The organism is Labedella endophytica, assembly GCF_003990045.1.
Classification (GTDB): Bacteria; Actinomycetota; Actinomycetes; order Actinomycetales; family Microbacteriaceae; genus Labedella; species Labedella endophytica.
The window spans coordinates 1-115343 of the sequence record NZ_RZGZ01000006.1 but is presented as its reverse complement, the minus strand read 5'-3'; the positions used below and the strand labels follow the sequence as shown (position 1 = coordinate 115343).

The 115343-nt window shown below is 68.9% G+C and carries 111 protein-coding genes and 4 tRNA genes (1 of these 115 running past the window's edge); 78 read left to right on the top strand and 37 right to left on the bottom strand.

Features of this window, described 5'->3' with window-relative positions; translation table 11 throughout:
* Positions 1-113 carry the 3' end of an Rne/Rng family ribonuclease gene (locus ELQ94_RS16705; protein WP_127051502.1) on the top strand. 2485 nt of this gene lie to the left of the window's left edge, so 113 of the gene's 2598 nt are visible here — the last part of the coding sequence; the start codon falls outside the window, past its left edge; the stop codon is at positions 111-113.
* A gap of 58 nt (positions 114-171) precedes the next feature.
* On the opposite strand, the gene ELQ94_RS16700 is transcribed toward ELQ94_RS16705, so the two are convergent.
* On the bottom strand, positions 172-435 hold the full coding sequence (locus ELQ94_RS16700) for a DUF4031 domain-containing protein (RefSeq protein ID WP_127051501.1): 264 nt from the start codon (positions 433-435) through the stop codon (positions 172-174).
* A 215-nt stretch (positions 436-650) separates the two neighbouring features.
* Between ELQ94_RS16700 and rplU the strand changes: the two genes are divergently transcribed.
* The 13 genes from rplU (at position 651) to ELQ94_RS16635 (ending at position 9828) form a co-directional block, all read left to right on the top strand.
* Positions 651-959, top strand: a complete 309-nt coding sequence (rplU, locus tag ELQ94_RS16695; RefSeq protein WP_127051500.1) for a 50S ribosomal protein L21 — start codon at positions 651-653, stop codon at positions 957-959.
* A 17-nt stretch (positions 960-976) separates the two neighbouring features.
* Positions 977-1234, top strand: coding sequence for a 50S ribosomal protein L27 (gene rpmA, locus ELQ94_RS16690; protein ID WP_127051499.1), 258 nt, complete (start codon positions 977-979; stop codon positions 1232-1234).
* Positions 1235-1384: 150 nt separating this feature from the next.
* A complete protein-coding gene (gene obgE, locus ELQ94_RS16685; RefSeq protein WP_127051518.1) occupies positions 1385-2926 on the top strand; it encodes a GTPase ObgE in 1542 nt (513 codons plus the stop codon).
* Positions 2913-3695 (top strand): glutamate 5-kinase, encoded by a 783-nt coding sequence (gene proB, locus ELQ94_RS16680; protein ID WP_127051498.1) that lies wholly within the window; start codon positions 2913-2915, stop codon positions 3693-3695. The genes obgE and proB overlap by 14 nt, the downstream gene beginning before the upstream one ends.
* A gap of 10 nt (positions 3696-3705) precedes the next feature.
* A complete protein-coding gene (locus tag ELQ94_RS16675; protein ID WP_127051497.1) occupies positions 3706-4971 on the top strand; it encodes a glutamate-5-semialdehyde dehydrogenase in 1266 nt (421 codons plus the stop codon).
* A 78-nt stretch (positions 4972-5049) separates the two neighbouring features.
* On the top strand, positions 5050-5307 hold the full coding sequence (locus ELQ94_RS16670; RefSeq protein WP_243697084.1) for a hypothetical protein: 258 nt from the start codon (positions 5050-5052) through the stop codon (positions 5305-5307).
* A 13-nt stretch (positions 5308-5320) separates the two neighbouring features.
* Positions 5321-5917 carry a nicotinate-nucleotide adenylyltransferase gene (nadD, locus tag ELQ94_RS16665; protein ID WP_127051516.1) on the top strand — a complete coding sequence of 199 codons (597 nt, stop codon included), beginning with the start codon at positions 5321-5323 and terminating at the stop codon, positions 5915-5917.
* Entirely contained in the window at positions 5914-7062 is a 1149-nt protein-coding gene (locus ELQ94_RS16660; protein WP_127051496.1) for a hypothetical protein, read from the top strand. Before nadD ends, ELQ94_RS16660 begins: the two co-directional genes overlap by 4 nt.
* A gap of 74 nt (positions 7063-7136) precedes the next feature.
* On the top strand, positions 7137-7538 hold the full coding sequence (rsfS, locus tag ELQ94_RS16655; protein WP_127051495.1) for a ribosome silencing factor: 402 nt from the start codon (positions 7137-7139) through the stop codon (positions 7536-7538).
* A 47-nt stretch (positions 7539-7585) separates the two neighbouring features.
* Positions 7586-7658, top strand: a tRNA-Ala gene (locus ELQ94_RS16650).
* A gap of 144 nt (positions 7659-7802) precedes the next feature.
* The gene (locus tag ELQ94_RS16645) at positions 7803-8363 is read left to right on the top strand and encodes a dihydrofolate reductase family protein (protein WP_127051494.1); all 561 of its coding nucleotides are present in this window, start codon (positions 7803-7805) and stop codon (positions 8361-8363) included.
* Positions 8364-8405: 42 nt separating this feature from the next.
* Positions 8406-9197: an EI24 domain-containing protein gene (locus tag ELQ94_RS16640; RefSeq protein WP_127051493.1), complete on the top strand. Its 792-nt coding sequence runs from the start codon at positions 8406-8408 to the stop codon at positions 9195-9197.
* Between the two features lie 70 nt (positions 9198-9267).
* Positions 9268-9828, top strand: a complete 561-nt coding sequence (locus tag ELQ94_RS16635; protein WP_127051492.1) for a YceI family protein — start codon at positions 9268-9270, stop codon at positions 9826-9828.
* Between the two features lie 68 nt (positions 9829-9896).
* On the opposite strand, the gene ELQ94_RS16630 is transcribed toward ELQ94_RS16635, so the two are convergent.
* The 6 genes from ELQ94_RS16630 to ELQ94_RS16605 form a co-directional block, all read right to left on the bottom strand.
* A complete protein-coding gene (locus ELQ94_RS16630; RefSeq protein ID WP_127051491.1) occupies positions 9897-10952 on the bottom strand; it encodes an FUSC family protein in 1056 nt (351 codons plus the stop codon).
* Complete coding sequence (locus tag ELQ94_RS16625; protein ID WP_127051490.1) at positions 10949-11677, bottom strand: SOS response-associated peptidase; 729 nt, start codon at positions 11675-11677, stop codon at positions 10949-10951. Before ELQ94_RS16625 ends, ELQ94_RS16630 begins: the two co-directional genes overlap by 4 nt.
* 43 nt (positions 11678-11720) lie before the next feature.
* Positions 11721-12758, bottom strand: a complete 1038-nt coding sequence (locus ELQ94_RS16620; protein ID WP_127051489.1) for an App1 family protein — start codon at positions 12756-12758, stop codon at positions 11721-11723.
* 63 nt (positions 12759-12821) lie between these two features.
* Entirely contained in the window at positions 12822-13517 is a 696-nt protein-coding gene (locus ELQ94_RS16615) for a DedA family protein (protein ID WP_127051488.1), read from the bottom strand.
* 9 nt (positions 13518-13526) lie between these two features.
* The gene (locus ELQ94_RS16610; RefSeq protein WP_127051487.1) at positions 13527-14477 is read right to left on the bottom strand and encodes a M56 family metallopeptidase; all 951 of its coding nucleotides are present in this window, start codon (positions 14475-14477) and stop codon (positions 13527-13529) included.
* A 58-nt stretch (positions 14478-14535) separates the two neighbouring features.
* Positions 14536-14925: a BlaI/MecI/CopY family transcriptional regulator gene (locus ELQ94_RS16605; RefSeq protein ID WP_127051486.1), complete on the bottom strand. Its 390-nt coding sequence runs from the start codon at positions 14923-14925 to the stop codon at positions 14536-14538.
* 90 nt (positions 14926-15015) lie between these two features.
* Here ELQ94_RS16605 and ELQ94_RS16600 point away from each other — a divergent pair, with 90 nt between their 5' ends.
* From ELQ94_RS16600 to holA, 10 genes are all read left to right on the top strand, one after another.
* Complete coding sequence (locus ELQ94_RS16600) at positions 15016-16440, top strand: cytochrome ubiquinol oxidase subunit I (protein WP_127051515.1); 1425 nt, start codon at positions 15016-15018, stop codon at positions 16438-16440.
* 10 nt (positions 16441-16450) lie between these two features.
* Complete coding sequence (cydB, locus tag ELQ94_RS16595) at positions 16451-17455, top strand: cytochrome d ubiquinol oxidase subunit II (RefSeq protein ID WP_127051485.1); 1005 nt, start codon at positions 16451-16453, stop codon at positions 17453-17455.
* A gap of 9 nt (positions 17456-17464) precedes the next feature.
* Entirely contained in the window at positions 17465-19192 is a 1728-nt protein-coding gene (cydD, locus tag ELQ94_RS16590) for a thiol reductant ABC exporter subunit CydD (RefSeq protein ID WP_127051484.1), read from the top strand.
* Positions 19189-20877: a thiol reductant ABC exporter subunit CydC gene (gene cydC / locus ELQ94_RS16585; protein ID WP_127051483.1), complete on the top strand. Its 1689-nt coding sequence runs from the start codon at positions 19189-19191 to the stop codon at positions 20875-20877. The genes cydD and cydC overlap by 4 nt, the downstream gene beginning before the upstream one ends.
* Before the next feature lie 32 nt (positions 20878-20909).
* Entirely contained in the window at positions 20910-22235 is a 1326-nt protein-coding gene (gene pabB, locus ELQ94_RS16580) for an aminodeoxychorismate synthase component I (protein ID WP_243697083.1), read from the top strand.
* Between the two features lie 77 nt (positions 22236-22312).
* Complete coding sequence (gene leuS, locus ELQ94_RS16575; RefSeq protein ID WP_208007785.1) at positions 22313-24865, top strand: leucine--tRNA ligase; 2553 nt, start codon at positions 22313-22315, stop codon at positions 24863-24865.
* Between the two features lie 8 nt (positions 24866-24873).
* Complete coding sequence (locus ELQ94_RS16570; RefSeq protein WP_127051480.1) at positions 24874-25404, top strand: DUF3592 domain-containing protein; 531 nt, start codon at positions 24874-24876, stop codon at positions 25402-25404.
* A gap of 185 nt (positions 25405-25589) precedes the next feature.
* Positions 25590-26390, top strand: a complete 801-nt coding sequence (locus ELQ94_RS16565; protein WP_243697082.1) for a ComEA family DNA-binding protein — start codon at positions 25590-25592, stop codon at positions 26388-26390.
* Entirely contained in the window at positions 26387-28714 is a 2328-nt protein-coding gene (locus ELQ94_RS16560; protein WP_127051479.1) for a ComEC/Rec2 family competence protein, read from the top strand. Before ELQ94_RS16565 ends, ELQ94_RS16560 begins: the two co-directional genes overlap by 4 nt.
* A 40-nt stretch (positions 28715-28754) precedes the next feature.
* Entirely contained in the window at positions 28755-29804 is a 1050-nt protein-coding gene (gene holA, locus ELQ94_RS16555; protein ID WP_127051478.1) for a DNA polymerase III subunit delta, read from the top strand.
* Positions 29805-29889: 85 nt separating this feature from the next.
* On the opposite strand, the gene rpsT is transcribed toward holA, so the two are convergent.
* Both rpsT and ELQ94_RS16545 read right to left on the bottom strand, forming a co-directional pair.
* Positions 29890-30150 (bottom strand): 30S ribosomal protein S20, encoded by a 261-nt coding sequence (gene rpsT / locus ELQ94_RS16550; RefSeq protein WP_127051477.1) that lies wholly within the window; start codon positions 30148-30150, stop codon positions 29890-29892.
* A 114-nt stretch (positions 30151-30264) separates the two neighbouring features.
* On the bottom strand, positions 30265-31032 hold the full coding sequence (locus tag ELQ94_RS16545; RefSeq protein ID WP_127051476.1) for an alpha/beta fold hydrolase: 768 nt from the start codon (positions 31030-31032) through the stop codon (positions 30265-30267).
* Between the two features lie 65 nt (positions 31033-31097).
* Between ELQ94_RS16545 and ELQ94_RS16540 the strand changes: the two genes are divergently transcribed.
* The 6 genes from ELQ94_RS16540 (at position 31098) to hemW (ending at position 38379) form a co-directional block, all read left to right on the top strand.
* Positions 31098-32261 (top strand): pyridoxal phosphate-dependent aminotransferase, encoded by a 1164-nt coding sequence (locus ELQ94_RS16540; protein WP_127051475.1) that lies wholly within the window; start codon positions 31098-31100, stop codon positions 32259-32261.
* A gap of 67 nt (positions 32262-32328) precedes the next feature.
* Positions 32329-33552 (top strand): amidohydrolase, encoded by a 1224-nt coding sequence (locus ELQ94_RS16535; RefSeq protein ID WP_127051474.1) that lies wholly within the window; start codon positions 32329-32331, stop codon positions 33550-33552.
* A gap of 4 nt (positions 33553-33556) precedes the next feature.
* Positions 33557-34537: an epimerase gene (locus tag ELQ94_RS16530; RefSeq protein ID WP_127051473.1), complete on the top strand. Its 981-nt coding sequence runs from the start codon at positions 33557-33559 to the stop codon at positions 34535-34537.
* 85 nt (positions 34538-34622) lie between these two features.
* A complete protein-coding gene (gene lepA, locus ELQ94_RS16525; RefSeq protein WP_127051472.1) occupies positions 34623-36476 on the top strand; it encodes a translation elongation factor 4 in 1854 nt (617 codons plus the stop codon).
* Positions 36477-36480: 4 nt separating this feature from the next.
* Positions 36481-37149 carry a DUF1990 family protein gene (locus tag ELQ94_RS16520; RefSeq protein WP_127051471.1) on the top strand — a complete coding sequence of 223 codons (669 nt, stop codon included), beginning with the start codon at positions 36481-36483 and terminating at the stop codon, positions 37147-37149.
* A 6-nt stretch (positions 37150-37155) separates the two neighbouring features.
* On the top strand, positions 37156-38379 hold the full coding sequence (gene hemW / locus ELQ94_RS16515; protein ID WP_127051470.1) for a radical SAM family heme chaperone HemW: 1224 nt from the start codon (positions 37156-37158) through the stop codon (positions 38377-38379).
* 155 nt (positions 38380-38534) lie between these two features.
* Here hemW and ELQ94_RS17650 read toward each other — a convergent pair whose 3' ends face one another.
* Positions 38535-39263 (bottom strand): DUF4870 domain-containing protein, encoded by a 729-nt coding sequence (locus ELQ94_RS17650; protein WP_243697081.1) that lies wholly within the window; start codon positions 39261-39263, stop codon positions 38535-38537.
* A 249-nt stretch (positions 39264-39512) separates the two neighbouring features.
* On the opposite strand from ELQ94_RS17650, the gene hrcA reads away from it, so the two are divergent.
* The 14 genes from hrcA (at position 39513) to ELQ94_RS16435 (ending at position 55443) form a co-directional block, all read left to right on the top strand.
* Positions 39513-40532 carry a heat-inducible transcriptional repressor HrcA gene (gene hrcA / locus ELQ94_RS16500; protein ID WP_127051469.1) on the top strand — a complete coding sequence of 340 codons (1020 nt, stop codon included), beginning with the start codon at positions 39513-39515 and terminating at the stop codon, positions 40530-40532.
* A gap of 93 nt (positions 40533-40625) precedes the next feature.
* The gene (gene dnaJ / locus ELQ94_RS16495; RefSeq protein ID WP_127051468.1) at positions 40626-41732 is read left to right on the top strand and encodes a molecular chaperone DnaJ; all 1107 of its coding nucleotides are present in this window, start codon (positions 40626-40628) and stop codon (positions 41730-41732) included.
* 2 nt (positions 41733-41734) lie between these two features.
* Positions 41735-42466 carry a 16S rRNA (uracil(1498)-N(3))-methyltransferase gene (locus tag ELQ94_RS16490; RefSeq protein WP_127051467.1) on the top strand — a complete coding sequence of 244 codons (732 nt, stop codon included), beginning with the start codon at positions 41735-41737 and terminating at the stop codon, positions 42464-42466.
* Positions 42467-42519: 53 nt separating this feature from the next.
* Complete coding sequence (locus ELQ94_RS16485; protein ID WP_127051466.1) at positions 42520-42876, top strand: histidine triad nucleotide-binding protein; 357 nt, start codon at positions 42520-42522, stop codon at positions 42874-42876.
* Entirely contained in the window at positions 42863-43930 is a 1068-nt protein-coding gene (locus ELQ94_RS16480) for a PhoH family protein (RefSeq protein WP_127051465.1), read from the top strand. Before ELQ94_RS16485 ends, ELQ94_RS16480 begins: the two co-directional genes overlap by 14 nt.
* Positions 43927-44388 carry an rRNA maturation RNase YbeY gene (gene ybeY, locus ELQ94_RS16475; protein ID WP_127051464.1) on the top strand — a complete coding sequence of 154 codons (462 nt, stop codon included), beginning with the start codon at positions 43927-43929 and terminating at the stop codon, positions 44386-44388. The genes ELQ94_RS16480 and ybeY overlap by 4 nt, the downstream gene beginning before the upstream one ends.
* A 3-nt stretch (positions 44389-44391) precedes the next feature.
* Positions 44392-45690 (top strand): hemolysin family protein, encoded by a 1299-nt coding sequence (locus ELQ94_RS16470; RefSeq protein WP_127051463.1) that lies wholly within the window; start codon positions 44392-44394, stop codon positions 45688-45690.
* A gap of 125 nt (positions 45691-45815) precedes the next feature.
* Positions 45816-46706 carry a GTPase Era gene (era, locus tag ELQ94_RS16465; protein ID WP_243697087.1) on the top strand — a complete coding sequence of 297 codons (891 nt, stop codon included), beginning with the start codon at positions 45816-45818 and terminating at the stop codon, positions 46704-46706.
* 92 nt (positions 46707-46798) lie between these two features.
* The gene (locus ELQ94_RS16460) at positions 46799-48001 is read left to right on the top strand and encodes a sensor histidine kinase (RefSeq protein WP_127051461.1); all 1203 of its coding nucleotides are present in this window, start codon (positions 46799-46801) and stop codon (positions 47999-48001) included.
* On the top strand, positions 47998-48690 hold the full coding sequence (locus tag ELQ94_RS16455; protein ID WP_127051460.1) for a response regulator: 693 nt from the start codon (positions 47998-48000) through the stop codon (positions 48688-48690). Before ELQ94_RS16460 ends, ELQ94_RS16455 begins: the two co-directional genes overlap by 4 nt.
* A 59-nt stretch (positions 48691-48749) precedes the next feature.
* Positions 48750-49511 (top strand): ABC transporter ATP-binding protein, encoded by a 762-nt coding sequence (locus tag ELQ94_RS16450; protein WP_127051459.1) that lies wholly within the window; start codon positions 48750-48752, stop codon positions 49509-49511.
* The gene (locus ELQ94_RS16445; RefSeq protein WP_127051458.1) at positions 49508-50899 is read left to right on the top strand and encodes an ABC transporter permease; all 1392 of its coding nucleotides are present in this window, start codon (positions 49508-49510) and stop codon (positions 50897-50899) included. Before ELQ94_RS16450 ends, ELQ94_RS16445 begins: the two co-directional genes overlap by 4 nt.
* Positions 50900-51084: 185 nt before the next feature.
* Complete coding sequence (leuA, locus tag ELQ94_RS16440; protein ID WP_127051457.1) at positions 51085-52845, top strand: 2-isopropylmalate synthase; 1761 nt, start codon at positions 51085-51087, stop codon at positions 52843-52845.
* A 207-nt stretch (positions 52846-53052) separates the two neighbouring features.
* Positions 53053-55443, top strand: coding sequence for a PhoX family protein (locus tag ELQ94_RS16435; RefSeq protein ID WP_127051456.1), 2391 nt, complete (start codon positions 53053-53055; stop codon positions 55441-55443).
* 154 nt (positions 55444-55597) lie between these two features.
* Here ELQ94_RS16435 and ELQ94_RS16430 read toward each other — a convergent pair whose 3' ends face one another.
* Positions 55598-56257 carry a trimeric intracellular cation channel family protein gene (locus tag ELQ94_RS16430; protein WP_127051455.1) on the bottom strand — a complete coding sequence of 220 codons (660 nt, stop codon included), beginning with the start codon at positions 56255-56257 and terminating at the stop codon, positions 55598-55600.
* Between the two features lie 128 nt (positions 56258-56385).
* Here ELQ94_RS16430 and recO point away from each other — a divergent pair, with 128 nt between their 5' ends.
* Genes recO through ELQ94_RS16415 form a run of 3 tightly spaced genes read left to right on the top strand, consistent with a single transcriptional unit; the run spans position 56386 to position 58686 of the window.
* A complete protein-coding gene (gene recO, locus ELQ94_RS16425) occupies positions 56386-57123 on the top strand; it encodes a DNA repair protein RecO (RefSeq protein ID WP_127051454.1) in 738 nt (245 codons plus the stop codon).
* On the top strand, positions 57120-57953 hold the full coding sequence (locus ELQ94_RS16420) for an isoprenyl transferase (RefSeq protein WP_127051453.1): 834 nt from the start codon (positions 57120-57122) through the stop codon (positions 57951-57953). Before recO ends, ELQ94_RS16420 begins: the two co-directional genes overlap by 4 nt.
* A 28-nt stretch (positions 57954-57981) precedes the next feature.
* Positions 57982-58686 carry a DsbA family oxidoreductase gene (locus ELQ94_RS16415; RefSeq protein WP_127051452.1) on the top strand — a complete coding sequence of 235 codons (705 nt, stop codon included), beginning with the start codon at positions 57982-57984 and terminating at the stop codon, positions 58684-58686.
* A gap of 123 nt (positions 58687-58809) precedes the next feature.
* Here the strand turns inward: ELQ94_RS16415 and ELQ94_RS16410 are convergent, their stop codons facing one another.
* Positions 58810-59259, bottom strand: a complete 450-nt coding sequence (locus tag ELQ94_RS16410; RefSeq protein ID WP_243697086.1) for an aminoacyl-tRNA deacylase — start codon at positions 59257-59259, stop codon at positions 58810-58812.
* A gap of 94 nt (positions 59260-59353) precedes the next feature.
* On the opposite strand from ELQ94_RS16410, the gene dusB reads away from it, so the two are divergent.
* From dusB to ELQ94_RS16385, 5 genes are all read left to right on the top strand, one after another.
* The gene (gene dusB, locus ELQ94_RS16405; RefSeq protein WP_127051450.1) at positions 59354-60535 is read left to right on the top strand and encodes a tRNA dihydrouridine synthase DusB; all 1182 of its coding nucleotides are present in this window, start codon (positions 59354-59356) and stop codon (positions 60533-60535) included.
* 5 nt (positions 60536-60540) lie between these two features.
* A complete protein-coding gene (locus ELQ94_RS16400; protein WP_208007778.1) occupies positions 60541-61836 on the top strand; it encodes a deoxyguanosinetriphosphate triphosphohydrolase in 1296 nt (431 codons plus the stop codon).
* Positions 61837-61846: 10 nt separating this feature from the next.
* A complete protein-coding gene (dnaG, locus tag ELQ94_RS16395; RefSeq protein ID WP_127051449.1) occupies positions 61847-63700 on the top strand; it encodes a DNA primase in 1854 nt (617 codons plus the stop codon).
* Positions 63701-63733: 33 nt separating this feature from the next.
* Positions 63734-64591: an ATP-binding cassette domain-containing protein gene (locus ELQ94_RS16390; RefSeq protein ID WP_166404880.1), complete on the top strand. Its 858-nt coding sequence runs from the start codon at positions 63734-63736 to the stop codon at positions 64589-64591.
* Positions 64592-64659: 68 nt separating this feature from the next.
* Positions 64660-64735: transfer RNA gene (locus tag ELQ94_RS16385), tRNA-Asn, on the top strand.
* A 101-nt stretch (positions 64736-64836) separates the two neighbouring features.
* On the opposite strand, the gene def is transcribed toward ELQ94_RS16385, so the two are convergent.
* A complete protein-coding gene (gene def, locus ELQ94_RS16380) occupies positions 64837-65403 on the bottom strand; it encodes a peptide deformylase (protein WP_127051447.1) in 567 nt (188 codons plus the stop codon).
* A gap of 41 nt (positions 65404-65444) precedes the next feature.
* Here def and ELQ94_RS16375 point away from each other — a divergent pair, with 41 nt between their 5' ends.
* The 7 genes from ELQ94_RS16375 (at position 65445) to ELQ94_RS16345 (ending at position 72942) form a co-directional block, all read left to right on the top strand.
* A complete protein-coding gene (locus tag ELQ94_RS16375) occupies positions 65445-66374 on the top strand; it encodes a DMT family transporter (protein WP_341807746.1) in 930 nt (309 codons plus the stop codon).
* A 165-nt stretch (positions 66375-66539) separates the two neighbouring features.
* Entirely contained in the window at positions 66540-67805 is a 1266-nt protein-coding gene (locus ELQ94_RS16370; RefSeq protein WP_243697085.1) for a glycosyltransferase, read from the top strand.
* 5 nt (positions 67806-67810) lie between these two features.
* Positions 67811-67887 (top strand) — tRNA-Ile (locus ELQ94_RS16365).
* A gap of 206 nt (positions 67888-68093) precedes the next feature.
* Positions 68094-69920, top strand: a complete 1827-nt coding sequence (locus tag ELQ94_RS16360; RefSeq protein ID WP_127051446.1) for a hypothetical protein — start codon at positions 68094-68096, stop codon at positions 69918-69920.
* A gap of 84 nt (positions 69921-70004) precedes the next feature.
* Entirely contained in the window at positions 70005-71324 is a 1320-nt protein-coding gene (gene hisD / locus ELQ94_RS16355) for a histidinol dehydrogenase (RefSeq protein WP_127051445.1), read from the top strand.
* Between the two features lie 12 nt (positions 71325-71336).
* Entirely contained in the window at positions 71337-71813 is a 477-nt protein-coding gene (gene nrdR, locus ELQ94_RS16350) for a transcriptional regulator NrdR (protein ID WP_127051444.1), read from the top strand.
* A gap of 61 nt (positions 71814-71874) precedes the next feature.
* Positions 71875-72942 (top strand): quinone-dependent dihydroorotate dehydrogenase, encoded by a 1068-nt coding sequence (locus ELQ94_RS16345; RefSeq protein WP_127051443.1) that lies wholly within the window; start codon positions 71875-71877, stop codon positions 72940-72942.
* Here ELQ94_RS16345 and ELQ94_RS16340 read toward each other — a convergent pair.
* Entirely contained in the window at positions 72917-73507 is a 591-nt protein-coding gene (locus ELQ94_RS16340; RefSeq protein ID WP_127051442.1) for a DUF3043 domain-containing protein, read from the bottom strand. The genes ELQ94_RS16345 and ELQ94_RS16340 overlap by 26 nt on opposite strands.
* Before the next feature lie 38 nt (positions 73508-73545).
* Between ELQ94_RS16340 and ELQ94_RS16335 the strand changes: the two genes are divergently transcribed.
* The 6 genes from ELQ94_RS16335 (at position 73546) to ELQ94_RS16310 (ending at position 79094) form a co-directional block, all read left to right on the top strand.
* The gene (locus ELQ94_RS16335; protein WP_127051441.1) at positions 73546-74961 is read left to right on the top strand and encodes a dipeptidase; all 1416 of its coding nucleotides are present in this window, start codon (positions 73546-73548) and stop codon (positions 74959-74961) included.
* A gap of 78 nt (positions 74962-75039) precedes the next feature.
* Positions 75040-75417: an iron-sulfur cluster insertion protein ErpA gene (gene erpA, locus ELQ94_RS16330; RefSeq protein WP_208007776.1), complete on the top strand. Its 378-nt coding sequence runs from the start codon at positions 75040-75042 to the stop codon at positions 75415-75417.
* Positions 75418-75587: 170 nt separating this feature from the next.
* Positions 75588-76493, top strand: coding sequence for an aa3-type cytochrome oxidase subunit II (gene ctaC, locus ELQ94_RS16325; RefSeq protein WP_127051440.1), 906 nt, complete (start codon positions 75588-75590; stop codon positions 76491-76493).
* On the top strand, positions 76490-78217 hold the full coding sequence (gene ctaD / locus ELQ94_RS16320; protein ID WP_127051439.1) for an aa3-type cytochrome oxidase subunit I: 1728 nt from the start codon (positions 76490-76492) through the stop codon (positions 78215-78217). The genes ctaC and ctaD overlap by 4 nt, the downstream gene beginning before the upstream one ends.
* A 1-nt stretch (position 78218) precedes the next feature.
* Positions 78219-78638 carry a cytochrome c oxidase subunit 4 gene (locus ELQ94_RS16315; protein ID WP_127051438.1) on the top strand — a complete coding sequence of 140 codons (420 nt, stop codon included), beginning with the start codon at positions 78219-78221 and terminating at the stop codon, positions 78636-78638.
* A gap of 9 nt (positions 78639-78647) precedes the next feature.
* Entirely contained in the window at positions 78648-79094 is a 447-nt protein-coding gene (locus tag ELQ94_RS16310; protein WP_127051437.1) for a GNAT family N-acetyltransferase, read from the top strand.
* 59 nt (positions 79095-79153) lie between these two features.
* On the opposite strand, the gene ELQ94_RS16305 is transcribed toward ELQ94_RS16310, so the two are convergent.
* The 5 genes from ELQ94_RS16305 to ctaE form a co-directional block, all read right to left on the bottom strand.
* Positions 79154-79666 carry a P-loop NTPase family protein gene (locus tag ELQ94_RS16305; protein WP_243697080.1) on the bottom strand — a complete coding sequence of 171 codons (513 nt, stop codon included), beginning with the start codon at positions 79664-79666 and terminating at the stop codon, positions 79154-79156.
* 148 nt (positions 79667-79814) lie between these two features.
* The gene (qcrB, locus tag ELQ94_RS16300) at positions 79815-81434 is read right to left on the bottom strand and encodes a cytochrome bc1 complex cytochrome b subunit (RefSeq protein ID WP_127051435.1); all 1620 of its coding nucleotides are present in this window, start codon (positions 81432-81434) and stop codon (positions 79815-79817) included.
* Positions 81434-82498, bottom strand: a complete 1065-nt coding sequence (qcrA, locus tag ELQ94_RS16295) for a cytochrome bc1 complex Rieske iron-sulfur subunit (RefSeq protein ID WP_127051434.1) — start codon at positions 82496-82498, stop codon at positions 81434-81436. Before qcrA ends, qcrB begins: the two co-directional genes overlap by 1 nt.
* 39 nt (positions 82499-82537) lie before the next feature.
* Positions 82538-83347 (bottom strand): cytochrome bc1 complex diheme cytochrome c subunit, encoded by an 810-nt coding sequence (qcrC, locus tag ELQ94_RS16290; protein WP_127051433.1) that lies wholly within the window; start codon positions 83345-83347, stop codon positions 82538-82540.
* Positions 83348-83363: 16 nt separating this feature from the next.
* Entirely contained in the window at positions 83364-83993 is a 630-nt protein-coding gene (gene ctaE / locus ELQ94_RS16285) for an aa3-type cytochrome oxidase subunit III (protein WP_481808298.1), read from the bottom strand.
* A 143-nt stretch (positions 83994-84136) separates the two neighbouring features.
* Here ctaE and trpD point away from each other — a divergent pair, with 143 nt between their 5' ends.
* The 7 genes from trpD to ELQ94_RS16250 all read left to right on the top strand — a co-directional run bounded on the left by trpD (position 84137) and on the right by ELQ94_RS16250 (position 88648).
* A complete protein-coding gene (gene trpD, locus ELQ94_RS16280) occupies positions 84137-85198 on the top strand; it encodes an anthranilate phosphoribosyltransferase (protein ID WP_127051432.1) in 1062 nt (353 codons plus the stop codon).
* 96 nt (positions 85199-85294) lie between these two features.
* On the top strand, positions 85295-86296 hold the full coding sequence (gene dhaK / locus ELQ94_RS16275; RefSeq protein WP_127051431.1) for a dihydroxyacetone kinase subunit DhaK: 1002 nt from the start codon (positions 85295-85297) through the stop codon (positions 86294-86296).
* A 40-nt stretch (positions 86297-86336) separates the two neighbouring features.
* Positions 86337-86969, top strand: coding sequence for a dihydroxyacetone kinase subunit DhaL (gene dhaL, locus ELQ94_RS16270; RefSeq protein WP_127051430.1), 633 nt, complete (start codon positions 86337-86339; stop codon positions 86967-86969).
* Positions 86966-87685 carry a dihydroxyacetone kinase phosphoryl donor subunit DhaM gene (gene dhaM / locus ELQ94_RS16265; protein WP_127051429.1) on the top strand — a complete coding sequence of 240 codons (720 nt, stop codon included), beginning with the start codon at positions 86966-86968 and terminating at the stop codon, positions 87683-87685. Before dhaL ends, dhaM begins: the two co-directional genes overlap by 4 nt.
* Positions 87686-87779: 94 nt before the next feature.
* Positions 87780-87989 carry an antitoxin gene (locus tag ELQ94_RS16260; RefSeq protein WP_127051428.1) on the top strand — a complete coding sequence of 70 codons (210 nt, stop codon included), beginning with the start codon at positions 87780-87782 and terminating at the stop codon, positions 87987-87989.
* A 21-nt stretch (positions 87990-88010) separates the two neighbouring features.
* Positions 88011-88370 (top strand): RNA-binding S4 domain-containing protein, encoded by a 360-nt coding sequence (locus ELQ94_RS16255; RefSeq protein ID WP_127051427.1) that lies wholly within the window; start codon positions 88011-88013, stop codon positions 88368-88370.
* On the top strand, positions 88370-88648 hold the full coding sequence (locus ELQ94_RS16250) for a YrhK family protein (protein WP_127051426.1): 279 nt from the start codon (positions 88370-88372) through the stop codon (positions 88646-88648). The genes ELQ94_RS16255 and ELQ94_RS16250 overlap by 1 nt, the downstream gene beginning before the upstream one ends.
* 145 nt (positions 88649-88793) lie before the next feature.
* On the opposite strand, the gene ELQ94_RS16245 is transcribed toward ELQ94_RS16250, so the two are convergent.
* Positions 88794-90779, bottom strand: a complete 1986-nt coding sequence (locus ELQ94_RS16245) for a S9 family peptidase (RefSeq protein ID WP_127051425.1) — start codon at positions 90777-90779, stop codon at positions 88794-88796.
* A 119-nt stretch (positions 90780-90898) separates the two neighbouring features.
* On the opposite strand from ELQ94_RS16245, the gene ELQ94_RS16240 reads away from it, so the two are divergent.
* Entirely contained in the window at positions 90899-91972 is a 1074-nt protein-coding gene (locus ELQ94_RS16240; RefSeq protein WP_127051424.1) for an alkene reductase, read from the top strand.
* A gap of 80 nt (positions 91973-92052) precedes the next feature.
* Here the strand turns inward: ELQ94_RS16240 and ELQ94_RS16235 are convergent, their stop codons facing one another.
* Complete coding sequence (locus tag ELQ94_RS16235) at positions 92053-92817, bottom strand: SDR family oxidoreductase (protein WP_127051423.1); 765 nt, start codon at positions 92815-92817, stop codon at positions 92053-92055.
* Between the two features lie 107 nt (positions 92818-92924).
* On the opposite strand from ELQ94_RS16235, the gene ELQ94_RS16230 reads away from it, so the two are divergent.
* Entirely contained in the window at positions 92925-93677 is a 753-nt protein-coding gene (locus ELQ94_RS16230; RefSeq protein WP_127051422.1) for a glycerophosphodiester phosphodiesterase family protein, read from the top strand.
* Between the two features lie 100 nt (positions 93678-93777).
* Positions 93778-94143, top strand: a complete 366-nt coding sequence (locus ELQ94_RS16225; RefSeq protein ID WP_127051421.1) for an RNA polymerase-binding protein RbpA — start codon at positions 93778-93780, stop codon at positions 94141-94143.
* A gap of 112 nt (positions 94144-94255) precedes the next feature.
* Here ELQ94_RS16225 and lnt read toward each other — a convergent pair whose 3' ends face one another.
* The 9 genes from lnt to ELQ94_RS16180 are packed head-to-tail and all read right to left on the bottom strand — an operon-like array spanning position 94256 to position 104139.
* Positions 94256-95833: an apolipoprotein N-acyltransferase gene (lnt, locus tag ELQ94_RS16220; protein WP_341807745.1), complete on the bottom strand. Its 1578-nt coding sequence runs from the start codon at positions 95831-95833 to the stop codon at positions 94256-94258.
* A 43-nt stretch (positions 95834-95876) separates the two neighbouring features.
* On the bottom strand, positions 95877-98294 hold the full coding sequence (locus tag ELQ94_RS16215) for a DEAD/DEAH box helicase (protein ID WP_127051420.1): 2418 nt from the start codon (positions 98292-98294) through the stop codon (positions 95877-95879).
* The gene (gene tatC / locus ELQ94_RS16210; RefSeq protein ID WP_127051419.1) at positions 98291-99037 is read right to left on the bottom strand and encodes a twin-arginine translocase subunit TatC; all 747 of its coding nucleotides are present in this window, start codon (positions 99035-99037) and stop codon (positions 98291-98293) included. Before tatC ends, ELQ94_RS16215 begins: the two co-directional genes overlap by 4 nt.
* 48 nt (positions 99038-99085) lie before the next feature.
* Complete coding sequence (gene tatA / locus ELQ94_RS16205) at positions 99086-99334, bottom strand: twin-arginine translocase TatA/TatE family subunit (RefSeq protein ID WP_127051418.1); 249 nt, start codon at positions 99332-99334, stop codon at positions 99086-99088.
* A gap of 35 nt (positions 99335-99369) precedes the next feature.
* Entirely contained in the window at positions 99370-100383 is a 1014-nt protein-coding gene (locus ELQ94_RS16200) for a helix-turn-helix transcriptional regulator (protein WP_243697079.1), read from the bottom strand.
* 1 nt (position 100384) lies between these two features.
* Positions 100385-101401, bottom strand: coding sequence for a helix-turn-helix transcriptional regulator (locus ELQ94_RS16195; protein WP_127051417.1), 1017 nt, complete (start codon positions 101399-101401; stop codon positions 100385-100387).
* Between the two features lie 38 nt (positions 101402-101439).
* Positions 101440-102378, bottom strand: coding sequence for an FKBP-type peptidyl-prolyl cis-trans isomerase (locus ELQ94_RS16190; protein ID WP_166404878.1), 939 nt, complete (start codon positions 102376-102378; stop codon positions 101440-101442).
* 55 nt (positions 102379-102433) lie between these two features.
* Complete coding sequence (locus tag ELQ94_RS16185) at positions 102434-103459, bottom strand: tRNA (adenine-N1)-methyltransferase (protein ID WP_127051415.1); 1026 nt, start codon at positions 103457-103459, stop codon at positions 102434-102436.
* Entirely contained in the window at positions 103456-104139 is a 684-nt protein-coding gene (locus ELQ94_RS16180; RefSeq protein ID WP_127051414.1) for an HAD family hydrolase, read from the bottom strand. Before ELQ94_RS16180 ends, ELQ94_RS16185 begins: the two co-directional genes overlap by 4 nt.
* Before the next feature lie 82 nt (positions 104140-104221).
* On the opposite strand from ELQ94_RS16180, the gene ELQ94_RS16175 reads away from it, so the two are divergent.
* A complete protein-coding gene (locus ELQ94_RS16175) occupies positions 104222-105106 on the top strand; it encodes a PAC2 family protein (protein ID WP_243697078.1) in 885 nt (294 codons plus the stop codon).
* A 9-nt stretch (positions 105107-105115) separates the two neighbouring features.
* On the opposite strand, the gene ELQ94_RS16170 is transcribed toward ELQ94_RS16175, so the two are convergent.
* The 6 genes from ELQ94_RS16170 to ELQ94_RS16145 form a co-directional block, all read right to left on the bottom strand.
* Positions 105116-105952 (bottom strand): hypothetical protein, encoded by an 837-nt coding sequence (locus ELQ94_RS16170; protein WP_127051412.1) that lies wholly within the window; start codon positions 105950-105952, stop codon positions 105116-105118.
* A complete protein-coding gene (locus ELQ94_RS16165; RefSeq protein ID WP_127051411.1) occupies positions 105925-106389 on the bottom strand; it encodes a hypothetical protein in 465 nt (154 codons plus the stop codon). Before ELQ94_RS16165 ends, ELQ94_RS16170 begins: the two co-directional genes overlap by 28 nt.
* 161 nt (positions 106390-106550) lie before the next feature.
* On the bottom strand, positions 106551-107906 hold the full coding sequence (locus tag ELQ94_RS16160; RefSeq protein ID WP_166404876.1) for an HNH endonuclease signature motif containing protein: 1356 nt from the start codon (positions 107904-107906) through the stop codon (positions 106551-106553).
* A gap of 401 nt (positions 107907-108307) precedes the next feature.
* The gene (mshC, locus tag ELQ94_RS16155; protein WP_127051409.1) at positions 108308-109615 is read right to left on the bottom strand and encodes a cysteine--1-D-myo-inosityl 2-amino-2-deoxy-alpha-D-glucopyranoside ligase; all 1308 of its coding nucleotides are present in this window, start codon (positions 109613-109615) and stop codon (positions 108308-108310) included.
* Positions 109616-109669: 54 nt separating this feature from the next.
* A complete protein-coding gene (locus ELQ94_RS16150) occupies positions 109670-110524 on the bottom strand; it encodes an undecaprenyl-diphosphate phosphatase (RefSeq protein WP_127051408.1) in 855 nt (284 codons plus the stop codon).
* A gap of 18 nt (positions 110525-110542) precedes the next feature.
* Positions 110543-111871, bottom strand: a complete 1329-nt coding sequence (locus ELQ94_RS16145) for a M20/M25/M40 family metallo-hydrolase (protein ID WP_127051407.1) — start codon at positions 111869-111871, stop codon at positions 110543-110545.
* A 99-nt stretch (positions 111872-111970) separates the two neighbouring features.
* Between ELQ94_RS16145 and ELQ94_RS16140 the strand changes: the two genes are divergently transcribed.
* Positions 111971-112057: transfer RNA gene (locus ELQ94_RS16140), tRNA-Leu, on the top strand.
* Between the two features lie 337 nt (positions 112058-112394).
* Here ELQ94_RS16140 and ELQ94_RS16135 read toward each other — a convergent pair.
* Positions 112395-114218, bottom strand: a complete 1824-nt coding sequence (locus ELQ94_RS16135) for a DEAD/DEAH box helicase (protein ID WP_208007769.1) — start codon at positions 114216-114218, stop codon at positions 112395-112397.
* A gap of 92 nt (positions 114219-114310) precedes the next feature.
* On the opposite strand from ELQ94_RS16135, the gene ELQ94_RS16130 reads away from it, so the two are divergent.
* Complete coding sequence (locus ELQ94_RS16130) at positions 114311-115135, top strand: SGNH/GDSL hydrolase family protein (RefSeq protein ID WP_127051406.1); 825 nt, start codon at positions 114311-114313, stop codon at positions 115133-115135.
* The last annotated feature ends 208 nt before the right edge of the window (positions 115136-115343 follow it).

Genomic DNA, 115343 nt, shown 5'->3' with positions numbered 1-115343 from the left:
TCGATGCACTGCCCGAGCCGAAGCGGCCCGGCCAGGGTCGCGGTCGCAGCCGGCGCGTCTCGACCGCCGCCCTCACGGGCACGCCGATCGCGCACGACGACGACACGGACTGATCGGTCCGATTCGCGCGACGCATCCCGGTCCCCGCCCGCAGGGACCGGGATGCGTCGTTCAACGGTCCTTCGCCCGGATGCGCAGTCCCGACGCGATGAGGCGCCTCGTCAGCTCGTTCGCGGAGACGGGGACGGCACCGGCCGCGACGAGGCGCTCCCGCTCGCTGGCCGGCACGTCGTAGTGATCCCGATCGAAGCTCCTCGGCGGGAGACCGGCCGCTCTCGCGAAGACCTGGAGCTCGTCGATCGATCGGTCACTCACGAGGTGCGACCACAGGGTTCCGTGCGCCGGCCACAGCGGGGGATCGATGAAGACGGTCATATCCGGAGTCTACGAGCCGCGCCGCGCCGCGCGTCATTTGCCGGGAACGCCTTCGATGACGTAAACTCGACCCTTGGTGCGCACAGCTTATCCCTGTGTCCGAACCGAAGTTTTCTGAACCGGCAGACTTTCGATCCCACGGGGTCTGGCGCGGACAGTGACACTTTCCAATTCCAAGCCAGCGAGCGCGAGCTCCCGGGAGAAGTAGGTACGAAGTGGTTTACGCAGTAGTGCGAGCCGGCGGTCGCCAGGAGAAGGTCGAAGTCGGCACCATCGTCACGATGGACCGCGTCAAGGCGGATAAGGACGGCAAGCTCACGCTCGCCCCGGTCCTCCTCGTCGACGGTGACTCGATCACATCCGACGCGAAGTCCCTCGAGAAGGTCGTCGTCTCGGCCGAGGTCATCGAGAACCTCCGTGGTCCGAAGATCATCATCCAGAAGTTCAAGAACAAGACCGGCTACAAGAAGCGTCAGGGGCACCGTCAGGAGCTCACGCGCGTCAAGGTCACCGGAATCAAGTAGCCAGAGGAGACACAGACATGGCACACAAAAAGGGTGCGAGTTCTACTCGCAACGGTCGTGATTCCAACGCCCAGCGCCTCGGCGTGAAGCGCTTCGGTGGTCAGGTCGTCCTCGCGGGCGAGATCATCGTGCGCCAGCGGGGCACGCACTTCCACCCCGGCGTCAACGTCGGACGTGGCGGCGACGACACGCTCTTCGCGTTGTCGGCCGGTGCGGTCGAGTTCGGCCACAAGGGCCGCCGCAAGGTGGTCAACATCGTGGCGGCCGCCGAGTAGACGGTTCGTTCCGCCCTCGGGCGGATCTCCAGGCAGGGGCGAGCTTCGGCTCGCCTTTGCCGTTTCTCGGGGGAGACCCCGAACAGCACGATCGGCACCCGGTCTTCGGGGGCCGCGATGATCGATGAGATCGAATAGGACGTGGTTCAGATGGTCACCTTCGTCGACGAGGTGACTCTGCACCTCCGCGCCGGCAACGGCGGGAACGGTTGCGTCTCCGTCCGCCGCGAGAAGTTCAAGCCCCTCGCAGGGCCCGATGGTGGCAACGGGGGCAACGGCGGGGACATCGTCCTCGTCGCCGACCCGCAGACCACGACGCTCCTCGGCTACCACCGTGCCCCCCACCGCTCATCGCAGAGCGGCGGCTTCGGCATGGGCGATTACCGCAACGGTACGACGGGTGAGATCCTCGAGCTCCCCGTGCCCGTCGGCACGGTCGTGCGGGACACGGACGGAGAAGAGCTCGCCGACCTCGTCGAGCCCGGAATGCGCATCGTCGTCGCCGCCGGTGGACAGGGTGGCCTCGGCAACTCCGCCCTCGCCAACACCAAGCGCAAGGCCCCCGGGTTCGCCCTGCTCGGCACCCCCGGGTGGGAGGGCGACGTCGTCCTCGAACTCAAGACGGTCGCCGACATCGCCTTCGTCGGGTACCCCTCCGCCGGTAAATCGAGCCTCATCGCCGCGGTGTCCGCCGCCAAGCCGAAGATCGCCGACTACCCCTTCACGACCCTCGCCCCGAACCTCGGCGTGGTCCAGGCCGGCGAGGTGCGGTTCACCGTCGCCGACGTGCCCGGTCTCATCGAGGGCGCGAGCGAGGGCAAGGGGCTCGGTCTCGACTTCCTCCGCCACGTGGAGCGGTGCTCCGCCTTGCTGCACGTGCTCGATTGCGCGACGCTCGAGCCGGGCCGCGATCCGATCAGCGACCTCGACGTGATCCTCGGCGAGCTCGAGGCCTATCCGGTGCCGGAGGGCCAGACGCCCCTCACGGAGCGCCCGCAGCTCATCGCCCTCAACAAGGTCGACGTGCCCGACGGCCGCGACCTCGCCGCCCTCGTGCGTCCGGAACTCGAGAGCCGCGGGTTCCGCGTCTTCGAGATCTCGGCCGTGAGCCACGAAGGCCTCCGCCAGCTGACGTTCGCCCTCGGTGACATCGTCTCCGCAGACCGCGAGGCGAAGGCAGCGGCTCCCGCGCCCGAACGCATCGTCATCCGGCCCACTGCGGTCGACGAGCAGGGCTACGAGATCAAGGTCGAGGGCGGTACCTACGGACCGGTCTTCCGGATCCTCGGCGCGAAGCCCGAGCGCTGGGTGGCGCAGACCGACTTCACGAACGACGAGGCCGTCGGCTTCCTCGCCGACCGGCTCGCGAAGCTCGGCGTCGAGGACATGCTCATGAAGAAGGGAGCCGTCGCCGGCTCCACCGTCGTCATCGGACCCGGCAGCGGCATCATCTTCGACTGGGAGCCCACGCTCACCTCGGCCGCCGAGCTCATCACCACCCCGCGAGGAGCCGACGCCCGCCTCGACATGAACGAGCGCCCCACGCGCGGTCAGCGTCGAGACCACTACTTCGATCGCATGGACGCGAAGGCCGAGGCCCGCGCCGAGCTCGAACGCGAGCGCGAGGCCGGTCTCTGGAAGGACGGGGACGAGGAGCAGAACGAACCGCTCGAGAACGATGACGCTCGCTGATCGATCCGCGGTGCGCGGTGCGCGCCGCGTCGTCGTCAAGGTGGGCTCCTCGTCCATCAGTGGTGACAATGTCGGCGCCATCGAGCCGCTCGTCGACGCTATGGCGGAGGCCCATGGCCGCGGCGTCGAGATCATCCTCGTCTCGTCCGGCGCCATCGCGACCGGGATGCCGTTCCTCCGTCTCTCGTCGAGGCCTACGGATCTCGCAACCCAGCAGGCCGCAGCGGCCGTGGGTCAGAACCTCCTCGTGCACCGCTACCAGCAGAGCCTCGACCGCTTCGGGATCGTGGCCGGCCAGGTGCTCCTGACGGCGGGGGACCTCGAGAACCCCACGCACCGCAGCAACGCTCAGCGAGCGATGGAGCGACTCATCGGACTCCGGATCCTGCCGATCGTCAACGAGAACGACACGGTCGCGACCCACGAGATCCGCTTCGGCGACAACGACCGGCTCGCGGCGCTCGTCTCGATCCTCGTGAAGGCCGACGCCCTCGTCCTGTTGAGCGACGTGGACGCCATCTACACCAGGCCGCCGGCGGAGCCCGGCGCCGAGCGCATCGCGGTCGTCTCGGACGGATCGGAGCTCGACGGGGTCACGTTCGGCGCCTCCACGAGTGGTGTCGGCACCGGCGGCGCGTCCACCAAAGTGAGCGCGGCCCGTCTCGCCGCCTCGACGGGCACGGGAGTGCTCGTCACCTCCACCCGCCGCGTCGCCGAGGCGCTCGACGGGGCCGACATCGGCACCTGGTTCCTTCCGACGCCTCGATAGGATCGGGGTCATGACCGAGATGACCGTCGAGACCTCCCTGCTCGAGCGTTTCGAGGCCGCGCGTGCCGCGTCCATCGTGCTCGCGACGAGCACGGGGCAGCAGCGCCGTTCGGCCCTGCTCGCCGTCGCCGATGCGATCGAGGCCCGGAGCGGCGACGTCGTCGACGCGAACGCGCTCGACCTCGCGAACGGCCGGGAGATCGGCCTCTCGACGGCCCTGCTCGACCGGCTCGCCCTCTCTCTCGAGCGCGTCGGGTCGCTGAGTGCCTCCGTTCGGGAGATCGCCTCGCTCCCGGATCCGCTCGGTCAGACAGTGCGGGGCTCGCGGCTCGGCAACGGGCTCAAGATCGATCAGGTCCGGGTGCCCTTCGGCGTCGTCGGCGCGATCTACGAGGCACGCCCGAACGTCACCGTCGACGTCGCGTGCCTCGCCCTCGCGAGCGGCAACGCCGGCATCCTGCGCGGTGGCTCGGCGGCCGAGCGCAGCAATGCCGTGCTGGTCCAGATTATCCGTTCGGCGGCGGAGTCCGTCGGGCTGCCGGCCGATGCGGTCCAGACCATCGACGACTTCGGACGCGACGGTGCGACCGCCCTGATGCAGGCACGCGGGTATGTCGACGTCCTCGTACCGCGGGGGAGCGCGAGCCTCATCGAGACGGTCGTGTCCTCCTCCACGGTGCCCGTGATCGAGACCGGGTCAGGTGTCGTGCACATCGTGCTCGACGAATCGGCCAGGGAGGACTGGGCGGTCGACATCGTGCACAACGCGAAGGTCCAGAGACCGAGCGTGTGCAACGCCGTCGAGACCCTCCTCGTTCACGCAGCGGCGGCCGAACGACTGCTCCCGCCCGTGCTCGACCGTCTCGCGGCCTCCGGCGTCACCGTCCACGGGGACGACGCGACGCGCGCGATCTGGCCCGCTGCGGTGCCGGCGGACGAGGACGAGTGGGCGACCGAGCACCTCAGTCTCGACATCGGGGTGCGGGTCGTCGACTCGATCGACGACGCGGTCGCGCACATCCGGCGCTTCTCCACCGGACACACCGAGTCCATCCTCACCGAGGACGTCGCCACGGCTGAGCGCTTCCTGGCCGAGGTCGACTCGGCCGTCGTGATGGTCAACGCATCCACGCGTTTCACCGATGGAGGGGAGTTCGGCTTCGGCGCCGAGGTCGGCATCTCCACCCAGAAGTTGCACGCCCGTGGCCCGATGGGACTCGCGGAACTCACGTGTACGAAGTGGATCGTGCGCGGATCGGGGCAGAGCAGGGCCTGACCGTCCGATCCCGCGCCGCGTGGGGTCGTCGGGCCCGACGGCGAGCGGATAGACTGGTCACGCGCGGGAAGCGCACGGATGAACGGAGCTCGGATGTCGATGGTCGCGGTATCGATGATGGTGAACCTGGTAGCCGAGGCTGAGGCGCACCACAACGAGCTCCCGATGCCGGCCGTCATGTTCGGAGTCGTCGCCGCCGTCGTCTTCGCGATCCTCGGTTTCGTCATGTTCTCCTACCGCGACGTGGCCAACCGTCACGGTGGCGGTTCGCGTGCCGCCTCCCAGCACGGCGGCGCCGATTCCCACGGCCACGACTCCACCGCCAGCGGTCACTGACGCGAACGACGTGGTGGTTGAGACACGTCGCCCTCGGATCGGGGTGATGGGCGGAACATTCGATCCCATCCATCACGGGCACCTCGTGGCGGCCAGCGAGGTCGCGACGTCCTTCGATCTCGACGAGGTCGTCTTCGTCCCCACGGGACAGCCGTGGCAGAAGACCGTCGTGACGGAGAGCGAACACCGCTACCTCATGACCGTGATCGCCACGGCGGCGAACCCCCGCTTCACGGTCAGCCGCGTGGACATCGACCGCGACGGACCCACGTACACCATCGATACTCTGCGGGATCTGGCCGCCGCGCGGCCCGATTCCGACCTCTTCTTCATCACGGGGGCCGACGCGATCGCGCAGATCCTGAACTGGAAGAACGTCGAGGAGCTCTGGTCGCTCGCGCACTTCGTCGCCGTGAGCCGACCGGGACACGCGCTGACCGTTTCAGGATTGCCGAGCAGGCGCGTAAGCTTGCTGGAAGTTCCGGCCCTGGCGATCTCGTCGACGGACTGTCGGAGCCGGGTGAGCCGGGGGTTTCCGGTCTGGTATTTGGTTCCTGATGGCGTCGTCCAGTACATCACCAAACACCATCTGTATCGGAGTAGCACATGACCACGCCCGCTGAAGAGCAGCCGCTCTCGCGTCGGCAGCTGCGTGAGCTGCAGAAGTCCGGTCGATCCTCGTCGACCGCGACGCGCAACGAACCCGCCGCGACCGACCCGTCTGCGTCGACCGGACCGGTCGAGACCGAGTCCGTCGAGACCCAGGCCTCGACGTCCGAGCCGTACGCGAAGGTCGCGCCGACCGACGAGGTCATCGAGACCGCGGAGATCGTCTCCGCTCCGCCCGAGTCGGAGTCCGAGAACGCTGAGCCGGCAGCCCCGCCCGAGACCACGACGGCGCAGGAGGCCACGGAGGTTTCCGCCCCGGCCGAGGCGGTCGTCCCCGTCATCCCGAACGACGGAGTGCCCCTCACACGACGTCAGGCACGCGAGCTCGAACGAGCACGTACCGCCTCGATCACGGTGATCGGTGCCGACCAGGGGATCGCTCGCGGCGAGACCGGTGAGGTCGTCACAGCGGAAGCCATCGACGACCCCACGGGCGAGCATGCCCCCGTGTCCGCATCGACCCCGGAACTCGCCGTCGTCGCGAAGAACGCATCCGAGACCGGAGACCTCACCGAGGCCGTCATCGACGCCGATGACCGCCGGGCGGCGACGGGCACCGACTCCGCCTCCGATACCGACGATGCGATCGACACGGTCGTCGCCGGGGACTTCGGGGAGGCCGCGCTCGAGAACGACTCCGACCCGCTCGCCGACGAGAAGCCGTTCGACGCGCTCATCGCGACGGGGATCGCCGAGGCCGATCAGACTCCGACCACGTCGAGCACCCTCATCGTCGGATCGCCCATGAGCACCTTCACAGGACCGATCGGCGGCACCGGCGAGATCATGGTCACCGGATCCATCGACCTCCCGCGCACCCTCACCGGCACGGCTGATCCGGGTACCGGCGATCGTGCCGACTACGACCGCTCGCTCGATCACGAGCCCCCGGCCCCGCCGACCGCCGGCACCCCGGTGTCGGCGAGCAGGGCCGTCAGCACCCACACGTCCGCGCGCGACATCATCGCGCCGCCGGCCCGATCGAAGAGGCCGAGCATCGTTCCGGTCCTCGCGATCATCGCCGGCGTCCTCATGGTCGCCGTCCTCGCGGTCGTCGTCACCAGTCTTCTCACCGGAACGCTCTGATCCGGTCCACCGGTCGGCTCCGCCGCCCACGCCCGTTCGGGGCACGCACGCCTCGAGGTTCTGGAGGAACCTGAATGACCGCCACACCCGAATCCCGCGATATGCTCGCGATCGCCGCCGACGCGGCCTCGTCCAAGTCCGCCACGGACCTCGTCGCGCTCGACGTCTCCGAGCCGCTTCCCTTCGTCGACATCTTCCTGCTCGCCACCGGTCGCAACGAACGCAACGTCGTCGCGATCGCCGACGAGATCGAGGACCGGCTCATCGCCTCCGGGACGAAGGCCGTTCGCCGGGAGGGCAAGGCGGAAGCCCGCTGGATCCTGCTCGACTTCGGAGACCTCGTCGTGCACGTCTTCCACGAGGAGGACCGTCTCTACTACTCCCTCGAGCGCCTCTGGAAGGACTGCCCGGTGGTCCCGATCCCGGAGACGGCGTCGGTGACCGGAGCCGGATCTCCCGATTCGCCCACCGACTGATCCTGTTGTAGGATCGATGAGTTGCCTCCGCAGGAGGGAACAAATCTGGGTCTGTGGCGCAGCTGGTAGCGCACCTGCATGGCATGCAGGGGGTCAGGGGTTCGAGTCCCCTCAGATCCACTCCGCTTATGAAGGTCAAACCCCCGCGAAGCTTTAGCTTCCGGGGGTTTCCTCGTTCTCGGTGAAGGTTGCACCCCCGCGAAGGGTTCGGCTTGGGGTGCTTCCTCGGCTTCTCGTGTCGGAGGTCCGCGTTAGCGTCGTGTCATGACACGGATCCTCTTCGACACGGCGACCAGCATCAACGGGTGGATAGCGGACGAGGACGGCTCCCTCGCCTGGCTCTTCGCGGTCGAGGGCGGTGATCATCCGGACGACGGTCTCTTCCCATCGAGCGCCACCGTCCTGGTCGAAGGCTCCACCACCTACGAATGGCTCCTCGCCGAGCAGGACATCCTCGCGCACCCCGAGAAATGGCAGGAGTTCCACGGAGCCAAGACCACCTTCGTCTTCTCGTCCCGGAGCCTGCCCGTCCCGGAGGGTGCAGACGTGCGCTTCCTGAACGGGTCCGTGGCGGATGCCCTGACCGAGATCCGGGTCGCCGCGGGTGACGGCGACATCTGGGTCGTGGGCGGAGGGGACCTCGCCGGGCAGTTCCTGGACGCGGACGCCCTCGACGAGATCCGACTGTCCGTCGCCCCCGTGGCGCTCAGGGGAGGCGCTCCGCTACTCCCTCGGCGTGTCGAGTCGGACCGGCTCCGGCTGGTGTCCGCAGCGGCCGTCGGACAGTTCGCCCGGCTCGTCTACGACGTGGTCCCGCGGGCCTGACGATGGCAGGGACCGCCTGAGCATCCGCGCTAGCGTTGGAGCGTGGATTCCCGGACAAGACCCAGCGCTCCCGCCCGCTTCTTCACGGGGGTCGGCTACTTCTGGCGCGGCTTCGGGTTCTGGGGGAAACGACCGAGCCTCATGGCGCTCGGAGCGGTCCCGGCGCTCGTCGTCGGGCTCCTCGTCGTGGGGGCGATCGTGGCCCTCGGGTTCTTCGTCGACGACATCGTCCTCTGGCTGACCCCCTTCGCGGAGTCGTGGGAGGTGCCGGTCCGGGACACGATGCGGTTCGCTGCCGGCGTCGCGATCGTGATGGCGACCCTGCTCCTCATGGTCGTCACGTTCACCGCCGTCACCCTCACCGTGGGGGATCCGATCTACGAACGCATCTGGCTGCGCGCCGAACGGGACCTCGGGAGCTTCACCGGGCCGGTCGAGCTGCCGTTCTGGGCCGGCATCCGCCGCGCCATGGCCTCCGGACTGCGCCTCGTGGGCTTCACGGTCGTGGCGGGCATCCTGGTGTTCCTCCTCGGGCTCATACCGATCGCGGGGACCGTGCTCGGCCCGGTCTGCGGATGGATCGTCGGAGGCTGGGCCATCGCGCGGGAGCTGCTCTCCCGTCCCATGGACGCTCGCGACATCTCCCGACGTACCGAGCGGGCCATGCGCGCCGCCGACCGTCCCCTCGTGCTGGGCTTCGGGCTCATGGTCTACGCGCTGTTCCTCATCCCGTTCGCCGCCATCGTCGCGATGCCCGCTGCGGTCGTGGGCTCGACCATGCTCTTCCGCCGCGTCGCGCGACCGTTCGAGATCCGTCCGGAGAATCGGGAATAGACCACAGATCCATTCACTTGCAACTATGTGAGCCGGGACGGACCCAGCTCATGAAGGAGATCCGCACACTATGACTGCATCCTCGACGATCGACATCCCCGGCTACAAGGTCGGAACCTGGGCCCTCGACCCCTCCCACAGCGAGGTCGGCTTCAGCGTCCGCCACATGATGATCAGCAAGGTCAAGGGCACGTTCGGCACCTTCTCCGGATCGTTCACGACGGCGGAGAACCCCACGGATTCGACCGCCACCGCGAGCGTCGACGTGGCCACGATCAACACCAAGGACGAGGGCCGCGACGCCCACCTCCGTTCGGCCGACTTCTTCGACGCCGAGGCGTACCCCACGATCGAGTTCGTCTCGACCGGAGCGCGCGACGAGGACGGCGACCTCAAGGTCGACGGAAACCTGACCATCAAGGGCGTCACGAAGCCCGTCACCTTCGACTTCGAGTTCGGTGGCTTCGGTCAGGACCCGTTCGGCAACTACAAGGGCGGCGCGACCGCGCAGACCGTGATCAACCGTGAGGACTTCGGTCTCACGTGGAACGCGGCTCTCGAGGCCGGTGGCGTGCTCGTCGGCGAGAAGGTCACCATCACGCTCGACCTCCAGGCCGTGCACCAGGCCTGAGTCCGAACCGGCTGAGCCCCACTGGGCTGAGCAGCACGAGCTGAGCCCCCGGAGACGACTCCGGGGGCTCAGCGCATGTCGGCCTCCGAACGGCCGACGATCTCCTCCCGCACGCGTCGCAGGTCCACGAGGAGGGAGCCGATCAGGATCCACTGATCGGGGTTCGCGCTCGGGACCACGACGGGTGCGGTGAGGAGGGGCGGCTCCATCTGTTCCTCCGGAACCGTCCCGAGTCCCGAGGACACGACACCACGCAGATCGTGCCCCGCTCGTTCGAGCTGCGAGGCGATCTCGGCGACGACCGGGTCGTCGATCAGGGACGGCTCGTATTCGTCCCGGATGTTCCGGGTCATCCCCACGATGCGGTGGACGAGAGCCGAGAGTCTGGCGAGCAGCTCGGCGGTCTCCGTGACGACGGGCCCCACGCGCGCCCGCCGTCGATTGAGCGCGAGCGACTCCTCCGCCTCCGCGAGGGCGACGATCGCCTTCTCCCGCATCGGTCGGAGCAATCGCGCGCGGATCATGAGCGACTCGAGCTCGGTCCGCTCGATGGGCTGCCGCAGGGCGGTGCCGAGCGCTTCCAGATGGTCGGCGATCGCGTTGCCGAGCAGCTCCGCCGAGGAGCGGACCGGTCCGATCGCGACCGGAGGCACGACGAGTGCGTTCACGACGAGCGCCGTCGCGGCCCCGATGAGCGTCTCGACGATGCGAAGGCCCGCGTACTCGGGCGTCGCCGCACCGAGTGCGAGCACGAGCATCGCGCTGATGGCCACCTGGTTCGCGGAGGTCGGAGTGAGGCGTAGCACCCAGGCGGTGAAGATCGCCACGATGATCGCCACGATGACGATCCAGCCGGCGGAGCCGAGCACGAGCGAGACGCCCGTGGCGACCGTCACACCGGCGATCACACCGACGCTGCGTTCGACCGCCTTCACGAACGATTGATTGACACTCGGCTGCACGACGATGAGGGCCGCGACCGCGGCGAAGACGGGGAGTTCGCCCGGGAGGGCGACGCCGGCGATGATCCACGCGAGAACGGTGGCGATCGAGGTCTTGACCGCCTGGAGGAACGGGATGCGGCGCGCGGTCCTCACCGAACGGACGACGGAGAGGCGCCTCACGGCCCGTCCGGCTCGGTGACCGGGTCCATGAGCTCCCTACCGGTGTTCGCGACGTTGCCGACGGCCTTCGATACCGGGTGGAAGCCGACGTGCGACACGACGGAGCCGCTCGCGTCGAGGACGCGGTCGAGGAGGGTGTCGTCTCCGGCGACGGTCGGGTCGAGCCACGTGGGGGCGACATCGTCCCCGAGCATCACGGGCATCCGATCGTGGATGTCCGCGAGGTCACCGGCGGACGCGCGCGTGAGGATGGAGGTCGAGAGCAGCCAGCGGGCGGGGTCGTCGTCGGATGCCGCCGGATTCCGCCACCACTCGTAGAGGGCGGCGAAGGAGAACAGCGCCCCGTCCTCCGGCTGGATGAAGTAGGGCTGCTTCCCCGCAGCGCTCGTGCGCCACTCGTAGTAGCCGCTCGCGGGCACGATCGCCCGGCGCTGACGAACCGCCTTTCGGAAGGACGGCTTGTCGGCGGCCGACTCGATGCGCGCGTTGAACATGCGCGCACCGACGGACGGGTCCTTCGCCCAGGACGGTACGAGACCCCATCGCGCGGTCTCGAGCCGTTTGCTGACCGTGCCATCGGCATCCGCCGTCTCGACGAGGATCGGGACGGGGGTGGTCGGCGCGATGTTGAAGTTCGGTCCGGGCAGATCGTCGGCCGCGCGATCAGCGTCGAAGATCGTCAGGAGCTCGTTCGACTCCTTGGCCACCGCATATCGCCCGCACACGTGTCCAGGCTACTCCGCGGGACCGACATCGGGGCCGGTCAGATCACTCGATGCCCTGCCGCGCGAGCCTCTCCAGCAGTCCAGCTCCGTCCGGCGCGTAGACCCACGGAGGTGAATCGCCTCCGTGCTCCTCGGCCTTCGATCGACCACCTGCGAGCACGGCCTCCGATGCGGAGAGCTGTCGGATCGCGACGGCGCGCACGTTCTCCGGGTGGTTCGCGGCGAAGTCGCCGTAGAGGTCCTCGTCGTGCTGACCGTCGTCCCCGACGAGCAGCCAGGAGATGTCGGGGAACTCCTCCGCCAGGCGAAGGAGGTTGGTGCGCTTGTGGTCGCGGCCGGACCGGAAGATGCGCTCAGGGGTAGGCCCCCAGTCGGTGAGGAGGATCGAACCGTCGGGATAGAGATTGCGGGACAGGAAACGCGTGAGCGTGGGAGCGACGTTCCACGCACCCGTGGAGAGGTAGATCATGGGGGCGCCCGCGTGGTCGCGCATGATGCGCTCGTAGAGCACGGCCATCCCCGCGACGGGTGTCCGGGCGTGCTCGTCGAGGACGAAGGTGTTCCAGGCCGCGACGAACGGACGGGGGAGTGCCGTCACCATGACCGTGTCGTCGATGTCCGACAGGATCCCGAAGCGCACGTCGGGGGCCACGATGAAGACGGGGGCCTCGACGGGTTCCGACCCGTCGGCGCTCAAGGCGATCCGCTGCCAGCCCGGCGGGAGTTCCGCTTGGACGACCGCGTCGACGAGCCCGCCGCGATCCGCGATCACGGTGTGCTCGGTGTCGCCGACGCGCACGACGACCTCGCTCGAGACCACGGGGATGCTCGTGAAGCTGCGCCAACCGCGGACGGATCGAGCGCCCTCCTCGGCCACCTCGGGCTTCGTCAGGACGACGCGGCAGAGCACACGGACCCACGTGGTGGAGCCGTAGCCGGCGAACGGGATGACGGTGGGGACGAGTCCGCGCTTCACGCCGCGCCCGTGGCGCCAGGCCAGGAACGCGTCGTCGATGCGTGCCGCGCGATGGAGCCTCGTCGCGATCGCGTTGGGAAGAGTCACTTCGGGGGTCGGTGCCACGGCCCCAGTCTTTCACGCCGGCCGTGCCCGGTCGCGAATGCGACCAAGGATTCCGTCCGGGGCTCAGATCGAGCGCTGCTCGTCGTCCTCCGGCCGCTCGCCGGCCGCTCCGCCGTCGCCGGCCTTCCGCATATGACGGGCCTCGGCACGCTGGAGCAGTTTCTTCACGACAACGACGATCAGCAGGAACGCGACGATCACGCCGACGAACAGGTAGCCGGCGTAGTGGAGCCGATCGGACAGCTCCCGGTACCCGCCGGCCGCCGCCGATCCGATCGAGACGTAGGCGAGGGCCCAGAGGACGCACGCCGGCGCCGTCCAGGAGATGAATCGGCGGTAACTCATCGCACTCATCCCGACGGTGAGCGGGATCAGTGAGTGGAGGACGGGGAGGAAGCGCGAGACGAAGACCGCGATTCCGCCGCGCCGCGCGAGATACGTCTCGGCACGGACCCAGTTCGGTTCACCGATGCGCCGGCCGAGACGGGAGGCCCGGATGCGGGGGCCGAAGAATCGTCCGAGGGCGAAGCCGATGCTCTCTCCGCAGAGCGACCCGACGATGACCGCGATGACGAGCGCCCAATACTCGAGAGGGGAGTCGACGCCCGTGCTCGCGACGATCACGATCGAGTCGCCCGGCACGATGAGCCCGATGAGGATGCTCGTCTCGAGGAGGATCCCGATGCCGGCGATGAGGGTCCGGACGACCGGGTCCACGCCGCTCACGACGTCGAGGATCCAGGTCAGGGCGTCGTTCACGGTGCGAGCCTACGCGACGAGGCTGATGGTGAGCAGAAGCGTCAGGGGCAGCAGCAGGAGAAGGATCGCCCCGGTCAGGATCGCGATGCGCACGCGCGGTTCGAGGGGCGGCGGGCCGTCGAGCAGGCGTCGGATCCGTGTCGTCGCCACACCGGTGTCGACCCGGTAGTCGCGCGCGGGGGAATCCGCGTGGACCGCTCCGGACGGGGCCCCTGCGGATCCGATGAGGGCGATCGCGCTCGCGAGCTGATGGCTGTCGACGACGGTCCTCGCCTGGTCGTCCGCGATGTACTCGACGAGCGACTCGACCGCTGTCTCCGCCAGGTGGGCGATCGGGAACCAGGGGAGTGCGTTGCCCCACGACCGGAAGCTCAGGAGGACGAGCGCGTGCTGGTGCTGGAGGTGCGCACGCTCGTGTTCGAGGACGGCGCGGAGCTCGTCCTCGTCGAGCAGGTCGAGCAGACCGTCGGACAGAACGGTCACGGAGCGGAAGGCCCCGGGGAGGCAGTATGCGACCGGTGCGGGGTGGTCGAGTCGACGCGTCCGCGGTTCGCCCGGCACGGGGTCGCTCAAGAGCGTCACGAGGTCGAGGTGGCGGCGCCGCTGGCGCTCGGTCCGCACGAACGTCGCGGTGAGGTTGAGCAGCAGATGACCCGTGAGGAGGACCGCGAAGCTCAACGACCCCACCTGGAAGATCGTGGCCCCATCGGGGATACCACCGGCGAGCGTCTCCCTCACGAGTGCGTCACCGGCCGAGAGCGGTGAGTCGCCATAGGCGGAGAGACCGAAGATGAGGAGCGAGCCGATCATCGACAGCCCTCCCGTGAGCGCGATCGACTGCCAGAGCACCAGAGCCGTCCGCGGCGCGCGGGACGTCCAGTGCGCACGCGACAGTCGAGCGGGGATCGGCCACGCGAGCGCCCAGGCGAGCACGGCGAGGGCGATGGTCGACGCGATCACGTCGCGGATCCGGAGGCTCGCGCGAACGACCCCGTCGGGGTCGACTCCCGCAGCGGACTCACGCCGAGCGGCCGCTGTCGCGCGTCTGGTCGAGCAGCCCGCGGAGCGCCGCGGCCTCCTCGGGGCTCACCGATCCGAGGAATCGCGCGAGCACCTCGCCGCGATCGGTGGACGAACCGAGGATCTCGTGCATGAGTTCGGCGGTGTGGTCGGCCTGACTGGACGATGCGCGATAGAGGTGGGGACGTACCGTCCGGTCCCGCACCACGAGGCTCTTGTGCTCGAGTCGGGACAGCACGGTCAGCACGGTCGTGACGGCGAGCTGCTTGCCGCTCGTCTCGCGAGCGCGCTCCTCGAGGTACTCCTGGAGCTCGGTCGCGGACAGAGGATTCTCCGACGCCCACAGCGCGTCCATGATGCTGCGTTCGAGCTCGCCCAGTTGTGCCATGGCACCAGAGTACCGCTCCTCGTCAATTTGTTCTACACTCCGTAGAAGAACGACTTCTACACGGTGTAGAACTTGTTGGACGGAGGACTCGTGGAGGACCTGCTCGACCCACTCGCATTGTCGCGCTGGCAGTTCGGTCTGACGACCGTCTACCACTTCCTCTTCGTCCCGATCACGATCGGCATGGCGTCCGTCGTGGCGATCTACCAGACGATGTGGGTGCGCACCGGCAACACGGTCTACCTGCAGCTCGTCCACTTCCTGGGGAAGATCTTCCTCATCAACTTCGCCATGGGTGTCGTCACCGGCATCGTGCAGGAGTTCCAGTTCGGTATGAACTGGTCGAACTACTCGCGGTTCGTCGGCGACGTGTTCGGCGCGCCGCTCGCGCTCGAGGGACTGCTCGCGTTCTTCCTCGAGGCGACCTTCATCGGCCTGTGGATCTTCGGCTGGGACAAGCTCTCCCCGCGGCTCCACCTCGTGACGATCTGGGCCGTCGCGGTCGGCACGATCCTCTCGGCCTACTTCATCATCGCGGCGAACGCCTTCATGCAGAACCCCGTGGGGTACACGATCAATGAGGCGAAGGGACGGGCCGAGCTCGTCGACATCGGCGCGGTCCTCACGAACCCCGTCGCCCTCGCCGCGTTCCCCCACACGATCCTGGCCGCCTTCATGGTGACGGCCGGGCTCATGATCGCGGTCGCCGCGTGGCACCTGAAGCGACACCAGAACGTCGAGACGATGCGGCCGACCCTGAAGTTCGGTCTCTGGCTCATGGTGGGAGCGTTTGCCGGCACTGCTCTCACCGGCGACCAGCTGAGCCTCGTCATGGTCGAGACACAGCCCATGAAGATGGCCGCGGCTGAGGCCATGTACAACACCTCCACCGGGTACGACGCCTCCTTCTCGATCTTCACCCTGGGAACCCCAGACGGCGTGCACGAGCTGTTCTCCATCCGGATCCCGTACCTGCTGTCCTTCCTGTCGACGCACACGTTCGACGGCACGGTCGAGGGAATCAACGACCTCCAGGCGCAGTACGTCACCCTCTACGGCCCCGGCGACTACACGCCCGTCATCTGGGTGACCTACTGGTCCTTCCGCTGGATGATCGGCCTCGGCGCTGCGCACGCCCTCGTCGCCGTCGTCGGCCTCTGGCTCACCCGCAAGGGCCGAACGCCCACCCAGGCATGGGTCTGGAACGTCGCCATCTGGGCGTTCCCGATGTCGCTCATGGCGATGTGCGTCGGCTGGGTCTTCACGGAGATGGGCCGCCAACCCTGGATCGTCTTTTCGCTCATGCAGACCTCCGACGCCGTCTCCCCGAACGTGACGGGACTCGAGGTGCTGATCTCGATCATCGCCTTCACCATCGTCTACGGCACGCTCGCAGTCGTCGAGTTCCGACTCATCCTCCGTGCCGCCCAGAAGGGCCCGGCGCCGATCGAGATGGACACAGACGATCCGGACGATCCCGCCGCCAAGCCCGTCGTCCGCGCGACCGTCTATTAGGAGACCCGTCATGGATCTGCCCACCCTCTGGTTCTGGATCGTCGCCGCGCTCTTCGTCGGCTACTTCGTCCTCGACGGCTTCGACTTCGGTGTCGGGATGTCGCTGCCCTTCCTCGGGAGGGACGACACCGACCGTCGCGTGCTCATCAACACCATCGGGCCCGTCTGGGACCTCAACGAGACCTGGGTCATCGTGGCGGGGGCCGCGATCTTCGCCGCGTTCCCCGAGTGGTACGCGACCCTGTTCTCGGGGTTCTACCTGGCGCTGCTGCTGATCCTGCTCGCGCTCATCATCCGCGGGGTGTCCTTCGAGTACCGGCACCAGCGGCCGGAGCTCGCGTGGAAGCGGCGCTTCGACTGGATGATCACGATCGGTTCGGCCGTTCCCGCCCTCCTCTGGGGAGTGGCGTTCGCCAACATCGTCCAGGGTGTGCCGCTCGACGCCGACCACAACTTCACCGGCACGTTCTTCTCGCTGCTCAACCCCTACGCCCTGCTCGGGGGCGCGACCACGCTCCTGCTGTTCTTCACCCACGGCGTCTACTTCGTCGCCCTGAAGACGGAGGGGGAGATCCGTGCCCGTGCCCGGCGGCTCGGAATCACGGCGAGCATCCTCACGATCGTCGTCGCGGCGTCCTTCCTCGCCTGGACGGTCCTCGCGTACGGCACGCTCCTCGGCACCGCGTTCGCGGCCGTTGCCGCCGTCGCCCTCATCGGCTCGGCCCTCGCGAACAGCCGAGGCCGGGAGGGCGTGGCCTTCACCCTCATGGCGACGACGATCGCCGCCGCGGTGCTCGCACTGTTCTCGAGCCTCTTCCCCGCGGTGATGCCGGCGTCGAACGACATGGCCAACTCGCTGACGATCGAGAACGCATCGAGCAGCACCTACACGCTCACGATCATGTCGTGGACGGCACTCGTCTTCCTGCCGCTCGTCCTGGCCTACCAGGCGTGGACCTACTGGACCTTCCGCAAGCGCATCACCCGCGCTCACATCGACGCGACAGCGCACTAGCCTGAGATCGTGCGCCCCCTCGATCCCCGTCTCGTGCGGTACGCGTCCGCTGCACGGACGTTCCTCGTACTCGGCGGGCTCATCGCCGTCGCGCAGGCCATCGCGATCGTCGCCTTCGCGTGGCTCGTCACCGACGCGATGACCGGCGCCCTCGCAGGGCGCGGGCTCGACGAGATCGCTCCGACGCTCGGATGGCTCGTCCTCGTGGTCGTGATCCGCTCCACGCTCGCGCTGGCCCAGGACGCCGCGGCCGCGCGCAGCGCCGCGCTCGTCAAATCGGAGCTCAGGGACCGCCTGCTCGAGACCATCACGGCCCTCGGGCCCGGGTGGCTCGGCTCCCGGCGCTCGGCCGAGATCGCGACGCTGCTGGGCCGGGGTATCGACGCCCTCGACGGCTACTTCGCCCGCTACCTCCCGCAGCTTCTCCTCACCGCGATCGTGACCCCGATCATCCTCGTGGCCGTCTTCTCGCAGGACCTGCTCTCCGCGGTGATCCTCGGCGTGTGCCTCCCGATCATCCCGGTCTTCATGATCCTCATCGGGTGGGCCACGCAGGCGATGCAGAAGCGTCAGTGGAACGAGCTCACCTCGCTCTCGACGGCGTTCGACGACATGGTCGGGGGGATGTCGACGCTCAAGGCCTACGGGCGGCAGTACCGGCAGGTCGACCGACTGCGTCGCATCACCCAGCGCTTCCGACGCCGGACGATGGCCGTGCTCCGGGTGTCATTCCTGTCGAGTTTCGCGCTCGAGCTCGCCGCGAGCCTCTCGGTGGCTCTCGTTGCCCTCACCATCGGCCTCCGTCTCGTCTCGGGGGAGATCGATCTCGTGGCCGGATTGTTCATCCTGCTCCTCGCCCCGGATTTCTTTCTCCCGATCCGTCAGGTGGGCGTCAACTACCATGCGGCCGCCGAGGGAGTCGAGGCGTCCGAGCACATCTTCGAGCTCCTCGACGCGGCTCCCGCTGGACCGGTCGAGGCCGTCGGCACCACGGCGGTGGATGGGGCCGATGTCCGGAGTGGCGCGGATGCGGGGGGCGTCGCCGGAGTGGTCGTCCGCAACGCCACGATCGCCTTCGACGGGCTCGTCGCGGTCCGGGGCTTCTCCGCCCACGTTCACCCCGGGGACCTCACCGTGCTCGCCGGTCCGAGTGGATCGGGCAAGTCGAGCCTCGTCGGCGCACTGCTCGGCTTCGTGCCCTTCGAGGGTGACATCCGGGTGGGCTCCCTCGACGCGCGCGACGGGGGAGCCCTGGAGCTCCTGGCCTGGAGCGGTCAGGCCGCGACGCTCTTCCCCGGCACCGTGTCGTCGAACGTGTCCATGGGCGACGACGAACCGTCGTCCGAGCGCGTCGCCCGCGCGATGAGCATCGCGGTGCTCGACGGTCTCGACCCGCACAGCGTCCTCCAGGAGCGCGGCTCCGGGCTCTCGGGCGGCCAGGCGGCGCGCGTCGCCATCGCCCGAGCGGTCTACCGCGCGCTCTCGACGCCCGGTCGCGTCCTCGTGCTCGACGAGCCGAGCGCCGCGCTCGATCACGAGACGGAAGCACACCTCGTGTCGAACCTCCGCGACCTCGCTCGTACCGGGCGCACGGTCCTCGTCGTGTCGCACCGCAGGGCCTTCCTCGACGGAGCGGACACCCTCCTGACTCTCCGCCCGAGTGCGATCCGGACCATCGACGCCGCAGCGGCGCCGGAGTCCGCCTCCGCGACGGCCGCCGGGGCGGTGCGATCGTGAGCCGGCATCCCGAGCGCGACGCCGTCCTGCGCCTCGCCAGCCCTCGTCCGACGCGAGCGGCTCCCGGCCTGCTCTCGGGACTCGCGGCCGCCGCGTGCACCGTCGCCCTCCTCGCGTGCAGCGCCTGGCTCATCGTGCGCGCGTCCGAGCAGCCCCCCGTGCTCTTCCTCGGCATGGCCGTCGTCGGCGTGCGCGCCTTCGCCCTCGGCCGGGCCTTCTTCCGCTACCTCGAACGCATCTTCAGTCACGACGCCGCCTTCCGGTCCCTCGAGACGGTGCGGGTCCACGTCTTCGAGCGGCTCGTCCCGCTCGCACCGGCCGGACTGTCGCGCACGAGTCGTGGGAGCGTGCTCTCGACGATGGTCTCCGACATCGACGATCTGCAGGATCACCCCTTACGGGTCGTCCAGCCCCTCGTCACCTCCCTCGGAGTCGCGGTCCTCTCCGTCGTTCTGGTCGCGACCATCTCCCCGGGCGCTGCGGTCACCCTCGCCCTGTGTCTCGTCGGCTTCGTCGTCGTGAGCGCGGCCGTGTCCTCGCTCGTCGCCGCCTCGGCCGAACGCGCCATCGCGCCGCTGCGCGCGGGACTCGTCGGCGCGATCGTCGAGCACATGCGCTCGCTCGACGTCCTCATCGCATACGGGACGGCCGACCGTTCGCTCGAGAGGCTGCGCGGGGCCGATCGCGTCCTCACGCGCGCCGTGCTCCGCCGTGCCGCGGGTGCCGCGGTGGCGACCGCGGGCCTCAGCCTCTTCGGAGGGGCAGCCGTCGCCCTCGCCATCGTCGTCTCGACGGGCGACGTCTCGACCGGATCGCTCGACGGACCGGGATTCGCCGTCGTCGCTCTCGTGCCCCTCGCCGTCTTCGAGATCATGGCGGCCGTGCCGCTCGCCCTCGGCGCCATGCGTCAGGTGAACGCCGCGGCGGACCGCGTCGCGGAGGCGGCTCCGGCCGAGCTGCCCCCGCATCTCCCTACGGACGCCGGGTCCCGCGTACCGCCCGGACGATCCGCGTCGCCGGCCCTCGAGCTACGGGGTGTCGCCGCCTCCTGGTCCGACGGTCGCCCGGGCATTCGGAGCGTCGATCTCGTGGTGCGCGAGGGGGAACGGGTGTGGATCGACGGGGAGAGCGGTTCGGGCAAGACCTCGCTCGCCGACGTCCTCGTCCGGTTCCTCGACCACTCCGGGGAGTATCGCGTGCGCGGTGTCGACGCCCGGTCGTTGCATCCCGATACCGTGCGGGACGTCGTGGGGCTCGTCGAGCAGGTCCCGTTCCTCTTCGACGAGTCGATCCGTCAGAACCTGCTGTTCGCGCGCCCGGACGCGACCGACGACGACCTCGTCTCGGTGCTCGAGCGCGTCGGACTGGGGGAGTGGTTCGCGGAGAGGGGCGGGCTCGACGCTCGCGTCGGCGAGCGCGGCGGCCTCGTCTCCGGCGGGCAGGCAGGCCGCATCGCCCTCGCCAGAGCCCTGCTGCGGGACTTCCCCGTCGTCGTCCTCGACGAACCGACCGCGAGCGTCGAGTCGGACCTCGCCGATCGGCTGCTCCGCGATCTCCTCGCCGCGAGCGACGACCGGACCGTGGTCATCATCTCCCACGCCGACGTGCCGCCCGGCGTGGATGTGAGGCGTGCCACGATGCGCGACGGCGCACTCTCCCTCGGCCCGGCGGGCGCGAGCGCGTGAAGCCGGGGCCCCTGGACCCTGCGCCGTCGAACGTGAGGTTCGCGGACCTCGCGCGGGACCTCGTCGCGACCGAAGCGCACGTGTTCTGGCTCGACGCGGGACCCGGAGCGACCTCGGGGTCGAGCTACCTCGGGGCTGGACGGCGTGTGCTGTCGGCGCGTGACGGCGTCGTGCGCCTCGACGGAACGATCGTGGGCGAGGACGTCCTCACGGAACTGCAGTCCCTCGTCGCCGAGAGCCCGGTCGGCGCGCGGAACGGCGACGGCGCGCCCGCAGGGTTCCGCGGAGGATGGGTCGGCGTACTCGGCTACGAGTACGGCGCCCGCCTCGTCGGAGTGCCGTCGGCCCCCGGAGATCTCCCCGACGCCCTCTTCGTGGAATGCGACCGGCTCTGGTCCCTCGACCACGGCACCGGACGGATCGACGCCATCCTGGGGGACCATGAGATCGGGGCCGCGCCCGAGATGGCGTCACCGTCGCCGCCGCCCTCGCCAGCGCGAGTCTCAGACGTCCGTCCACGCTGGCGACACGATCGCTCTGCCTATGTTCGTGCCATCGAGTCGGGCCTCGACTCGATCGCCGCCGGCGACGTCTACCAGGTGTGCCTCACCAACGAGGTCCGGGTGCCGACGGCGATCGACCCCTTCGAGGTCTACCTCCGTCTCCGCCGCGACAATCCCGCTCCGTTCGGCGGATTCCTCCGCATCGGCGGCGTCACGATGGCGGGATCGTCGCCCGAACGCTTCCTCTCCGTGTCCCCCCACGGCCGGGTGGAGACCCGTCCCATCAAGGGGACGCGACGCCGCGACCCCGATCCGGTCGTCGATCGTGCCCTCGCAGACGACCTCCGGTCGGACGCGAAGGAGCGCGCCGAGAACCTCATGATCGTCGACCTCATGCGCAACGACCTGGGCCGCGTGGCGGAGCTCGGCAGTGTCGACGTTCCGGACCTCTTCGCGGTGGAGTCCTACCCGAGCGTGCACCAGCTCGTGAGCACCGTGACCGCGCGGCTCGCACCCGGTTCCACCGGCATCGACGCGGTGCGCTCGAGCTTCCCCGCCGGGTCCATGACGGGCGCGCCCAAGCACCGCGCGATGACGATCCTCCACGGGCTCGAGGGGGGAGCCCGCGGCCTCTACTCCGGGGCCATGGGCTGGTTCGGAGCCGACGGAGCCCTCGACCTCGCCATGGTGATCCGGTCGATCGTCTTCGCCGCGGGCGAGGCGCGGATCGGCACGGGCGGCGGCATCACCGCGTCGTCCGATCCGACCCGCGAGGTGGACGAGACCCTGCTGAAGGCGCGCCTCCTCCTCGCTGCGCTCGGCGCTCCCGACACACTGCCCGACGCCTCCGATTGAACCGGTAACGTAGAGGATCGGGCCCGACGATCCTGCCCCGTCGACTTCCCGATCTCCCCGCAACGAATGAGAGCTCCGTGACCGACGCCCCGTCCGACCACAACACACCGACCTACGACTTCACCGCCATTCAGGCGAAGTGGCTTCCGGTGTGGGAGGAACTCCGACCGTTCGCGACCGACGACCCCACGGACACGCGTCCGCGGAAGTACGTCCTGGACATGTTCCCGTACCCCTCGGGCGACCTGCACATGGGTCACGCCGAGGCGTACGCGCTCGGCGACGTCATCGCACGCTACTGGCGTCAGCAGGGGTTCAACGTCCTGCACCCCATCGGCTGGGATGCCTTCGGTCTGCCCGCCGAGGGCGCCGCGATCAAGCGCGGCCTCGACCCGCGGCAGTGGACCTACGACAACATCGACCAGCAGAAGGCGAGCATGCGGCGCTACGCCGCGTCCTTCGACTGGGACCGCACCCTCGAGACCTGCAGCCCCGAGTACTACAAGTGGAACCAGTGGCTGTTCCTCAAGCTCCGCGAGAAGGGCCTCGCCTACCGCAAGGCGAGCCTCGTCAACTGGTGCCCCTTCGACCAGACCGTGCTCGCGAACGAGCAGGTCGTCGACGGCCGGTGCGAGCGATGCGACAACATCGTCACGAAGAAGGACCTCACGCAGTGGTTCTTCGGCATCACGCAGTACGCGGACCGCCTCGTCGACGACCTCAACCAGCTCGAGGGCTCGTGGCCCTCGAAGGTCCTCTCGATGCAACGCAACTGGATCGGCCGCTCGAGCGGCGCCGATGTCACGTTCGCCATCGAGGGACGCGACGAACCGATCACGATCTACACGACGCGGCCGGACACCCTGTACGGCGCGACCTTCATGGTCGTGGCTCCCGACGCTCCCCTCGCGGCCGAGCTCGTCGCGGGCGGCTCCGACGAGTTGAAGGGTCGCTTCGACGCGTACCTCACCGAGGTGAAGGCGCAGACCGACATCGAGCGGCTCGCGACGGACAAGGCGAAGACGGGAGTGTTCCTGGAGCGCTACGCCGTGAACCCGCTCACGGGCGAGCGTCTGCCCATCTGGGCGGCCGACTACGTGCTGTCCGACTACGGACACGGCGCGATCATGGCCGTACCGGCCCACGACCAGCGCGACCTCGACTTCGCCAAGCGCTTCGACCTGCCCGTGCGTGTGGTCGTCGACGTGAACCAGCCCGTCACCGGCATGATCCCCGTGATCCCCGAGGGCGCCGAGCTCGAGGACCTTCCCGACCTCGACCCGCTCGCGGACGGCAAGGCGCTCACAGGGACCGGTCGGCTCATCAATTCGGGTCCCTTCAACGGGCTCAGCAAGAACAACGCCATCCGGAAGATCACCGAGGCGCTCGAGGCCTCCGGTCTCGGCGGACCCGCGAAGAACTACCGGCTGCGCGACTGGCTCATCTCGCGGCAGCGCTACTGGGGTACACCCATCCCGATCATCCACTGCCCGTCGTGCGGCGAGGTGCCCGTGCCCGAGGACCAGCTCCCCGTCGAGCTGCCGCCCACCGAGGGACTCGACCTGCAGCCGAAGGGCACGAGCCCGCTCGGAGCGGCAGAGGACTGGATCAACGTCGACTGCCCGTCGTGCGGGGGCCCGGCCAAGCGCGACTCCGACACCATGGACACGTTCGTCGACAGCTCCTGGTACTTCCTGCGCTTCCTGAGCGTCGGGGACGACACGCAGGCGTTCGACCCCAAGCAGGCCGAGAAGTGGGCGCCCGTCGACCAGTACGTCGGCGGCGTGACCCACGCGATCCTCCACCTCTTGTACGCCCGCTTCATGACGAAGGTGCTCTTCGACATGGGCCTGGTGTCGTTCACGGAGCCGTTCAGTGCGCTCCTGAACCAGGGCATGGTCATCATGGAGGGCTCGGCGATGAGCAAGTCGCGCGGCAACATCGTGAAGCTCAGCGACCAGCTCGACGTGCACGGTGTCGACGCCGTGCGCCTCACGATGGCGTTCGCCGGCCCGCCCGAGGACGACATCGACTGGGCCGACGTGTCCCCGGCCGGATCCGCGAAGTTCCTGGCCCGCGCCTGGCGCGTCGCGCAGGACGTCACGAGCGCTCCCGACGTCGTCTGGAAGACGGGCGACGAGAAGCTCCGTCGCGTGACCCACCGCTTCCTCTCGGACGCCCCCGGTCTCATCGAGTCGTTCAAGTTCAACGTCGTCGTCGCGCGCCTCATGGAGCTCGTCAACGCCACGCGTAAGGCGATCGACTCGGGCGCCGGCCCCGCCGACGCCGCCGTTCGAGAGGCCGCCGAGGTCACCGCGATCGCCCTCAACCTGTTCGCGCCGTACACGGCCGAGGAGATGTGGTCGACGCTCGGTTACGAGCCCACCGTGGCCCTCGTCCAGTGGCGGAAGGCCGACCGCACCCTGCTGCGCGAGGAGAGCGTCACGGCTGTCGTGCAGGTCGACGGCAAGGTGCGCGACCGCCTCGAGGTGGCCCCGAACATCGACGACGCCGACCTCCAGGCACGGGCGCTCGCCTCGGAGTCCGTCACGCGGGCGATCGGGGAGCGCGAGATCCAGGTCGTGATCGTGCGTGCGCCGAAGCTCGTGAACGTGGTCACCAAGCGCTAGAGCCGCTCGTGGGTTTCCGGGAATGGCGGGCCGTCTTCCGGCGCCCGGTCCTCGTCGCGATCCTCCTGGGGGTCGGCTCCGTGGGTCTCGTCGGAACCGGCGTGTTCGCTATCGCAACCCACACCCACGAGCAGGCGCAGTTCGTCGAGCTGTCGGGCGGGCGAGGCGTGGAGGTCGACGCGACCCTCTCGGAGGTCCACGCGTCATCGTCCGACACGACAAGAACGGCCCGTCGGCCCTATCAAAGGCCGGAGCTTTGTCCGATCTACACCTTCACTGCCGACGGTCGGGCATATTCGGTTCTCGATCAGACTGATTGCAGCACCCGGTCGGAGGATTTCACGCCGGGTGACTCGGTCGCCGTTCTCTACGACCCGCTGGACCCCACGGTGGCCTTCGTCGACACCGCGGAGACGAGGTCGCGAATCGGGAACGCCCCCGTGTTCTCGATCGCCTCCATCGTCGTCGGTGTCGTCCTCGCCCTCGTGTCGCCGTTCGCCGTCGTGCGGGCTCGGGCTCGGGCTCGGCGGCGACGCTGAGAGCGAGGACGACACGCCGACGAAACGGACGGAGCGCACGGCCTCTGGTCCGGTCATCCGGGGCTTTCCCTCTGGCATCACTTCCGGGCCGGCATCTCGTCGTCGGACGGCTGTGGATGAGCGGCTGTCCGCCATTTCGAACCACCGGTCGTCCTCGGACCTGACGGCCGACCTACCGTCGACCTGTGCACCCCGTCGACCCGCTCCCGGACCCGCCTTCCGACATCGGCCCTGAATCGGGGCCTGTCTACCGTTCCGTCGCCCCCGACGACGGTCACAACGCGGGTACCGACGTGGGACAACGACGCGATGCGTCCGCCGTCCGCCACCAGAGCCGCCAGACTCGCGGGAAACGGTTCCGGGGCCGGATCGGTCTCTCCGCTGGCGTCGTCCTCGTCCTCGTCGCTCTCGGTCTCGCTGCCGTGACCGCGGCCGCTCGCTCCGCCACGGTCGCCGGTTCCTCGACGATCGCTCTCGACGACGCCGAACCGGGCGCGTCACCGCGACCGTCGGAGACCGGCGCCGCCGCGGAGGCGACCGCCGATGCGATCTACGTGCACGTGCTCGGGGCGGTCACACGGCCCGGTCTCTACACGCTCGCTCCCGACGCCCGTGTGGTGGATGCGATCGCGGCGGCCGGCGGCCTCGCGGGAGAGGCGGATGCCGGTTCGATCAATCTCGCCCGCACCCTCACAGACGGCGAGCAGATCGTCGTCCTGAGGCCCGGGGAGGCGCCCACGGCGCCGCAGAGCGGTGCGGCGTCACCCGGCGGAGGAGCGGCGGCCACAGGCAGCGGGCCGGTGAACCTCAACACGGCGACGGCCGAACAGCTCGACACGCTGCCGCGGATCGGGCCGGCCCTCGCCGAGCGCATCATCTCGTGGCGCACGGAGAACGGTCCGTTCCGGCTCGTCGACGAGCTTTTGAACGTTCCGGGGATCGGCGACGCGACCCTGGCCGGGCTCGAGGGACTCGTGACCGTATGACCGATCTGCGGATGGCCGCGCCCGCTCTCGCCGCGTGGGTCACTGCCCTCGCGTGCACGCAGGTCCGCGAGGTACCGGCCTGGGCTTCCCTCACCCTCGGCGGCCTCGCCGTGGTCCTCCTCACGATCGCACCCCGCGCTCGGGCGGTGCGGACGCTCTCGAGCCTCGCCGTCTGCCTCGCGATCGGGGCGGCATCGGCGGCCGGGCTCTCCGCGTCCTCCCTCCAGCGCAGCCCCGCGGTTCTCGAAGACGCGGCGAACTCGTCCCGGGTGGTCGATCTCACCGCCGTCGTCACGGGCCGCCCTCACAATCTCGACGGACCGGGCGACCGGGTCGTGGTCGACGTCACCGTGACCGCGGCCGGTGCCTCTTCCATGCCGTCGACGGCAGCCGGAGTGTCCGGTCTCTCGGCGCCGGCCGTGCTCTTCATCGGCGGCACGGCCGATCTCCGGGTGGGGGAGACCCTCGGGCTCACCGCCCGGGTCGAGAACGGCCGTGACGGGGACCGGCAGGCCTTCGTGCTCGCGGACGCAGGCGGGACCGTGTCTCGCACGGCACCCGCGGCGGTCGACGACCTGGCCGGTGGCCTCCGCGCCGGATTCGTCACGTTCTCGTCCGAGCTCCCGGGGGACGGCGGCCGGTTGCTCCCCGGACTCGCCGTCGGTGACACCGCCCTCGTGGACGAGGCGCTGTCCGATCGGATGACCGAGGCGTCCCTCAGCCATCTGACCGCGGTCTCCGGAGCCAATTGCGCGCTCGTCGTCGGCGCGGTCCTCGGTCTGCTGGCGCTGTGTGGGGCTTCGCGTCGGCTCCGTGTCGGAGGATCGCTCCTCGCGCTGGCGGGATTCGTCGTGCTCGTCACCCCCGAGCCGAGCGTCGTCCGCGCGGCAACGATGGCGGCGATCGTGCTCGTGAGCCACGGACTCGGGCGTCGCTCGCTGGGGGCGCCCGTGCTGTGCCTCGCGGTCGTCGTGTGCCTGCTCGTCGACCCGTGGCTGGCGCGCGAGTTCGGGTTCGCCCTCTCAGTAGCCGCGACGGCCGGACTGCTGTTCCTCGCCGGACCGCTCGCCACCCTGCTGTCGCGATTCGTCCCTCGCGTGCTCGCCGCCGCGATCGCGCTTCCCCTCGCCGCTCAACTCGCCTGTCAGCCGATCATCGTGCTGCTCGATCCGAGCGTGCCCGTCTGGGGCGTTCCGGCCAACATGCTCGCCGCTCCCGCCGCGCCCGTCGTCACGATCCTCGGCATGATCTCGTGCCTCCTGCTGCCCACGCTCCCGGGCCTCGGCGCGGTGATCGGAACCCTCGCGTGGGTGCCGTCGCAATGGGTCGCAGCGGTGGCGGCGGCCACGGACGCGGCTCCACTCGCGCGGTTACCGGGTGCGCCCGGTGTCCCGGGGATGCTCGCGGCAGTCGGGGCGCTCGTGCTCGTCTCCGTCGCCGTCGGTTCCGCGTCTGCGCGGGTCCGACGGTTCTCGGCGTCCGTACTCATCGTCGCGTTCTGCGGGTATCTCGCCGTCCTGGGTGGATCGCGCATCGGGGAGCTGGTGTCGCGCCCGGGGGACTGGACCGTCGCGATGTGCGACGTCGGCCAGGGCGACGCCGTGCTCGTGCGCAGCGGGGGAGCCGTGGCCCTCGTCGATACGGGGCCGGACGCGGATGCCCTCGACGCCTGTCTCGCCGACCTGGGGATCGGTCACATCGACCTGCTCGTCCTCACCCACTTCGACGCCGACCACGTCGGTGGCATCACCGCGGTCATCGGTCGGACGACGCAGGTCCTCCATCAGACGCCGCAGGAGAAGTCGGAGCGCGCCGTCATCACCACGCTCGCGGACGGGGGTGCGCTCGTCGCGGAGACGGCGGCCGGCGACGCCGGGGACCTCGGCGGCGTCGCCTGGCGGGTCCTCTGGCCGCCTCCGCAACCGACGCCGTACACGGGCAACGACGGCAGCGTCGTCATCGAGTTCGGCGGGACGATCGACGCGATCCTGCTCGGCGACCTCGGCGCCGACTCGGGGCTCGCCCTCCTCGCGGAGGGCACCGTGGGATCGGGCTACGCGATCGTCAAGATGGCCCATCACGGCTCGGCCGACCAGTACGGCCCGCTCTATTCACGCATCGGCGCACGCCTCGCCCTCGTCTCGAGCGGCGCGGACAACGACTACGGTCATCCGACTGCCTCGGCGCTCGCGCTCCTGACTCGCGACGGCACAGCCGTCGCCCGCTCGGACCGGAGCGGTACGACCCTCGTCGCAACCCGTGAGGACGAACTCGTGACCTGGTCGTCCGGGCCGGCGGACGGTGGCCTTCGGGCGACGGGATGACGGTGGTGCGCCATAGAATCGGGAGGTCGAAGGAGGTCGCATGGCGGAACGCCGCGCGTCGAAGAGTACGTCGTCGAAACCGTCGTCGAAGGTCGCGATCCCGCAACTCGCCTGGCATGACGTCCGTCCGGCTCCGGTCGTGCTGGTGTCGGGATCCCAGGAGTTCCTCGCGTCCCGCGCGATGACGGCGCTCCGCGACTTCCTGCGCGCCGAGGACCCGAGCCTCGAGGTCTCCGACATCGAGGCGGACTCATACGCGTCGGGAGAGCTCATCTCCCTCGCGAGCCCGTCCCTGTTCGGCGAACCCCGGCTCGTCCGCGTCTTCTCGGTGGAGAAGTGCACGGACGCCTTCATCGACGAGGCCGTGCGCTACCTCGCCTCCCCGCCCGAGGGAGCCACGGTGATCCTGCGCCACGGCGGCGGGGTCCGCGGCAAGCGGCTGCTCGACGCCGTGCGCGCCGCATCCGGCGTGGCCGTCGAGATGGTCTGTACCGATCTCAAGAAGGACGCCGAGAAGATGGACTTCGCCTCCCGCGAGTTCCGCGTCGCGGGCCGCCGCATCGCGCCCGGCGCCCTCCGTCAGGTCGTCGCCGCGTTCTCCGACGACGTCGCCGAGCTCGCGGCCGCCTGCCAGCAGCTCATCGCCGACATCGAGGGCGACATCACCGAGCAGACGGTCACGCGTTACTACGCCGGTCGCGTCGAGACGTCCTCGTTCGCGGTGGCCGACGCCGCCATCGCCGGTCGCACAGGTGAGGCCCTCGTGTCGCTGCGCAATGCGCTCGACTCCGGCGCCGACCCCGTGCCCATGGTCGCCGCCTTCGCGATGAAGATGCGCACGATGGCCAAAGTGAGCGGCAGCAGGGGGGCGTCGGCCTCATCGCTCGGGCTCGCGCCCTGGCAGATCGATCGTGCGCGACGCGACCTCGCCGGGTGGAGCGACGAGGGGCTCGGCGTCGCCATCCGCGCCGTCGCCGACGCCGACGCGAACGTCAAGGGCGGAAGTCGCGACCCGGTCTTCGCCCTGGAACGAATGATCGCGACGGTCGCGTCCCGCGGCACCCTCGGGCCCACTCCCGAACCGTTCTGACGCTCGGGGAACGACGAATGCCCCGTCCAACGGACGGGGCATTCGGTACGTCACGGCCGACCGGGTCAGCTGCAGCGCAGGTGGATCAGAGCGCGGCGACCTTGCTCGCGATGGCCGACTTGCGGTTCGCGCCCTGGTTCTTGTGGATGACGCCCTTGCTCACGGCCTTGTCGATCTTGCGACCCGCGACCTTGAGAGCGGCGACGGCCTTCTCCTTGTCGCCGGCGGTGATCGCCGTGCGCGTTGCGCGGATGGCCGTCCTGACCTCGCTCTTGACCGCCTTGTTGCGCTCCTGAGACTTCTTGTTGGTGCCGATTCGCTTGATCTGCGACTTGATATTTGCCACGTGTACGTACGCTTTCGTCGAGGTTGTATGAAGATGCCGGTAACGAGAGAGGGTCGTACCCGGCGATTCGTGTGGTGAAAACCCACACGCAAGCCAACAGGAAACGATACCAGTTCAGCCCTCCGAGGGGAAATCATCCGACGGCTCGGCGGCGACGTCGTCGGGAGCGGCCTGGACGGCGTCGAGGACGATGCGTGTGAATGCCTCCGGCGCGACGAGCGAGACGAGGTGGCTCGCGCGCGGAACCACGATGAACGGGGCCTCGGGTCGGGCCGCGCGGTAGCGACGCTGGTCCAGCCGGAAGTGGTCGAGAGCACCCGTGACGAACCACACGGGTCCGTCGTACCGAGCGAGCGACGAGATCGGGTCCGTCTGCCCCACGGCGGCGAGCGTCTCGTCCATCGCATCGAGGGCGACCCCGCCGGCTCCGATGTCGGTCGCCGCCGCCTGTCCCACGGCGAGGCGTGCCATCGTGTCGTTGAGCCAGCTCCCGCGGTCCGGTAGGCGGCGGATCGCGCGCGCGAGGCCGCGGTACCCCGCAAGCCCCACCCCCTTCGGCACCGTGAAGCACGAGGAAGCGACGAGCAGGGCGACCTTCTCCGGGCGACGTCCCGCGTACTCGATCGAGAGGTAGCCGCCGAGCGACAACCCGACGAGGACGACCCGACCGCCGAGCGACGCGATCGCGTCGTCGATCGCCGCGAAGGCCGCGTCGAGGGAGAACGGCTCACCGATCCGGTCGCCATGGGCGGGCAGATCGATCGCGAGCGCCGTGACCCCCGCGGCGGTGAGAGCCTCCACTTGACCGCGCCACATCGAGCGGGACGTGCGGATGCCGTGCACGAGGAGGACGGGAGGTCGCTGCGCGGGGTCTCTGTCCATCCGCCCATCGTACGGTCGGCCCGAGCGCCGCGAGGGCGTGCACGGCGCGGTACTAGCGTGGCGGTATGCCGCAGCTCGCCTCGCACATGTCGTCCGTTCCGGAGTCCGGTATCCGCCGGCTCTTCGAGATCGCGCTGTCCCTCGACGACGTCAACGTCTTGGCCGTCGGCGAGCCGGACCAGCCGGTCGCCCCCCACATCGTCGAGGCCGCGACGGCGGCGTGGGAGGCGGGCGAGACGCGCTACACGCCGAACGGCGGCATCCCCGATCTGCGGAGGGCGATCGTCGAGAAGCTCGCGCAGGACAACGCGATGACCGTCGACGTCGAGCAGGTGTGGGTGACTGTCGGCGCCACGCAGGCGCTCATCCAGGCGATGGGTCTCCTGCTCGACGCCGGCGACGAGATTCTCGTGCCCGATCCCGGGTACACGACGTTCTCCATGAACGCGCGCATGCTGCAGGCTGTTCCGGTGCCCTACCGTCTCTCGCCGGAGGACGCGTTCGCTCCAGACCTGGACGAGCTCGAGACGCTCGTCTCCCCGCGAACGCGGGTGCTGCTCGTCAACTCGCCGTCGAACCCCCTCGGTCGGGTCTTCTCCGCAAAGGTCCTGCAGTCGCTCGTGAACTTCGCCGCACGACACGATCTGTGGATCCTCTCCGACGAGGTGTACGAGTACTTCACCTTCACGGGTGAGCACGTGAGTCCCGCGACGCTCGACCGCGATGGGCGCGTCTTCAGCGTGTTCTCGCTCTCGAAGACGTACGCGATGACGGGGATCCGGGTGGGCTACCTCGTGACCCCTCCGGGCTTCGCTGCCGAGATGCGCACGGTGCAGGAGGCGATGATCAGTTGCGTGTCCACACCCGCCCAGCGGGCGGCCGTCGCCGCTCTCACGGGCCCCCGGGAACCGATCGACGCCGCGGCCCGCCACTACGAGGACAACGGACGGGCCGCCGCCGCCCACCTCGCGGGGCGGGGGATGCACTACCTCGAGCCCGAAGGTGCGTTCTACCTCTGGATCGACCTGTCCCACGCCACGGGCGGCGACGTCGCGACCTGGGCCGAGCGCTTCCTGCTGGAGCACCGAGTCGCGGTGGCCCCCGGCAGCGCCTTCGGTCGCTCCGGGGAAGGCTGGGTGCGCGTCTGCCTCGCCGCCGAGCGCGAACGTCTGCTCGACGGACTCGCGAAGCTCCCCGCACCGGGCGACGGGCAGGCGCCGGCCGACTGAGCGGACAGGGCGCGACACATCGCGTGACGACCTGTCACCGCCGGTCGCACGGGCATACGCTCGATGCATGACAAACCAGCATCCCCCCTTCGCCATCGTCGGCGGCCACGTCGTGCCCGTCTCCTCCGCCCCGATCGAGAACGGTGTGGTGCTCGTGGAGGACGGACGCATCAGCGCGGTCGGCGCCGACCTCGCCGTGCCGGAGGGCTGGGACGTCGTCGACGCGACCGGGAAGGTCGTGCTCCCGGGCTTCATCGAGTCCCACGGGCACGTCGGCATCCACGAGGAGGCCAACGGTTCGGCCGGCAACGACACGAACGAGATGACCGACCCGAACACGGCGTTCGTCCGCGCGATCGACGCCGTCAACATCGAGGACGAGGGCTTCGTCGACGCGCTGAGCGGGGGAGTGACGACCGTCGTCGTCAAGCCCGGCTCGGGTAACCCGATCGGCGGCCAGACCGTCGCGATCAAGTCATGGGGCGGGCGTACGATCGACGAACAGCTCGTGTCGGGCTCCGTGAGCGTGAAGTCGGCGCTCGGCGAGAACCCGAAGCGCGTCTACGGCGAGAAGGGCAAGACCCCGAGCACGCGTCTCGGCGTCGCCTCCGTGATCCGTCAGGCGTTCATCGACGCGCAGGACTACGCGGAAGCGCGTTCGGCCGCCGCGCGCGACGGGAAGCCGTTCTCCCGCGATCTCGCGAAGGACACCCTCGTCCGGGTCCTCGACGGCGAGCTCGCCTGGGACCAGCACGTGCACCGACACGACGACATCGCGACGGCCCTCCGGCTCCAGGAGGAGTTCGGCTACCGCCTCGTCATCAACCACGGCACCGAGGGGCACAAGCTCGCGGATGTCCTCGCCGAACGCGACATCCCCGTCATCTTCGGCCCCATGCTCACGTCGCGATCCAAGGTGGAGCTGAAGGACCGCGCGATCGGGAACCTCGCGACGATCGCACGTGCCGGTGTGCGCGTCGCCATCACGACCGACCACCCCGTCGTGCCCATCAACTTCCTGATCCTGCAGGCCGCCCTCGCCGTGAAGGAGGGCCTCGATCGTGACGTCGCCATCGAAGCGCTCACCGTGAACCCCGCAGGCTTCCTCGGACTCGACGCGCGCGTCGGCTCGCTGACCGCCGGTCTCGACGCGGACATCGTCATCTGGTCGGGTGATCCCCTCGACACGACGAGCCTGGCCGAACGCGTCTTCATCGACGGGCGACTCCAGTTCGAGATCGTGGACGGCGTGCCGAGCGTCGCCGATCGCTTCGCCCCGCGGAACGGCTGAGGCCGTGTCGAGGGGAGAGGGTTCGCGCGCGGTCGTCGCGGGGGCAGCGGGTTTCGTCGGGACCGCACTCGTCGCGGATCTCCGCGAGCAGGGGTACGACGTCGTCACGGTGGGCAGGGCGGCGTCGGGGCCGTCCCACGTCTCGTGGGGCGACGCCGCCGGCCTCGATCGGGCGATCGACGGCGCGGCCGTCGTCATCAACCTCGCGGGTAAGAACGTGAGCTGCCGCTACACGGCCAGGAACCGGCGGGAGATCCTGCATTCGCGGACCGCGACCACCTCGGCGATCGCACGTTCCATCGCCGCGTCGGTGTCGCCGCCGCCCGTGTGGATCAATGCGAGCACGGCCACGATCTACCGGCACGCCATGGACCGCCCGATGACCGAGTCCGCCGGGGAGATCGGGACCGGATTCTCCGTCGACGTCGCGACCGCGTGGGAGCGCGCGTTCTTCCAGCCAGCCCTCCCGCAGACGCGGCGTGTGGCCCTGCGCATGGCGATCGTGCTCGGGGATGGCTCGGCACTCGCTCCGCTGCTCGGGCTCAGCCGGGTCGGCCTCGGCGGTCGACAGTACGACGGCCGCTGGTGGGCGCCGCGCTCCAAGCGGCTGGCCGGGGCGTTTCATGAGTACCGGCCGACGCACGGGCGGCAGATGTTCAGCTGGGTCCATCTCGACGACGTCCTGGCGATCGTGCGACGATCGATCGCGGACGATGCGGTGTCCGGTCCGATCAACGTCGCAGCGCCCCGTCCCGTCGACAACGCCGAGCTCATGGCCACGGTACGTCGCGTCGTGCGGATGCCCGTCGGCGTCCCGCTCCGCCGCTGGATGATCGAACTCGGCGCGATCGGCATGCGGACCGAGTCGGAACTCCTGCTCAAGAGCCGCTGGGTCGTCCCCGAGACCCTCACGGCGCTCGGTTACACGTTCCGCCACGCCGAGCTCGAGGGAGCGGTCCGAGCCGTCGTCGAGGGCCGCTCCTAGACCATGGGCATGGTGCCGGTGCGCACGGTCGCCGGCACCATGGGACAATGTGATGTCCACCGCACACCCCTGACGTGAGGATCGCGTGAGCCCCCGAGCGACTACGGCACTCCAGCCCGCCTCCACACCACCGGCGTCGATCCGCAACTTCTGCATCATCGCCCACATCGACCACGGCAAGTCGACGCTCGCCGACCGGATGCTCCAGATCACCGGCGTCGTCTCGGACCGCGACATGCGGGCCCAGTACCTCGACCGCATGGACATCGAGCGCGAGCGCGGCATCACGATCAAGAGCCAGGCCGTGCGTATGCCCTGGGAACGCAACGGCGAGACCTTCGCGCTCAACATGATCGACACGCCCGGCCACGTCGACTTCACCTACGAGGTGTCGCGTTCGCTCGCCGCGTGCGAGGGGGCCATCCTCCTCGTCGACGCCGCCCAGGGCATCGAGGCCCAGACGCTCGCGAACCTCTACCTGGCCCTCGAGAACGACCTCGAGATCATTCCCGTGCTCAACAAGATCGACCTGCCGGCCGCCGACCCGGACAAGTACGCCGGGGAGATCGCCGGGCTCCTCGGCGGATCGCCCGACGACGTCCTGCGCGTCTCGGGCAAGACCGGAATGGGCGTCGAGGAGCTCCTCGACCTCGTGGTCGACCGCATCCCGAGTCCGACGGGCGACGCGAACGCACCGGCCCGCGCGATGATCTTCGACTCGGTCTACGACTCGTACCGCGGCGTCGTCACCTACGTACGCATGATCGACGGATCGCTCAGCTCGCGCGAGCGCATCCAGATGATGTCGACACGCGCGGTGCACGAGCTCCTCGAGATCGGCGTGTCCTCGCCGGAGCCGCTGCGCTCGAAGGGGCTCGGCGTCGGCGAGGTCGGCTACCTCATCACCGGTGTGAAGGATGTGCGCCAGAGCAAGGTCGGCGACACCGTGACGACGTCGGTGAAGCCGGCGACGGAAGCGCTGCCCGGCTACACCGACCCGAAGCCTATGGTCTTCTCGGGTCTCTACCCGATCGACGGGGCCGAGTACCCGGATCTGCGCGAGGCGCTCGACAAGCTCAAGCTCTCGGACGCCGCCCTCAACTACGAGCCGGAGACCTCCGTCGCCCTCGGCTTCGGGTTCCGCGTCGGCTTCCTCGGTCTCCTCCACCTCGAGATCATCACGGAGCGCCTCGAGCGCGAGTTCGGCCTCGACCTCATCGCCACGGCGCCGTCCGTGACCTACGAGGTCATGACGGAGGACAAGAAGACCGTCACCGTCACGAACCCGAGCGAATTCCCCGGCGGCAAGATCCACGCCGTCTCCGAGCCCGTCGTGAAGGTGGGCGTGCTCGCCCCCAAGGACTACGTCGGCACCATCATGGAGCTGTGCCAGTCCCGGCGCGGGACCCTGCTCGGCATGGAGTACCTCGGAGAGGACCGCGTCGAACTGCGGTACACGATGCCGCTCGGCGAGATCGTCTTCGACTTCTTCGACCACCTCAAGAGCCGCACGCAGGGGTACGCCTCGCTCGACTACGAGCCGGCGGGCGAACAGGAGGCCGACCTCGTGAAGGTCGACATCCTCCTGCAGGGGGAACAGGTCGACGCGTTCAGCGCGATCGTGCACCGCGAGAAGGCCTACGCCTACGGCGTGCTCATGACGGAGCGCCTCAAGAACCTCATCCCGCGCCAGCAGTTCGAGGTGCCCATCCAGGCCGCGATCGGTGCTCGCATCATCGCTCGCGAGTCGATCCGCGCGATGCGCAAGGACGTGCTCGCGAAGTGCTACGGCGGCGACATCACCCGGAAGCGCAAGCTGCTCGAGAAGCAGAAGGAGGGCAAGAAGCGCATGAAGATGGTCGGCAAGGTCGAGGTGCCGCAGGAGGCCTTCATCGCCGCGCTCTCCGGAGACACCGAGACGAAGAAGGAAAAGAAGTAGAGCCATGCGCCGCGAGAGCTTCGAGGACCTCCACGTCGATTACGGCGCCGTCGGCGCAACCGCCGCCCCCGACATGATGCAGTATCCGCCGCGCGGCTTCCGCTCCGCCGAGGTGGAGGTGCGGCTCGGCAGCGGCGCGGAGCGCTTCACGCAGGCCGTCGACGCGATCATGTCGTGGGACCTCTACCGCGGCTCCGGGATCGCCGTCCAGGTGCTCGCCCACGGCGAGCCCGGTGCATACACCGGAGTGAAGTTCGCCGATGACGGCACCCCGATCGCCCCGGCGACGCTGTCGGCAGAGGAACGCTTCACCGCCGACGGCACACCCTACGTCTCGTCCGGGGCGTCCGCTCGCCTGAGCGGTCGAGTGGGCGTCTACCGCGTCACGACGCGCGTGCGCGTGGTGTCGGTCGTCGAGGACGAGCGCCGCGTGAGTGTCACGTTCGGAACCTTAGGCGGCGGCGTCGTGAGCGGCGAGGACGCCTACATCGTCGAACTTGCCGACGACGACAGCGTCCGGTTCATCCAGCGCTCCGTGTTCCGCGCGAAGGCGCTGCACTACCGCCTCTTCCGCTGGCTCGTGAGGCGCCGGTGGACCGCGCTCTCCACGCGATTCGCGCGCACCCTCTCGCCCCTCTGGGCGGCGCGGCGCCGCGGCCAGGTCACGGAGTAGGCGCGCGTGGCCGGTCCGCTTCCCCTCGCCGACCCGGCCCCGCGCGACGGACTCCTCCCGGACTCGGTCGCCATCGGGGCCGACGCTCGGGCGTTCGGGGTCTACCTGCACGTGCCGTTCTGCCTGGTGCGCTGCGGCTACTGCGACTTCAACACCTACACGTCGACGGAGCTCCGCGGGGCCTCGCAGGCCGACTACGCGACGCAGGCGATCGGTGAGATCGTCCAGGCCGCCCGGGTCCTCGAGGCCGCAGGGCTGCCTCAACGACCTGCGCGCACGGTCTTCTTCGGCGGAGGCACGCCCACCCTCCTCCCCGCCTCCGACCTCGTGCGCATGCTCGACGCGATCCGCACGTACCTCGGGATCGCGGACGGCGCGGAGATCACGACCGAGGCCAATCCGGACAGTGTCGACGAGGAGTACCTCCAGGAGCTCGCTCGGGCCGGCTTCACCCGTGTCTCGTTCGGCATGCAGTCGGCGGTGCCCGGCGTCCTCGCGACCCTCGACCGCACGCACGACCCCGCACGCATCCCCGTCGTGGTTCGGGCGGCACGAGCGGCCGGCCTGCAGGTGAGCCTCGATCTCATCTACGGCACACCGGGGGAGACGATCCACGACTGGCGCACGTCCCTCGAGACGGCGATCGCCGAACGCCCCGATCACGTGTCGGCCTACGCCCTCATCGTCGAGCAGGGCACGAAGCTCGCCCGTCGCATCCGCTCGGGGGAGCTCGCCGCCCCGTCGGACGACCTGCAGGCCGATATGTACGAGCTCGCGGACGAGCTCCTCGGCGCCGCCGGCTATTCCTGGTACGAGGTCAGCAACTGGGCGGCCTCGCCGAGCTTCCGCTCGCGCCACAACCTGTCCTACTGGACGGGAGCCGACTGGTGGGGCGTCGGTCCCGGCGCCCACAGCCACGTCGGGGGCGTGCGCTGGTGGAACGTCAAGCATCCGGCCGCGTACGCCGGGCTCGTGAGCGACGGCGCGTCACCCGCGCACGGACGGGAGACCCTCGACGACGGCACGCGACTCGTCGAGCGCATCCTGCTCGAGACCAGAATCGCCGACGGACTCGCGATCGACGTGCTCGGAGCGGACGCACGCCAGGCGGTCGCCGGCCTGATCGCTGACGGGCTCGTGAACGGAGAAGCCGCCCTGCACGGGAGGATAATCCTCACCCTGCGCGGGCGGCTTCTGGCCGACGCCGTCGTTCGACGACTCATCGGCTGACCGTCGGTCGCCGCGCGTCCGTTAGACAGCGGGAGGATAATCCTCACCCTGCGCGGGCGGCTTCTGGCCGACGCCGTCGTGCGTCGGCTCGTCGGCTCGTCGGCTGACTTCGGCGTCCGGTCCGCGACTGAATGCGGCGGACCGGACGCGCCGGATCACTTGATGAAGCGGAAGTTCACCGGGTAGCGGTAGGCCGAGCCGCCGTTGACCTTCACGCCACCGATGATCGAGAACACGAGGTTCGCGATGTACGGCACATAGGCGAGGAGGCCGAGGAGCGCGCCGATACCGCCGTAGCCGTATCCGTTGCTGCCGATGGCGATCACGACGGACAGGATGCCGAGGATGATGCTGAACGCGATGTTGGCGATGATCCAGGTGATCTGCCAGTTGAGGGCTTCCTTCGACTCCTGGCGGGTGAATCCGCCGCGGTCCTTGAAGACGAGGAAGATGATGAGCGACGGCAGGAAGCCGAGGACTCCGCCGAAGTGCGACCACATCGCCCACTGCTTGTCCTCTGCGGGGCTGAGGGGAGCCGCCCCGTTCGACTGGCCGTAGGGCTGCTGCGGTCCGCCGTAGCCGGGACCCTGCGGGCCGCCATAGCCGGGCTGTCCCTGAGGAGCGCCGTAGGGAGGCTGACCCTGAGGGGCACCGTAACCGGGCTGACCCTGGGGTGCACCGTACGGGGGCTGACCCTGAGGAGCGCCGTAGCCCGGCTGGCCCTGAGGCGCACCGTAGGGCGGCTGGCCCTGACCAGGCTGACCCTGGGGGGCGCCGTAGGGCTGCTGCGGCGGGGGCGGGGGCTGCTGGGGTCCGCCGTACGGCGGCTGCCCGTTCGCCGGATTCTGCTGATCTCCCGGCTGGGGGGAGGAGGGGTCGGACATCGCCGTTCCTTTCGATCGGTTGTCGTGCGGCGCTGTGATGCTGTTCCCGGCCGAACCGGGAGGTGCGCGCTCCCGCGCGAGGCACAGGCTCACGGTATCGGTCCCGCGGAACCACCCGCAATCGCCGCACCGTCCTGCACGGAGCCCGTCACTCCATCGACACGGCGAGCGCCGGTCGCGCATGCCCGTCACCGGAGTATCATTGGCACTCAGAGACAGTGAGTGCCAGCGATCGACGGGAGGGCGCCGATGGTATCGGAACGCGGACTGGACGTTCTCCGTGCGATCGTGCACGACTACGTCGCCTCCCGTGAGCCCGTCGGATCGAAGTCCATCGTCGACCGCCACGCGTTCGGCGTCTCGGCCGCGACCATCCGCAACGACATGGCCCTCCTCGAGGAGGAGGAGCTCATCGTCGCTCCACACACGTCGAGCGGCCGCGTCCCGACCGACAAGGGCTACCGGCTCTTCGTCGACCAGCTCGCGGACCGGCGTCCGCTGTCGAGTGCGCAGCGCGTGGCCATCGAGCAGTTCCTGGGGGAGTCCGTCGACCTCGACGACGTCCTCTCCCGCACCGTCCGGCTGCTGTCGCAGCTCACGAACCAGGTCGCGATCGTGCAGTACCCGACGTTCTCGAACGCCTCCGTGCGGCACATCGAGCTCGTGACCCTCGCACCCTCCCGCCTCCTCGTCGTGCTCATCACCGATTCCGGTCGGGTCGAGCAGCGCGTGATCGAGACGGGAGCGCCGGTCGCCCCCGAGGTCGTCGAGCGGTTGAGGACGGCGATCGGCGACGCGACCGTCGGCTTCTCCATCGCCGAGGCGGCGGCGGCTCTCGAGAAGCTGCCAGCTGGAGTCGACGCGCCGATGCGCGACGTCGCGGTCCTCGTCACCGATGCCGTCATCGGCCAGCTCGGTCACCATCGGCAGGATCGCCTGGTCCTCGCCGGTTCAGCGAACCTCGCGCGCACGGAGGACGACTTCCGCGGAAGCATCTTCCCCGTCCTCGAGGCGCTCGAGCAGCAGGTCGTGCTGTTGCGCCTCTTCGGCGAGCTGCAGTCCGACGCGTTCGGTGTGACCGCGCGCATCGGACGGGAGAACGCGGCCTACGGGCTGTCGGAGACGTCCGTCGTGGTGAGCGACTACTCCACGGCCGGCGAGACCGCGCGGCTCGGGGTCCTCGGCCCCACGCGGATGGATTACAGCAACAACATGGCGGCCGTGCGGGCCGTCGCCCGCTATCTCACACGACTCCTCGGGGAGTCGTGACCGACCCGGTCCGTGTCATCCGGACCACCGAACATCCCCATCCACGACGTCGGCGCCCACGAGGCACCGACGCACTCAGACGAAAGGCCCTGTGTGGCTGACCACTACGACGTCCTCGGTGTCTCGCGCGATGCGAGCGCCGACGAGATCAAGAAGGCGTACCGTCGCCTCGCCCGCGAGCTCCACCCCGACGTGAACCCCGGGGCGGACGCGAGCGAGAAGTTCAAGGCCGTCACGCACGCGTACGACGTACTGAGCGACCCGGAGCAGCGTCAGCGCTACGACCTCGGCGACGCCGGTGGCTTCGGCGGCGGAGCGGGAGGCGCCGGGTTCTCGGGCTTCGGCGACATCTTCGACTCGTTCTTCGGCGGCGGGACGCAGCGCGGACCGCGCTCGCGTCGGGAGCGCGGTCAGGACGCCCTCCTGCGCGTCGAGGTCGACCTCGACGAGGTCATCTTCGGCACGCACCGCGACCTCGAGGTCGACACGGCCGTCGTCTGCGGAACGTGCAACGGCTCGTGCTGCCAGCCCGGCACCTCTCCCGTCACGTGCGACGTCTGCCGGGGCGCCGGCCAGATCCAGCGCACGGTCCGCTCGCTGCTCGGCAATGTCGTCACGGCCTCGCCGTGCGGCACCTGCCGCGGTTACGGCACCGTCATCCCCAACCCCTGCCTCACGTGCAGCGGCCAGGGCCGCGTGCGCGCGCGTCGTACCGTTCCCGTCGACATCCCCGCGGGCGTCGACACCGGCCTGCGCCTCCAGATGCCGGGCAGCGGAGAGGTCGGCCCCGCCGGTGGCCCGAACGGTGATCTGTTCCTCGAGATCAAGGTGCGCAACAACGACGACTTCAGCCGCGACGGCGACGATCTCCTCTGCACGCTCGAGGTGCCCATGACGGATGCCGTCTTCGGCGCCGAGGCCTCGATCCCGGGACTCGACGGCAACGTCGACCTCGAGGTGCGCGCGGGAGTCCAGAGCGGAGAGATCCTCACCGTCAGGGGTCGGGGCATCACGAAGCTCCGCGGCCAGGGTCGCGGGGATCTCCGCATCGGTATCCAGGTCGTGACGCCGACGAAGCTCGATCACAAGGAGCGGGAACTGCTCGAGAAGTTCGCGAAGGGACGCAAGCAGGCGGGCCCGCAGCTCGCCTCCTTCCACCAGGGCATCTTCTCCAAGCTCCGCGACCGCTTCCGGGGCTGAGAGTGAGCTCACTCTTCTACGCCGCCGACCTCGCCGAGCACGACGACGGTTCGCTCGTCACGGTGGGCGGCAAGGAGGCGCATCACGCGCTGGTGAACCGGCTGAGAGCAGGGGAGTCGGTCATGCTCGGCGACGGTCGGGGCATGCTCGCCGACGCGACGGTCGAGTCCGTCTCGACGTCCGAGATCGCCTTCCGACTCGGAGAGGTCCGGCGCGAGCAGCGCCCGCGGCCAGAAGTGTGGCTCGCGCAGTCGCTCGCGAAGGGTGATCGCGACGAGCTCGCCATCCAGGCCGCCACCGAGGTGGGCGTCTCCGGAGTCATCCCGTTGCAGGCCGCCCGCAGCATCTCCCGTTGGACCGGACCCAAACTCGACAAGGGCGTCGCGCGCTGGATGACGATCGTCCGCGAGGCGAGCAAGCAGGCGATCCGATCGTGGGTCCCCGACGTCACGACGCCCCTCGCGCCGGCCGACCTCGTGGCCGACGGCGACCTCGTCCTCGTGCTCGATCCACGGGCAAGCGTCCGACTGGCCGATGCCGTGCGCGCGGTGCCGGACGACGCGCGGCGCATCGTGCTCGCCGTCGGTCCCGAAGGCGGCTTCTCTCCCGACGAGATCGCATCCCTCGAGAGGGCCGGCGCGATCCCCGTCGTCCTCGGCGACACCGTGCTGCGCACCTCCACAGCAGGGCCCGCCGCGATCGCGGTCGCGAACGTCGCCCTCGGCCGCTGGTGACCGCTCGCACGGAGCCGCCCCGCCCCGTTCGGCTCGGCCGTAGACTGGACGTCATGGACACCGCAGAACCCAGCATCTTCAGTCGCATCGTCGCGCGCGAGATCCCGGCGGACGTCGTGTTCGAATCGGACCGGCTCATCGCCTTCCGTGACATCGCTCCGCAGGCCCCGGTCCACGTCCTCGTCGTTCCGAAGACGGAGCAGTACCGCAACGTGTCCGAGCTCGCCGCCGGCGACCCCGGTCTCCTGGCGGAACTCGTCGCGACGGCGTCTGACATCGCGTCCGAGCACTCCGACGGCGACTACCGGCTCGTGTTCAACACGGGTGCGGGCGCCGGGCAGACCGTCTTCCACGTGCACGCGCACGTGCTCGCAGGGGGACTCGGGGAGGACACGCTTGGCGGAGCCTGACGGCGGCGCGGTCTCGCGCCTCCACATCGACGGCGTCGCCCTCGTGCGCCTCTTCGGTCCCCAGGATCGATTGCTGCGCACGATCGAGACGCAGTACCCGGCCGTGGAATTGCACGCGCGGGGGAACGAGATCACTCTGAGCGGCGACCCCGAACAGGTCGCCGCCGCCACCACCCTCATCGAGGAGCTCCTCATCATGATCCGCAACGGACAGGACGTCGAACCCGACGAGGTCCGCTCGTCCGCGAACATCCTGGACGCCGACGGCCGCCCGGCCGACGTGCTCGGCGGCCAGGCCATCCTGACGTCCCGCGGCAAGAGCATCCGGGCCAAGACGGCCGGTCAGCGGGCGTACGTCGACGCGATCGACGAGAGCACCATCGTGTTCGGAATCGGACCGGCCGGAACGGGCAAGACCTACCTCGCGATGGCCAAGGCCGTCCAGGCACTCCAGCGCAAGGAGGTCAACCGCATCATCCTCACGAGGCCGGCCGTCGAGGCGGGCGAGCGGCTCGGCTTCCTGCCCGGCACGCTCACCGACAAGATCGACCCGTACCTGCGTCCCCTCTACGACGCCCTCAACGAGATGATGGATCCGGAGATCGTGCCCAAGCTGCTTGCGGCCGGGACCATCGAGGTCGCACCTCTCGCCTACATGCGCGGCCGCACCCTCAACGACTCCTTCATCGTCCTCGACGAGGCGCAGAACACCTCGCCGGAGCAGATGAAGATGTTCCTCACTCGACTCGGTTTCGGATCGAAGATGGTCGTCACGGGCGACATCACCCAGATCGACCTCCCGACGAACGCCTCCGGGCTCCGGCTCGTCACGCGCGTGCTGTCGGAGATCGACGACATCCACTTCGCCCGCCTCACGAGCGAGGACGTCGTGCGACACTCCCTCGTGGGACGCATCGTGGACGCGTACAGCGAGTACGACGCGAAGAAGCAGGCCGACCACTACGAGCGCGAGCAGGCGAGGGAATTCGCCAATCGTGCCGAGCGCCGCGGAGCGGTGCCGCGCGACCGCCAGCCGCGAGGAGGACGCTCATGAGCATCGAGATCAACAACGAATCCGGCATCGAGGTCGACGAGGCCAAGATCCAGCGGGTCGCGGACTTCGCCCTCGGTGTCATGCACGTGAGCGAGGAGGCCGAGCTCAACATCGTGCTCGTCGACGAGGCCGCCATGGAGCAGCTGCACGTGCAGTGGATGGACGAGCCCGGCCCCACGGACGTGCTGAGCTTCCCGATGGACGAGCTCCGTCCGGGTACGGAGGACGAACCGACCCCGCCAGGGCTGCTCGGTGACATCGTTCTGTGCCCCCAGGTCGCCGAGTCGCAGGCCGAGACCGCCGGCCACGCGACGATCGACGAGCTCCTCCTGCTCACCGCGCACGGCGTCCTCCACCTCCTCGGTTTCGATCACGCGGAACCGGAGGAGGAGAAGGAGATGTTCGGCATCCAGCGCGACATCCTCCTCGGCTTCGCGATGAGCGAGCGGCGCGGCTGACCCATGCTGCTCCTCTGGCTCATCGCCGGGTCGTTCGTCCTCGTCGCCTTCGCCGGTCTCATGTCGGCCGCGGAGGCCGCCATCTCCGTCAAGTCCCGCTCGGACATCCTCTCGATCGCCGTGGAGTCACGGGCACGACGCTCGCTCATGCGGATAGCGGAGGACACCGGGACGCACGTCAACGCGATCTCTTTCATCAGGATCTCCGCCGAGACGACCGCAGCGGTGCTCGTCACTCTCGCCTTCGCCTTCTCGCTCGACTCGCTGTGGCTCGCACTCGTCCTCTCCGCCCTCCTCATGACGGCGGTCTCGTTCGTCCTCGTCGGGGCGAGCCCGCGCGGATTCGGTCGCTCGAACGCCGACACGATCCTGCAGCTCACCGCCCCGATCGTGCACCTCGTACGCGTCGTGCTCGGTCCGCTCGCGGATGCGCTCGTGGCCTTCGGCAACCGAGTCACGCCCGGCGTCTCCCGCAACTCGGCGTTCGCCTCCGAGGAGCAGCTCCTCAGCATGGTGGATGAGGCGACCGAGCTCGCGGTGCTCGAGGAGGACGAACGCGCGCTCATCCACTCGATCTTCGAGTTCAATCAGACGGTCGTCCGCGAGGTGATGGTGCCGCGCACCGACATGATCGTCGTCGACGCCTCCGAGACCGTGCAGGCGGCCACTGGCGTGTTCCTCCGCACGGGCGTCTCGCGGCTCCCCGTGATCGACGGGGACGTCGACGAGGTCGTCGGAATCCTGTTCCTCAAGGATGTCGCCCGTATCGGCTATGAGACCCCGGCTCAGGCGGACGTCCTCACGGCGCGGGACATCGCGAAGGCGGTGCTCTTCGTTCCCGAATCGCAGAAGGCCGACGCGCTCCTCGCCCAGATGCAGCTCGAGTCCACGCACCTCGCGATCGTCATCGACGAGTACGGCGGCGTGGCCGGTCTCGTGACGATCGAGGACCTCATCGAGGAGCTCGTGGGGGAGATCTCCGACGAGTACGACACCGAGCTCGCCGAGGTCGTCGACCTCGGCGACGGTGGCTACCGTGTGAGCGCGCGGCTCGCGATCGACGAGCTCGGTGAGCTCTACGGGATCGAACTCGAGGACGACGACGTCGACTCCGTCGGCGGACTCCTCACGAAACACCTGGGCCGACTTCCGGTCGCAGGGGACGACGTCACGGCGAACGGGCTCGTGCTCGTCGCAGATCGGGTCGACGGACGACGCAAGCGGCTCGTGAGCGTCGTCGTTCGACCCACGGAGGCGCTCGACGAGATCCGCGCGGCGCTCGAGAGAGAGGCAGCGGGATGACGCAGGAACAGCCGGAGCACGAAATCGAGAAGGACGCGATCGAGCAGGAGACGGCCACCCCGGAGACCGTCGAACCCGATTCGATCGAGGAGGGCGCCGCCGACCACGAGGGCGACACCGAGGAGGTGGGCGGTTACCGAGCGGGGTTCGTCACGTTCGTCGGGCGTCCCAACGTCGGCAAGTCGACGCTCACGAACGCCCTCGTCGGCGAGAAGGTCGCGATCACGAGCTCGAAGCCCCAAACGACGCGGCGGGCGATCCGCGGCCTCGTGCACCGCCCCGACGGTCAGCTCGTCATCGTGGACACCCCGGGCATCCACCGTCCGCGCACCCTCCTCGGACAACGCCTCAACGATCTCGTCGAGTCGACCCTGGGCGACGTCGACGTGATCGGCCTGTGCATCCCCGCCGACGAGAAGATCGGTCCGGGCGACCGGTTCATCAACGAGCAGCTCGAGCGGTACGGGCGGGCGAAGAAGATCGCGATCGTCACGAAGATCGACGAGGTGTCGCGGGACAAGGTGGGGGAGCAGCTCCTCGCCGTCTCCCAGTTGCGCGAGTGGGACTCGATCGTTCCGGTCTCCGCGACCGAGAGCATCCAGCTCGACGTGCTCGCGGACGAGATCCTCGCGCTCCTGCCACGATCCGTGGCGCTCTACCCCGCCGAGGCCGTGACCGAGGAGACGCTCGAGGACCGCGTGTCCGAGCTCATCCGCGAGGCGGCCCTCGAGGGCGTGACCGACGAGCTCCCGCACTCGCTCGCCGTGACGATCGACGACATCCAGCGCCGCGACGACAAGGACATCGTCGAGATCTACGCGAACGTGTTCGTGGAGCGCGACAGCCAGAAGGCCATCATCATCGGCAAGGGCGGGTCGCGACTCAAGGACGTCGGCTCGCGCGCGCGCGCCGAGATCGAGCCACTCGTCGGGTCCCCGGTGTTCCTCTCGCTGCGCGTCAAGGTCGCGAAGGAGTGGCAGCGCGACCCCAAGCAGCTGCGCCGCCTCGGATTCTGATCGTCACCCGCGGGGATGATCTTCGTCAACCGGGCGGCGGAGGACACGGTCCGACGCCCGGATCGAGCACCCCGGCGGGCTACCGTGGAGGGATGATCAGGACCCTCACGCGCACCCAGCTCGCGGTCGACATCACCGTCGCCGTCGTCCTCGGTCTCGTCGTGCTGCCGTTCTGCGTGATCTCCCCGTCGCCCGGCGTCGCCGCCGCCGTCGTCGTCCTGCTCTCCGGGGGGCTCGCACTGCGCCGCTACTCGCCGGCGATCGCGCTCTCGGTCGCCTGGATCGCCGTCGTCATCCAGCTGTCGACGCAGCAGCCCGCGAATTTCTTCGACATCATCATCCTGGGCGTGCTCTACGCCGTCGGCCGCTACGGCGACGGCTGGGTGCGGTGGTACGGGCTGATCTCGGCCGTCGTCGGAGGCGCGATCGCCTCCGTCTACACCGTCGGTCAGATCTTCGGCGGTCCGATCTTCGATGTGCTCTACGACCCGATGAACGTCGCCGGGTCCGTCTTCGTGCTCGTCACGGCTTCTGCGGCGGCCATCTTCGTGCTCACGATCGCCTGGGGTATGGGGGTCCTGATCCGTCAGTCGGAGACCACGCGAGCGTCGCGCGCCGAGCAGTACCGCCTCGAGCAGGAGCGACGCCTCGCCGAGCGCACCATCGTCGTCGAGCAGGAGCGCAACCGCATCGCGCGCGACATGCACGACGTCGTGGCGCACTCGCTCGCCGTCGTCATCGCCCAGGCCGACGGCGCACGATACGCGATGGCGACGGCGCCCCAGATGGGGGAGACGGCCCTCGAGACGATCTCGACCACGGCGCGCGAGGCTCTCATCGACGTCCGTGTCCTCCTGGCCGAACTGCGCCATAACCAGTCGGGCGGCCCGCAGCCGATGATCGCCGACCTCGGTCGCCTCGTCGAACAGATGAGAGCGGCCGGCCTCGCGATCCGCTTCCAGGAGACGGGGGCCGCGCGCCCGATGCCCTCGAGCCATCAGATCGCCGTCTATCGGATCGTGCAGGAGTCACTCACGAACGCCCTCCGCCACGGCGATCGAACCGGCGAGGTCTCGGTCGTCCTCCGTTGGGTCGAGCACGGCGTCGCCGTCGCGGTCGAGAACGCCGTGGCCCCCGTGCCCACGGCACCCTCGCCGGGACACGGCATCGCCGGAATGCGCGAGCGGGCCGAGCTCACGGGAGGCCGCCTCACCGTCGATCGCCCGAGCGGCGCCCTCTTCCGCATCGACGCCTTCATCCCCTTCCCCGCCCCCATCCGAGAGGCCACTCCGTGACCGACGCACCGATCTCCGTCCTCCTCGTCGACGACCAGGCCCTGTTCCGGGCCGGCATCCGCATGCTCGTCGATTCCCAACCCGACCTCCGGATCGTCGCCGAGGCCGAGGACGGCGCGGTGGGAGTCGCACGCGCCGTGGAGCTCGAGCCCGACGTCGTGCTCATGGACGTACGCATGCCGGTCATGGACGGCATCGCCGCCACGAGCGCGATCCTGGAGCGATTCGACGCGAGCGGGCGACCGAGCCCGAAGATCGTCGTGCTGACGACGTTCGACCTCGACGAGGCCGCCGCCACGGCGCTGCGTCGCGGCGCGAGCGGGTTCCTGTTGAAGGACACCCATCCCGAGTTCCTGCTCGCCGCGATCCGCACGGTGCACGCCGGGAACGCCGTCATCGCCCCCGGAGCCACCATGGAGCTCTTCCGTCACGTCGGCTCCACCTCGACGACCGCCGCGCCGCCGTCCTTCGCGACCCTCACCTCCCGCGAGCACGACATCTTCCTGTTCGCGGCCGCCGGACTCAGCAACTCCGAGATCGCCGCCCAGGAGTTCGTGAGCGAGGCGACCGTCAAGACGCACATCTCGCGCGTGCTCTCGAAGCTCGGACTGCGCGACCGGGTGCAGCTCGTCATCTTCGCCTACGAGCACGGGCTCGTCGATCCCGGATCGGTTCATCCTCGGGGATGACCCCTGATCACTTCGGTTGCCGACGCGGTGGCGGGGGTGCGGTTCCTAGCGTGGGAACCATGACGATCACCACTTCAGAAATGGGCCTCGCGGCCCGCGTCGCCGGCGTCTCCCGGTGCTTCGGCGTCGGGCACGGCGCCGTCGTCGCGCTCGACGACGTGTCCGTCGGAATCCGACGCGGCCAGTTCACCGCGATCATGGGTCCGAGCGGTTCCGGCAAGTCCACCCTCATGCATGTGATGGCCGGCCTGGACTCGACCGACGGGGGCCAGGTGTGGGTGGGCGACACCGACATCACGACCCTCGGCGACCGTGAGCTCACCCTCCTCCGTCGACGACGCATCGGATTCGTCTTCCAGTCCTTCAACCTCGTGCCCACGCTCGACGCCCGCGCGAACATCCTCCTCCCGTTCGACCTCGACGGCCGCAAGCCCGACGTCGACGAGTCCCGGTGGATCGACTCCCTCGTGTCGACCCTGGGTATCGACGATCGGCTGACGCACCGCCCGCACGAGTTGAGCGGCGGTCAGCAGCAGCGCGTCGCGATCGCCCGTGCGCTCGCCACGCGACCCGACCTCGTCTTCGCCGACGAACCCACCGGCAACCTCGACTCCCGCAGCGGCCGGGAGGTCCTCGCCCTCCTGACCGAGGCATGCTCGCGCTTCGGCCAGTCCATCGCGATGGTCACGCACGATCCGGTCGCGGCGTCCTACGCCGACCGGATCCTCTTCCTCGCCGACGGCCGCATCGTGGACGAGCGCGACCGTTCGAGCGCCGAGGAGATCTCCCGGTTCATGCTCGCCATGGAGGATGCCCGATGAGGATGCGCTGGCGCGACTACCGCGCCACCCTGCTCGTAGCCGCACTCTCCGGGGCGTTCGGCGCACTGCTGCTCCAGGGAACGGTGCTCCTCACGGACCTCGTCGCCGGGGGATCCGTCGGGTCGAAGGAATCGACGCGGCTCGCTCTCGGGCTCGTCGCCGTCGTCTTCTTCGCCATCGCGATCTTCGTGGGAGGCATCGTGACCGCCAACACGGTCGGCACCGTCATCGCGGGGAGGACGCGCGACATCGCGCTCCTCCGTCTCGTCGGGGCCGACGCGCGGACCCTGCGCAACCGCATCGCCGTCGACGGCATCCTCGTCGGGCTCGCGGGGGCCCTCATCGGCACCGTCGTCGGGATCGGCCTCATGGCCGCGCTGATCGGCGTCGGGGTCTCGACGGGCGACATCCCGTCCGGAGGCTCGACCGTGGTCTCGCCGGCGCTCGTCGCCCCCGTCGTCGTGGTCACCCTCACCACGTGGCTCGCGTCGTGGGTCGGCTCACGGCGCATCCTCGCCGTGCGTCCCGTGCAGGCGACGGCGGCGTCCGTCGAATCCGACGACGACTCGGGTCGCTCGATGGTGGCCCGGCGCATCGCGTCGATCGTCCTCATCGCGGTCGGCGTCCTGCTGCTGGGCGGGGGAGTGGTCATCGGCATGGTCTCCATGCTCGGAGTCCTCGTGGGCATGCTCGGGGGGATCCTCTCCTTCTCCGGGATCGTCCTCGCGGCCCCGTTCGTGATGCCTGCTGTGCTCCGGCTCGTCGGCCGTGCCCTCGGCCCGTCGCCGACCGCACGACTCGCCGCGGAGAACGCCGTCCGGAATCCCGCACGCAGCTCCCGCGCCACCATCGGTCTCGTCATCGGTGTCACGCTCGTCACGATGTTCGCCGTAGCGACCTCGAGCTACTACGACATGATCGTCCGGGCGAGCGAACAGTACCCGGAGGACTTCGCGGGCGTCGACGAGACGCTCGCCATCACGATCGGCGTCTTCTCGGTCCTCTTCGGCTTCAGCGCCGTGATCGCGGCGGTCGGGATGGTCAACACCCTCTCGCTCAGCGTCCTCCAGCGCCGGCGCGAGCTCGGTCTGCTCCGTGCACTCGGATTCACGGCCGGTCAGGTACGGCGCATGGTGCTCGCCGAGGCCGTGCAGATGTCGGTGGCGTCGGTCGCATTCGGCGTCGTGCTCGGGATCGTCTACGGCTGGAGCGGCGCGCAGGCGCTCCTCGGGTCGATGCTCGGCGGCGGATTCGTCGGTCCGAGCGTGCCCTGGTTCGTCATCGTGGGAGCCGTCGTGGTCGCGGTGGTCCTCGCCGCAGCCGCGTCGATCGCCCCCGCGCAGCGGGCCACTCGAGTCAGCCCGGTGGCGGCACTCGCGGTCGAGTGAGCGTCGTCGGGTGATCGCTGCCCAGGCGGCACGGTGCGACGTGGAGGTCCGCGGCCGCACCGTGCTAGCCTGGCCCCGTGCTTCTCGGTTCGCTCCTCCTTAGCTGCCGCGACGAGGCTTAGCCGCTTTCTCCTCGTCGCGGAGTCCGTCGTGACCTACGTAGACGTTTCCCTTGGAGTAGAGCAATGAAGAACACGCAGTCAGCTTCGGCCATGCCGATCCACAAGTACCGCCCGTTCCACGAGCAGATCCGTGTCGACCTCCCCGACCGCACCTGGCCGGGTAATCGCATCACGACGGCGCCCCGGTGGTGCGCGGTCGATCTCCGCGATGGAAATCAGGCGCTCATCGATCCCATGAGCCCCGAGCGCAAGCGCGTCATGTTCGACCTCCTCGTGAAGATGGGCTACAAGGAGATCGAGGTCGGTTTCCCGAGCGCCTCGCAGACGGACTTCGACTTCGTCCGCAGCCTCATCGAGGAGGGGGCGATCCCGGACGACGTCACCATCCAGGTGCTGACGCAAGCACGCGAGCACCTCATCGAGCGCACCTACGAGTCGATCGCCGGCGCGAAGCAAGCGATCGTCCACCTCTACAACTCCACGAGCATCCTGCAGCGCGACGTCGTGTTCCGCACCGACCAGCAGGGCATCGTCGACATCGCCCTCGCCGGAGCGCGACTGTGCCGCCAGATGGAGGCGAAGGTGCCCGGCACCACCGTCTACTACGAGTACTCGCCCGAGAGTTACACGGGGACCGAGCTCGAGTTCGCCGTCGACATCTGCAACCAGGTCGTCGAGGTCTTCGAGCCGACCCCCGACCGCAAGGTCATCATCAATCTCCCGGCCACGGTCGAGATGGCGACGCCCAACGTCTACGCCGACTCGATCGAGTGGATGTCCCGCCATCTCACGCACCGCGAGAACGTCATCCTCTCGCTGCACCCGCACAACGACCGGGGCACGGCCGTCGCCGCCGCAGAGCTCGGTTACCTCGCGGGAGCCGATCGGATCGAGGGGTGCCTCTTCGGCAACGGGGAGCGCACGGGCAACGTCGACCTCGTCGCCCTCGGCGTGAACCTGTTCACCCAGGGTGTCGACCCGCAGATCGACTTCAGCGACATCGACTCCGTCAAGCGCACGGTCGAATACTGCAACCAGCTGCCGGTTCCCGAGCGCAGCCCGTGGGCGGGCGACCTCGTCTTCACGGCGTTCAGCGGCTCGCACCAGGACGCGATCAAGAAGGGCTTCGAGCGCATGGCCGCCGACGCCGCCGCCCGCGGAGTGTCGGTCGACGAGATCGAGTGGGCCGTGCCCTACCTGCCCGTCGACCCGAAGGACCTGGGACGCAGCTACGAGGCCGTCATCCGAGTCAACTCGCAGTCCGGCAAGGGCGGCGTCGCGTACCTCCTCAAGACCGACCACGGGATGGACCTGCCCCGCAAGCTGCAGATCGAGTTCTCGGGGGTCGTCCAGGCGAAGACCGACTCCGAGGGCGGCGAGATGACGAGCGCGGCCATCTGGCGCATCTTCGAGGACGAGTACCTCCCCTCTGCCGTGACGGAGGCCAAGTGGGGCCGCTTCGAGCTGCGCCACGCGCGGACATCGAGCGATCTCTCCGGCGTCGTCGACCTCATCGTGCAGCTGCGCGACGGGGACGAGGTCGCCGAGGCGACCTCGACGGGCAACGGACCGATCGATGCGTTCCTCGTCATCCTCCGCGGTCACGGCGTCGACGTGACCCTCTACGACTACGTGGAGCACGCCATGAGCGAGGGCGGCGACGCCCGTGCCGCCGCGTACGTCGAGCTGCAGGTGGACGGCGAGCGGCTCTGGGGCGTCGGGATCGACAGCGACATCGCCGTGGCCTCGCTCAAAGCCATCGTGTCCGCGGTCAACCGTGGAGTGCGGGCGGCGCACCCCGACCTGGAGCTCGCCTCCGTCTGACCTCGGCCCGCCCGCGGCCCCGCGCCGATCTGGACCTCCGTGGCGCCGCCCCTCACCGGGGCGGCGCCACGTGCGTTCACACTCCCGTCGAGAGCCGACGCTCCCTGTTCACCTGCGGTTCCCCTCGGCGTCATCCCGCGGCGACGAAGTGTTCGGTGTGCCCTGTTTGAGTGGTGCGAGCTCGCCCCCTCGACGGAAAGACAGGTCATGACCACATCTCTGCGACGCATCGATCTCCCCATGGCCGGTCACGTGAAGGGTAAGCGCAGCGCCGTGACGTGCGCCCTCAAGTGCGCCAACGCGTGCTCCTCCGGCGTCTGCAACACGTCCCAGAACGGCTACTTCCGTGACATCGTGCAGGCGCAGGTGTCTCGGCGGACCGCGCTCGGCCTCGGACTCGCGGGCGTCGTCACCGTCGCCGCCGGATCGCTCGGACTCTCCCGCGCCGGTTCGGCCGCTGCGGCGACCGGCGGTCCGGTCGCGGCCTTCGTGCCGTCGGCGTTGTCCTTCACCCCCATCGATCCCGTACCGTACACAGTCGACGCGTTCACCGTTCCCGAGGGCTTCTCCTGGCAGCCGATCATCCGCTGGGGCGACCCGCTCTTCACCGACAGCGCCGAGTTCGACATCTCGAACCAGACCGCGGCGGCCCAGGCGGGTCAGTTCGGCTACAACAACGACTACACCGACATCGTCGAGCTCCCTGGAACGGATCGACTGCGCGCGCTGCTCTTCGTGAACCACGAGTACACCAACGAGACGATCATGTTCTCCGAGAGCGAGCTCGCCTCGGACCTCGAACGGATCCGAGCCGTCGGTCGCGCCGCGCACGGCCTGTCGGTCGTGGAGCTCGTGCGCGAGGCCGTCGACCGTCCCTGGGAGTACGTCCGCGGCGGCGAGCACAACCGCCGCTTCCTCATCGACACCCCGTACACGATGACGGGAGCGGCCGCGGGCTCCGACCTGTTGAAGACGACGGCCGACCCGTCGGGTCGTACCGTGCTCGGCACGCTCGGAAACTGCGCCGGCGGCACGACCCCGTGGGGCACGATCCTCTCCGGCGAGGAGAACTTCAACGGCTACTTCCGGTCGGCCGGCACCTCCGCCGCCGAGAAGCGCTACGGCCTCGCACCCGGCGCGACCGCCCGCCAGTGGGAACTCGACGACCCCCGGTTCGACGCGCGCACCGCGGGGTACGAGAACGAGGTGAACCGCTTCGGCTGGATCGTCGAGGTCGACCCCTTCGACCCGACGTCCACCCCGCGGAAGCACACCGCGATGGGTCGCCTCAAGCACGAGGGCGCGAACGTCATCGTGGCGCCGAACGGCAAGGTCGTCGCCTACATGGGCGACGATGAGCGGTTCGACTACCTCTACAAGTTCGTGTCGCAGAAGAGCTACATCGAGGGCGACCGCGCGCACAACCTGACCATCCTCGAGGAGGGCGACCTCTACGTCGCTCGTTTCGCCGGCGACTCGCCCACTTCCGAGATCGACGGCACGGGCGCCGTCCCCTCCGACGGCTCGTTCGACGGAACCGGGCAGTGGATCCCGCTCGTGGTCTCCGGTGCGTCCGCGATCGCGGGCATGAGCGTCGAGGAGGTCCTCGTGAACACGCGGTTGGCCGCCGACATCGCAGGGGCCACGAAGATGGACCGGTGCGAGGACGTCGAGCCGAACCTCATCACGGGCAAGATCTACGTCGCCTGCACGAACAACTCCAACCGTGGCAACGAGGGCACCGAGGGGGCGACCGAGGTCAACCCGCGCCTGCAGAACCGTGACGGCCACATCGTCGAGATCACGGAGGACGGCGGCGACCAGACGGGCACCACGTTCACCTGGAACCTCCTCATGCTGTGCGGCGACTACGCACAGGGCGACGTCGTGTACTTCTCCGGCTTCCCGCAGGAGCAGGTCTCGCCGATCTCCTGCCCGGACAACCTCGCGTTCGACTCCGTGGGCAACCTCTGGATCTCGACGGACGGCGCTCCCGACGGGATCGGCTACAACGACGGCCTCTTCAAGGTCTCGCTCGAGGGAGCGGACCGCGGCAACGTGCAGCAGTTCCTCTCGGTTCCGCGCGAGGCGGAGACGTGCGGCCCGGTGATCCGCGATGCCGACCAGCACGTCTTCGTCTCGGTGCAGCACCCCGGCGAGGACGGTTCGTTCGAAGCGCCGACGTCCTACTTCCCCGACTACGCGAACGACCCGTCCGCTCGCCTCGTCGGCTCCGTCGCGCAGCCGCGCCCGGCGGTCGTCCAGGTGCTGCCGACGGTCCAGCTCGAGCCGGCGCCGACCCCGACCCCGACGCCGGAGCCGACGCCCACGGGATCGCCTACGGCCACGCCCACCGCGGGACCGACCGGCGCCCCGTCGCCGTCCCCGAGCCCGTCCGGCGGATCCGGGGTCGGCAACGGCGGCGGATCGGGCAACGGCTCGGGCTCCGGGGGAGGCCTCGCCGCGACGGGAGCCGAGACGGGCGGGGTCATCGCCGCCGCCGCGGCTCTCGTCGCCGCGGGTGCCGCGGCCATCGGCCTGCGCGCGCGCCGCGGCTCCCGCGCCGACGCCGGCGAGGACACCCCGACCGACGCCTGAGGGCCGCGCCGGGGGCTCACCCCTGATCACGCTGATCGTTCAGGGTCTTGCGTACGCAACTGCCTCCTGCGGGTGAATTCTCACCAGCAGGAGGCAGTTGCGTACGCAGTTGCGGGCCGATTCAAGCTCGGGACGGAGGGACGGACGCGGCGGGTCAGCGGCGGCGACGCCAGGAGCGCCAGCCGGCGAGCGCCCGCTGCTCTGGCAGGCTCCAGCCGAAGCTGATCGCGAGCACGCGCAGGAGGGTCGTCACGAGGACGCACGCGATCGCGGCGACCCCCACCGGAAGCCCGAGGCTCGCCGCGACGACGAGCGTCGTCGTGCCGGCGGCCGCCGCGACGGCGTAGAGCGAACCCACGTGCATGAGCGCGACGGGGAGGTTCAACATGACGTCGCGCACCACGCTCCCACCGACCGCCGCGACGACCCCGACGAAGATCGCGGGGACCTCGGGCAGACCCAGGGCGAGGGCCTTCGAGGATCCGATCGCGCCGAAGAGCCCGATCGTCAGGGCGTCGAGGCCGATGATGACGGGGCCGAGCCGCGAGAAGACCTGCAGGAGCAGCATCCCGAGGAGGGCAGCCGCCGACGCCACGATGAGGTAGCCGTTCGATTGCAGGGCGGCGGGAGGCAGGCCGAGGAGGATGTCGCGACCGAACCCGCCGCCGAGCCCGACCACGATCCCGATGATCCCGACACCCAGCAGGTCGAGCCGGTTGTCGGTGAAGCGCGCCGCGAACATCGCACCCTGGACGCCGCCGACGGCCACGGCCGCGAGGTCGATCCAGAGGGGGATGGTGAAGAGCGGTGACACGGCACCATCGTGCCACGGCGCAGCGGCTCCCGGGACGCTCGTTCCTGCCCGACGAGCCTCCCGGGAATCGGCCGTCGCTGGCGCGTCGCGGCGGACCCGGCACCCCAGGGAACGGGGATAATCGACGTATGCCCGTATACCGAGACGAAGGCGTCGTGCTCCGCACGACGAAGCTCGGTGAAGCCGACCGCATCGTCACGCTGCTCACGAAGCAGCACGGCAAGGTGCGCGCCGTGGCGAAGGGCGTCCGCCGCACCTCCTCCAAGTTCGGATCGCGCCTCGAGCCGTTCATGGTCGCCGACCTGCAGCTCTACGAGGGACGCAGCCTCGACATCGTGAACCAGGCGGAGACCCTCGGGTCCTACGGAGCCGAGATCGTCGCGGACTATCCGAGCTACACCGCGGCCAACGCCATCGTCGAGACGGCCGATCGACTGACGGACTCCGAGCCGCAGCTCCAGCAGTACTTGTTGCTCGTCGGTGCACTGCGTTCCCTCTCCCGACGAGACCACGATCCCGCGCTCGTCCTCGACGCCTATCTGCTGCGGTCGCTGTCCCTCGCCGGATGGGCGCCGAGCTTCTTCGACTGCTCGCGGTGCCAGGCGCCCGGGCCGCACTCGCACGCCGTCGTGCAGTTGGGCGGCGTCGTGTGCGACGACTGTGCGCCCTCCGGCAGCCCGCGCCTCGACGACGATACGCTCGGTCTCCTCTCGGCCCTGCTCACGGGCGACTGGGGGCTCGCCGATGACAGCCCGGATCCGGTACGCCGCCGGGCGAGCGGCGTCACGGCCGCCTACACCCAGTGGCACCTCGAGCGTGGACTCCGATCGCTCGCCCACCTCGACAGGAGGCAGATCACCTCATGACGCCGAAGCCCTTCACCCACCGCGACGCCGTGCCGTACCGTCCCCTCGATTGGACGGGTGTCTACCCGCCGGAGCTGCCGAAGCGCCTCGTCCCGAATCACATCGCGATCGTGATGGACGGCAACGGCCGCTGGGCGAACAAGCGGGGGCAGACGCGGATCGAGGGGCACCGGGCGGGAGAGGCGGCCCTCCTCGATGTCGTCGCCGGAGCGATCCAGCTCGGCGTCAAGCATCTCAGCGTCTACGCCTTCTCCACCGAGAACTGGTCGAGGTCTCCCGACGAGGTGCGGTTCCTCATGGGCTACAACCGCGATGTGCTCCACCGGCGACGCGACCAGCTCAACGAGTGGGGTGTGCGTATCCGTTGGGCCGGACGGCGACCGAAGCTCTGGCGTTCCGTCATCTCCGAGCTCGAGTACGCCGAGGCCCTCACAGCCGGCAATTCCACCCTCACGCTCACGATGTGCGTCAATTACGGCGGTCGGACAGAGATCGCCGACGCGGTCCGCGGCCTCGCCGAGGAGGTCAAGGCCGGTCGCCTCAAGCCCTCCGGCATCTCCGAGAAGACGATCGGACGCGCGCTGTACCTTCCCGACATGCCCGACGTCGATCTCTTCGTGCGGAGTTCGGGCGAACAGCGCACGAGCAACTTCCTCCTCTGGCAGAGCGCCTACGCCGAGATGGTCTTCCTCGACACCCTCTGGCCCGACTTCACCCGGACCGACCTCTGGCACGCCGCACGCATATACGCGTCGCGCGACCGCCGGTTCGGGGGAGCCGTCGACAAGCCGACGGCCGAATCGGCCGGGGTCGCTGAGCCGCAGGAATAGCACGACGCCCCGGAGGGTTTCCCCGAGCATGAGCTCAGAGAACCTCCGCGTCGACGTCTGGTCCGACATCGCCTGCCCGTGGTGCTACATCGGCAAGCGACGATTCGAAGCGGGGGAGGCTGCGTGGCGCGAGGCCGGTGAGGGCACCACTCCGGCTGTCGACCTCGTCTTCCACAGTTTCGAGCTGTCGCCCGACACCCCGGAGGACTTCGAGGGCGACGAGGCGGACTACCTCGCGCGCCACAAGGGCATCGACGCCGGTCAGGCCCGACAGATGCTCGACCACGTCACGGGTATCGCCGCCTCGGTCGGCCTCGAGTACCGGTTCGACATGCTCAAGCACACGAACACGGTCCTCGCGCACGAGCTCATCCATTTCGCCGCCGCCCAGGGTGTGCAGCTCGAGATGACGGAGCGGCTCATGCGCGCCTACTTCACCGAGGGCCGCCACCTCGGCCGCGAGGACGAGCTCGTCGCCCTCGCGACCGAGATCGGTCTCGATCCCGAGGAAGCGGCCACGGCGCTCCGCGACCACACCTTCCGCGCGGACGTCCTCGCGGACGAGGCGCAGGCGAGGGAACTCGGGATCAACGGCGTCCCCTTCTTCGTCATCGACGGGAAGTGGGCGCTCTCCGGCGCTCAGGAGCCGGCGACGTTCGCCTCTGCCCTCGCTCACGCCGAGCGCGAACGCTCCGCGGTGCCGTCCCCGGTGTCCGAGGGAGCGGGGTCGTGACGTCGACGGACCGCCTGTCCGCCCCGCTCGGCGGGTTCACGTTCGTGGCGCCGACGCAGGACGCGTGCGAGGGCGACGCGTGCCTCCTCCCGAGCAGCGAACCCCTGACGGAGACTGCGGGCGTCACTCCTCCGCGGTGATATCCGAGACCGTCGCGTCGAGGGCGGCCAGCAGTGCGTCCCCGTCGACGAAGGTACTGAGGCCGTGGGCGCCACCGCCGAGAGCCACCCGACGACCACGGATGCGTTCGTCGGCGTAGACGGGCCACGCCGTCGTGCTCCCGAGCGGTGTGATGGTGCCGCGCTCGTATCCGGTGGCCGCCTTCGCCTGATCGGCATCCGGCAGTGACAGACGATTGATGCCCACGGCGCCTCGGAGCTTCGCCCAGTCGATCTTCCGTCCTCCGGGGACGAGGGCGAAGAGGTACTCGCCGTCGGAACGGCGGACGACGAGGGATTTCACGATGTCACCCGGCTCGATCCCGAGCAACTCGGCGGCCTCCGCGAGACTGCGGGCAGCGGGGCGTGTGACGACCTCCACGTCGAGCCCGAGCGCCGCCGCGTGCGCCCGCATGGCCTCCGTTCCGGTGGGGGAGTCGTGGTCCGGTGCGGAACCGTCGTGCGATGCGACCATGGGGCGGTGTCCTATCTGGGAGAATGAGAGGGACATGACGATGACTTCAACGATAGGCGAGCGGCCCGCATCGGCTCCGCAGCCCGCTGCGCTCGAGATCGGACCGCTCCGACTCGACGTCCCCGTGGTGCTCGCGCCGATGGCCGGCATCACCAACACCGCGTTCCGCCGGCTGTGCCGCGAGTTCGGCGCCGGCCTCTACGTGAGCGAGATGATCACGTCCCGCGCCCTCGTCGAGCGCACCCCCGAGACGATGCGACTGATCACCCATCACGAGTCCGAGACCCCGCGGAGCATCCAGCTCTACGGCGTGGACCCGAAGACGGTGCGCGAAGCGGTCACCATCCTCGTCGACGAGGACCGAGCCGACCACATCGACCTCAACTTCGGCTGCCCGGTCCCGAAGGTCACCCGCAAGGGCGGCGGCGCGGCGCTCCCGTGGAAGCTCGACCTCTTCCGCGACATCGTCGAGAACGCCGTTTCGGCGGCTGGGGACGTGCCGCTCACGATCAAGATGCGCAAGGGCATCGATCCCGATCACCTCACCTACCTCGAGGCCGGTCGCATCGCCGAGGGCGCGGGCGTCTCGAGCATCGCGCTCCACGCGCGCACCGCGAGCGAGTTCTACTCCGGGAACGCCGACTGGTCCGCGATCACGCGCTTGAAGGAGACGGTGTCGACGGTCCCGGTCCTCGGCAACGGCGACATCTGGTCGGGCGAGGACGCCCTCCGCATGATGGACGAGACCGGCTGCGACGGCGTCGTCGTCGGTCGCGGCTGCCTCGGTCGCCCGTGGCTCTTCGGCGATCTCGCGGCGGTGTTCACAGGATCCGACACGCGCCACACTCCGGATCTGCGGCAGGTCGCCGGCACCTTCCGACGCCATGCGGAACTCCTCGCCGAGTTCTTCGACAGCGAAGAGCGCGGCTGCCGCGACATCCGCAAGCACGTCGCCTGGTACTTCAAGGGCTACCCCGTCGGCGGCGATCTCCGGACCCGCCTCGCCATGGTCGAATCGCTCGACCAGCTCGACGAGCTGCTGGACTCCCTCCCGCTCGACGCTCCCTACCCGGGGGCCGACGCCGAGGGCCCGCGCGGCCGGGCCGGAACGCCGAAACGACCCGTGCTCCCGGAGAACTGGCTCGCGTCGCGGGCGCTCGCGACGCAGGAGGCGAGCGACCTCTCCGAGGCCGAACTCGACACGAGCGGTGGCTGACGCGCGTGGTCTCTGACACGGACGGGCAGTACGGGACGTTCGACACCGAACGGTGGCTGCCCGAGGAGCACTCATCGCGCCGCAGCGACTTCGCCCGCGACCGCGCACGCCTCCTGCATTCGAGTTCCCTCCGTCGGCTCGCGGCGAAGACCCAGGTCCTCTCGCCGACGGCCGGCCTCGACTTCGCCCGCAACCGGCTGACGCACTCGCTCGAGGTCGCGCAGGTCGGTCGTGAGCTCGCGACGAGCCTCGGCCTCGACCCCGACATCGTCGACACCGCGTGCCTCGCGCACGACCTCGGGCACCCGCCGTTCGGCCACAACGGCGAACGCGCTCTCTCGGAATGGGCCGCCGACGTGGGCGGTTTCGAGGGAAACGCCCAGACACTGCGCATCCTCACCCGCCTCGAGCCGAAGGTCTTCGGCGACGACGACCGCAGCTACGGACTCAACCTCACGCGAGCGAGCCTCGACGCGAGCTGCAAGTATCCGTGGCCCGCGTCCGCGTCGACCCCGGACCCCGGTGGACGAGAGAAGTTCGGGTTCTACGAGGACGACCGCGCCGCGTTCGAGTGGGTGCGACGGGGCGCCCCCGAGCGCACGCCGTGCATCGAGGCCCAGGTCATGGACCTCTCGGACGACATCGCGTACTCGGTGCACGACTTCGAGGACGCCGTCGTCGGTCAGTTCATCGACCCGGCCTTCCTCAACGCACGCGCGGGACACGATGCGCTCATCCACGCCATCCGTGAATGGAACGGTCCCCGTTTCGGCGAGGACGACCTCGCGGCGGCGTTCGATCGCCTCGCGGGTTTCGACGTGTGGGTCACGAGCTGGGACGCCTCCCGTCGCGATCTCGCGAAGCTCAAGAACTTCACGAGCCAGATGATCGGGCGTTTCGCGGGCTCCGCAGTCGCCGCCACCCGTGAGGCCTTCCCGCAGTCCTCGCTCGCCCGCTTCGGGGCCGACGTCGTCGTGCCCGACGAGATCGCAGCGGAGATCGCGGTCCTCAAGGGAGTCGTGGGCGCGTACGTGATGACGAGCGAGCCGCGCCAGCCGGTGTACGCCCACCAGCGGGACATGCTCACGACCATCGCAGACGCGCTCTACGAGACGGGTGGCGCCGGTCTCGACACGGGCCATCGCCACGAATGGGACCTGGCAGCGGACGACGTCGCCCGGCGCCGCGTGGTCGTCGACCAGGTGGCGAGCCTCACCGATCAGGCGGTCATCGCGTGGATCGAGCGCGGCCGTCCCCTGAGCACGGCCGCATCCGGACCCGGCGACCTCTCGCGCGGCTAGAATTCACGTCATGGCAGGGCGGATTCGACAGAGCGACATCGACGAGGTGAAGTCGCGGACGAACATCGCCGACATCGTGGGCGATCACGTGAGCCTCAAGAGTGCGGGCGTCGGGTCGATGAAGGGGCTTTGTCCCTTCCACGACGAACGCAGCCCGAGCTTCCACGTTCGACCGCAGGTGGGTTTCTACCACTGCTTCGGGTGCGGCGAGTCGGGCGACGTCATCTCGTTCCTGCGCAAGATCGACCACGTCACCTTCACCGAGGCGATCGAGCGGCTCGCCGCACGGATCGGCCTGACGCTGCACTACGAGGACGGCGGCGGACCCGACGAGGACGGTCCCAAGCGCGCGCGGCTGCTCGCGGCGAACACCGCGGCGGAGCAGTGGTTCCAGGAGCAGTTGCACACGGCGACGGCCGACCCCGGACGTCGATTCCTCGGCGAACGCGGTTTCGATTCCGCCGCCGCCGCCCGCTTCGGTGTGGGCTTCGCCCCCCAGAGCTGGGATCAGCTCACGAAGATGCTGCAGGGTCGCGGGTTCTCGCGCGATGAGATCATCGCGTCCGGGCTCGTCTCGCAGGGAGATCGCGGAGCGTACGACCGCTTCCGCGGGCGACTTGTCTGGCCGATCCGCGATGTGACGGGCCAGACGGTGGGGTTCGGTGCCCGCCGGCTGCTCGACGACGACAAGGGTCCGAAGTACCTGAACACACCGGAGACGGCCGTCTACCACAAGGGCCAGGTCCTCTACGGCCTGGATCTGGCCAAGCGCGAGATCTCCCGAGGCCATCGCGTCGTCGTCGTCGAGGGCTACACCGACGTCATGGCGGCCCACCTCGCGGGCGTCGGAACGGCCGTCGCCACGTGCGGCACCTCCTTCGGCGTCGATCACATCAAGGTCCTTCGCCGTGTCATGGGCGACGACTCGAGCGGGGGAGAGGTGATCTTCACCTTCGATCCCGATGCCGCCGGCCAGAAGGCCGCACTCCGGGCCTTCAGCGAGGAGAAGCGGTTCTCCGCACAGACCTACGTGGCGATCGGGCGCGACGGGCTCGACCCGTGCGACCTCCGCCTCGCCCACGGTGACGGAGCCGTGCGCGGCCTCATCGAGGCCAAGGAACCGATGTTCGAGTTCGTGATCCGTCAGGTGCTCGCCGACTACGATCTCGATACCGTCGAGGGGCGCGTCGCGGCCCTGCGGAAGGCGGCCCCGATCGTCGCCGAGATCCGCGATCCGTCCATCCGTCCCGGATACGCCCGCGTGCTCGCCGGTCGGCTCGGAGTGGACCTCGACGAGGTGTCGCGGGCCGTTCGGGACGCCTCGCGACGGTCCTCGGCGCCGTCCCTCGGCGAACCCGTGGATCTCGTCACCGTGGCCGAGCGCGCCGCGTCCTTGCGCGACCTGCCGTCCGACCCGGCGACGCGCCTCGAGCGGGATGCCCTGATGGCGATCGTGCAGCACCCGGACCTCGTCGGGCGCGAGCTCGTGGAATCCGCCATCCACACGCGCATCGACAATCCGACGCTCGCCCTCGTGCGCGACGCCCTCGCCGCGAGCATGGACCTCTTCGGAACGCCGGAGTGGTTCCTCCGCGTCGCCGAATCGCTTCCGGAGCCCTACCGGCCGTTCGTTCGCCAGCTCGCCGTCGCGCCGATCCCGCAACGGGACGGCGACCGCTTCGCCGGCTACGTCCGGGGTATCGCCACCTCGCTCGTCGAACGCGACCTCCTCCAGCGCGAGGCCGAGCTGCGCCGGATGATCCAGCGCAGCGACCCCGCGGACCGCGACGCATCGCGCGATCTCCAGAGGCGACTCGTCGCCCTCGGAGACGAACGGCGACGCCTGCAGGACGGTGTCGCGTGACGGAAGCGTGCGAGGGGGTGCAGGATGGAGCGTGTGACCTCTCTCTCTCCTGACAGCCGCGCCATCGTCGTCGACGACGTGAGCGTCGACTACCCGGCCCACGGGATCAGCGGGACCCACCGTGCCGTCGACGGGGTGTCCTTCTCCGTCGAATGGGGCGAGGTCGTCGGCATCATGGGCGAATCGGGCTCGGGGAAGTCGAGCGTCGCGCGCGTGCTCGCCGCCGATCATCTGCGCCCGTCCGGCCAGAACGTGTCCCCGCAGATCGTCGGAGGGGCCATCCGCGTCGGCGGCTCCTCCGTCCGTCGGCTGCGGCGACGGGACCTCCCGCGGTTCGACTTCGACGTCGCGTTCCTCCGCCAGGACGCGGCCGACACGCTCGATCCGGAGCGCACCGCCGCCGAGATCGTCGCGGCCCCCATCCTCGAACGCGACCGCCGCTACAACCGGGCATCCCTCGACCTCCGGGTCGCGACGCTCCTCGACGAGGTGATGCTCCCGCTCGGCACGATGGTGAAGTACCCCTTCGAGCTCTCGGCGGGCCAACGCCAACGCGTGGCCCTCGCGCGTACCCTCGCGCTCGACCCCAAGATCCTCGTCGCCGACGAACCCACGGCCGGCATCGACATCTCCGTGCGCTCGGCCGTCTCCGACCTCGTCGATCGGAGGCGCCGCGACGGCGACTTCGCCGCCGTCTTCGTGACGCACGACCTCGACCTGCTGCGGGCGCTCCGCGGCCGGGTCATCGCGCTGCACGGGGGGAGTGTCGTCGGGGTGGGCTCGGTGGACGGCCTGCTCGAGTCGGCGGAGCACCCGTTCCTGACGGCCCTCGCTCACGCGGTCGGCCCGCGGAGACCGTCGCGCCGACGTTCCGACGCCTCCTCCTCATGAGGGGCAGAGCCGTCGTGATTTGGCGTTCCACGAAGTTTTGCTAGAGTAGTCGAGTCCGTTCAGGATGATCCTCGATAGCTCAATTGGCAGAGCAATCGGCTGTTAACCGGTAGGTTCTTGGTTCGAGTCCAAGTCGAGGAGCCACCGTTCATCAGAGTCAACGACCGATGTTCACGACGAAAAGCCCCTCGCGAATCGCGAGGGGCTTTTTCGTTGTGTCGTCCTGGCGCCAGGCCCCTGACGATCTAGGGCTCGATGTCGTCGACGCCGGGCATCCAGCTGGCGCCGGGTTTTCCCCAGCCGCGTTTGCGTTCGATCTTGTCGGCGGTCCGCTGGAAGGCGTGCTGCAAGCGGTCGAGGTAGATCGTGCCGTCGAGGTGGTCGTACTCGTGCTGAAGGATCCGCGCGCGCCAGCCGGAGACGTCGAGGTGCACGGACGCCCCGTCGAGGTCGGATCCGGTGAGCACGGCGCGGTCGCTCCGACGGAGGGGGAAACGCTCGCCGGGGAAGGACAGGCAGCCTTCCGATTCCTCGTCCTCGTCCGGATCGCCCGGTTCGGCCGGCGAGATGAGGAGATCCGGATTGATGACGACTCCGCGCCACGGTGCGCCGTCGTCGTCGGTGTAGCCGTAGACGAAGAGCCGAAGCGGCACACCGACCTGCGGGGCCGCGAGCCCCACCCCCGGAGCGGCGTCCATCGTCTCGAACATGTCCGCGACGAGGGCGCGGAGGTCGTCGTCGACGGTCTCGACGGGCGAGGCGGGGGAGTGGAGTACGGGATCCCCTGAGATGCGGATCGGAAGAACGGCCATTCGTTGAGCCTAACCAACGGGGGCCGGGGTAGTCTCGACGGGTGTTTCTCGCCCCGCTCGACGACCTCACCGACATCACCGAAGAGTTCGTCAGGGACCCGATGCAGCTCGCGGGCATCCCGCTCGCCATCATCGGCGCCGTCTTCCTGTCCGTAGGGGCGCAGCTCCAGCACCGGGGTGTGACGAAGGTCGAGGCCCGCAGCGGCGGAACGACGTCGACGGGCCTCAATCTGGCCCAGCTCTCGGCGCTCCTCACCCGACCGTCCTGGGTGCTCGGAACACTCATGCTCGGGCTCGCGGTCGTCTTCCAGCTCGGGGCTCTCGCGTTCTCCCCGCTCATCATCGTCCAGCCGCTCGGGGCGATCGCTCTCGTCCTCACCGCGGTCATCAATGCACGCACGCACGGCGTGCGCCTCAACGCCCCCTCGATCCGGGCGATCGTCGCGTGCGTGGGGGGCGTCGGTCTGTTCGTCACCGTGGCAGCGCTCGTGGCGGGGGAGAAGGCGGTGACCGATGACGACCTGTTCGTGATCCTGATCCTTCTCGCGGTCGTGCTCGTCGTCTTCGGCGTCGCCTTCCTCCTCCAGCGGCGCAAGACGCGGGCGATCTTCTACATCGTCGCCGCCGGTTTCATCTACGGGTTCGTCGCGACGCTCGCGAAGGTGATCATCAACCGCGTGCAGAACGGCAACGTCGAGTGGCTCACGATCCTGTGCGGAGTCGCCCTCCTCGCCGGCGCGGCCCTCGGCGCCTACTTCGTCCAGAACGCCTACTCGTCCGGCCCGCCCGACCTCGTCATCGCGGGCCTCACGGTCATCGACCCGATGGTCGCCATCGGGATCGGGATCGTCGTGCTCGGCGAGGCCGCCGGCGCGCCACCCTGGGCCGTCATCGGCTTCATCATCGCCGGGCTCCTCGCCGTGTGGGGCGTCTTCCAGCTCGCGCGCCATCACCCGCAACTGCAGACCTGACACCGTCCGGTCGTTGCGGAGCGACGAGCCACGATCCCGGACCGGCACGCCGCACCGGGACGCACCACGGCTCTGGAGACCGCGACGGTTACACTGGGGCGACCGCAGACCGGACGTGACGCCACCGCGGAAACGCGACGGCACGCCGGCCGACACCGGAGGATCATCTCTACCTTGTCCGACTCATCGAGTACGACTCCGTCCACCGACCGCGAACCGGCCGAGAAGCCGCTCACGATCCTGATCGCAGCCGACACGTTCCCGCCGAACGTCAACGGTGCCGCACGGTTCGTCGAGCGCCTCGCCGCCGGTCTCGTGCGCCGCGGCCACACGGTGCACATCGTCGCACCGGCCGCGTCGCGCAAGCACGGGGTGTTCCAGGAGACCCACGATGGGGCGACCATGACGGTGCACCGGCTCTTCAGCCTGCGCTGGTTGCCGCACGACTGGCTGCGCTTCGCGCTCCCCGTCGTCATCCAGCGGAACGCCGCTCGCATCCTCGATGAGGTCAAGCCCGACGTCGTGCACTCCAACTCGCACCTCATCATCGGGCGCGGCCTCAGCATGCAGGCCGCCAAGCGCGGCATCCGCATCGTGGCGACGAACCACCTCATGCCCGAGAACATGATCGAGTTCACCGTCATCCCGAAGTGGTCGCGCGGCGCTCTCATCCGCTGGGCGTGGGGTCAGACCCGGAGCATCCTCGGGCTCGCCGAATCGATCACGACGCCGACCCGGAACGCGGCCGACTTCCTCGAGAAGAACACCGGTCTGCGGAACGTCCTGCCGATCTCCTGCGGGCTCGACGCCGAGCTGTACACCCCGAGCTTCGCTCCCCGCACCGAGAACCGCATCCTGTTCGTCGGCCGGGTCACGGGCGAGAAGCACATCGACGTCCTCATCCGCGCCCTCGGTCGCTTGCCGCAGCACCTGGACGCCAAGCTGACGATCGTCGGCGGCGGCGACCAGAAGCGCAACCTCGAGGTGCTCGCCGAGCAGCTCGGTCTCGCCGACCGGGTCACCTTCGCGGGTTACGTCACCGAGGAGGAGCTGCGCGCGAGCTACACCCGGGCGTCGGTGTTCGCGATGCCCTCGATCGCCGAGCTGCAGTCGATCGCCACGATGGAGGCGATGGCCTCGGGTCTCCCCGTGGTCGCCGCCGACGCAATGGCGCTCCCTCACCTCGTGCACGACGGCGAGAACGGCTTCCTGTTCACGCCCGGTGACGTCGACGAGATGGCCGCACGCCTCACGGACGTCCTCGAGGCCGCCCCTGAGCGTCTCGACGCCTTCAAGAACGAGTCGCTCCGACTCATCCAGGCGCACGACATCAACCGGACGCTCTCGACCTTCGAGAGTCTGTATCGTGGGGAACCGGTGACGAATGCCGCCGCCGACCACCAGCCGGAGCAGGCCCGCGACGAGGCCTGAGGCTCGGGGCGTTAGCTCAGTCGGTCAGAGCAGCGGACTCATAATCCGTCGGTCGTGGGTTCAAGCCCCACACGCCCCACCACACGCGGAGACCGTCGCCGAGCCCACTGAGGGTGCCGTCCGACCGTGGCACGGTCGGCGTCGATCAACGGATCCCGCAAGGACCGGCGTCGTGTCGGCCGCGCCGGTTAGGGTGATGATCAGCCGAGATCGACCGACGACCGCTCGGACGGTTCCGGCGACCACGACGACACGAGAACAATGTGCGATCTCGAGTGAGGGATGACGATGACGGATCAGAATCAGAACACGCAGGGCTGGGGCGACCCGAACGCTCGCCCGAACGTCGAGGGCGGCAACCAGTCGGGGGGCCAGCAGCCGAGCGGGCAGCCGGGGGAGTACACCCACCCGGGTCAGGGCCCCACCGAGGGCCAGTTCGGTCAGCCGGGGGAGTACGCGGCACCCGCGGCCCACTCGAACGAAGGACAGTACGGGCAGCCCGGCGAGTACGCGAGCCCGGTCGCGGGTTCGCCCGCGGGGCAGAGCGGGCAGTACCCCTCCGGCCCGCACCAGCAGGGTCAGAACCAGACAGACGGGTACCAGCAGGGCCAGTACCCGACGGGCGGGTATCCGGCCGGTGCGTATCAGAACGGACCGGGTGAGGCCGGTCGGACGGATCAGTTCGGCCAGCCCGGTCAGTACGGACAGAACGGCCAGAACGACACAGGCCAGTATGCGCCCTACGCGGGTGCCGCTCCGGCTGGGCCGCAGGGTCATGACGGCTTCGGTGCCCCGCAGCAGGCCACGCGCAAGCCGAAGACGGACGAGAACGGCGAGCCCTACGGCGTCGGACCGTTCACCCTGCGCGAGACGATCGTCGCCGGACTCGGGCTCCTCCTGCTCATCGCCTCCTTCCTCCCGCTCGTCGGAGGCCAGTACGCCGCGTACGTCGGGTACTCCAACCTCTGGGGTCCCGCACCCTGGCTCGTGATCCCCGGCGCCCTCGTGTTCGTCGCCGCCGCGGCGCTGCTCGTCCTGCGACGGACCGTGCCATCGGTGGGGTGGAAGGTGGGGTCGCTCTCCATCGACCAGTACGCCTCGGCTGCCGCCATCTCGACCGCGGGATTCCACCTCGGAGCCATCTTCCTCATGCTCGGACTGGGAGTGTGGTTCGGGGGATCGACCGACGGCTTCGCGCCCGGCGCCGGACCCATCCTCGGACTCATCGTCTCGCTCGCGGCGATCGCGCTCACGACCTTCGGTCACCGCATCCCGCCGTTCGCCTCGGACTTCCGTGATCGCGCCGCGTCGGAGGCGCACCCGTTCGCCCGCGCTCCCAAGAGCGTGCCGCAGCGGCCGAAGCCCGAACCGCAGCAGGCCCCCGCCGGGCATGGCGGACAGGGTACAGCGCCGGCCGGTTGGCCCGCCGCCGCGCAGGCGCCCAGCACGGGCGGCCACGAGACCGGCCAGGCACCCTCGTGGCAGCAGCCGCAGCAGCAGCCGTCCGCCGAGCCCTGGCCGGGTACGCCGGAGGCCGCACAGACGCCGCCGACAGCAGTGTTCTCGTCGCCAGAGGGCACCAGCAGCGAGCAGCCCGACCCGCGCACCGTCTTCGACGTGGACGCCCCGCACATCGATGGCGGGCGAGACGCGTCGCAGCAGGACACGCCGCCCGCCGCGGTGTTCGGCGCATCCGAGCCCGAGGACGCGGTGACGCCCGCAGACCGCCCCGGCTCGGCGCAGCACCCGCAGGTCGAGTTCGCACCGGCCGAGCAGTCCCCGGTCGAGCAGGCACCTGCCGATGACCGCACCGTCGAGTCGAACGAGTCCGATCCGGAGCGCACGCCGTCGGAGCAGACACCGTCGGAGCAGACACCGTCGGAGCAGACACCGGCCGAACAGCCGGTCGCGCAGCCGGTCGCCTTCGCTCCCTACTGGGTGCTGGCGCCGGAGACCCGCTCCGTCGCCGATATGTCGACCGGCGCCACCCTGTTCGAAGTCGGTCCGACGGCCTGGGCTCTCGCGGTCGGCGAGCACGACGGCGGGCTCGTGATCCGTGCGGACGACGGCCGAGTCGGCGTCCTCCGCTCGATCGACGACCTCACGCGGGGCTGAGCCGTTCGCGGTCGCTCCCGACTCCTGTCACACGGGGCGGGAGCGACCGCACCGGTCGGCGCTCCCCGGTAGGCTGGGGACGCCATGATGCAGTCCATCGATCTTCGCGGGCGCACGCTCGACACCCTCGCCCTCCGCCAGCTCATCCCACGCCCCGTCGTCGACGTCGCCGTCGCGAGCGCGGCCGCGCGTGACCTCATCACCGATGTCGCCGATCGCGGGGCTGACGCGCTCCTCGAGCAGGCCGATCGGTTCGACGGAGGTCGACCGGCCTCCCTCCGGGTCGACCCGGCGGACATCGACGCGGCCGTCGCCTCCATGGATCCGTCCGTGCGTGCTGCTCTCGAGGAAGCCATCCGTCGCGTTCGGACCGCCTCGGCCGCCCAGGTTCCGAGCGCGTCGCGGACCGAACTCGGTGACGGGGCCGTCGTCGAGCAGCGTTGGCACCCGGTCGACCGGGTCGGGCTGTACGTGCCCGGAGGCAAGGCCGTCTACCCCTCGAGCGTGGTCATGAACGTCGTGCCGGCTCTCGTCGCCGGTGTCCGTTCGATCGCCCTCGCATCGCCCCCTCAGAAGGAGCACGGCGGACGGGTCCACCCCACCATCCTCGCCGCGGCCGGCCTCCTCGGCATCACCGAGGTCTACGCGATGGGCGGAGCCGGGGCGATCGGTGCCTTCGCCCACGGCGTCCCGAGCATAGGCCTCGACCCTGTCGACGTCGTGACGGGGCCGGGCAACGTCTTCGTGGCCGCGGCCAAACGACTCGTGAAGGGCCTCGTCGGCATCGACTCCGAGGCCGGGACGACCGAGATCCTCGTGATCGCCGACGACTCTGCCGACCCTCGGCTCGTCGCCTTCGACCTCGTCAGTCAGGCCGAGCACGACGAGGCCGCGGCGTCGCTGCTCGTGACGGACTCGGAACGACTCGCACGCGCTGTCGAAGACGTCCTGCCGTCCATCGCCGGCGCGACCGCCCACGCGGAGCGCGTCCGGACGGCCCTCTCCGGTCCCCAGTCCGCCGTCGTCCTCGTCGACGACCTCGCGGCCGGCGCGGCGTTCAGCAACGTCTACGGCCCCGAGCACCTCGAGCTCCAGGTCGCCGACGAGGACGCCCTGCTGTCCCTCATCCACTCGGCCGGGGCCGTCTTCGTCGGCCCGAGCTCGCCCGTGAGCCTGGGAGACTACCTGGCGGGGTCGAACCACGTCCTGCCCACGGGAGGCGGGGCGCGTTTCGCCTCGGGCCTCGGAGCCTTCACATTCCTTCGCCCGCAGCAGATCGTGCGGTACTCGGAGGACGCCCTCGCGGCGGTCGCCGACCACATCGTGGCGCTGTCCACGGCCGAGGCGCTCCCGGCCCACGGCGAGGCGGTCTCCGCGCGCTTCCCGACCCCCGAAGCGGACTGACGGAGACCTCGCATGCACTGTCCATTCTGCCGATTCCCCGACTCTCGCGTCATCGACTCGCGCACGAGCGACGACGGCTTCTCCATCCGCCGCCGCCGGCAGTGCCCCGAATGCGGCCGCCGATTCAGCACGACGGAGACGGCGAGCCTCGGGGTCATCAAGCGCAGCGGCGTCGTCGAACCGTTCAGCCGCGACAAGGTCGTGAGCGGCGTACGGAAGGCCTGTCAGGGACGACCGGTCACTGATTCGGACCTGGCCGTGCTCGCCCAACGCGTCGAGGAGGCCATCCGTCAGACCGGCTCGGCGCAGATCGACGCCAATGACATCGGCCTGGCGATCCTGCAGCCGCTGCGCGAGCTCGACGAGGTCGCGTACCTGCGGTTCGCGAGCGTCTACCAGGCCTTCGATTCGCTCGACGACTTCGAGGAGGCCATCACCCTCCTCCGCGTCGAGCACGCGGGGGACGACCGTCCCCGCCGGGTCGACTGACCCCTCCGATCGACCGGCCCACGGGTCGATCCGCCGTCCAGCCCTCGACCCCGGAGCCCGCATGTACCGACTCCTCTTCGCTCTCGTCCTCTCGAAGCTCGACCCCGAGCGCGCGCATCACCTCGCGTTCACCGTGATCCGGGCGCTTCCATCGGTGGGTCTCGCCGGGGTCGTCTCGCGGCTCACACGACCGGATCCTGAGGAGGCCGTGCACGCTCTCGGACTCCGCTTCTCCTCGCCCTTCGGGGTCGCCGCGGGGTTCGATAAGAACGCCGAGGCGATCATCGGCCTCGGCAGCCTCGGCTTCTCGCACATCGAGGTCGGAACACTGACCGCGCACGCGCAGCCGGGCAACCCGAAACCGCGGATGTTCCGGTTCGTCGCCGATCGGGCCGTCGTCAACCGCATGGGCTTCAACAATGGGGGAGCGGCGGCGGCCGCCGCCCGAATCGAGGCGGTCCGATCCGTGCCGGGGCGCCCCGTCATCGGGGTCAACATCGGCAAGAGCCGCGTCGTCGAGGTGGATGACGCGGTCGAGGACTACCTCGAGAGCACACGGGTGCTCGCGCCCCTCGCCGACTATCTCGTCGTGAACGTATCGTCACCGAATACGCCGGGACTCCGAGGACTGCAGGAGCTCGACCGTCTCGCGCCTCTCCTCGAGGCCGTCAAGGGCGCGGCGGGTCGTACCCCTTTGCTCGTGAAGATCGCGCCGGATCTCGACGACTCCGACGTCGTGCGCATCGCCGATCTCGTGGAACGGACCGGTCTGGACGGCGTCATCGCGACGAACACGACCATCTCGAGGGAGGGACTGCGCACCGGCGACGACGTCGTCCGAGCCGCCGGCGCCGGTGGCCTCTCGGGGGCACCGCTGGCCGCCCGCTCCCTCTCCGTGCTCGAGATCCTCCGCCGTGAGCTCCCGGACGGCACCTGCATCATCTCGGTCGGCGGAGTCGAGACGGCCGAGGACGTCCGCGAACGCATCGAAGCCGGCGCCACCCTGGTCCAGGGCTACACCGGCTTCGTCTACTCCGGCCCCTCGTGGGGCCGGGCCATCAACCGCGGGCTCGCCCGCCTGCGGCGCGAGCGTGGGCCCGTGGCTACTCGGGGTACTGCCGACGCTTGACCTGGGGCTTCGGCAGGCGAAGGACGCGCAGCTGGAGGGAGCGCATCGCGGCGTACCAGCGGACTCCGCGTTCGACCTTGGTCTCCCCGAACTTCGCCGCGAGCCGCTTCCGGATGGACCTGCCGAGCAGGAACACGTCGACGAGGGCGAGGAGGAAGAACGCCCAGATGCCGAGCAGCGCGTAGACCTGTACGTCGGCGCTCGGGACCAGCGTGAGCAGGATGACGACGAACATCACGGGGATGAGGAACTCTCCCACGTTGAAGCGCGCATCGACGAAATCGCGGATGTACTTCTTCTGCGCCCCGCGGTCACGGGCGGGAAGGAACTTCTCGTCGCCCGCCGCGTAACCGAGGCGCGCCTTCTCGCGGGCCTCGGCCATCTTGGCCCTGGCCTCCTTGGCAGCGAGCTTGCGGTCGCCCGGAACGAGGGGCCGCTTGTTCGCCGCCTCCCGTTCCTTACGCGTCGGCGTCGCACGTCCCTTGCCCGCGGCGATGCGGGCCGCGATCTCGGCGTCGTTGGGCTCCGACGACGTCGTCGGGTTGTCTGTCTTGTTCCGGGTCACGTCTGTTCCTCCAGCCAGTGGCTCTTAAGATTACCTGCATGAGCGAATCCCCATCTGCCACCCCATCCCTCACCGGCCGGGACGCCGCCCTCGCCGACTCCGTGCGTCTCGGCCTGCCGTCGACGATCGCCGATCTCTCGAACCTGGTGAGGATCCCCTCGGTCTCGTGGGCAGCCTTCGATCCCGCGCACGTGGCGCGCAGCGCGGAGGCGGTCGCCGCCCTCGCCGAGGCGACGGGTGTCTTCGACTCCGTGCGCATCGCCCGGGCGACGATCGGGGATACCGACGAACTCGGGCAGCCCGCCGTCCTGGCACGGCGGCAGGCCCGCAACGGAGCCCCGACGATCCTCTTGTACGCCCACCACGACGTGCAGCCCCCGGGGAAGGACGAGGACTGGGACACCGAGCCCTTCGAACCCACCGTCAGGGGTGAGCGACTCTACGGTCGGGGAGCGGCGGACGACAAGGCGGGGGTCATGGCCCACATCGCCTCCATCCGTGCCCTCACGGACGTGATCGGTACGGACTTCGATCTCGGGATCGCGCTCTTCATCGAGGGCGAGGAGGAGTTCGGTTCGCGCTCCTTCGAGACGTTCCTCTCCGACAACGCCGACGAACTGCGCGCCGACGCCATCGTCGTAGCCGACTCCGGGAACTGGGACGACGTGACCCCGGCGCTCACCGTGAGCCTGCGTGGGAACGTCACCTTCCGTCTCACCGTGCGCCCCCTCGAACACGCATCGCACTCCGGGATGTTCGGGGGAGCGGTACCCGACGCCATGCTCGTGATGATCCGATTGCTGTCGTCCCTCTGGAACGAGGACGGTTCGGTCGCCGTCTCCGGTCTCACGTCGCACGAGGGGGAGACCCCCGAATACTCCGAGGAGCAGCTGCGATCCGAGACGGGGCTCGTCGAGGGCGTCGACCCGATCGGCTCGGGTTCACTGCTGAGCCGGATCTGGTGGCAGCCGTCGATCACCGTCACGGGTATCGACGCCCCGTCGGTGGCGAACGCGTCGAACACGCTCATCCCCGAGGTGTCCGTCCGCCTGAGCGCGCGCATCGCGCCCGGGCAGTCCGCTTCGGACGCCGCTGACGCCCTCGTCGCCCACGTCCGCGCGAACACGCCGTTCGGCGTGGTCGCGACGATCGACGACATCGACACGGGGAATCCGTTCCTCGTCAACACGTCGGGGCCGATCGTCGAGGCCACGAAGCGCTCGATGGCCGACGCGTGGGGTGTCGAACCCGTGGATCTCGGGGTCGGCGGATCCATCCCGTTCATCGCCAGCCTCGTCGAGTCGTTCCCGGACGCTGAGATCCTCGTCACCGGAGTGGAGGACCCTCACTCCCGGGCCCACAGCCCCAACGAGTCGCTCCACCTCGGCGTGTTCCACCGGGCCGTCCTCGCCGAGACGCTCCTGCTCGCGCGGCTCAGTAGTCCCGAACGATGAATCGGACGTCGGGCGGCGGTGGGGCGGTAGACTCGACCCACCGGCGCCCGCCGGGACTGCGATGATCCGAGGAGAGTCATGACGGACACGATGACCACGGCCACCGGCACCGGTGCAGACCAGACCAAGGCCCACGGAGTCGGACTCACGGACACCGCCGCGGCGAAGGTCAAGAGCCTGCTCCAGCAGGAGGGTCGCGAAGACCTGCGACTGCGCGTCGCGGTCCAGCCGGGCGGATGCTCCGGCCTCATCTACCAGCTCTACTTCGACGAGCGCCTCCTCGACGGAGACGCCGCCGTCGACTTCGAGGGCGTCGAGGTCGTCGTCGACAAGATGAGCGTCCCCTATCTCGACGGGGCCTCTATCGACTTCGAGGACACCATCCAGAAGCAGGGTTTCACCATCGACAACCCCAACGCCGGAGGCAGCTGCGCGTGCGGTGACAGCTTCCACTGATCCACCACTCGAAGCGGGGGTCGACCATCGGGTCGGCCCCCGCTTTTGGCGTATTCTCGGGGATATCACGATTTCGACACGTCGTAGAAACAGCGCCGTTGGTCATCGGCTCGCGTGATGTTCGGGCTAGACTGTCAGCGAACCAACAGTGTCTTGCGAAAGGTTTTCAGGTGCGCTCGAAACGACGACTCCGATGGGCTGCAGTCCCCGTGGCCCTCACCCTCGCGGTGGTGCTCGCCGGCTGCACCCAGGCTGAACTGAACGGCTATCTGCCGGGCTTCGAGGAGGGCGAATCGCCCGTCACGAACCGCACCGAGATGGTGTCCGGTCTGTGGACGAACTCCTGGATCGTGCTCCTCGTCGTCGGTGTCATCACCTGGGGTCTCACCCTGTGGGCCGTCGTGGTCTACCGCCGCCGGAAGGGCCAGACGGGCCTGCCCGTGCAGATGCGGTACAACATGCCGATCGAGATCTTCTACACGATCGTGCCCCTCATCCTCGTCCTGGGATTCTTCGCCTTCACGGCGCGCGACCAGGAGATCATCGAGACGCAGTACGAGAACCCGGACGTGCAGATCGACGTCTACGGCAAGCAGTGGGCCTGGGACTTCGTGTACGAGGGTGCGGCCGACGGCGAGGACGTCTGGTCGGCCGGCATCCAGGCGCAGGAGCGCGAGGACGGAGAATCCGGTGCCGTCGACCAGGATGAGCTGCCGACGCTCTACCTGCCCGTCAACGCCGAGATCAACTTCGATCTCAACTCGCGCGACGTGCAGCACTCCTTCTGGGTGATCGACTTCCTCTACAAGAAGGACCTGTACCCGGGTATCACGAACCACATGGCCGTTCAGCCCCTCCGCGAAGGCACCTTCGCCGGAAAGTGTGCGGAACTCTGCGGCGAGTATCACTCGCAGATGCTCTTCAACGTGAAGGTCGTGTCGCAGGCCGAATACGACGAGTACATCCAGTCGCTGGTCGACCTCGGCAACGTGGGCGACTACGGCAGCACGTACGACAGGAACTCCACGCCCGGTCTGACCGGAGCCGACGCATCGGAAGAAGGAGCAGGATCATGACGAGTGTCGTCGATCTGCCCGCAGGCCAGGCCAAAGTCGTGAACGCGACGGGTGTGCAGCGTAAGGGCAACGTGGTGGTCAACTGGATCACGTCCACCGACCACAAGACGATCGGGTACATGTACCTGATCTCCTCGTTCTTCTTCTTCTGCATCGCCGGCGTGATGGCGCTCATCATCCGCGCGCAGCTGTTCGAACCCGGTCTCGAGATCCTCGCGACCAAGGAGCAGTACAACCAGCTCTTCACCATGCACGGCACGATCATGCTGCTGATGTTCGCGACCCCGCTCTTCGCCGGTTTCGCCAACGTCATCATGCCGCTCCAGATCGGCGCCCCCGACGTGGCGTTCCCGCGCCTCAACGCCTTCGCGTTCTGGCTCTTCCTCTTCGGCAGCACCATCGCGGTCAGCGGATTCCTCACCCCGGGTGGAGCGGCGGCCTTCGGTTGGTTCGCGTACACCCCGCTCTCGAGCACGACGTTCACGCCGGGTCTCGGGGGACACCTCTGGGTGTTCGGTCTTGCGCTGAGCGGTTTCGGAACCATCCTCGGTGCGGTCAACTTCATCACCACGGTGATCACGATGCGCGCTCCCGGAATGACCATGTTCCGGATGCCCATCTTCACGTGGAACATCCTCGTGACCTCGATCCTCGTGCTCATGGCCTTCCCGGTGCTCGCGGCGGCCATGACGGCCCTCGGCGCGGATCGCGTCTTCGACGCGCAGATCTACGACCCGGCCTACGGCGGCGCTATCCTCTGGCAGCACCTCTTCTGGTTCTTCGGCCACCCCGAGGTCTACATCATCGCGCTGCCGTTCTTCGGCATCGTGTCGGAGATCTTCCCGGTGTTCAGCCGCAAGCCGATCTTCGGGTACAAGACCCTCATCTACGCGACGATCGCGATCGCCGCCCTCTCGGTCACGGTGTGGGCCCATCACATGTACGTCACGGGTTCCGTGCTGCTGCCGTGGTTCGCGCTCATGACGATGCTCATCGCGGTGCCCACCGGTGTGAAGATCTTCAACTGGATCGGTACGATGTGGCGCGGCTCGATCACGTTCGAGACCCCGATGCTGTGGAGCATCGGCTTCCTCATCACCTTCACCTTCGGTGGGCTGACGGGTGTCATCCTGGCCTCGCCGCCCCTCGACTTCCACGTGTCCGACTCCTACTTCGTCGTCGCGCACTTCCACTACGTCGTCTTCGGCACCGTCGTCTTCGCGATGTTCGCCGGCTTCTACTTCTGGTGGCCGAAGTTCACGGGCAAGATGCTCAACGAGAAGCTCGGCTACTGGCACTTCTGGATCCTGTTCATCGGCTTCCACATGACCTTCCTCATCCAGCACTGGCTGGGCGTCGTGGGTATGCCGCGTCGCTATGCGACGTACGCGCCGGAGGACGGTTTCACCTGGATGAACCAGGTCTCGACGATCGGCGCCATGATCCTCGCGAGTTCGATGATCCCGTTCTTCCTGAACGTCTTCATCACGGCCCGCAAGGCGCCGAAGATCACGGTCAACGACCCGTGGGGTTACGGCGGATCGCTCGAGTGGGCCACGTCGTGCCCGCCGCCCCGTCACAACTTCACCTCCATCCCGCGTATCCGTTCGGAGCGCCCGGCGTTCGACCTCAACCACCCCGAGGCCATGCCCGTCGGTGTGGGACCGGCCAAGGATGCTCCCGACGCCCCGGTGTACGACGCCGGCTCCGAGAAAGTGAAGTGACGTGAGGGCGAATACCAACCTCTTCTGGCTGCTCACCGGCTTCTTCGGCCTCTCGGCCGTCGCGTACACGGTCTGGAACCTGCTCGACGATCGAGCCACCATCGAGTGGGTCGGAACCGTCGCGCTGCTGCTGAGCACTGCGCTCGGTGCGTTCCTGGCGTTCTACCTCGGCCGTGTGCACAAGAACCAGGGCGGCGAGCTCCCGGAGGACACCCTCACGGCGAACATCGACGACGGTGACCCGGAGCTGGGCCACTTCAGCCCCTGGAGCTGGTGGCCGATCTTCCTCGCCGGAGCCCTCGCCCTCGTCTTCCTCGGCGTCGCCGTGGGACCGTGGGTCGCTTTCATCGGTCTGCCCCTCGTGCTTATCGCGATCGTCGGTTGGTGCTACGAGTACTACCGCGGTTTCTTCGTCCGCTAGGGAGACACTGTGACCCTCATCCGACGGGGCACGCTCGAGGACTGCGACGCGGTCTTCCAGCTCGCCCGACAGTTCGTCACCGAGACGGCCTCCATTGATCTCGACGGCTTCACGGTCGCGTTCAACAACGTCATCCGGTGGCGAGAGAACGAGACCAATGTGCTCCACGTCGCGGAGAACGACAGTGGTGAGGTCATCGGCTACACGCTCATGAGTGTGTCGCGTCTGCTCCACGTGTCCGGGCTCACCGCGCATCTGCAGGAGCTCGTGGTCGACGAGTCCGCACGCGGCCAGGGAGTGGGCTCGGATCTGGTCTACGCGAACGAGCTGTACGCGATGGAGCGCGGCGTACGGCGCCTCACGATGTCGACCTCCCGAGCCGGCGAGTTCTACCGACGCCTCGGGTACGAGGTCACCGCCGAGTTCTACAAGAAGATCCTCCCGGCCGGCGGCTGATAAAGTCTCCGCCCTGCTTCTTCGAAGGCCCTCTCGCTCGAGCGAGGGGGCCTTCGTCGTCAGGAGGTGGGGGAGAGGGAGTCGAGCCAGCGTCGCGCGGCCCGGGGCGATCGTAGCCGCACGACCTGGAGTCCGACCGGGGGCGTGTGGTCGAGTTCGCGCAACGTCCGTCGGTTCCGGCCGAACGTCGACCACGACCAGCGAACGATGTGGTCGGGATCCGTGAAGAACGTGTGCAGTGCGGGCTCGCGATTCCCGTTCCACAATTCTTCGCGGCGTAGGCGGCGGCGCACGGTGCGCCGAAGCACCCGGCTCATCACGAGAACGCGACTGTAGTCCAGACATACGATGAGCTCGGCCCGCTCCAGGAGGAGCGGTCGTACGCTCCGGTACTGCCACTCGCTGACCCAGGCATCCGCCGCCGTGATCTCCGCCACATCGGCGACGAAGGTCTCTCGCGGCGTCCAGGAGGGCCCGTGGTACAACGAATCGAGTTCGGTGTACGGCAGGCTGAGTCGCTCGGACAGGGCGAGCGCCATCGTGCTCTTACCCGCTCCGGACGCCCCGGCCACGAGGATCCTGCGGGCTGCGCGCCCTCGGATCGGATCAGGCCTAGGCGTCCGACGACGTCGTTCGATGGTCATGACAGAAACGGCCCCCTCCTGGTGACTGTCGATTCTATCGACAGTCGGGGAGGGGGCCGTTCACCGGATCAGTTGATCAGTGGTCGCCGTGCGAGGCCTCGATCTCGCCGCGCGACGGCGGGGCGATGCGGTCCTCGAAGAACCAGCGCGAGAGCGACGCGCGGGCCTTCTGCCCTACGGAGATCTTTCCACGCGAATTCGGGCGGATCATGAGCGGCTTGTAGTCGTGGTAGCTCACGAGCTTCCAACGCTGGTACTCGTCGATCGGCTCGTGCTTCTCGATGTACTCTCCACCGGGCAAGCGGATGATCCGTCCCGACTCGTAGCCGTGGAGCACGATCTCGCGGTCCTTCTTCTGAAGCGCGAGACAGATGCGCTTCGTGAGGAAGTAGGCGATGAACGGACCGACGATCACGACGGCCTGCAGCGTGTGGATCACGCCCTCCATCGTGACCATGAAGTGCGTCGCGATGATGTCCGAGCTGGCCGCGGCCCACAGACCGGCGTAGAACGTGAGGCCGGCAGCGCCGATCGCGGTGCGGGTGGCCGCGTTGCGCGGTCGGTCGAGGATGTGGTGCTCACGCTTGTCTCCCGTGATCCACGCTTCGATGAAGGGGTAGATCAACGCGAGGACGATGAACAGGCCGAGAGCCGCCAACGGGATGATGATGTTGAACGACCATGTGCGGTCGAGCAGCACGAACTCGAGGTGCGGAGGGATGAGTCGCAACGCACCGTCCGCGAAGCCGATGTACCAGTCGGGCTGGGTACCGGCCGACACGGGGGACGGGTCGTAGGGTCCGTAGTTCCAGATCGGGTTGATCGTGAAGAAGGACGCGAGGAAGGCGATGACGCCGAACACGATGAAGAAGAACCCACCGGCCTTCGCGGCATACACCGGCATCACCGGGTAGCCCACGACGTTCTGCTGCGTCTTGCCCGGTCCACCGAACTGCGTGTGCTTGTGGACGACCACGAACACGAGGTGCAGCGCGATGAAGAGGAGAACGAGCGCCGGAAGCAGCAGGATGTGCAGCGTGTAGAGACGCCCCACGATCGCGGTGCCCGGGAACTCCCCACCGAAGAGCAGGAACGAGATCCACGTTCCGACGAGCGGGATGCCCTTGACCATGCCGTCGATGATCCGGAGACCGTTGCCGGACAGAAGATCGTCGGGGAGCGAGTATCCGGTGAATCCCTCGGCCATCGCAAGGATGAAGAGGACGAAACCGATCACCCAGTTGATCTCACGCGGCTTGCGGAAGGCACCCGTGAAGAAGATGCGCATCATGTGCAGGCCGATGGCCGCGACGAAGAGCAACGCAGCCCAGTGGTGGATCTGGCGCATGAGCAGCCCACCACGGATGTCGAACGAGATGTCGAGGGACGAGGCCATCGCGGCGGACATCTCGACACCCTTGAGCGGCACGTACGAACCGTCGTACTCGACCTCGACCATGGAGGCCTGGAAGAAGAACGTCAGGAACGTGCCCGACAGCAGGATGACGACGAAGCTGTAGAGAGCGACTTCACCGAGGAGGAACGACCAGTGGTCGGGGAAGACCTTCCGACCGAACTCCTTGACGACCGCGGAGATCGAGGTGCGCTCGTCGAGGTAGTTGGAGGCTGCGGCGGTGACGCCGCCCGACCGCTTCTCGGCGACGGGCGCCGGGCGGTCTTCAGTAGTGGTGCTCATCAGTGACGCTCCCAGAAGGACGGTCCCACGGGTTCCTTGAAGTCGCTCTGAGCGACGAGGTAGCCCTCGTCGTCCACCGCGATGGGAAGCTGGGGAAGGGGTCGTGCCGCCGGTCCGAAGATGACGGCTGCATGGTTGGCCACGTCGAACTGCGACTGGTGGCACGGGCACAGCAGGTGATGGGTCTGCTGCTCGTAGAGGGCGACGGGGCACCCGACGTGGGTGCATACCTTCGAATAAGCGACGATGCCGTTGTACGACCAGTCCTTCTTCGATTCCTCTTCGTTCAGGTCTTCGGGCTTGAGGCGCATGAGGAGGACGATGGCCTTGGCCTTCTCCTCCAGCATGTGCTCCATCTCGGCGAGACCTTCGGGGATGACGTGGAACACCGAACCGATCGTGACGTCGGAGGCGCGGATCGGTGTGCCGTCGGGGTCGCGAGCGAGACGGGTACCCGCCTCCCACGCCGTGTTCTCGAGCAGCTCGACCGGGTCTTCACCCTCGGGCGCCAGCCCACGGAAGAGGACGACCGCCGGCAACGGGAATGCCACGAGCGCACCGATGAGGGTGTTGCGGATGAGGGACCGACGGCCGAAGCCGCTCTCCTCGTTCGCCTCCTGGATGATCTCGACGGCACGCGCGCGAGTCTCGTCCGTACCGCGGACCGGGTGGCGGAGGTCGATGGCCTCGTGGTCGTGCATGAGGGCCTTGCCCCAGTGCACGGCACCGATTCCGATTCCGAGCAGCGCGAGCGTGATCCCGACACCGATGAACATGTTGTTCAACCGGACGGACAGAAGGTCCTCGGGGATGATCGGGAACGCCATGTAGGCGGCGACAGCGAAGAGGCTGCCCGCGAGCGAGAGGTAGAAGAGCGTGTAGACCACGCGCTCGGCCCGCTTCGCCTTCTTGGGGTCCGTGTCCGTGACGCGCAACCGGTGCGGCGGGAGGCCGGGGTCGCGGACGGCGTCGGAGGACACCACGGCGGTACCCGGCGAGAGGGTCTCCACCTCGTCGTGGTCGCCGGAGGCGGTGAGCTCCGTGCTCTGACCGTCCTGTGCCATGTTGCTCCTTCTACTTTCCGTGCTGTGAGACGTGGGTGACTAGTTGGATCGAGCCGTGATCCACACGGTCAGAGCCACGATGATGCCCATACCGGCGATCCAGAGGAACAGGCCCTCAGCGACCGGGCCGAGCGAACCGAGCGGGTGTCCGCCGACCGAGACGGCGTTCTCCTGGAACTTGAGCGCGGTGATGATGTCGCGCTTGTCCTCGGGGGTGAGGTTGGCGTCGTTGAAGACGGGCATGTTCTGCGGGCCCGTGACCATGGCCTCGTAGATGTGCGTGGGCGTGACACCGGTGAGGGCCGGAGCGTACTTACCCTCGGTGAGCGCTCCACCGGCACCGGCGACGTTGTGGCACATCGCGCAGTTGACGCGGAAGAGCTCGGCGCCGCGCGACGCGTCACCCTCGGCGTCGAGGTACTGGTCTTCGGGGATCGCGGGGCCGGGAGCCACGGATCCGACGTACTGAGCGAGGGCCGAGATCTGCTCCTCGGTGAACTGGACGGGCTTCTCGGGGGCCTGCGCGCCGTTCGCCTGGAGCGGCATGCGACCCGTGCCCACCTGGAAGTCGACGGAGGCCTCACCGGCACCGATGAGGGTCGGACCCGCGTCACTGCCCTGCAGGTCGAGACCGTGACAGGTGGCGCAGTTGGCCTGGAAGAGCTTCTCGCCCTCCTCGACGGTCGCCTGCGTGGCCGTGGATGCGGTGTCCGCGACGGCGGTGGAGGAGCTGACGAGGGCGTACGCCCCACCGGACAGCATCAGTCCGAGCGCGATGAGCGACACGCTCGCGAGCGGCGAACGCCTGCCCGCCTTGCGGCTCCCGGCTTTCCGTGAAGTTCTGAACATGTGCTGTGCTCTCCGGTTATTTCAGGACGTAGATGACGACGAAGAGGCCGATCCAGACCACGTCGACGAAGTGCCAGTAATACGAGACGACGATCGCGCTCGTGGCCTCCTTGTGACCGAACGACTTGACCGCGTAGGCGCGTCCGATGACGAGGAGGAAGGCGATGAGACCAGCGGTCACGTGGATGCCGTGGAACCCGGTGGTGAAGTAGAAGACCGAACCGTAAGAGTCGGAACTCAGCGTCACGCCCTCGCTCACGAGCGTGGCGTACTCCCAGATCTGGCCGGCCACGAAGATGGCGCCGAGCGCGTAGGTGAGGAAGAACCACTCGACCATGCCCCAGTCCTTGGGGTGCCCGGAGGTGGACCGCGGCCTGAGTCTCTCGGCGGCGAACACTCCCATCTGGCAGGTGACCGACGACGATACGAGGATCATCGTGTTCACCAGCGCGAACGGGACGTTGAGCAGGCTGGCCTGCTCCGCCCAGAGTTCGGGCGCCATCGAGCGGAGGGAGAAGTAGATCGCGAAGAGGCCGGCGAAGAACATCACTTCGCTTCCGAGCCACACGATCGTACCCACCATCACCGGGTTCGGTCTGTTGAGTCGCGGCGCTGTCGCTGCGAAGTTCACTGGGGTGCTCGTCACTCCTCCATTATGGACGATGCCGGGGACGTTTTCGCGCACCTCAGGGATCAATTCTACAAGTCGTCGAACTTAGGATCCCCTTAGTCACGACCGGGAATGCGCAGTGAATCAGGCGGGAAAGCACCCACGGTTAGGATCGGATCATGACCGATTCCCCGTCATGGCCCGTTCTCATCACCTCTCTTCTCGCGAAGGAGGACCTGACCGTCGCCGATGCCACTTGGGCGATGCAACGCGTCATGCGAGGCGAGGTGACGGACGCGCAGCTCGCCGGATTCCTGGTGGCCTTGAGCGCCAAGGGAGAGACGGTCGACGAGATCGTGGGGTTCCGCGATGCGATCCTCGAGCATGCCGTCCCTCTGCCGGCGGATTCGATGGCCCTCGACATCGTCGGAACCGGGGGAGACCGCTTCGGCACCGTCAACATCTCCACGATGTCCTCGGTGGTCGCGGCGGCCACGGGGATCCCCGTGATCAAGCACGGCAACCGGGCCGCGAGCTCGAAGTCGGGTTCGAGCGACGTGCTCGCCGCCCTCGGGATCGACCTCGGACTGTCGCCCGAGCGGGTCGCGGCGACGGTCGCCGACGTCGGCATCACCTTCGCCTTCGCATCGGCGTTCCACCCGGGCTTCCGCCACGCCGGCGCGGTGCGGGCGGAACTCGGTATCCCCACGGTGTTCAACTTCCTCGGTCCGCTGTGCAACCCGGCGCGGCCGGAGGCCTCGGCCGTAGGTGTCGCGTCGCTCGCGCGCGTGCCGCTGATCGTGGGCGTGTTCCGCACGCGTGGCGCGACCGCCCTCGTCTTCCGTGGTGACGACGGTCTCGACGAGCTGACCACGACGGGGCACTCTCACGTGTGGGAGGTCAGCAGGGGCTCGGTGACCGAGCACGACCTCGACCCGCGGGACCTCGGGATCGCCCGAGCCCGGATCGAGGATCTGCGGGGAGGGACGCCGGAGCACAACGCGGAAATCGTCCGGCGGACGCTCGCGGGCGAGAGCGGCCCTGTGCGCGACATCGTGCTGCTCAACGCGGCGGCGGGGATCGTCGCCTATCGGCTCGCTGAGGATCCCGCGCGGGCGCAGGAGAGTTTCGTCGACCGATTCGCGGCGGCGATGGCGCTCGCGGCTGAGGCCGTCGATTCGGGCGCGGCGACGCGGACTCTCGACGACTGGGTGCGCGCGACGCGGACGCCGTCCGACTGACCTCTCGTCGTCTTCCGCACGCACAGTCTTCCGGCGTACGGTGTGCAGTGACGGACCAGCCGGATCCGATCGAACGAGGAAGTGGCGGAGATTTCAATGAAGAAGCTCATCAACGACCCGAAGAACGTCGTCCAGGAATCGGTGGCCGGATTCGCATCAGCCCATGCCGACATCGTCACCGTGTCGAGCGACCCTCTGTTCATCGTGCGCGCTGATGCTCCGGTCCAGGGCGTCGTCGGTATCGTGAGCGGCGGGGGGAGCGGCCACGAGCCGCTGCACGGCGGATTCGTCGGCTACGGGATGCTCGGCGCCGCGGTGCCCGGCCCCGTCTTCACCTCGCCGACACCCGACCCCATCGTCGCGGCGACGAAGGCCGTCGACGGCGGCGCCGGCGTCCTCCACATCGTGAAGAACTACACAGGCGACGTCCTGAACTTCGAGACCGCGGCCGACCTCGCCGCGGCCGACGGCATCGAGGTGCGCACCGTCGTCACCGACGACGACGTCGCCGTGCAGGACTCCCTCTACACGGCCGGTCGACGGGGCGTCGGCGGCACGGTGCTCGTCGAGAAGATCGCGGGGGCGGCCGCCGAACGAGGGGACTCCCTCGACGAGGTCGCCGCGATCGCCGAGCGCGTCAACGCGAACGTTCGCACCATGGGAGTCGCGCTGACGCCGTGTGTGGTGCCGCACGCGGGCGAACCGAGCTTCACCCTCGGCGACGACGAGATCGAGATCGGCATCGGGATCCACGGCGAACCCGGCCGCGAGCGCATCCCCCTGGAACCGGCCGACGCGATCGTCGAGCGTCTCCTCGAGCCGATCCTGTCCGATCTCCCCTTCTCGTCCGGCGACTCCGTACTGCTGTTCGTCAACGGCATGGGCGGCACGCCGCTCGTCGAGCTGTACATCATGTATCGTCACGCCGTCGAGGTCCTCGCATCGCGCGGGATCACCGTCGTGCGGAACCTCGTGGGCAATTACATCACCGCGCTCGAGATGCAGGGCGCGTCGATCTCCGTGCTCAAGCTCGACGACGAGACCACCGAGCTCTGGGACGCACCGGTGCAGACGGCCGCCCTCCGATGGGGACGATGATCGAGCGGGGCCGACGACGGCCTCGGAACGGAGAGAACGTATGACACTCGGAACAGACTGGGCGATCGCCTGGATCCGTCGGTCCGCCGACGTCGTGGCCGAACACCGGGTCGAGCTCATCACGCTCGACCGCGAGATCGGAGACGGTGACCACGGCGAGAACCTCGACAGGGGCTTCTCTGCCGTCGTGGCGAAGCTCGACACCCTCCCCGAGGGATCGACCCCGGCCGACGTCTTCAAGCTCGTGGCGACGACCCTCATCTCGACGGTCGGAGGGGCATCCGGACCGCTCTTCGGGACGGCGTACCTCAAGGCCGCCGGGGCCGTCGCCGGTCGGGAGGACCTCGACAGCGCATCGCTCGTCGACCTCCTCACGGCGGCCAGGGACGGGGTGGTCCTCCGCGGCAAGGCCGCCGTCGGTGACAAGACGATGATCGACGCCTGGACCCCGGCCGTCGACTCCGCCGCTCGCGCCGCCGAGGGCGGTCAGGACGAGAAGAGCGTGCTGGAAGCGGCCGCGCAGGCCGCGGAGACCGGCGCTCGGGACACGGAGCCGCTCGTCGCACATAAGGGACGTGCGAGCTATCTCGGCGAGCGGGCCGTCGGGCACCGCGATCCCGGCGCGCAATCGAGCTCCCTCATCCTCCGCGCCGCCGTGGAGGTGGCCGGATGACGGTCGGGCTCCTCATCGTGTCCCACAGCGGGAAGATCGCAGAGGGCCTCGTCGAACTCGCCGCGCAGATGGCCGAGGGTGTCGCGATCATCGCGGCGGGCGGCACCGACGACGGCCGCATCGGGACGAGCTTCGATCGTGTGTCGGCGGGACTCTCGGCCGCGGACAGCGGCGACGGCGTCGTCGTGCTGTGCGACCTCGGCTCGGCGGTCCTCACCGCGGAGACCGCCATCGACTTCCTCGACGACGGCGACCGCGCGCGCGTCGCCATCGCCGACGCGCCTCTCGTCGAGGGCGCCGTGGCGGCCGCCGTGGCCGCCGCCACCGGATCCGACCTCGAGGCCGTCGCCGCCGCGGCGGCCACGGCCAACTCGTCGACCGCGGGCGCGGGGGAGGGCTCCGGCGACGCGCCGGTCGACCTCGAGTCGAAAGAGGGCGAGGCGGCGACCACGGCCGACGGCCCCTACGCCCGATCGGTCACGCTCGTCAACCGGGACGGACTGCACGCACGACCGGCCGCCGAGTTCGTTAAGCTCGCGTCACGCTTCGACGCGACGGTCACCGTCAACGGCAAGGACGCGAAGAGCCTGCTCGCCATCATGGGGCTCGGCCTCACCGCCGGGACGACCGTGGACCTCGTGAGCTCGCAGCCGGACGGACGCCAAGCGGTCGACGCCCTCGCTGAGCTCATCGAATCCGGATTCGGCGAGAGCTGAGCGCCGAGGCCGCAGCAGGACCAGTAGGACCGTCGGTCGCGGTACTCGCGCCGAGGGACGAACGCCGGGGGACCGGCCGCATGGAAGGATCGACATGGCGATCGAGGACATCTCCAAGAAGGCCCAGGAGTTCTTGAAGGACGAACGGGTGACGAAGGCGCTGAAGAGCGAGAAGGCCGAGAAGACGAGCGACTCGATCCTCGACGGCATCGCCGCCGCGGCCGACAAGGCGAGCGGCGGGAAGTTCAGCGGGCAGATCGAGGACGCGAAGAAGGCCGCTGACAAGAAGATCGGCAACGAGTAGTCGGGAGAGGGACGACCTGCCATGGCGACGGTCCGAGTCGACAGTTGGATCTGGGGTGTCCGGCTCGCGAAGACCCGCTCGGCCGCGACAGCGGCCTGTAAGGCCGGTCACGTCCGTGTGAACGGGGAGCGCGCCAAGCCCGCCCAATCGGTGTCGGTCGGGGACGAGGTGCGCGTCCGCCTCGTCGACGAGCGCATCGTCGTGGTGCGGGGACTGCTCACGAAGCGAGCCTCGGCGAGCGTGGCCTCGGAGAACTACACCGACCTGACTCCGCCGAAGCCGCCGCGTGCCGAGGTGCCCGCCACAGTCGAGCGGGACCGGGGGAGCGGGCGGCCGACCAAGCGCGACCGACGCGAGATCGAGCGGCTGCGCGGGCACTGATGGGCAAAGACCTCGACATCGAGCTGGGGGACAGGACCCTGGTCCTCCACAATCGCTACGAGACGCTCTCGATCCTCAACGACGCTCTCATCGCCGTCTGGTTCATCGTCGGGAGCATCCTGTTCTTCGACGAGAGCACGACGACGACAGGCACGTGGTTCTTCCTCGCGGGATCCATCGAACTCCTGATTCGTCCCGTCATCCGCTTGAGCCGCAACATCCACATCAGATCCGTCTCCTCACAGACGAACGGCTCGAACGACGCGAACGATTTCTGAGGGCTCGACACTCTGACGCCCCGTCGTTGGCGTTCCACGTCGTCGAGAGGGGACAGCCACACCAGATCGACCTGACATAATGTGCATTATCAGCGTAATGCGAAGAGGGGCTCGATCGGGCCTGACAGGCCCGATCGAGCGCGACTCACACCGGGAGGACGCGCGCCCACCAGTCGAGGATGACGTCGAAGCGATCCTGACGGTGACGCGGTCGGCCGGCCCGACTGAGTTCGTGGTTCTCTCCGGGGAAGACGACGAGTTCGGCGTCGACCCCGTTGCGCTTCAGCGCGGCGTAGTACCGCTCGGCCTGCGACAGCGGGCACCGCAGGTCGTCGGCCGAGTGCAGGACGAGCGTCGGGGTCGTCACCGACCCGACGTGCGCTTGCGGGCTCTGGCGTGCGATGTCCTCCGCCGACGTGCCGACGTATTCATCGCCGAAGAAGTCGCCGATGTCGCTCGTGCCGACGAAGAGCTCGGGATCGAGGAAACCGCGCTCCACGATGGCGCCGGCGAACCGGTGATCGTGGCCGGTGATCCACGCGGTGAGATACCCGCCGTAGCTCCCGCCGAGGATGCCGACGCGATCGGCGTCGAGGGATCCGTCGGCCGCGAGCACACCGTCGAAGAAGTCGATGACGTCCTCGTGGTCGACCGTTCCCATGGCGTTCTTGATGGATCGCCCGAACGCCTCGCCGAAGCCGGCCGCGCCGCGTGGATTGCAGTAGACCACGGCGTACCCGGCGTCCGCGTAGACCTGCGATTCGTCGAACAGGGCTCCGGTGTAGGCGGCGAACGGTCCCCCGTGGATCATGAGGAGGGTCGGGAACGGACCTGCTCCGCGAGGCTTCACGAGCCAGCCCTCGATGATCTGACCGCTGCGGCCCGTGATGGAGTGACGTTCCACCGGGAGAACGCCGGCATCCCGGAGGCCCGCGGAGAAGTCCGTGAGCACGACGGGCGACTCACCCCCGAGAACGGCGACCTCACCGGCGTCGCTCGCGCCCGCCACGACCCCGACGATCCGCTCACCCGATGCGGCGATGCTCGAGACGACATCGGTGTCCGACGTCAGCAGGACCCGTGAACCGTCGGCCTCGAGACGCTCCGCCCGGACGGCTCCGCGCACGCGGTTGAGGACGACGATCGATCCGTCCGACGTGAACGCGATCTCCGACACCTCTCCGAGGTCGGTGTCGGCCACATCCGTGAGGACGTCCGCCGGATCGTCCGGGGTCGCCATGCGATACAGCGAGGTGTTGCGGGCGACGAAATCGCGACCGCTCTCACCCACCTCTTGCGCGAGGACATGCAGGATGCCGTCCGGCGAGAACGCCGCGACCGCGATGGATCGTCGCGCGTCGCCGCTCGAGATCCTCCGCGGCTCCCCCGCCCCATCGATGTCCACTCGAAAGACGTCGGAGACCCGGTCCGTGTCCGCGGTCTCGTGCAGCGAGGCGACGAAGGCGACGGCCGAACCGTCGGGGGTGAAGACCGGGTGCGAGACGTCGGCGTCGACGTTCGTGAGGCGCGTCGCGAGGGGAACCGTCACCACGGTCTCGGGCTTCTCCCCCGAGCGCTCCGGCACGGGCTGCACGGCGGGCTCGGCCGACACGTCGGGCACGTCCACGAGGAAGAGGGCGGCGCGCCGATCCGTCGTGTAACCGACGCCGTTCGCGCGGTAGGTACGCGTCGTGAAGCGTCGGGGCGCCTCGGCCGCCGGTCCGATCTCCTGGACGGATCCGTAGCGTCCCTGCTCGGCGACACGGGCCGTGTATGCAAGACGGGTCGAATCGGGCGACCAGGCGATGTCTGAGATACCGAGCAGCTCGTCCGTGACCGCCACGGGCTCGCCCCCGACCGCTGCGACGACGTGCAGCTGCGGCGACTCCCCCGGGGCCGCCCGCAAGAACGCGATGAGCGAACCGTCCGGCGAGTACTGCGGGGCCGTGTCGCGGAAGCCCCGCGTCAGCCGCCGAGGAGTTCCGCCGTCGAGACGGACACTCCACAGTTGCCCGACGTATGCGTCGGCACCGAGGTCGGGCCGTGTCACGGACACGACGGCGACGTCCTCGGTCGGGTGGATGCTCGGTCGGCCGGGCGTGGACAGGAGGGGGAGATCGGTTGCCTTCACCTGTCCATTCAACGCCGATCCCCGGCCCACACCAAACCGTCAGGAGCGATCGGGAATACGGTCCGTTCGGAGGCGTTGCGTCCGGATGGCGCGAAAGCGCGCCGCAACGGAAGGACAGCATGGATCTCTACACTCCCCTCACAGCAGGAGACCTCGAGCTCGGGAACCGCGTCGTGATGGCGCCTCTCACTCGGACCCGCTCGCACAGCAACGGTGTGCCCAGCGATCTGAACGTCGAGCACTACGCACAGCGTGCCGGTCTCGGACTCATCGTCACCGAGGGTACCTTCCCGTCCGCCGAGTCCAAGGCCTACCCCGGTCAGCCGGGCATCGCGACCGATGAGCAGGCCGCCGGCTGGGCCCGTGTCGCCGAGGCCGTGCACGAAGGGGGCGGACGAATCGTCATGCAGCTCATGAACGGCGGCCGTGTGTCCCACACCGACATCACCGGCACGTCGCGCATCGTCGCGCCGAGCGCGATCGCGATCAGCGGGGACGTCCGCACGCCCGCCGGCAAGAAGCCCTACCCGGTTCCGCACGCCCTGACGACCGAGGAGCTCGCGGTCGTCCGTGACGAGTTCGTCGCGGCGGCTCGCCGTGCGATCGACGCCGGGTTCGACGGAGTCGAGGTGCACGGCGCCAACGGCTACCTGCTCCACGAGTTCCTGTCCCCCGCGTCCAATCAGCGCGAGGACGGTTATGGCGGCTCGCCCGAGGCGCGTGCCTCGTTCGTCGTAGAGGTCGTGCGCGCGGTCGCCGAGGAGATCGGTGCCGGTCGCGTCGGGCTGCGTCTCTCCCCCGCTCATAACATCCAGGACGTCGCGGAGACGGACACGGACGATGTGCGGGCGACCTACGAGGCCGTCGTCGATGGCATCTCGCCGCTCGGACTCGCCTACCTCAGCGTGCTGCACGCTGAGCCGAACGGGGAGCTCGTCCAGGATCTGCGTGGCCGGTTCGACGGCGCATTCATCGCCAACAGCGGCTTCGGCCGCGTCACCACGAAGGAAGAGGCCGAACAGCTCGTGGAGAGCGGCGCGGCCGACGCCGTCGCCGTCGGTCGTCTCGCGATCGCGAACCCGGACCTCGTCGAGCGATGGAAGGGCGGCCACCCCGAGAACGAGCCGAACCCCGCCACGTTCTACGGTCCCGACGCGACGGGCTACACCGACTACCCGCGCCTGAGCGCCTAGGAAAGAGCATGCACGAACGCGCGGCTCGGACGGAGCGATTCCGTCCGAGCCGCGCGTTCGTATCGTCCAGCGCGTTCGCTTCAGTGGCCGCCGAAGTCCGAGACGTCGCCGACGTAACGGGTGTGATCGGCGCCGATGGGCTCCACCGCCGCGGCAGCGACCTCGGCGGCGAACTCGGACACATTGAAGAGCCGGCCTGCCGCCTCCTTGCGCGCCGAGATCGCCCCCGGGTTCGCCCGCTCGAGCAGGGTCGCCGTGATGGTGCCCTCGATCATGTCGCCGGAGACCACGACGAACTCGATTCCGGCGGCCTCGAACTCCTCGACACGGCCGCGCAGCGCATCCTCGCCCGCACGCTTCGAGCGTGCCACGGGCTCGTACTCCGGCATGGTCGGCGTCGAGTGGATGAAGTGGGCCTGGTGGCTCGTCACGAAGACGATGCGTGATCCACGACCGAGCAGCGGCAGCATGGCGTCGACCACCCGCACCTGCGCGTCGCGGTTGAGCACCATCGCGTAGTCCTCGGCCATCCCGCTCTCCATCCCGCCCGAGGCGTTGAGCACGAGGATGTCGAGCGAGCCGTAGGCCTCCGCGATCGTGGCGGCCATGGCCGCGACCGAGTCCGCATCCGTGAGGTCGGCCCCGACGGTGAGGGCGGTGCCTCCCTCTGACCGGATCTGGTCAGCGAGCTTGATCGCGCGTGCCTCTTTGTTGCGGAAGTTGATGACGACGTTGGCGCCGGCGGCCGCGAAGTAGCGGACGGTGTCGGCGCCGATGCCGCGGGACGAGCCGGTGACGAGGACGTTCTTGCCCTCGAGGGATCCGGGCGCGAGGGGGTGTGACACGGTAGTTCCTCTCCAGTGGGACGGCGGCCCGCGAGCGAGCGGGTACTCCGACGGAGCGCATGCCAAGCTGGGGCCAGCCCCGAGACTACCAAGGGCAGGAGACACGCATGACCTCTCGATACTTCGACTCCCCGCTCCCCCGGGTGTTCGCCCACCGTGGGCTCGCGACCCACGTGCCGGAGAACACCGTGTCGGCGTTCCGGGCAGCCGTCGACACCGGGGCCGACTACGTCGAGACGGACGCCCACGTGACGTCCGATGGAGTCGCGGTCCTCGCGCACGACCCCGTCTTCCGTGTCGGTGGCCGTTCAGTCGAGATCGCGCGCACGTCGATGGCGGAACTCGACTCGATCGACCTCGGAGGCGGGAACCACCCTCCCCGCCTGCTCGACGCGCTCGAGGCACTCCCCCGCACGCGATTCAACATCGACGTCAAAGCACCCGGAGCGGTACAGGCCGTCGCCCATGCCATCCGGACGGCCGCGGCCACAGACCGCGTCCTCGTGACCTCCTTCGACGCGCGCACGCGGTCGAACGCCGTTCGAGCCCTCCCCGGTGTCGCCACGAGTGCGTCGAGCGACCTCGTGGCCCTCGCTCTCCTCCCCGCACGGCTCGGGCTCTCGGGGATCGTTCGTCGTATTCTGCGGGGCGTCCCGTGCGTGCAGGTGCCGGAACGTCATCGCGGAATCGCCGTCGTCACGCACCGGACGATCAGGACATTCCACGCGGCGGGTGTCGAGGTGCACGTCTGGACCGTCGACGACCCCGACGACATGTGGCGCCTCGTCGCACTCGGCGTCGACGGTATCGTGACGGACCGGAGCGATCTGGCCGCTCGAGCGCTCCGAACCTCCATCTGAAACTGGGCGCGACCTGGGAGCATCACGGTCGTTGGAAGAGAAAACCCAGCTTGACGCGTTATAACTTGACGGACCACACAATGCGAGAGGAGACCACACAATGGCAGATCGCAGCCTGCGCGGAATGCGCCTCGGATCACAGAGCCTGCAGAGCGAAGAAGGGGTCGTGTTCTCGGAGCGGATCGCTCACGAGTACTCGTGCGCCACCTGCGGGAACGACACCGTTCTCGTCTTCGCCGCCGACGCCGATGCCCCCGACACCTGGGAGTGCAAGACGTGCGGTGCGGAAGCCGTCCTGATGGTGGACAGCAAGCCCGTCGACATCGACCACGGCGACGTCAAGGCGCCCCGTACGCACTGGGACATGCTCCTCGAGCGTCGCACGCGCGCCGAACTCGAAGAGCTCCTCCAGGAGCGTCTCGACTTCCTCCGCGCCCGACGCGGACAACACAAGATCGGCGCCTGACCGGGCCGTTCTCTCGCACACACACCGAAGCACCGGACGGAAACGTCCGGTGCTTCGTCGTTGCCGCGGCGATGAGGCAGCTCCTCGCCCAGCGCCTCTTCGGGCTGCGCGATCAGCCGCGACGGCGACGCGCTCCGAGGAGACCGGCGATCACGAGGGTGCCGAGCCCCCACCCGACGATAAGCCCTTCGAGTTGACCGCCGAGGACGACCGCCGGCGTCAGATCACGCGAGAGCGGCACATCCTCGACGAGCGCGCCGGGCTCGTACGCTGGCACGGTCGAGATGGTCTCACCGCTCGGACCGATGATGGCGCTGAGACCGACCGTCGAGATGCTGACGACGCTCCGCGACGTCTCGATCGCGCGCAGCCGCGTGATGGCGAGCTGCTGCTGGTTCTCGTCCGTGCGACCGAAATCGGCGTTGTTGGTCTGCGCCAGGAGCACCTGGGCTCCCCGGTCCACCGAGTCGCGGATGACCGCGTCGTCGACGATGTCGAAGCAGATGTTGATCCCGGCGATGACACCGTTCACGTCGAAGACGCCGTCCCGAGTGCCCGGCGTGTAGTCGCGCCCGATGAGCCCGATGAGGTCCGGCGCGAAGGGCTCCCAGAACTCCCTGTCGGGGACGTACTCACCGAACGGCACCGGGTGCTTCTTGTCGTACCAGTCCTCCACGCGACCGTTCTCCCACAGCACGGACGTGTTGTAGACCCGTTCGTCCCGTTCCTGGTTCGTCCCCAGGATGATCGGCGCTCCGCCGGCGAGTTCGCTCAACGTCGTGAGGGCCTGCGCGGCGGCCGGCACCGTGGCCGGGTCGTACTCGCTCGCACCTTCCGGCCAGACGATCATGTCGACGCCCTCCCCCACGATCGGGAGGCTGGCGTCGAGCTGTCCGAGAATGAGATCGCCGGGCTCACGATCCGCCGCGTCGAAATACCCGGCCTTGATGTTCCCCTGGACCGCTGCGATGCGGGAGGTTCCGAAGACGGACGTCGGCCAGGCCGGAATCGCGAGCGCGGCGACGACGAGCACAGCGGGGACGGCCATCCTACGGCCGAGCCCCGGGGCCGGCTCGCGAAGGACCTGCACGGCAACCGCCACGATGGCCACCATGATGAAGCTGAGTCCCGAGATGCCGACCCAGGCCACCAGCGGGGCGAACGGGCTCTCCGACTGGCTGAGCGCCACCCTCCCCCACGCGAATCCGCCGTATGGCCACGTCCCGGCGACCATCTCGCGCGCTGTCCACAGTGCCGCCACGAGGACCGGCAGGACGCCGATCCGGGCGACGGGGCCGGACCAGATGCGCGGGAACCAGCGGAAGGCGAGGGTGATGAGCAGGGCTCCGGCACCGAAGAACAGCGACTCGAGAGTCGAGAGCGCTACCCACGGAACGGGACCGAGGTAGAGCGCCGTCCACGACACGTGCACGAGGTAGAACGACAACCCGGCCACGAATCCGACGAGGAAGGACGTCCCGGCCCGGCGACCGATCACCGCCACGAGTACGATCGCGATACCGACGAACGCGAGGGGCCACACGCCGAGGTCGGGGAATCCGGCATCGAGCACCGGCCCGGCGCCCACGGCCAGAAGGAGAGCGGCCCAGAGCGGCACGATCGGCGCATCGGTGGCCGAGGTCATCGCGTTCGCGGGAGGACTCGTCGCGGCGTTGTGGGTTCGGGTCACCTCGTAAGCCTACGATCGGCAACCTGGACGATCGTCCCGATCGTCATACCGAGCTGTACGCGACGATCCCGCGTCTCACAGAATCGAGCGCGAGTCGCGCCGTCACACCCACCGGCGGATCCGCGACGGTCGAGAGCTGGTCGAGCAGATCGATCGTCTGCTTGCACCAGCGTACGAAGTCGCCGGCGGCGAGGTCGGCGTCGCGGAGGACCACGTCGAGAGGCGAGCCCGACGCCCACTTGTACATCGCGAGTGCGAGGCCGTTGGCCGGAACGTTACTCCCTGGCAGCCGATGGGCCTGCTCGACGTCGTCCAGGACACTCCAGACCTCTTGCGTGGCGGTGAGGGCTGTGCGGAAGCGACCTCGGGGCAGATAGTTCTCGGGGACGTCGGTGTCGTCGCGCCGCGGCTCGTAGACGAGGCAGCAGGCCAACGCGGCGAGGCTCGGAGCGTCGAGGTCGTTCCAGAGACCGCGGCGGAGGCATTCGGCCACGAGCAGGTCGCGTTCACCGTAGATACGCTTGAGCGACTGGCCCTGGGTGGCGAGGGAGATCCCGCCGGGACCCGAGCCCTCGACGAGGTAGCCGAGTTCCACGAGGACGTCGACGACGCGATCGAAGACCTTCGCGACGGCTCCCGTACGCGTGTTGATCTGTCGGCGAAGCGTATCGGTCTCCCGGCGGAGCCGGAACCAACGCTCGGCCCAGCGCGCGTGCTTCTCCCGGTCGGAGCACCCGTGGCACGGGTGGGCCTTCATCCGCTTCTTCAGCGAGGCGATCTGGCGCGATCGTCGCTCGCGTTTCGCCGCCGATCCGGCATCCGGTCGCTGCTTCTCGAGGTCTCCGAGCTCACGCCGGATGGATGCGTACTCCGCGAAGTCGCCGAGATGGCAGCGCATCGCCTCGGCGTAGCCCTCGAGCGACCCTTCCTGGTCGCGCACCTTCCGAGCGAGGTCGACCACAGCGCGATCCGCCTGGAACTGGGCGAAGGAGGACTCCAGGATCTCGCGCGTCCTGCGGCGCCCGAACCGGTCGATGAGGTTCACGGCCATGTTGTAAGTGGGACGGAAGCTCGAGTTGAGGGGGTAGCTGCGACGGGAGGCGAGCGAGGCGACGGCTTGCGGGTGGAGGCCCTCGACCCACTGGATGACAGCGTGGCCCTCGACGTCGATGCCCCGTCGCCCGGCCCGGCCCGTCAACTGCGTGTACTCCCCCGACGTGATCGGGACGCGCGCCTCTCCGTTGAACTTCTCGAGCTTCTCGAGTACGACCGTGCGCGCCGGCATGTTGATCCCGAGGGCGAGTGTCTCGGTCGCGAAGACGGCCTTCAGGAGCTTGCGCTGGAACAGCTCTTCCACGACCTCCTTGAAGGCGGGCAGCATGCCGGCATGGTGGGCCGCGACACCCCGCTCGAGACCGTCGCGCCATTCCCAGTAGCCGAGGACAGCCAAGTCCTCGTCCTGGAAGTTGCTCGTGCGCTCGTCGATCACCGCGCGGATCTCGTGACGTTCGTGCTGCTCGGTCAGCCGCACGCCGGCGCGGACGACTTCACGCACAGCCTGGTCGCAGCCGACACGGCTGAAGATGAAGAAGATCGCGGGCAGGAGGTGGTGCTCTCCGAGCAGCTCGACGATCTTCGCCCGCGAGGTCCGTTCGTGGCGCTGCGGCCCTCGCCGGCGGTGATACCGGCTGACGTCGTCGTACTGCTTCGTGGGAAGGCTCCGCCCGCCGAACTGCGCGAGACGGACGAGCTCGGGGTTGACGTTCGGCTCGTCGCCAGAGGTCTTGGCGTCGAAGAGGTCCAGGAGACGTCCGCCCATGAGCACGTGCTGGTCGAGGGGCACGGGACGCTCCTCCGAGACGATGACGTCGGTGTCGCCGCGCACGGTGTGCAGCCAGTCCCCGAACTCCTCGGCGTTCGACACCGTCGCACTGAGGGAGACGAGCCGAACGCTCTGTGGGAGGTGGATGATGACCTCCTCCCACACCGCCCCCCGGAAGCGATCCGCGAGGTAGTGCACCTCGTCCATCACGACGAACGCGAGGTCCTCGAGAAGTCGCGAGTCCGCGTACAGCATGTTGCGGAGAACCTCGGTGGTCATCACCACCACACGAGCGCCCGAGTTGATGTTCGTGTCGCCGGTGAGCAGCCCGACGTTCTCGGCCCCGTAGGCGTCGACGAACTCGGCGTACTTCTGGTTGCTGAGCGCCTTCATCGGGGCCGTGTAGAACACCTTGGCGCGTTCCTGGCGCATCGCGAGGAACACGGCGAACTCGGCGACGATCGTCTTCCCGGCGCCCGTGGGAGCGGCGACGAGCACGCTGCGCCCCGCCTCGAGGCGCTCGCACGCGGCCTCTTGGAAGGGGTCGAGGTCGAACCTCAGGCCCTCGCGGAAGGCACGGACGAGGGCCGTTCGTCGGGAGGCCGCGTACCGCTCGGCCGGGGAGAGCGTCTCGCTCACACCGCGAACTCCGCCTCGCGCGCCGACACGCGTCGCGCCGCGCGACGATCATGCAGGACCGTCACGCCGTAGGCGGCGAAGTAGAGGATGATCATCGGGATCGCCAGGAGGAACATCGAGATCACGTCGGCGGCCGGAGTCGCGAGGGCGCAGAACACCATGATCGCGAGGATGGCCCAACGCCAGGCCTTGATGATGGAGGACGCCGACAGCACGCCGACGAAGTTGAGCAGGACGAGGAACACGGGGAGCACGAAGGCGATTCCGACGGCGAGGACGAGTTTGAGCACGAAGTCGAAGAAGTAGCTCGCGGTGTAGATGCCGCTCGACCCCTCGGGGATGAATCCCGCCATGAGCTCGACGATGTGGGGCATGACGAACCACCCGGCGGCCGCTCCCCCGAAGAACAGCGGGAGGGCCGCGCCGAGGAAACCGAGGGCGTAGCCGATCTCACGCCGTTTGAGGCCTGGGACGAGGAACGCCCAGATCTGGTAGAGCCAGACCGGTGCCGAGACGACGATGCCGACCGTCAGAGCGATCTTCATGTAGAGGTCGAAGCCGGAGGTCACCGTCTCGAAGTTGAGGCTCGCGTTCATCCGCTCCGCGAGCTCCGTGATGGGCCGCGACATCGCTCGGATCACGGGCTCGGCCACGATGAAGCCGACGATCATACCGACGACGATCGCGAGCGCGGAGATGAAGAGCCGCTTCCGCAGCTCGAGCAGGTGCTGCCCGAGCGACATCCGCCCCTCGGTATTTCTCTGCCGGCGTTGTTTCGCGGGCACGGCCGGTTACGGCGTCGTGTCGGCGTCGCGTCGAGCCGACGCGCTGGGGGTCACGGGGCTCTCGTCCGTGTGGACTCCCGAGGTGGAACCGGTGGTCGACGACGTCGTCGAGTCGTCGTCCCTGACCTCCTTCTTGAAGATCCGGACGGACTGTCCGATGCTCCGAGTGAGGGCGGGGAGTCGAGTCGCGCCGAACAGCAGCAGGACGATGACGAGGATGATGACGAGATGCCATCCGGTGAGGTTGCCCAACATGCGCGATCCTCCAAGGGGGTCGGTGTACGGCGAGTCTACCGTGCCGGACCGGTGGCTGGGCTGGGAGAACCGCCGCCGGTCGCGTAGTTCGCGAGAGCGTCGCCCGCCCATCTCTCCACGGTCGCCCGAGCATCGGGAGGTCCGACCACCGTGGCGAGACCCGCGAGACCCGCGACGAGCCTCGTGAGGGCGCCGTAGTGCGCCAGCCGAACCGTGACACGGACACGATCCGGGTCGACACGTCGCCGCTCGCTGCCACCGATCCAGTCGTCCACGAGAGGCAGTGCCGCCTCCGAGAGCTCGAGCTCGACGCTCAGATCGTCGGGCGACGCCTGGAAGAGGGTCTCGGGCAGGACGACGTCCCGTCCCTCGGCACTCGCGGGCTCGTCCGTCACGTCGAGACCCGACATCCGATCGAGCCGGAAGGTCCGGACGGCCTGCCGACCGTGGTCCCAGGCTCGGACGTACCAGTCGGCGTCGAGGGATTCCACGCGGAGCGGGTCGACAGTGCGCCGCTCCCGCTCGCCGCGCGCGTTGAGGTAGTCGAACGCGAGCGAACGGGCGGTCGCGACCGATCTCCTGATCGTCGCCAGAGCCTCGTCCAGGTCGCCGGATCCCACGGCGACCTCGCTCGGGGCCGCCGATGCTCCGCGCGAGAGTTTGGCCATGAGTGAACCCACGACGTCGCGATCGGCCTGTTCGGGGAGCCCGGACAGATACTGCAGGCCTGCGATCAGAGCCGCTGCCTCGCGGGCGGAGAAGCGCGGCGATTCATCGATCGCCACGAGATGGGTGATCGCGATCTCGTCGTCCTGCTCGAAGGCGTCCCAATCGATGTCGAACAGATCGTCGTGCTGGTACTGCGTGGTCTCCCCCGGTACGCCCGAGACCGCGATGAGCCGCACAGCCTGCCGGATCTGCTCGGGGGGCACGCCGAAGTGCGCCGCGGCATCCGCGACGCTCACCCGGTCGTGGTCCATCAGGTAGGGCACGAGGGAGAGCAGGAAGGCCAGCTTGTCCTGGGCGTGCATCGGCTGGAACGAGGCCATGTCAGTCCTCCTCGGCCGGGGCGTGAGCGTGGGCGAGGATCGTCAGCCGCTTGATCACGGCGGCCCGGAGGTCGCCGGGGGTGAGCGCCTCGACCTCGGGGCCGAACGAAGCGAGCTCGTCCGCGAGGATGTCGACGTCCGTGTACTGCAGGGTGATGACGCCACCGAGGTCGACGCTCGATCCGGGGCGGCGGGCGAGCCGTGTGGCGGCGTCCGAACCGTCGACGACACGCACGGTCGCGCGTTGTGACCGCCAGAGGGCGTCGAGCTCCGCGAGCGCGCGCTCGGCGGAACCGCCACCCTCCGGCGGCTCGAAGGACTTCGACGTCGACCGAGGTGCACCGACGATGCGGGCGAGGAGGAAGGTTCGGGGGGCCGCCGCGTCCTCGTCCCGGCCGTAGAGGTGCCAACGACCGCGATGCTGAACGAGGGCGAGCGGTGAAACCGTACGCCGGCGCGGGGCGGAGTCGCCCGGCTTGAGGTACGGGAACGTCACGGTCGTGTGACGCTCGAGGGCGGCCCGCAGCGGCTCGAACGAGCTCTCGCGGGTGCGCAGCCGGGGGGCGTATCCGATGACCGGGTCGTCGGACCGGATCCCGAGCGAGCGGAGTTTGACGAGCGCCCGCTGCGACTCCGCGGAGAGCGAGCCCTGCCGCCAGACGGTCGAGGCGAGACCGAGCAGCGTGATCTCCTGCGCCGAAAAGGTCAGGTCCGAGGGAAGGTCGTAGTCGCCCTTCGAGATCCGGTAGCGCAGGAGGTGGTTGTTCCCCTGCTCCCCCGGCGGCTCGACGGTCTCCATCGGGATCCCGAGGTCGCGGATGTCGTCCTTGTCGCGCTCGAACTGCCGCTCGAGGCTCGTGTTGTCGCCCCCGGACACGAAGCGCTGCCGGTAGCCCTGCACGGTCGAGAGGATCTCGTTCTTCGTGAGGCCGTTCTCGGTCGCGACGAGCGCGAGGACCAGGGAGAAGAGTCGTTCCTCGACAGGCACCCGTGCAGACGGGCTCGAGGATTCAGGCACGCTCACATCCTACGACGGCTGCGCCGCCCACCGACCGCTCAGCCGATGCCGAGGATGTCGACCACGAAGACCAGGGTGGAGTTCGCCGGGATGGATCCGGTCGCCACGTCCTTGTACCCTTCGGACGGCGGCACGACGACGACCACTTGCGAGCCCACCTGAGCGCCCACGACGGCGTCGGCGAAGCCCGGGACGACCTGATCGGTGGAGAACTGGACGGGCGTCCCGCTGTCCCACGACGAGTCGAAGATCGTCTGTTCGTTCCACAGGGCGCCGGTGTAGTGGACGGTGACGAGATCTCCCGCCTCCACCGTGTCGCCGCTGCCCTGCAGGAGCGTCGCCTTGCGCAGATCGGTCGGCGGGTCGCTCTTCGGGATCGTGAGGCCCGGGGTGCCGTCGGCCGCGGTGACGACGGACGGGAGTCCCGCGGTAGTGACGGGAACAGGGAAACCGTCGGCCTTCGCGAGGTAGCTGCGGTGCACGTCCATCACGGCGAGGATCGTGTCGTCCTCCTCGATGCCGAACTGCGGGTTGCCGCCGGAGGGACCGAAGGCGTCCTCGGCCGAGATCGCGACGGCGACTCGGGAGCCGCCCGTCGCACAGACGATGCCCTTCGCCATTCCGGGGAGAAGGCTGTCCGGCGAGAACGTGGTGGGGGCGGCCTCGTCGTACGCGGACTGCGTCACGACCTCGCCCGTCCGACCATTGAGCAGCGTGTAGTCGACGACGATGAGCTCGCCGGGGAGCACGACGTCGCCGTCCCCCTCGATCAGCGTCGTGCTCTGCGTCGTCGGGGTGTAGACGTCCGTCGGCACGTCGACCGTCGGAGCCGTGCCGAAGTCCCCGTCGGCCGTGATCACGTTCGACGCGTTGCCGGGCATGGCCTCGGGCTCGCAGGAGTCGGCCGGTGACGAGCACGCCGTCAGGGAGACGACGACGAGTCCAGCGGACAGGAGAAGGATGGGTGCCTTACGCACGGTGCCTCGATTCGGTGCGGGCGGGCCGTCGGCCCCCGGGGATGCGCGGTTCAGTTTAGTCGGCGTCGGGGGCATCGCCCGACACCTCGTCACGTGAGCGGACGAGGTCCGCGCTCGCCGCAGCGGCGCGCACCCGCTTGCGCAGGCTCTTGGGGCTCGACACCCGCTCACCGAGGGCGCCGGGGGTCCACAGTTCCACATCCTCGTCAGAGAAATCGGACTTTGACGGGCGTCGCTTGAGCTCGGGCAGGACGGCTCCATCGGCGAGACGACGCGCGGTGAGGAGGAAGCCGGTGTGACCGATCATCCGGTGGTCCGGACGGACCGCCAGCCCCTCCACGTGCCAGCCGCGGATCATGGTCTCGGTCGAGGACGGATCGGTGAACCGGCCCGTGGCCCGGATCGCCTCGGCGACACGGGAGAGCTGCGTGACCGTTGCGACGTAGCAGAGCAGAACGCCGCCCGGAGTGAGCGCGTCGGCGACCGCATCGACGCATTCCCAGGGGGCCAGCATGTCGAGGACGACGCGATCGGCCGTCCCCCGTTCGATCGTGTCCGGCAGCTTCTCCACCAGATCGCCGACGACGACGTCCCAGGACGCCGGGTCGTAGCCGAAGAAGCTCGCGACGTTGTCACGGGCGACGTCAGAGAACTCCTCCCGGCGTTCGAAGGAGGTGAGTCGGCCGGACTCGCCGATGGCGCGGAGCAGCCAGATCGAGAGGGCGCCGGACCCGACACCCGCCTCGACGACGCGGGCTCCCGGGAAGATGTCCGCCGAGGCGAGGATCTGAGCGGCGTCCTTGGGGTAGATGATGGCGGCTCCCCGCGGCATCGACATGACGAAGTCGACGAGCAGCGGTCGGAGGGCGAGGTACTCGATCCCGGCGGTGTTGGTGATCACGGATCCGTCGTCGAGACCGATGAGGGCGTCGTGGTCGATCATCCCGCGGTGGGTGTGGAACACCTTTCCCGCCTCGAGGCTGATGGTGTGGAGCTTGTTCTTCGGGCCCGTCAGCTGCACGCGGTCCCCCACGCGGAAGGGGCCGGAGTTGCGGACGCGCTCGCCGCCCTGACCGCTCATCGAGCGTCCTCCGCACGACGACGGGTGGCGAAGACCTCGGCGACATCGGCCGCCGTCCGGCCGGAGAGGGTCGTCCAGACGGTGTGCTCGGGACCCTCCGGGATCGACACCGCGTGTGGCACCGCGATCGCGGCGGTCCCCGCAGCGACTGCCGACGCGAGACCGGTGCGCGAGTCCTCGATCGCGACGCACTGTCGGACGTCGACGCCGAGACGTGAAGCGGCCTCCACGTAGGGATCAGGGTGAGGCTTCGGTCGGGCCACCTCGTCGCCCGTGACGAGCACCTCGAACGGGTTGTCGTCCATGCGGTCGACGACGTGCTCGGCCATGCTGCGGATCGACATCGTCACGAGGGCGACGCGGACCCCGGCCGACCGGAGCTCGGTGAGGAGCTCGAGTGCGCCCGGGCGGAAGGGAACGCCCTGTGCGGTGATGCGGGCCATGACCGTCTCGGTCAGGTGGGAGACGATCTCGTCGGCCGGCATGTCGACCCCGTGGGTGCGGAGCGTCTCCGCCGAGTCCCAGAGGCCGGCTCCGACGAGTTCCATCGCATCCTCGTACGTCCAGGTGCGGCCGAACGACTCGACGAGGTCGGTTTCAGCGGAGATCCAGTAGGGCTCGGTATCGACGAGGGTCCCGTCCATGTCCCACAGGACGGCATCGGGCATCAGAGAGGTCACGGGGTGCAATGCTACCGGGTCCCCGAATGCGCCTATCCTGGAAGGATCGATCGGCCAGACGGCTGCGGAAGGGCTGGTGCACGTGACGGCTGACGTCGAATCGTTCTCGCGGGGTCGTGTCCTCGTCGTCGCCTTCGAGGGCTGGAACGACGCGGGAGACGCCGCGACGGGCACCGTGAGGCTCCTGCAGGAGCAACTCGCGCTCGTGCCGCTCGCGTCCGTCGATCCCGAGGACTACTACGACTACCAGTTCACGCGGCCCACGGTCGCCGCAGGCGAGGACGGACGGCGCTCCATCCGGTGGCCGGGCACGACCCTCTACGGCCCGGCCGTGGAGAACGGTGAGCCCGGCTCGGTCTATCTGCTCCTCGGCATCGAGCCGTCGCGCAGTTGGAAGAACTTCACCGCCGAGATCCTCGACGCGGCACTCGCAGCGGACGTGACGGCCGTCGTCTTCCTCGGAGCGATGCTCGCCGATGTGCCCCACACCCGGCCGATCTCGATCTTCTCGACGAGCGAGAACCCCGACGTCCGCCGGACATTCGCCGTTGAGCGGTCGTCGTACGAGGGGCCTGTGGGGATTCTCAGCGTCATCGCGGACGCCGCCGAGGCTCTGGGCATGCCGACCCTCTCGATCTGGGCCTCCGTGCCGCATTACGTCCACAACGCGCCCTCGCCGAAGGCCGTGCTCGCGCTCGCCGACCGCCTCGAAGAGATCATCGACGTCGTGATCGAGCGCGGTGAACTCCTCGCCGATGCCGCCGAATGGGAGCAGGGGATCGACGCCCTCGCCGACGAGGACGACGAGATGGCGACCTACATTCAGCAGCTCGAGCAGGCGAGGGACACCGTCGAGTCCCCCGATGCGAGCGGCGACGCGATCGCCGAGGAATTCGAACGCTACCTACGACGCCGGGGCGACAAGCCCGACGGCCGCAGCGGCGACGAGCCGTGGGGCAAGGGCTGATCCGAGCCGTCAGCAGCCGATTCCTGCGGGGTCGACGTTGCAGTCCTCGGGGACGATGACGGTGGTGGCGGTGCCGACGTAGGCGTCGACGGTCGTACTGGATGCGACCGTGCCGGTGACCGTGGTCCATGAGCCGGCGTCGTCACCGTCGGCGCTCAGGCGGTATTCGACGGCGTAGTCGACGTGGAGGCTGATCGTGACGGTGCCGCGTTCGGTGTAGGTGTGGGACGTGGGGGTCTCGGTGAACCGGTCCTGGTCGAGGTCCTCCCACGTGGCGCCGGGAGTGGAGAAGGTGTCGGTGGTGCCGTCGCCCCAGTCCCACCGGTAGGCGTGGGGTGTGAAGCGGACGGTCACCGGGGTGGCGAAAAGGGTGCTGTCGTGGCTGTTGCTGGTGGTGTCGGCGATGAAGTTGGCGGGGAGTCCGCGGAGCATCCACCCGTCGGGTTCCATGTGGATGCCGGGCGTGGTCGGGGCGAAGCTCGCGAAGTCGGAGAGGGTGACGGTGGGTGTACCCCCACCTCCGCCGCCGCAGCGTTCGCTCTGGCAGGTTCCGAGCGTGTCGGTGATCTGCTGAGGATCGGGCGTCCCGCCGCCCGATGACCCGTCGCCGCTTGGGCCCCCTCCGGAACCACCCCCATCGCCCGGGGTGCTATCGCCTCCGCCGGAACCGCCGGTCGTCACCTCGGCGCCGATGTCGACTCCGTTCGGACCCGCGCCAACCGACACGCAGCCGCCCTTTCCGAGGCCAGAGAGTCCGCAGTCGGCATCGGCGATGGCCACAGTCGCCGGAGTGATGACAAGGGCCATGATGAGGCCGGTCAGGAGCAATAGCCGTCTTCGTTCCATTGATCCACTTTCTCGATGAGCATTCCCGAACCTGACGTGTCGTCATCCATGAAGTAGACGATGAGCGGGATCCGAGTTCGCAGCGGCTTGACCGTGGAGGGTGCGCCTGTATCGTCCACCACCTCTGTCCTCGATATGTTTCGACAGACGACGAGGGAGAGGTCCCCGTGCCCGCCCCATTTGTCGGGATCAACGAGCTTCTCGTCCCCGAATGTCGACGTCCCCATCGTCCACGTCGACGTGTCGCGTTCAGCTTCTTCAGCGACAAGAACTCGAAAGTAGTCGGGGGTCACGAAGCTCTGGAGGTCCTCGATGGATTTCGTCCCGCTGTAATAGCCGTCGAGGGCGGCATTGAACACAGTGAATGCATCCACCGCCTCGGCGAGGCGGGATGCGTCCGTCGACACCGACGCCGATGACGTCGGCGCAGCCGTCACCGTCGGTTCAACGCTCGAGCACGCCGCGAGACCGAGCGCAGCCGCACAACTCGCACTCAGCGCGACGATCTGACGTCGCCTTGTACCTACCCCCATGCCGACGACCATAGGCGGACGGACGAATACCGCGCTCGCGCCGTCCACAGGCCGCGCCGAACGCCCTACCCGGTGGGGGTGGAGGGTGGTCTGAATCTGCTCTTCGTGGTGTGCGTCCACGTCCAGTGGCCGGGTCCTCGGACATGCGGGACTCCGTCCGGCATGGACAACTCCCACGGCCCGGAGTCGATGCTCTGATGATGGCCCCAGCAGAGCAGCACTCCGTTGTCGGTGTGAGTCGCCCCGCCTTCTCGCCAGGGGATGACGTGATGTACCTCGCACCATCCGGCGGGTGCGGTGCACCCGGGGATGACACAGCCGCCGTCTCTCGCGTTGATTGCTCGTCGCTGCGACGGGGTGAAGCAGCGCTGCACCGATCCGAGGGACAGCACCCGGCCCTGCGGATTGAAGGTGACGGTCTGCATTCCGCGGGAGTCGATCATTCGCTCGATCGCGTCGACCGAGATCGGGGTGTCCATACCGTCGATCCCGCCGACACCCTCACCAGCGTCGAGCGCGGCCTGTGTCACCGTCACGGTGATCGCGGGCGCTGATCCGGCGAGCTCGGGTGCGTCCTTCACCCGGGCGGCGGCGCTGAGGATGTCAGCGAGGGTGTCGTGGCGCTTCTGCTGCGGGAGCCGGTCGTCAACGTGCTCGACCATCGAGTCAGGGTCCGGAAACGACACCCTCCGCACATGCGCATCCACGAGTCGCTTCAGTGACGCCCCGACCTCGAGCGTGAGAAGCCCATTCACGGGGATGAGGCCGTCGCTCGTCTCGCGTCCGATCGTGAACCGCCGCTTCCGCCTCGCCAGTTCTTCACGCGGGAGGACCCCGTCCGGGTCGAGGGCCTCGATGAACAGTTGCACCTGGCCGCGGACGAGGTCCGCGCGCAGCGGCGGGTGCTGCGGCGTGCCGGCGGCGAGCTCGACGAGCGCCTCCTCTGCCTGCAGCAGCACCGTGTCGTCGACGCGGTTCCCGACCCCATCGAGCGCATCGATGAGGATCGTCGCGACATCGATACTGAGATTCCCTGCGAACACCGATGCGGCGATCGCCGGGTGGGCGCAACCCGTCTCCGCTCCCGTCAGCGATACCCCGGAGTTCAAGGACTCCCCCACGCGGATGCGTCGCTTCGCGTCCCGGTCTGCGGCGGATGTGAGCGTCGCCACAGCGTCCACCGCGGACGCGTACCCGAGGGCCCCGAGCGTATCGATCGGGCCCTGCGTACGCTTCTCCGCCTCCCCAGCGAGAGCGACACGGGCGGCGTCCACGAGGCGCCCGAGGTCCTCGACCTCCCGGAGCGCGGCGATGTAATCGGGCGCTGAGAGCCGCCCCGGCGCGAGCGCGCCGATGGGCTCGACGAGGGCGGAGATCGCGGTCGCGATGCCCTCTCGAAGTGCCGTCCCCTGGGTGCTCATACGTCTAGTGAACAGCACACCACCGACATTCGGACGGTATCCGTAAAAGGAGTCAGTTTCTCCGTCGAATCCCACCTGTGGATGACAGGTCGACATCCGATCCGAGGTGGTCAATGCCCTTCGACAAGCTCAGGGACCGACGGGTTCCGTGCCCGGAACGTGTCTCCATTCCGAGGCGGTCGGTACCCTTCGACAGGCTCGGGAACGAGAAGCGCGTCGTCGGGACAGGGCTCGGGCGAGAGATGCCCGGCACCCGTCGACACGCTCAGGCACCAGGGCAGGGTCGACGAGGGCGCCACATCCGGCTCGAGGGCGCCACGTCTACCTGGCGCCCTCGAGCCGCACTTGCGCCCTCGGCCGGGGCGCGGGACGGAGCGGGAGGGGTGCGGACGAGACCGAGTTTAGGCGACGCGGAGCGGCACGCCGAGGACGGCGTCGATCGACCGCACGAGCAGAGTCGGGTCGTCGACTCCGGATGCGGCCGCGGCGTCGATCACGGCGATCGCCGTCGGCGTGTCGAGGTCGTTGCGGAGCGCCGTACGAAGGGCCTCGACGACCTCGAGCGACGATGCCGTCACCTCGGCCGACGACACCGGGCCGAGCGACGGCGCTGGCGTCTCGGCCGACGAATTCGACGCACCTCCACCGAGACCCGCCTCCCACCGCGCGACGCGGTCGAGGGCGTCCTCGAGCACCGCGTCGGTCCACTCCCAATCGGACCGGTAGTGGTGGGCCAGGATGGCGAGACGGATCGCCCGCGGGTCGATGCCTCGCTCGCGGAGCTCGGACACGAGCACGAGATTGCCGAGCGACTTCGACATCTTCTCGCCCTGATAAGCGACCATCCCTGCGTGGCTGTAGACACTGGCGAGCGGGTGGCCGGACAGCGCCGCCGCGTGAGCCGCACTCATCTCGTGATGCGGGAAGACGAGGTCGGATCCCCCGCCCTGAACGGTGACGTCGGTGCCGAGGTGGTCGAGGGCGATCACCGAGCACTCGATGTGCCAGCCCGGTCGGCCCGCGCCGACGACGCTCTCCCACCGCGGTTCACCGGCGCGGGCGGCTCGCCACAGCAGGGGGTCGAGGGGATCACGCTTCCCGACCCGATCGGGATCTCCCCCGCGCTCGGCACTCAGTCGTTCCATGAGCGCCCGGTCGTAGCCGCTCTCCGAACCGAGAGTCCAGACGCCGGGGCGAGCGGCCGCCTCGATGTCGAAGTAGACGTCGTCGCCCTCCTCGGACTCGGGCGTGTCCACGCGGTACCCGACGCCGGACTCCTCGAGCCGTGCGACGGCCTCGGCGATCGGACCGACGACCTCCGTGACCGCGACGTAGTCCTGAGGCGGAAGGACCCGGAGCGCCGTCATGTCCGCGCGGAAGAGCTCGATCTGCTCGGACGCGAGGTCGCGCCAGTCGACACCGCGCTCGGCCGCGCGCTCCAGTAGAGGGTCGTCCACGTCGGTGATGTTCTGGGCGTAGTGCACCTCGAGTCCGGCATCGAGCCACATCCGCTGCAGGGTGTCGAACGCGAGGTACGTGGACGCGTGTCCGATGTGGGTCGCGTCGTACGGGGTGATGCCGCAGACGTACAACCGAGCCGTGTCGCCTGTGTGGACCTCGACGAGCCGGTCGCTCGCAGTGTCGTGCAGGAGGGGCGCGCACGCCGCGCCGGAGACGACGGGGACATCGGGACGGGGCCAAGCACGCATCCCCTCAGCCTAAGCGAGCAGCAGCGCCCTCCGGACCATGCCGGCGGGCCGGACTCACGCCTGGATGGCACCCGTCGCGAGAAGCACGACGAGCACGCCGCCGAGCGCGATCCGATACACCACGAAGGGCAGGAAGGAACGCCTCGAGATGTACTGCATGAAGAACTTGATGACGACGAGCGCCACGACGAAGGCGATGACCGTGGCGACGAGGGTCTCCAGGGGGCCGTAGACCTCGGGGAGGCACCCGCTCGACCCCTCGACGCAGGGATCGGCGACCGACTTCGCGATCTGGTAGAGGCCGCTACCGAACACCGCGGGGATCGCGAGCAGGAACGCGTATCGCGCCGCCGCCTCCCGCGTGTAGCCGAGGAAGAGTCCGGCGGTGATGGTTCCGCCCGACCGGGAGACGCCGGGGATGAGCGCGAGCGCCTGAGCGAAGCCGTAGACGATTCCGTGGGGGTAGGTGATCTCGCCCAGCTCGCGACGCTTCGCGCCGACGTAGTCCGCGATCCCCAGCAGGATTCCGAAGCCGATCAGGGTGCCGGCGATGAACCACAGCGAGCGGAACGTGGTCTCGATCTGGTCCTGGAAGGCGAGTCCCAGGACGACGATCGGGACGGATCCGATGATGATCAGCCACCCCATCCGCGCGTCCGGATCGTTCCGCGGCACGCGACCGGCGAGAGAGCGGAACCAGGCCCCGATGATCCGCACGATGTCTCGCCAGAAGAAGATCACGACGGCGAGTTCCGTGCCGATCTGGGTGATGGCCGTGAAGCGGGCGCCCGGGTCCTCCCCCGTGCCGAGGAATTCGCCGACGATCCGCAGGTGCGCGCTCGAGGAGATCGGAAGGAACTCGGTGAGACCCTGGACGAGGCCCAGGATGATCGCGTTGACGAAGTCCACTCGGGGCTCTCCTGACGGTCAGTACGTACGGAACAGATCCGCGAGGACTCGTCGCCCGAAGACGAGCGATTCGAGCGGGACCCTCTCGTCCACCCCGTGGAACATCGCGGGGAAATCGACGTCCTCCGGCAGGCGGAGCGGCGCGAACCCGTAGCCCGTGATGCCGAGCCTCGAGAGCGCCTTGTTGTCGGTCCCCCCGGAGAGCATATAGGGCAGCACGACCGCCTCGGGGTCGTGCGCGACGAGCGTCGCGACCGCCGCATCGATGAGCGGGCCGACGAAGGGCGTCTCGAGTCCGATGTCCTGCTGGACGATCTCGATCTCGATGTCCTCTCCGACGATCTCGCGGATCTGCTCGAGGACGCCGTCCTCCTCCCCCGGCAATGTCCGGATGTCCACGAGCGCCGTGGCGACGTCGGGGATCACGTTGTGCTTGTAACCGGCCTCGAGGAGAGTCGGGTTGCTCGTCGTACGCAGGGATGCCCGGATGAACCCGGCCGCCGTTCCGGTCGCGATGGCGATCTCGTCCGGCCCGGTGACCTCGGGGTCGACGTCCAGGATCTCCGCGAGTTCGGCGATGAGCGCCGTCGTCGTCTCCGTGAGGCGGATCGGCCACTCGGTGCGACCGATGGCCGCGATCGCGACCGCGAGCTTCGTGACGGCGTTGTCCTCGATCACTCGGGACCCGTGGGCCGCCACACCGCGCGCGCGCAACCGGATCCACACGAGGGACTTCTCGGCCGTCTGCATCAAGTACGCCCGGCGTCCACCGACGGTGATGGAGTACCCGCCCACCTCGCTGATGGCCTCGGTCGCGCCGTCGAACAGCTCCGGCCGGGTCTTCACGATGTGCTGCGAACCGAAGACACCGCCGTTCTCCTCGTCGGAGAAGAATGCGAGCACGAGATCACGCTCGGGGGCCTCGCCCGCCCGCAGCAGCTCGGCGACCGCCGTGAGGATCATGGCATCCATGTTCTTCATGTCGACGGCGCCTCGGCCCCACAGCATGCCGTCACGGATCTCGCCGGCGAACGGATCGACCGACCAGTTGGCGGGATCGGCCGGGACGACGTCGAGGTGTCCGTGCACCACGAGGGCCGGCTTGTCCTGATTGCGTCCCGCCACGCGGGCGACGACGCTCGTGCGGCCGGGGGCGGCGTCGATGAGTTCGGGCTCGAGGCCGAGCTCCCGGAGGTAGGCGGCGACGTATTCGGCGGCCTCCCGCTCGGGCTTGGCCTTGCCCTCCCCGTAGTTCGTCGTGTCGAAGCGGATGAGATCGCGGGCGACGCCGACCGTCTCGTCGGACTCGAGCCCGGTCGTCGCGGTGTCGTTCGAAGGGGTGACCATGCAACCACGCTACCCGCTGGATTCGGGGGTGTGAAAACCACGTCCGAATCCGTGCTATCGTCGTTTCTCGGCGCCCGAACATGGGGGCCGAAACAACTCGCGCGGGTGGCGGAATTGGCAGACGCGCTAGCTTGAGGTGCTAGTGCCCTATTAATGGGCGTGGGGGTTCAAGTCCCCCCTCGCGCACGTGAGTTGAAAGGCCCGGATCATTGCGATCCGGGCCTTTTCGTGTTGTGTTCTTTAGCGCCGCGGCAGACTTCGGGTCAGGTACTCGATGGCAGGTGCTGGATACACGTCCGATAGTCGCCTCGTCTCCCGTGCCCATCGCCGTGATGACCACGTCCGATAGTCACCTCGTCACCCGTGAGGATCCGCGTTGGGCCCCGGGGGCTCGCCGGTCCCGTCACCGCTCCAACTCCGTCCCTGAGCCTGTCGAAGGGTGCCCGGCAGATCGCGGTGCGTCACTCGTCTGCGCCGCCGCACACACTCCTGAGTGCCACTGGACGGCTGTGGGACGCGATGCTCAGTGGGAGCCGAGGCGGCGGCGCAGGTAGTCGATACGTTGCTGCAGTTGCGTCACGCTCGCCTGTGCGACGGCTGGGCCCCCGCAGACGCGGCGAAGCTCCGCATGCACGAGACCGTGTGGTTGGTTCGTGCTCTTCGCGTACAGCCCGACGAGGCTGTTGAGCAGACTCCGCTGCTCCTTCAACGTCCGGTAGAGGGCGGGCGGCGGTGCGTCGTCAGGCGGCGGCTGCTGCTTCACCTTGTTGTCGATGCGACGCGCCTGGCGTTGGTGCCGCTGGGTGAGCAACTCGTGGACCTGATCGGGCTCCAGGATTCCGGGGAGCCCGATGAAATCGAGCTCCTCCTCGGTACCCGGCACGGCGTAGGAGCCGAACTCGTCACCGTCGAAGACCACACGATCGAACGTGGCATCCGAGGCGATCGCCTCGAAACTGAACTCCGCCATGAGCGAATCCGACGCCTTGTCCGACCGGTTCGCCTCACCGACCATCGCGTCCTCGGGGTTCCACAAGTCGCCTTCGGCATTCGGGTCCGGTCGCCGATCGAGGGCGTGATCGCGCACGCGTTCGAGTTCGGACGCGAGGTTCATGAGCTGCGGGACGTTCGGGAGGAAGACGCTCGCGGTCTCCCCACGCCGCCGGGCGCGCACGAAACGGCCGATGGCCTGAGCGAAGAACAGCGGGGTGGAAGCGGACGTGGCGTAGACGCCGACCGAGAGCCGCGGCACGTCGACGCCCTCGCTCACCATCCGGACGGCGACGAGCCACCGACCGGTCCCGCTGGAGAAGGAGTCGATCTTCGAGCTCGCCTCGGCATCGTCGGAGAGGACGACAGTGGGTGACTCCCCCGTCAGACGTTCGAGGATGGCCGCGTAGCCCTTGGCCGCGAAGTGGTCGGTGGCGATCACGAGGCCACCCGCGTCCGGCACCCCGTGTCGGACCTCGGTCAGCCTGCGGTCCGCCGCCCGCAGCACCGACGGGATCCACTCCCCTGCCGGGTCGAGCGCCGTGCGCCATGCCTGCGAGGTGATGTCCTTCGTGTTGCCCTCACCGAGCCGCGCCTCCATCTCGTCGCCGGTGCTCGTGCGCCAGCGCATGTGGCCGGCGTAGACCATGAAGATCACCGGTCGGACCACACCGTCGGCGAGGGCACGTCCGTAGCCGTAGTCGTAGTCGGTGACGGATGTCCTGATGCCCTCTCGGTCGGGCTGGTACGTCACGAACGGGATGGGAGCGGTGTCGGAGCGGAACGGAGTACCCGTGAGAGAGAGCCGACGGACGGCCGGTCCGAACGCCTCGCGGATCGCGTCGCCCCAGCTGAGCGCGTCTCCGCCGTGGTGCACCTCGTCGAGGATGACGAGAGTGCGGGACGACGCGGTCAGATCCTGATGCAGCGCCGCGCGCATCGCGACCTGCGCATACGTGACGACGACGCCGTGGTAATGGCGGCCGACCGCACCCGCGCGGTTCGTGAACTCGGGATCGAGACGGATGCCCGCGCGATGCGCTGCCTCGGCCCACTGCTTCTTGAGGTGCTCGGTCGGAGCCACCACCGTGACCCGATCGACGGTACGGCGCGACAACAGCTCGGCCGCGAGCCGCAGGGCGAAGGTCGTCTTCCCCGCGCCCGGTGTCGCCGCCGCCAAGAAGTCGCGCGGTTCGGAGGCGAAGTAGGCGTCGATCGCCTCCGCCTGCCATGCTCGGAGCTTGCTGACCGTCCCCCAGGCCGCGCGTTCCGGGAAGGCCGGCGAGAGGTGCTCGGCGGCCGCGGTTCCGATCCGCGGTCCGGTCTCGCCGCCCTCCGTCGTCCCGTCCGCATCCACTCGAAGTACCCTAGACGACGCGGCCGACGCTCGCGGTCAGGCGACCGGTGCTGTGGGTACGCTGGTCGGATCGCACCCCTGAGGAGGACGCCGTGCAGGAAGCAGGAGACGACACCGGGGACGACACACTCCACCCGTGGTCTCGCTATGTGGCCATCGGAGACTCGTTCACCGAGGGGATCGGCGACCCCGAGCCCAACTCGCCCGGCGGTAACCGCGGGTGGGCCGACCGTGTGGCTGAGGTGCTGGCGGCAGGAAATGAGCGCTTCCGCTACGCGAACCTCGCTGTGCGTGGCAAGCTCATCCAGCAGATCATGGACGAGCAGATCGAACCGGCCGTGCAGCTGCGGCCCGATCTCATCACCATCTCCGCCGGCGGGAACGACGTGCTCCGCCCGGGATCCGACCCCGACGAGATCGCCGCCAAGTTCCAGACGGCGATCGAACGGCTCGCCGCCGATCGGGCGACGATCGTGGTCTTCACCGGTGTGGACGTCGGCTTCTCCCCCGTGTTCCGCGGCATCCGCGGCAAGGTCGCCATCTACAACGAGAACATCCGCAGCGTCGCTTCCCAGTTCGACTGCATCGTCGCGGACCAGTGGGCGCTGACCGACATCCAGGACCAGCGCATGTGGGCACCGGACCGGCTGCACCTCAACGCGATCGGCCACCACACGGTCGCCCGCATGGTCCTCGAGGCTCTCGACGTGCCGAACACTCTCGAACCCATGCGACCGGAACCGTACCCGGAGCGCTCGCGTCGCGACGTCCGCAGCGACGACCTGCAGTGGGCTCGGGAATACCTCGTCCCCTGGGTCGTCCGACGTGTTCGGCACCAGTCCTCCGGCGACGCGATCACGGCCAAGAGGCCGATCGCGGGCCCGCTGGTCCAGCCGGCGGAGTTGCGCGAGGACTAGGCGGGTTCCTCTCCCCGAGCCCGGAGGGCACCAGACAGCGAGGCACGCTCGCCCAGCCGGCAGAGTTGCGCGAGGACTAAGTGGGTTCCTCTCACTGGGGCCCGGAGGGCACCAGACAGCGAGGCACGCTCGCCCAGCCGGCGGAACTCCGCGAGGACTAGGCGGGTTCCTCTCCCCGGGCCCGGAGGGCACCAGACGGCGAGGCCCA

Excerpts from the sequence above, each read along its gene's own strand:
- ELQ94_RS16700 (WP_127051501.1), bottom strand. The coding sequence starts at position 435 with ATGACCGTCTTCATCGATCCCCCGCTGTGGCCGGCGCACGGAACCCTG.
- rpmA (WP_127051499.1), top strand. The coding sequence starts at position 977 with ATGGCACACAAAAAGGGTGCGAGTTCTACTCGCAACGGTCGTGATTCC.
- obgE (WP_127051518.1), top strand. The coding sequence starts at position 1,385 with ATGGTCACCTTCGTCGACGAGGTGACTCTGCACCTCCGCGCCGGCAAC.
- proB (WP_127051498.1), top strand. The coding sequence starts at position 2,913 with ATGACGCTCGCTGATCGATCCGCGGTGCGCGGTGCGCGCCGCGTCGTC.
- ELQ94_RS16675 (WP_127051497.1), top strand. The coding sequence starts at position 3,706 with ATGACCGAGATGACCGTCGAGACCTCCCTGCTCGAGCGTTTCGAGGCC.
- ELQ94_RS16670 (WP_243697084.1), top strand. The coding sequence starts at position 5,050 with ATGAACGGAGCTCGGATGTCGATGGTCGCGGTATCGATGATGGTGAAC.
- ELQ94_RS16660 (WP_127051496.1), top strand. The coding sequence starts at position 5,914 with ATGACCACGCCCGCTGAAGAGCAGCCGCTCTCGCGTCGGCAGCTGCGT.
- rsfS (WP_127051495.1), top strand. The coding sequence starts at position 7,137 with ATGACCGCCACACCCGAATCCCGCGATATGCTCGCGATCGCCGCCGAC.
- ELQ94_RS16645 (WP_127051494.1), top strand. The coding sequence starts at position 7,803 with ATGACACGGATCCTCTTCGACACGGCGACCAGCATCAACGGGTGGATA.
- ELQ94_RS16635 (WP_127051492.1), top strand. The coding sequence starts at position 9,268 with ATGACTGCATCCTCGACGATCGACATCCCCGGCTACAAGGTCGGAACC.
- ELQ94_RS16605 (WP_127051486.1), bottom strand. The coding sequence starts at position 14,925 with ATGGCACAACTGGGCGAGCTCGAACGCAGCATCATGGACGCGCTGTGG.
- cydB (WP_127051485.1), top strand. The coding sequence starts at position 16,451 with ATGGATCTGCCCACCCTCTGGTTCTGGATCGTCGCCGCGCTCTTCGTC.
- ELQ94_RS16560 (WP_127051479.1), top strand. The coding sequence starts at position 26,387 with ATGACCGATCTGCGGATGGCCGCGCCCGCTCTCGCCGCGTGGGTCACT.
- holA (WP_127051478.1), top strand. The coding sequence starts at position 28,755 with ATGGCGGAACGCCGCGCGTCGAAGAGTACGTCGTCGAAACCGTCGTCG.
- ELQ94_RS16545 (WP_127051476.1), bottom strand. The coding sequence starts at position 31,032 with ATGGACAGAGACCCCGCGCAGCGACCTCCCGTCCTCCTCGTGCACGGC.
- ELQ94_RS16540 (WP_127051475.1), top strand. The coding sequence starts at position 31,098 with ATGCCGCAGCTCGCCTCGCACATGTCGTCCGTTCCGGAGTCCGGTATC.
- ELQ94_RS16535 (WP_127051474.1), top strand. The coding sequence starts at position 32,329 with ATGACAAACCAGCATCCCCCCTTCGCCATCGTCGGCGGCCACGTCGTG.
- ELQ94_RS16520 (WP_127051471.1), top strand. The coding sequence starts at position 36,481 with ATGCGCCGCGAGAGCTTCGAGGACCTCCACGTCGATTACGGCGCCGTC.
- ELQ94_RS17650 (WP_243697081.1), bottom strand. The coding sequence starts at position 39,263 with ATGTCCGACCCCTCCTCCCCCCAGCCGGGAGATCAGCAGAATCCGGCG.
- hrcA (WP_127051469.1), top strand. The coding sequence starts at position 39,513 with ATGGTATCGGAACGCGGACTGGACGTTCTCCGTGCGATCGTGCACGAC.
- ELQ94_RS16485 (WP_127051466.1), top strand. The coding sequence starts at position 42,520 with ATGGACACCGCAGAACCCAGCATCTTCAGTCGCATCGTCGCGCGCGAG.
- ybeY (WP_127051464.1), top strand. The coding sequence starts at position 43,927 with ATGAGCATCGAGATCAACAACGAATCCGGCATCGAGGTCGACGAGGCC.
- ELQ94_RS16470 (WP_127051463.1), top strand. The coding sequence starts at position 44,392 with ATGCTGCTCCTCTGGCTCATCGCCGGGTCGTTCGTCCTCGTCGCCTTC.
- ELQ94_RS16460 (WP_127051461.1), top strand. The coding sequence starts at position 46,799 with ATGATCAGGACCCTCACGCGCACCCAGCTCGCGGTCGACATCACCGTC.
- ELQ94_RS16450 (WP_127051459.1), top strand. The coding sequence starts at position 48,750 with ATGACGATCACCACTTCAGAAATGGGCCTCGCGGCCCGCGTCGCCGGC.
- ELQ94_RS16445 (WP_127051458.1), top strand. The coding sequence starts at position 49,508 with ATGAGGATGCGCTGGCGCGACTACCGCGCCACCCTGCTCGTAGCCGCA.
- leuA (WP_127051457.1), top strand. The coding sequence starts at position 51,085 with ATGAAGAACACGCAGTCAGCTTCGGCCATGCCGATCCACAAGTACCGC.
- ELQ94_RS16435 (WP_127051456.1), top strand. The coding sequence starts at position 53,053 with ATGACCACATCTCTGCGACGCATCGATCTCCCCATGGCCGGTCACGTG.
- recO (WP_127051454.1), top strand. The coding sequence starts at position 56,386 with ATGCCCGTATACCGAGACGAAGGCGTCGTGCTCCGCACGACGAAGCTC.
- ELQ94_RS16420 (WP_127051453.1), top strand. The coding sequence starts at position 57,120 with ATGACGCCGAAGCCCTTCACCCACCGCGACGCCGTGCCGTACCGTCCC.
- ELQ94_RS16415 (WP_127051452.1), top strand. The coding sequence starts at position 57,982 with ATGAGCTCAGAGAACCTCCGCGTCGACGTCTGGTCCGACATCGCCTGC.
- ELQ94_RS16410 (WP_243697086.1), bottom strand. The coding sequence starts at position 59,259 with ATGCGGGCGCACGCGGCGGCGCTCGGGCTCGACGTGGAGGTCGTCACA.
- dusB (WP_127051450.1), top strand. The coding sequence starts at position 59,354 with ATGACGATGACTTCAACGATAGGCGAGCGGCCCGCATCGGCTCCGCAG.
- dnaG (WP_127051449.1), top strand. The coding sequence starts at position 61,847 with ATGGCAGGGCGGATTCGACAGAGCGACATCGACGAGGTGAAGTCGCGG.
- def (WP_127051447.1), bottom strand. The coding sequence starts at position 65,403 with ATGGCCGTTCTTCCGATCCGCATCTCAGGGGATCCCGTACTCCACTCC.
- ELQ94_RS16360 (WP_127051446.1), top strand. The coding sequence starts at position 68,094 with ATGACGGATCAGAATCAGAACACGCAGGGCTGGGGCGACCCGAACGCT.
- hisD (WP_127051445.1), top strand. The coding sequence starts at position 70,005 with ATGATGCAGTCCATCGATCTTCGCGGGCGCACGCTCGACACCCTCGCC.
- nrdR (WP_127051444.1), top strand. The coding sequence starts at position 71,337 with ATGCACTGTCCATTCTGCCGATTCCCCGACTCTCGCGTCATCGACTCG.
- ELQ94_RS16345 (WP_127051443.1), top strand. The coding sequence starts at position 71,875 with ATGTACCGACTCCTCTTCGCTCTCGTCCTCTCGAAGCTCGACCCCGAG.
- ELQ94_RS16335 (WP_127051441.1), top strand. The coding sequence starts at position 73,546 with ATGAGCGAATCCCCATCTGCCACCCCATCCCTCACCGGCCGGGACGCC.
- erpA (WP_208007776.1), top strand. The coding sequence starts at position 75,040 with ATGACGGACACGATGACCACGGCCACCGGCACCGGTGCAGACCAGACC.
- ctaD (WP_127051439.1), top strand. The coding sequence starts at position 76,490 with ATGACGAGTGTCGTCGATCTGCCCGCAGGCCAGGCCAAAGTCGTGAAC.
- qcrB (WP_127051435.1), bottom strand. The coding sequence starts at position 81,434 with ATGAGCACCACTACTGAAGACCGCCCGGCGCCCGTCGCCGAGAAGCGG.
- qcrA (WP_127051434.1), bottom strand. The coding sequence starts at position 82,498 with ATGGCACAGGACGGTCAGAGCACGGAGCTCACCGCCTCCGGCGACCAC.
- qcrC (WP_127051433.1), bottom strand. The coding sequence starts at position 83,347 with ATGTTCAGAACTTCACGGAAAGCCGGGAGCCGCAAGGCGGGCAGGCGT.
- trpD (WP_127051432.1), top strand. The coding sequence starts at position 84,137 with ATGACCGATTCCCCGTCATGGCCCGTTCTCATCACCTCTCTTCTCGCG.
- dhaK (WP_127051431.1), top strand. The coding sequence starts at position 85,295 with ATGAAGAAGCTCATCAACGACCCGAAGAACGTCGTCCAGGAATCGGTG.
- dhaL (WP_127051430.1), top strand. The coding sequence starts at position 86,337 with ATGACACTCGGAACAGACTGGGCGATCGCCTGGATCCGTCGGTCCGCC.
- dhaM (WP_127051429.1), top strand. The coding sequence starts at position 86,966 with ATGACGGTCGGGCTCCTCATCGTGTCCCACAGCGGGAAGATCGCAGAG.
- ELQ94_RS16260 (WP_127051428.1), top strand. The coding sequence starts at position 87,780 with ATGGCGATCGAGGACATCTCCAAGAAGGCCCAGGAGTTCTTGAAGGAC.
- ELQ94_RS16255 (WP_127051427.1), top strand. The coding sequence starts at position 88,011 with ATGGCGACGGTCCGAGTCGACAGTTGGATCTGGGGTGTCCGGCTCGCG.
- ELQ94_RS16250 (WP_127051426.1), top strand. The coding sequence starts at position 88,370 with ATGGGCAAAGACCTCGACATCGAGCTGGGGGACAGGACCCTGGTCCTC.
- ELQ94_RS16240 (WP_127051424.1), top strand. The coding sequence starts at position 90,899 with ATGGATCTCTACACTCCCCTCACAGCAGGAGACCTCGAGCTCGGGAAC.
- ELQ94_RS16230 (WP_127051422.1), top strand. The coding sequence starts at position 92,925 with ATGACCTCTCGATACTTCGACTCCCCGCTCCCCCGGGTGTTCGCCCAC.
- ELQ94_RS16225 (WP_127051421.1), top strand. The coding sequence starts at position 93,778 with ATGGCAGATCGCAGCCTGCGCGGAATGCGCCTCGGATCACAGAGCCTG.
- tatC (WP_127051419.1), bottom strand. The coding sequence starts at position 99,037 with ATGTCGCTCGGGCAGCACCTGCTCGAGCTGCGGAAGCGGCTCTTCATC.
- tatA (WP_127051418.1), bottom strand. The coding sequence starts at position 99,334 with ATGTTGGGCAACCTCACCGGATGGCATCTCGTCATCATCCTCGTCATC.
- ELQ94_RS16200 (WP_243697079.1), bottom strand. The coding sequence starts at position 100,383 with ATGGCCTCGTTCCAGCCGATGCACGCCCAGGACAAGCTGGCCTTCCTG.
- ELQ94_RS16185 (WP_127051415.1), bottom strand. The coding sequence starts at position 103,459 with ATGAGCGGTCAGGGCGGCGAGCGCGTCCGCAACTCCGGCCCCTTCCGC.
- ELQ94_RS16170 (WP_127051412.1), bottom strand. The coding sequence starts at position 105,952 with ATGGAACGAAGACGGCTATTGCTCCTGACCGGCCTCATCATGGCCCTT.
- ELQ94_RS16160 (WP_166404876.1), bottom strand. The coding sequence starts at position 107,906 with ATGAGCACCCAGGGGACGGCACTTCGAGAGGGCATCGCGACCGCGATC.
- mshC (WP_127051409.1), bottom strand. The coding sequence starts at position 109,615 with ATGCGTGCTTGGCCCCGTCCCGATGTCCCCGTCGTCTCCGGCGCGGCG.
- ELQ94_RS16145 (WP_127051407.1), bottom strand. The coding sequence starts at position 111,871 with ATGGTCACCCCTTCGAACGACACCGCGACGACCGGGCTCGAGTCCGAC.